Source organism: Streptomyces sp. NPDC031474 (assembly GCF_055581185.1).
Map to the genome: position 1 here is coordinate 265,568 of NZ_JBVIJX010000001.1, position 113,861 is coordinate 379,428.

Annotated in this window: 103 protein-coding genes, 1 tRNA gene and 1 pseudogene (1 of these 105 cut by a window edge); 42 read left to right on the forward strand and 63 right to left on the reverse strand. The window is 71.0% G+C overall.

Features of this window, described 5'->3' with window-relative positions; genetic code table 11:
• Both ACZ5SK_RS01260 and polA read right to left on the reverse strand, forming a co-directional pair.
• Positions 1-424: pseudogene (locus ACZ5SK_RS01260) on the reverse strand (hypothetical protein); the annotation flags it as partial.
• Positions 425-609: 185 nt separating this feature from the next.
• Positions 610-3,336: a DNA polymerase I gene (gene polA / locus ACZ5SK_RS01265; RefSeq protein ID WP_334580998.1), complete on the reverse strand. Its 2,727-nt coding sequence runs from the start codon at positions 3,334-3,336 to the stop codon at positions 610-612.
• Between the two features lie 151 nt (positions 3,337-3,487).
• Between polA and ACZ5SK_RS01270 the strand changes: the two genes are divergently transcribed.
• The 9 genes from ACZ5SK_RS01270 (at position 3,488) to ACZ5SK_RS01310 (ending at position 13,282) form a co-directional block, all read left to right on the forward strand.
• A complete protein-coding gene (locus ACZ5SK_RS01270; RefSeq protein WP_468155779.1) occupies positions 3,488-5,782 on the forward strand; it encodes an FdhF/YdeP family oxidoreductase in 2,295 nt (764 codons plus the stop codon).
• Between the two features lie 49 nt (positions 5,783-5,831).
• A complete protein-coding gene (locus tag ACZ5SK_RS01275; protein ID WP_334580996.1) occupies positions 5,832-6,320 on the forward strand; it encodes a hotdog fold thioesterase in 489 nt (162 codons plus the stop codon).
• A 131-nt stretch (positions 6,321-6,451) separates the two neighbouring features.
• A complete protein-coding gene (locus ACZ5SK_RS01280) occupies positions 6,452-6,670 on the forward strand; it encodes a hypothetical protein (RefSeq protein ID WP_334580995.1) in 219 nt (72 codons plus the stop codon).
• Entirely contained in the window at positions 6,667-7,272 is a 606-nt protein-coding gene (locus ACZ5SK_RS01285) for a Tat pathway signal sequence domain protein (protein WP_334580994.1), read from the forward strand. Before ACZ5SK_RS01280 ends, ACZ5SK_RS01285 begins: the two co-directional genes overlap by 4 nt.
• A 287-nt stretch (positions 7,273-7,559) precedes the next feature.
• Positions 7,560-8,786 (forward strand): branched-chain amino acid ABC transporter substrate-binding protein, encoded by a 1,227-nt coding sequence (locus ACZ5SK_RS01290; protein WP_334580993.1) that lies wholly within the window; start codon positions 7,560-7,562, stop codon positions 8,784-8,786.
• A 121-nt stretch (positions 8,787-8,907) separates the two neighbouring features.
• A complete protein-coding gene (locus ACZ5SK_RS01295) occupies positions 8,908-9,840 on the forward strand; it encodes a branched-chain amino acid ABC transporter permease (RefSeq protein ID WP_334580992.1) in 933 nt (310 codons plus the stop codon).
• Positions 9,841-9,845: 5 nt separating this feature from the next.
• Complete coding sequence (locus tag ACZ5SK_RS01300; RefSeq protein WP_334580991.1) at positions 9,846-11,678, forward strand: branched-chain amino acid ABC transporter permease; 1,833 nt, start codon at positions 9,846-9,848, stop codon at positions 11,676-11,678.
• Positions 11,679-11,684: 6 nt separating this feature from the next.
• Positions 11,685-12,569 carry an ABC transporter ATP-binding protein gene (locus tag ACZ5SK_RS01305; protein WP_468575061.1) on the forward strand — a complete coding sequence of 295 codons (885 nt, stop codon included), beginning with the start codon at positions 11,685-11,687 and terminating at the stop codon, positions 12,567-12,569.
• Positions 12,566-13,282 (forward strand): ABC transporter ATP-binding protein, encoded by a 717-nt coding sequence (locus tag ACZ5SK_RS01310; protein ID WP_334580989.1) that lies wholly within the window; start codon positions 12,566-12,568, stop codon positions 13,280-13,282. Before ACZ5SK_RS01305 ends, ACZ5SK_RS01310 begins: the two co-directional genes overlap by 4 nt.
• Before the next feature lie 79 nt (positions 13,283-13,361).
• Here ACZ5SK_RS01310 and ACZ5SK_RS01315 read toward each other — a convergent pair whose 3' ends face one another.
• The gene (locus ACZ5SK_RS01315) at positions 13,362-14,018 is read right to left on the reverse strand and encodes an ANTAR domain-containing response regulator (RefSeq protein WP_399460833.1); all 657 of its coding nucleotides are present in this window, start codon (positions 14,016-14,018) and stop codon (positions 13,362-13,364) included.
• 101 nt (positions 14,019-14,119) lie between these two features.
• Here ACZ5SK_RS01315 and ACZ5SK_RS01320 point away from each other — a divergent pair.
• Both ACZ5SK_RS01320 and ACZ5SK_RS01325 read left to right on the forward strand, forming a co-directional pair.
• Positions 14,120-14,201, forward strand: a tRNA-Leu gene (locus tag ACZ5SK_RS01320).
• A gap of 79 nt (positions 14,202-14,280) precedes the next feature.
• Entirely contained in the window at positions 14,281-15,066 is a 786-nt protein-coding gene (locus ACZ5SK_RS01325) for a helix-turn-helix domain-containing protein (protein WP_361700187.1), read from the forward strand.
• Between the two features lie 12 nt (positions 15,067-15,078).
• Here ACZ5SK_RS01325 and pyk read toward each other — a convergent pair whose 3' ends face one another.
• Together pyk and ACZ5SK_RS01335 are read right to left on the reverse strand one after the other, a co-directional pair.
• On the reverse strand, positions 15,079-16,515 hold the full coding sequence (gene pyk, locus ACZ5SK_RS01330; RefSeq protein ID WP_334580986.1) for a pyruvate kinase: 1,437 nt from the start codon (positions 16,513-16,515) through the stop codon (positions 15,079-15,081).
• A 162-nt stretch (positions 16,516-16,677) separates the two neighbouring features.
• Positions 16,678-17,379 carry an SIMPL domain-containing protein gene (locus tag ACZ5SK_RS01335; RefSeq protein ID WP_468575064.1) on the reverse strand — a complete coding sequence of 234 codons (702 nt, stop codon included), beginning with the start codon at positions 17,377-17,379 and terminating at the stop codon, positions 16,678-16,680.
• 149 nt (positions 17,380-17,528) lie between these two features.
• Here ACZ5SK_RS01335 and ACZ5SK_RS01340 point away from each other — a divergent pair, with 149 nt between their 5' ends.
• On the forward strand, positions 17,529-19,343 hold the full coding sequence (locus ACZ5SK_RS01340; protein ID WP_361700181.1) for a bifunctional metallophosphatase/5'-nucleotidase: 1,815 nt from the start codon (positions 17,529-17,531) through the stop codon (positions 19,341-19,343).
• Here the strand turns inward: ACZ5SK_RS01340 and ACZ5SK_RS01345 are convergent.
• From ACZ5SK_RS01345 to ACZ5SK_RS01365, 5 genes are all read right to left on the reverse strand, one after another.
• Entirely contained in the window at positions 19,340-20,119 is a 780-nt protein-coding gene (locus tag ACZ5SK_RS01345) for an inositol monophosphatase family protein (RefSeq protein WP_334580983.1), read from the reverse strand. The genes ACZ5SK_RS01340 and ACZ5SK_RS01345 overlap by 4 nt on opposite strands.
• 58 nt (positions 20,120-20,177) lie before the next feature.
• Positions 20,178-21,647: a lysine N(6)-hydroxylase/L-ornithine N(5)-oxygenase family protein gene (locus ACZ5SK_RS01350; protein ID WP_468575066.1), complete on the reverse strand. Its 1,470-nt coding sequence runs from the start codon at positions 21,645-21,647 to the stop codon at positions 20,178-20,180.
• Positions 21,644-23,023 (reverse strand): pyridoxal phosphate-dependent decarboxylase family protein, encoded by a 1,380-nt coding sequence (locus tag ACZ5SK_RS01355; protein WP_468575068.1) that lies wholly within the window; start codon positions 23,021-23,023, stop codon positions 21,644-21,646. Before ACZ5SK_RS01355 ends, ACZ5SK_RS01350 begins: the two co-directional genes overlap by 4 nt.
• A gap of 194 nt (positions 23,024-23,217) precedes the next feature.
• Positions 23,218-25,707: an aminopeptidase N gene (gene pepN, locus ACZ5SK_RS01360; RefSeq protein ID WP_334580980.1), complete on the reverse strand. Its 2,490-nt coding sequence runs from the start codon at positions 25,705-25,707 to the stop codon at positions 23,218-23,220.
• A 188-nt stretch (positions 25,708-25,895) separates the two neighbouring features.
• Complete coding sequence (locus ACZ5SK_RS01365; RefSeq protein WP_334580979.1) at positions 25,896-26,255, reverse strand: chorismate mutase; 360 nt, start codon at positions 26,253-26,255, stop codon at positions 25,896-25,898.
• A gap of 80 nt (positions 26,256-26,335) precedes the next feature.
• Here ACZ5SK_RS01365 and ACZ5SK_RS01370 point away from each other — a divergent pair, with 80 nt between their 5' ends.
• Positions 26,336-27,229: a hypothetical protein gene (locus ACZ5SK_RS01370; RefSeq protein WP_319673395.1), complete on the forward strand. Its 894-nt coding sequence runs from the start codon at positions 26,336-26,338 to the stop codon at positions 27,227-27,229.
• A 145-nt stretch (positions 27,230-27,374) separates the two neighbouring features.
• Here the strand turns inward: ACZ5SK_RS01370 and ACZ5SK_RS01375 are convergent, their stop codons facing one another.
• Complete coding sequence (locus ACZ5SK_RS01375; protein WP_361700165.1) at positions 27,375-28,280, reverse strand: SDR family oxidoreductase; 906 nt, start codon at positions 28,278-28,280, stop codon at positions 27,375-27,377.
• 1 nt (position 28,281) lies between these two features.
• The gene (locus ACZ5SK_RS01380; RefSeq protein ID WP_334580977.1) at positions 28,282-29,022 is read right to left on the reverse strand and encodes an SDR family oxidoreductase; all 741 of its coding nucleotides are present in this window, start codon (positions 29,020-29,022) and stop codon (positions 28,282-28,284) included.
• Between the two features lie 55 nt (positions 29,023-29,077).
• Between ACZ5SK_RS01380 and ACZ5SK_RS01385 the strand changes: the two genes are divergently transcribed.
• The 4 genes from ACZ5SK_RS01385 to ACZ5SK_RS01400 are packed head-to-tail and all read left to right on the forward strand — an operon-like array spanning position 29,078 to position 32,496.
• Complete coding sequence (locus ACZ5SK_RS01385; RefSeq protein ID WP_334580976.1) at positions 29,078-29,908, forward strand: enoyl-CoA hydratase family protein; 831 nt, start codon at positions 29,078-29,080, stop codon at positions 29,906-29,908.
• Positions 29,901-30,737, forward strand: a complete 837-nt coding sequence (locus ACZ5SK_RS01390; RefSeq protein ID WP_334580975.1) for a CoA transferase subunit A — start codon at positions 29,901-29,903, stop codon at positions 30,735-30,737. Before ACZ5SK_RS01385 ends, ACZ5SK_RS01390 begins: the two co-directional genes overlap by 8 nt.
• The gene (locus ACZ5SK_RS01395; protein WP_334580974.1) at positions 30,734-31,447 is read left to right on the forward strand and encodes a CoA-transferase subunit beta; all 714 of its coding nucleotides are present in this window, start codon (positions 30,734-30,736) and stop codon (positions 31,445-31,447) included. Before ACZ5SK_RS01390 ends, ACZ5SK_RS01395 begins: the two co-directional genes overlap by 4 nt.
• Entirely contained in the window at positions 31,447-32,496 is a 1,050-nt protein-coding gene (locus ACZ5SK_RS01400) for an NAD(P)H-dependent flavin oxidoreductase (protein ID WP_334580973.1), read from the forward strand. Before ACZ5SK_RS01395 ends, ACZ5SK_RS01400 begins: the two co-directional genes overlap by 1 nt.
• 3 nt (positions 32,497-32,499) lie before the next feature.
• Here ACZ5SK_RS01400 and ACZ5SK_RS01405 read toward each other — a convergent pair whose 3' ends face one another.
• Genes ACZ5SK_RS01405 through ACZ5SK_RS01415 form a run of 3 tightly spaced genes read right to left on the reverse strand, consistent with a single transcriptional unit; the run spans position 32,500 to position 35,114 of the window.
• Positions 32,500-33,657, reverse strand: coding sequence for an acetyl-CoA C-acetyltransferase (locus ACZ5SK_RS01405; protein ID WP_334580972.1), 1,158 nt, complete (start codon positions 33,655-33,657; stop codon positions 32,500-32,502).
• 41 nt (positions 33,658-33,698) lie between these two features.
• A complete protein-coding gene (locus ACZ5SK_RS01410; RefSeq protein WP_334580970.1) occupies positions 33,699-34,313 on the reverse strand; it encodes a TetR/AcrR family transcriptional regulator in 615 nt (204 codons plus the stop codon).
• A 15-nt stretch (positions 34,314-34,328) separates the two neighbouring features.
• On the reverse strand, positions 34,329-35,114 hold the full coding sequence (locus ACZ5SK_RS01415; RefSeq protein ID WP_334580969.1) for an SDR family oxidoreductase: 786 nt from the start codon (positions 35,112-35,114) through the stop codon (positions 34,329-34,331).
• Positions 35,115-35,162: 48 nt separating this feature from the next.
• On the opposite strand from ACZ5SK_RS01415, the gene ACZ5SK_RS01420 reads away from it, so the two are divergent.
• Positions 35,163-36,302, forward strand: coding sequence for an acyl-CoA dehydrogenase family protein (locus tag ACZ5SK_RS01420; RefSeq protein WP_334580968.1), 1,140 nt, complete (start codon positions 35,163-35,165; stop codon positions 36,300-36,302).
• Positions 36,302-37,255, forward strand: a complete 954-nt coding sequence (locus tag ACZ5SK_RS01425) for an acyl-CoA dehydrogenase family protein (RefSeq protein ID WP_334580967.1) — start codon at positions 36,302-36,304, stop codon at positions 37,253-37,255. Before ACZ5SK_RS01420 ends, ACZ5SK_RS01425 begins: the two co-directional genes overlap by 1 nt.
• A gap of 86 nt (positions 37,256-37,341) precedes the next feature.
• On the opposite strand, the gene ACZ5SK_RS01430 is transcribed toward ACZ5SK_RS01425, so the two are convergent.
• Positions 37,342-37,833, reverse strand: a complete 492-nt coding sequence (locus ACZ5SK_RS01430; RefSeq protein WP_334580966.1) for an FBP domain-containing protein — start codon at positions 37,831-37,833, stop codon at positions 37,342-37,344.
• Positions 37,834-37,953: 120 nt separating this feature from the next.
• On the opposite strand from ACZ5SK_RS01430, the gene ACZ5SK_RS01435 reads away from it, so the two are divergent.
• Positions 37,954-38,526, forward strand: coding sequence for a TetR/AcrR family transcriptional regulator (locus tag ACZ5SK_RS01435; protein WP_334580964.1), 573 nt, complete (start codon positions 37,954-37,956; stop codon positions 38,524-38,526).
• Between the two features lie 78 nt (positions 38,527-38,604).
• Here ACZ5SK_RS01435 and qcrB read toward each other — a convergent pair whose 3' ends face one another.
• Complete coding sequence (gene qcrB / locus ACZ5SK_RS01440; protein ID WP_457493610.1) at positions 38,605-40,278, reverse strand: cytochrome bc1 complex cytochrome b subunit; 1,674 nt, start codon at positions 40,276-40,278, stop codon at positions 38,605-38,607.
• 85 nt (positions 40,279-40,363) lie between these two features.
• Positions 40,364-41,086, reverse strand: a complete 723-nt coding sequence (locus tag ACZ5SK_RS01445) for a vWA domain-containing protein (protein ID WP_334580962.1) — start codon at positions 41,084-41,086, stop codon at positions 40,364-40,366.
• A 105-nt stretch (positions 41,087-41,191) separates the two neighbouring features.
• Between ACZ5SK_RS01445 and ACZ5SK_RS01450 the strand changes: the two genes are divergently transcribed.
• Complete coding sequence (locus ACZ5SK_RS01450) at positions 41,192-42,004, forward strand: chitosanase (RefSeq protein WP_334580961.1); 813 nt, start codon at positions 41,192-41,194, stop codon at positions 42,002-42,004.
• A 109-nt stretch (positions 42,005-42,113) separates the two neighbouring features.
• Here the strand turns inward: ACZ5SK_RS01450 and ACZ5SK_RS01455 are convergent, their stop codons facing one another.
• From ACZ5SK_RS01455 to ACZ5SK_RS01465, 3 genes are all read right to left on the reverse strand, one after another.
• A complete protein-coding gene (locus tag ACZ5SK_RS01455) occupies positions 42,114-43,574 on the reverse strand; it encodes a glutamate synthase subunit beta (RefSeq protein ID WP_334580960.1) in 1,461 nt (486 codons plus the stop codon).
• Positions 43,567-48,189: a glutamate synthase large subunit gene (gltB, locus tag ACZ5SK_RS01460; RefSeq protein ID WP_361700144.1), complete on the reverse strand. Its 4,623-nt coding sequence runs from the start codon at positions 48,187-48,189 to the stop codon at positions 43,567-43,569. The genes ACZ5SK_RS01455 and gltB overlap by 8 nt, the downstream gene beginning before the upstream one ends.
• A 385-nt stretch (positions 48,190-48,574) precedes the next feature.
• Positions 48,575-49,306, reverse strand: coding sequence for a VIT1/CCC1 transporter family protein (locus tag ACZ5SK_RS01465; protein ID WP_334580958.1), 732 nt, complete (start codon positions 49,304-49,306; stop codon positions 48,575-48,577).
• A gap of 270 nt (positions 49,307-49,576) precedes the next feature.
• Between ACZ5SK_RS01465 and ACZ5SK_RS01470 the strand changes: the two genes are divergently transcribed.
• Genes ACZ5SK_RS01470 through ACZ5SK_RS01500 form a run of 7 tightly spaced genes read left to right on the forward strand, consistent with a single transcriptional unit; the run spans position 49,577 to position 57,433 of the window.
• Positions 49,577-50,620 (forward strand): ADP-ribosylglycohydrolase family protein, encoded by a 1,044-nt coding sequence (locus tag ACZ5SK_RS01470; protein ID WP_334580956.1) that lies wholly within the window; start codon positions 49,577-49,579, stop codon positions 50,618-50,620.
• On the forward strand, positions 50,536-51,921 hold the full coding sequence (locus tag ACZ5SK_RS01475; protein ID WP_443041303.1) for an ADP-ribosylglycohydrolase family protein: 1,386 nt from the start codon (positions 50,536-50,538) through the stop codon (positions 51,919-51,921). Before ACZ5SK_RS01470 ends, ACZ5SK_RS01475 begins: the two co-directional genes overlap by 85 nt.
• A gap of 8 nt (positions 51,922-51,929) precedes the next feature.
• Positions 51,930-53,141 (forward strand): ADP-ribosylglycohydrolase family protein, encoded by a 1,212-nt coding sequence (locus ACZ5SK_RS01480; RefSeq protein ID WP_457493613.1) that lies wholly within the window; start codon positions 51,930-51,932, stop codon positions 53,139-53,141.
• On the forward strand, positions 53,129-54,508 hold the full coding sequence (locus ACZ5SK_RS01485; protein WP_361700132.1) for an ADP-ribosylglycohydrolase family protein: 1,380 nt from the start codon (positions 53,129-53,131) through the stop codon (positions 54,506-54,508). Before ACZ5SK_RS01480 ends, ACZ5SK_RS01485 begins: the two co-directional genes overlap by 13 nt.
• Positions 54,505-55,398: a ribokinase gene (rbsK, locus tag ACZ5SK_RS01490; RefSeq protein ID WP_334580953.1), complete on the forward strand. Its 894-nt coding sequence runs from the start codon at positions 54,505-54,507 to the stop codon at positions 55,396-55,398. The genes ACZ5SK_RS01485 and rbsK overlap by 4 nt, the downstream gene beginning before the upstream one ends.
• Positions 55,395-56,591, forward strand: coding sequence for a CaiB/BaiF CoA transferase family protein (locus ACZ5SK_RS01495; RefSeq protein WP_334580952.1), 1,197 nt, complete (start codon positions 55,395-55,397; stop codon positions 56,589-56,591). The genes rbsK and ACZ5SK_RS01495 overlap by 4 nt, the downstream gene beginning before the upstream one ends.
• Complete coding sequence (locus ACZ5SK_RS01500) at positions 56,588-57,433, forward strand: HpcH/HpaI aldolase/citrate lyase family protein (RefSeq protein ID WP_468415199.1); 846 nt, start codon at positions 56,588-56,590, stop codon at positions 57,431-57,433. Before ACZ5SK_RS01495 ends, ACZ5SK_RS01500 begins: the two co-directional genes overlap by 4 nt.
• Positions 57,434-57,511: 78 nt before the next feature.
• Here the strand turns inward: ACZ5SK_RS01500 and lgt are convergent, their stop codons facing one another.
• The 11 genes from lgt to hisI all read right to left on the reverse strand — a co-directional run bounded on the left by lgt (position 57,512) and on the right by hisI (position 66,614).
• The gene (gene lgt, locus ACZ5SK_RS01505) at positions 57,512-58,645 is read right to left on the reverse strand and encodes a prolipoprotein diacylglyceryl transferase (protein WP_457493615.1); all 1,134 of its coding nucleotides are present in this window, start codon (positions 58,643-58,645) and stop codon (positions 57,512-57,514) included.
• Positions 58,646-58,739: 94 nt separating this feature from the next.
• A complete protein-coding gene (locus tag ACZ5SK_RS01510) occupies positions 58,740-59,516 on the reverse strand; it encodes a DsbA family protein (RefSeq protein ID WP_468575078.1) in 777 nt (258 codons plus the stop codon).
• A gap of 77 nt (positions 59,517-59,593) precedes the next feature.
• The gene (gene trpA / locus ACZ5SK_RS01515) at positions 59,594-60,415 is read right to left on the reverse strand and encodes a tryptophan synthase subunit alpha (RefSeq protein WP_334580948.1); all 822 of its coding nucleotides are present in this window, start codon (positions 60,413-60,415) and stop codon (positions 59,594-59,596) included.
• 11 nt (positions 60,416-60,426) lie between these two features.
• Entirely contained in the window at positions 60,427-61,716 is a 1,290-nt protein-coding gene (gene trpB, locus ACZ5SK_RS01520) for a tryptophan synthase subunit beta (protein WP_334580946.1), read from the reverse strand.
• A gap of 68 nt (positions 61,717-61,784) precedes the next feature.
• Positions 61,785-62,024 carry a tryptophan biosynthesis modulator TrpM gene (gene trpM / locus ACZ5SK_RS01525; protein WP_443041302.1) on the reverse strand — a complete coding sequence of 80 codons (240 nt, stop codon included), beginning with the start codon at positions 62,022-62,024 and terminating at the stop codon, positions 61,785-61,787.
• A 22-nt stretch (positions 62,025-62,046) separates the two neighbouring features.
• Positions 62,047-62,856 (reverse strand): indole-3-glycerol phosphate synthase TrpC, encoded by an 810-nt coding sequence (gene trpC, locus ACZ5SK_RS01530; protein ID WP_334580945.1) that lies wholly within the window; start codon positions 62,854-62,856, stop codon positions 62,047-62,049.
• A gap of 154 nt (positions 62,857-63,010) precedes the next feature.
• Entirely contained in the window at positions 63,011-63,445 is a 435-nt protein-coding gene (locus tag ACZ5SK_RS01535; protein WP_079662957.1) for a DUF2752 domain-containing protein, read from the reverse strand.
• 80 nt (positions 63,446-63,525) lie between these two features.
• Entirely contained in the window at positions 63,526-63,777 is a 252-nt protein-coding gene (locus tag ACZ5SK_RS01540; protein WP_334580943.1) for an HGxxPAAW family protein, read from the reverse strand.
• 154 nt (positions 63,778-63,931) lie between these two features.
• On the reverse strand, positions 63,932-64,582 hold the full coding sequence (locus ACZ5SK_RS01545) for a TIGR02234 family membrane protein (protein WP_334580941.1): 651 nt from the start codon (positions 64,580-64,582) through the stop codon (positions 63,932-63,934).
• 137 nt (positions 64,583-64,719) lie between these two features.
• Positions 64,720-66,210: an anthranilate synthase component I gene (locus ACZ5SK_RS01550; RefSeq protein ID WP_334580940.1), complete on the reverse strand. Its 1,491-nt coding sequence runs from the start codon at positions 66,208-66,210 to the stop codon at positions 64,720-64,722.
• An 11-nt stretch (positions 66,211-66,221) separates the two neighbouring features.
• Positions 66,222-66,614, reverse strand: a complete 393-nt coding sequence (hisI, locus tag ACZ5SK_RS01555) for a phosphoribosyl-AMP cyclohydrolase (RefSeq protein WP_334580939.1) — start codon at positions 66,612-66,614, stop codon at positions 66,222-66,224.
• 139 nt (positions 66,615-66,753) lie between these two features.
• On the opposite strand from hisI, the gene ACZ5SK_RS01560 reads away from it, so the two are divergent.
• On the forward strand, positions 66,754-67,389 hold the full coding sequence (locus ACZ5SK_RS01560; RefSeq protein ID WP_334580938.1) for a TIGR03085 family metal-binding protein: 636 nt from the start codon (positions 66,754-66,756) through the stop codon (positions 67,387-67,389).
• 15 nt (positions 67,390-67,404) lie between these two features.
• A complete protein-coding gene (locus ACZ5SK_RS01565; protein WP_334580936.1) occupies positions 67,405-67,803 on the forward strand; it encodes a VOC family protein in 399 nt (132 codons plus the stop codon).
• Positions 67,804-67,851: 48 nt separating this feature from the next.
• Here the strand turns inward: ACZ5SK_RS01565 and ACZ5SK_RS01570 are convergent, their stop codons facing one another.
• The 10 genes from ACZ5SK_RS01570 to hisD all read right to left on the reverse strand — a co-directional run bounded on the left by ACZ5SK_RS01570 (position 67,852) and on the right by hisD (position 75,612).
• Entirely contained in the window at positions 67,852-69,123 is a 1,272-nt protein-coding gene (locus ACZ5SK_RS01570) for an MFS transporter (protein WP_457493685.1), read from the reverse strand.
• Positions 69,124-69,165: 42 nt separating this feature from the next.
• Complete coding sequence (locus ACZ5SK_RS01575) at positions 69,166-69,756, reverse strand: ArsR/SmtB family transcription factor (protein ID WP_334580933.1); 591 nt, start codon at positions 69,754-69,756, stop codon at positions 69,166-69,168.
• Between the two features lie 134 nt (positions 69,757-69,890).
• Positions 69,891-70,646, reverse strand: a complete 756-nt coding sequence (gene hisF, locus ACZ5SK_RS01580) for an imidazole glycerol phosphate synthase subunit HisF (RefSeq protein WP_334580932.1) — start codon at positions 70,644-70,646, stop codon at positions 69,891-69,893.
• Positions 70,643-71,038, reverse strand: a complete 396-nt coding sequence (locus tag ACZ5SK_RS01585; protein ID WP_079662948.1) for a RidA family protein — start codon at positions 71,036-71,038, stop codon at positions 70,643-70,645. The genes hisF and ACZ5SK_RS01585 overlap by 4 nt, the downstream gene beginning before the upstream one ends.
• Positions 71,035-71,760: a bifunctional 1-(5-phosphoribosyl)-5-((5-phosphoribosylamino)methylideneamino)imidazole-4-carboxamide isomerase/phosphoribosylanthranilate isomerase PriA gene (gene priA / locus ACZ5SK_RS01590; RefSeq protein WP_334580931.1), complete on the reverse strand. Its 726-nt coding sequence runs from the start codon at positions 71,758-71,760 to the stop codon at positions 71,035-71,037. The genes ACZ5SK_RS01585 and priA overlap by 4 nt, the downstream gene beginning before the upstream one ends.
• Positions 71,757-72,425 (reverse strand): imidazole glycerol phosphate synthase subunit HisH, encoded by a 669-nt coding sequence (gene hisH, locus ACZ5SK_RS01595; protein ID WP_334580930.1) that lies wholly within the window; start codon positions 72,423-72,425, stop codon positions 71,757-71,759. The genes priA and hisH overlap by 4 nt, the downstream gene beginning before the upstream one ends.
• Positions 72,422-72,586, reverse strand: a complete 165-nt coding sequence (locus ACZ5SK_RS01600) for a hypothetical protein (protein WP_361700114.1) — start codon at positions 72,584-72,586, stop codon at positions 72,422-72,424. The genes hisH and ACZ5SK_RS01600 overlap by 4 nt, the downstream gene beginning before the upstream one ends.
• 4 nt (positions 72,587-72,590) lie before the next feature.
• Entirely contained in the window at positions 72,591-73,184 is a 594-nt protein-coding gene (hisB, locus tag ACZ5SK_RS01605; RefSeq protein ID WP_079662945.1) for an imidazoleglycerol-phosphate dehydratase HisB, read from the reverse strand.
• Positions 73,181-74,290 carry a histidinol-phosphate transaminase gene (locus ACZ5SK_RS01610; protein ID WP_334580929.1) on the reverse strand — a complete coding sequence of 370 codons (1,110 nt, stop codon included), beginning with the start codon at positions 74,288-74,290 and terminating at the stop codon, positions 73,181-73,183. Before ACZ5SK_RS01610 ends, hisB begins: the two co-directional genes overlap by 4 nt.
• A complete protein-coding gene (gene hisD, locus ACZ5SK_RS01615) occupies positions 74,287-75,612 on the reverse strand; it encodes a histidinol dehydrogenase (protein ID WP_334580928.1) in 1,326 nt (441 codons plus the stop codon). Before hisD ends, ACZ5SK_RS01610 begins: the two co-directional genes overlap by 4 nt.
• Positions 75,613-75,790: 178 nt before the next feature.
• Here hisD and ACZ5SK_RS01620 point away from each other — a divergent pair, with 178 nt between their 5' ends.
• The 4 genes from ACZ5SK_RS01620 to ybaK all read left to right on the forward strand — a co-directional run bounded on the left by ACZ5SK_RS01620 (position 75,791) and on the right by ybaK (position 79,809).
• Entirely contained in the window at positions 75,791-77,380 is a 1,590-nt protein-coding gene (locus ACZ5SK_RS01620) for an oxidoreductase (protein WP_334581402.1), read from the forward strand.
• A gap of 99 nt (positions 77,381-77,479) precedes the next feature.
• Positions 77,480-78,523: a hypothetical protein gene (locus tag ACZ5SK_RS01625; RefSeq protein ID WP_468575082.1), complete on the forward strand. Its 1,044-nt coding sequence runs from the start codon at positions 77,480-77,482 to the stop codon at positions 78,521-78,523.
• 11 nt (positions 78,524-78,534) lie between these two features.
• Positions 78,535-79,275, forward strand: a complete 741-nt coding sequence (locus ACZ5SK_RS01630; protein WP_468155763.1) for an LON peptidase substrate-binding domain-containing protein — start codon at positions 78,535-78,537, stop codon at positions 79,273-79,275.
• Positions 79,276-79,305: 30 nt separating this feature from the next.
• Positions 79,306-79,809: a Cys-tRNA(Pro) deacylase gene (gene ybaK / locus ACZ5SK_RS01635; RefSeq protein WP_468575084.1), complete on the forward strand. Its 504-nt coding sequence runs from the start codon at positions 79,306-79,308 to the stop codon at positions 79,807-79,809.
• A 112-nt stretch (positions 79,810-79,921) separates the two neighbouring features.
• Here ybaK and ACZ5SK_RS01640 read toward each other — a convergent pair whose 3' ends face one another.
• From ACZ5SK_RS01640 to ACZ5SK_RS01655, 4 genes are all read right to left on the reverse strand, one after another.
• Entirely contained in the window at positions 79,922-80,656 is a 735-nt protein-coding gene (locus ACZ5SK_RS01640; RefSeq protein ID WP_443041301.1) for a DUF2567 domain-containing protein, read from the reverse strand.
• Positions 80,657-80,690: 34 nt separating this feature from the next.
• Positions 80,691-81,515: an ABC transporter permease gene (locus tag ACZ5SK_RS01645; RefSeq protein ID WP_334580923.1), complete on the reverse strand. Its 825-nt coding sequence runs from the start codon at positions 81,513-81,515 to the stop codon at positions 80,691-80,693.
• A gap of 94 nt (positions 81,516-81,609) precedes the next feature.
• Positions 81,610-82,584 carry an ABC transporter ATP-binding protein gene (locus ACZ5SK_RS01650; protein WP_319671268.1) on the reverse strand — a complete coding sequence of 325 codons (975 nt, stop codon included), beginning with the start codon at positions 82,582-82,584 and terminating at the stop codon, positions 81,610-81,612.
• Positions 82,585-82,692: 108 nt separating this feature from the next.
• Entirely contained in the window at positions 82,693-83,913 is a 1,221-nt protein-coding gene (locus ACZ5SK_RS01655) for an NYN domain-containing protein (RefSeq protein ID WP_334580922.1), read from the reverse strand.
• Positions 83,914-84,136: 223 nt separating this feature from the next.
• On the opposite strand from ACZ5SK_RS01655, the gene ACZ5SK_RS01660 reads away from it, so the two are divergent.
• Positions 84,137-84,301 carry a hypothetical protein gene (locus tag ACZ5SK_RS01660; protein ID WP_099937555.1) on the forward strand — a complete coding sequence of 55 codons (165 nt, stop codon included), beginning with the start codon at positions 84,137-84,139 and terminating at the stop codon, positions 84,299-84,301.
• 82 nt (positions 84,302-84,383) lie between these two features.
• Here ACZ5SK_RS01660 and dnaE read toward each other — a convergent pair whose 3' ends face one another.
• A complete protein-coding gene (dnaE, locus tag ACZ5SK_RS01665; protein WP_361700097.1) occupies positions 84,384-87,923 on the reverse strand; it encodes a DNA polymerase III subunit alpha in 3,540 nt (1,179 codons plus the stop codon).
• Positions 87,924-88,180: 257 nt separating this feature from the next.
• On the opposite strand from dnaE, the gene ACZ5SK_RS01670 reads away from it, so the two are divergent.
• From ACZ5SK_RS01670 to ACZ5SK_RS01690, 5 genes are all read left to right on the forward strand, one after another.
• On the forward strand, positions 88,181-89,506 hold the full coding sequence (locus ACZ5SK_RS01670; protein WP_334580919.1) for a DUF2252 domain-containing protein: 1,326 nt from the start codon (positions 88,181-88,183) through the stop codon (positions 89,504-89,506).
• 81 nt (positions 89,507-89,587) lie between these two features.
• Positions 89,588-90,280, forward strand: a complete 693-nt coding sequence (locus tag ACZ5SK_RS01675) for a hypothetical protein (RefSeq protein WP_334580918.1) — start codon at positions 89,588-89,590, stop codon at positions 90,278-90,280.
• A 110-nt stretch (positions 90,281-90,390) separates the two neighbouring features.
• The gene (locus ACZ5SK_RS01680) at positions 90,391-91,200 is read left to right on the forward strand and encodes a thioredoxin domain-containing protein (RefSeq protein ID WP_334580916.1); all 810 of its coding nucleotides are present in this window, start codon (positions 90,391-90,393) and stop codon (positions 91,198-91,200) included.
• 93 nt (positions 91,201-91,293) lie between these two features.
• Positions 91,294-92,964, forward strand: a complete 1,671-nt coding sequence (locus ACZ5SK_RS01685) for an alkaline phosphatase D family protein (RefSeq protein WP_334580914.1) — start codon at positions 91,294-91,296, stop codon at positions 92,962-92,964.
• A gap of 100 nt (positions 92,965-93,064) precedes the next feature.
• Positions 93,065-93,415, forward strand: coding sequence for an SH3 domain-containing protein (locus ACZ5SK_RS01690; protein WP_334580913.1), 351 nt, complete (start codon positions 93,065-93,067; stop codon positions 93,413-93,415).
• 16 nt (positions 93,416-93,431) lie between these two features.
• On the opposite strand, the gene ACZ5SK_RS01695 is transcribed toward ACZ5SK_RS01690, so the two are convergent.
• Positions 93,432-94,001 (reverse strand): dienelactone hydrolase family protein, encoded by a 570-nt coding sequence (locus ACZ5SK_RS01695; protein WP_079662930.1) that lies wholly within the window; start codon positions 93,999-94,001, stop codon positions 93,432-93,434.
• Positions 94,002-94,099: 98 nt separating this feature from the next.
• Between ACZ5SK_RS01695 and ACZ5SK_RS01700 the strand changes: the two genes are divergently transcribed.
• Positions 94,100-95,209: a mechanosensitive ion channel family protein gene (locus tag ACZ5SK_RS01700; RefSeq protein WP_334580911.1), complete on the forward strand. Its 1,110-nt coding sequence runs from the start codon at positions 94,100-94,102 to the stop codon at positions 95,207-95,209.
• A 132-nt stretch (positions 95,210-95,341) separates the two neighbouring features.
• On the opposite strand, the gene ACZ5SK_RS01705 is transcribed toward ACZ5SK_RS01700, so the two are convergent.
• The 5 genes from ACZ5SK_RS01705 to ACZ5SK_RS01725 form a co-directional block, all read right to left on the reverse strand.
• Positions 95,342-96,928 carry a Na+/H+ antiporter gene (locus ACZ5SK_RS01705; RefSeq protein WP_334580910.1) on the reverse strand — a complete coding sequence of 529 codons (1,587 nt, stop codon included), beginning with the start codon at positions 96,926-96,928 and terminating at the stop codon, positions 95,342-95,344.
• 66 nt (positions 96,929-96,994) lie between these two features.
• Positions 96,995-97,468 carry a GNAT family N-acetyltransferase gene (locus tag ACZ5SK_RS01710; protein ID WP_334580909.1) on the reverse strand — a complete coding sequence of 158 codons (474 nt, stop codon included), beginning with the start codon at positions 97,466-97,468 and terminating at the stop codon, positions 96,995-96,997.
• Complete coding sequence (locus ACZ5SK_RS01715; RefSeq protein WP_334580907.1) at positions 97,465-98,409, reverse strand: RluA family pseudouridine synthase; 945 nt, start codon at positions 98,407-98,409, stop codon at positions 97,465-97,467. Before ACZ5SK_RS01715 ends, ACZ5SK_RS01710 begins: the two co-directional genes overlap by 4 nt.
• Positions 98,410-98,452: 43 nt before the next feature.
• Positions 98,453-99,049 carry a signal peptidase II gene (gene lspA / locus ACZ5SK_RS01720; RefSeq protein WP_334580905.1) on the reverse strand — a complete coding sequence of 199 codons (597 nt, stop codon included), beginning with the start codon at positions 99,047-99,049 and terminating at the stop codon, positions 98,453-98,455.
• A 68-nt stretch (positions 99,050-99,117) separates the two neighbouring features.
• Positions 99,118-100,104 carry a TraR/DksA family transcriptional regulator gene (locus ACZ5SK_RS01725; RefSeq protein ID WP_468415211.1) on the reverse strand — a complete coding sequence of 329 codons (987 nt, stop codon included), beginning with the start codon at positions 100,102-100,104 and terminating at the stop codon, positions 99,118-99,120.
• Positions 100,105-100,707: 603 nt separating this feature from the next.
• Between ACZ5SK_RS01725 and ileS the strand changes: the two genes are divergently transcribed.
• Complete coding sequence (ileS, locus tag ACZ5SK_RS01730; protein WP_334580902.1) at positions 100,708-103,851, forward strand: isoleucine--tRNA ligase; 3,144 nt, start codon at positions 100,708-100,710, stop codon at positions 103,849-103,851.
• 215 nt (positions 103,852-104,066) lie between these two features.
• Here ileS and ACZ5SK_RS01735 read toward each other — a convergent pair whose 3' ends face one another.
• From ACZ5SK_RS01735 to murD, 10 genes are all read right to left on the reverse strand, one after another.
• Positions 104,067-105,344 (reverse strand): DivIVA domain-containing protein, encoded by a 1,278-nt coding sequence (locus ACZ5SK_RS01735; RefSeq protein ID WP_334580900.1) that lies wholly within the window; start codon positions 105,342-105,344, stop codon positions 104,067-104,069.
• 52 nt (positions 105,345-105,396) lie between these two features.
• Positions 105,397-105,681 carry a YggT family protein gene (locus tag ACZ5SK_RS01740; RefSeq protein ID WP_020129925.1) on the reverse strand — a complete coding sequence of 95 codons (285 nt, stop codon included), beginning with the start codon at positions 105,679-105,681 and terminating at the stop codon, positions 105,397-105,399.
• Between the two features lie 74 nt (positions 105,682-105,755).
• Positions 105,756-106,397, reverse strand: coding sequence for a cell division protein SepF (locus ACZ5SK_RS01745; protein ID WP_334580898.1), 642 nt, complete (start codon positions 106,395-106,397; stop codon positions 105,756-105,758).
• A 128-nt stretch (positions 106,398-106,525) separates the two neighbouring features.
• Positions 106,526-107,245 (reverse strand): YggS family pyridoxal phosphate-dependent enzyme, encoded by a 720-nt coding sequence (locus tag ACZ5SK_RS01750; RefSeq protein ID WP_334580897.1) that lies wholly within the window; start codon positions 107,243-107,245, stop codon positions 106,526-106,528.
• A gap of 6 nt (positions 107,246-107,251) precedes the next feature.
• Entirely contained in the window at positions 107,252-107,980 is a 729-nt protein-coding gene (gene pgeF / locus ACZ5SK_RS01755) for a peptidoglycan editing factor PgeF (RefSeq protein ID WP_334580896.1), read from the reverse strand.
• Positions 107,977-109,173, reverse strand: a complete 1,197-nt coding sequence (gene ftsZ, locus ACZ5SK_RS01760; RefSeq protein WP_468575090.1) for a cell division protein FtsZ — start codon at positions 109,171-109,173, stop codon at positions 107,977-107,979. Before ftsZ ends, pgeF begins: the two co-directional genes overlap by 4 nt.
• A gap of 277 nt (positions 109,174-109,450) precedes the next feature.
• A complete protein-coding gene (locus ACZ5SK_RS01765) occupies positions 109,451-110,245 on the reverse strand; it encodes a cell division protein FtsQ/DivIB (RefSeq protein ID WP_457493627.1) in 795 nt (264 codons plus the stop codon).
• 26 nt (positions 110,246-110,271) lie between these two features.
• Entirely contained in the window at positions 110,272-111,369 is a 1,098-nt protein-coding gene (gene murG, locus ACZ5SK_RS01770; protein ID WP_334580894.1) for an undecaprenyldiphospho-muramoylpentapeptide beta-N-acetylglucosaminyltransferase, read from the reverse strand.
• 6 nt (positions 111,370-111,375) lie between these two features.
• Positions 111,376-112,749 (reverse strand): putative lipid II flippase FtsW, encoded by a 1,374-nt coding sequence (ftsW, locus tag ACZ5SK_RS01775; protein ID WP_334580893.1) that lies wholly within the window; start codon positions 112,747-112,749, stop codon positions 111,376-111,378.
• Positions 112,750-112,857: 108 nt separating this feature from the next.
• On the reverse strand, positions 112,858-113,861 hold the 3' portion of the coding sequence (gene murD / locus ACZ5SK_RS01780; protein WP_334580891.1) for a UDP-N-acetylmuramoyl-L-alanine--D-glutamate ligase. 415 nt of this gene lie beyond the right edge of the window; 1,004 of the gene's 1,419 nt are visible here — the last part of the coding sequence; its start codon lies beyond the right edge, outside the window — the gene reads right to left on this strand; the stop codon is at positions 112,858-112,860.

The following is a 113,861-nucleotide window of genomic DNA, read 5'->3' on the forward strand; positions in this document are numbered from 1 at the left end:
GGCCGGAGTAGGCCGGGCGGGCCGGAGTAGGCCGGGCGGGCCGCAGTGGGCCGGAGTAGGCCGGGCGGGCCGCAGTGGGCCGGGCGGGCCGCAGTCGGCCGGAGTAGGCCGGGCGGGCCGCAGTGGGCCGGGCGGGCCGCAGTCGGCCGGAGTAGGCCGGGCGGGCCGGAGTAGGCCGGGCGGGCCGCAGTGGGCCGGAGTAGGCCGGGCGGGCCGCAGTGGGCCGGGCGGGCCGCAGTGGGCCGGGCGGGCCGCAGTGGGCCGGAGTGCCGCAGTGGGCCGGGCGGGCCGCAGTGGGCCGGAGTGCCGCAGTGGGCCGGGCGGGCCGCAGTGGGCCGGAGTGCCGCGGCGGGCCGGAGTAAGCCGGGCGGGCCGCGCATCCCAGCACTGGCGGGACGCCGCCCGCACCCACCCGTCCGCGCATCCCAGCGCTGACAGGGCACCGCCCGCGCTCACCCGTGCCGCCCCAGCGGCAAGACTGCGCGCGGACTTGACCGCGGTCCGCGCACGCGGACTGCCCGGCTCGGCGACCCGCAGGCCGGCGGCATGAACGGAGGGCTCGTCATCGCCCTGCCGGCGCTGACGAACCCCCCGTCCGACCGCCGGAGGCTAGTGCGCCGCCGACTCCCAGTCCGTGCCCGCGCCGACCGAGACGCCCAGGGGGACGTTGAGGTGGACGGCGTCGGCCATCTCGCGGCGGACCAGTTCCTCCGCCGCCGCGCGCTCGCCGGGGGCGATCTCCAGGACGATTTCGTCGTGGACCTGGAGCAGCATGCGGGACTTGAGGTCCGCCGCTTGCAGGGCGGCGTCCACCTTCAGCATGGCGATCTTGACGATGTCGGCCGCCGTGCCCTGGATCGGCGCGTTGAGGGCCATCCGCTCGGCGGCCTCGCGGCGCTGACGGTTGTCGCTGTTGAGGTCGGGCAGGTAGCGGCGGCGGCCGAACAGCGTCGCCGTGTAGCCGGTGGCCCGTGCCTCGTCGACCGCGCGGCGCAGGTAGTCCCGGACGCCGCCGAAGCGCTCGAAGTAGGCGTCCATCAGGGCCCGTGCCTCGCCTGCGTCGATGTTCAGCTGCTGGGACAGGCCGAACGCGGACAGGCCGTAGGCCAGGCCGTAGGACATGGCCTTGATCTTGCGGCGCATCTCCGCGTCGACCGCGCCCGGCTCGACGGCGAACACCTGGGAGGCGGCCGTGGTGTGCAGGTCCTCGCCGGAGGTGAACGCCTCGATGAGGCCCTCGTCCTCGGAGAGGTGGGCCATCACGCGCAGTTCGATCTGGCTGTAGTCGGCCGTCATCAGCGACTCGAAGCCCTCGCCGACGACGAAGCCGCGGCGGATCGCCCGGCCCTCGTCCGTGCGGACGGGGATGTTCTGCAGGTTCGGGTCCGTGGACGACAGGCGGCCGGTCGCGGCGACCGTCTGGTTGAACGTGGTGTGAATACGGCCGTCGGCGGCGATCGTCTTGATCAGGCCCTCGACGGTGACGCGGAGTTTCGCCTGCTCGCGGTGGCGGAGCATGATGACCGGCAGCTCGTTGTCGGTCTGACCGGCGAGCCAGGCCAGGGCGTCGGCGTCGGTGGTGTAGCCGGTCTTGGTCTTCTTCGTCTTCGGCAGGCCCAGCTCGCCGAAGAGGACCTCCTGGAGCTGCTTGGGCGAGCCCAGGTTGAACTCGTGGCCGGCCGCCGCGTGCGCTTCCTTCACCGCCTGCTGGACGGCGCCCGCGAACATCTGCTCCATGGCCTCGAGGTGGGCGCGGTCGGCGGCGATGCCGTGCCGCTCCATGCGGGCCAGGAGGGCGGAGGTGGGCAGCTCCATGCCGCCCAGCAGGTCGGCCGCGCCGACCTCTTCCAGACGGCCGCGGAAGGCCTCGCCGAGGTCGACGACCGTGCGGGCCTGCACCATGAGGGCCTCGGCCTCGGCGCCGTCGTCCGCGCCGAAGGCGAGCTGGCCGTCGGCCGCGGCGGCCGGGGCCAGTTCACGTCCCAGGTACTCCAGGGACAGCGCGTCCAGGTCGAAGGAGCGGCGGCCCGGCTTGACCAGGTAGGCGGCGAGCGCCGTGTCCATGGAGATGCCGGTGACGGACCAGCCGTGCTCGGCGAAGACGCGCATGGCGCCCTTGGCGTTGTGCAGGACCTTGGGGCGGTCCGCGGCGGCGAGCCAGGCCGCCCACGCGTTCTCGTCGCTCTCGTCGAGCTCCGCCGGGTCGAACCAGGCGGCCGCTCCGCCGGCCGCGGCGAGCGCGACCTCGGCGACCGAGCCGGCACCCAGCGCCCAGGTGTCGACGGTGGCGACGCCGAGGGTCTGGGCGCCGTGCGCGGCGAGCCAGCCCGCCAGCTCGCCGGTGACCAGGACCGTGCCGTCCAGCTCCACGCCGCCGGTGACCACCGGGGCCGCCTCGGCCTCCGCGCTGCCCGGGTCGACGGCGAGGAGCCGCTCGCGCAGCGAGGGGTTCCTGATCTCCAGGGTGTCCAGGATCATCGCGACGGCCGTGCGGTCGTACGGGGTGCGCTCCAGTTCGCCGACCGCCTTGGGCAGCTCGACGGTGCGGACCATCTCGGTGAGGCGGCGGTTGAGCTTGACGGCCTCCAGGTGGTCGCGCAGGTTCTGCCCGGCCTTGCCCTTGACCTCCTCGACGCGCTCGACGAGCTCCGCGAACGAACCGAACTGGTTGATCCACTTCGCGGCGGTCTTCTCGCCGACGCCGGGGATGCCGGGGAGGTTGTCGGACGGGTCGCCGCGCAGGGCCGCGAAGTCGGGGTACTGGGCGGGCGTCAACCCGTACTTCTCGACGACCTTCTCCGGGGTGAAGCGGGTCAGCTCGGAGACGCCCTTCGTCGGATACAGCACCGTGGTGTGCTCGGACACCAGCTGGAAGGAATCCCGGTCGCCGGTGACGATGAGCACCTCGAAGCCGGCGGCCTCGGCCTGGGTGGCGAGCGTGGCGATCACGTCGTCGGCCTCGAAGCCGTCGATCGCGAAGCGTGAGACGTGCATCGCGTCGAGGAGCTCGCCGATCAGCTCGACCTGCCCCTTGAACTCGTCGGGCGTCTTGGAGCGGTTCGCCTTGTACTCGGTGAACTCCTCGGAGCGCCAGGTCTTGCGGGAGACGTCGAAGGCGACCGCGAAGTGCGTGGGCTCCTCGTCGCGCAGGGTGTTGGCCAGCATCGACGCGAAGCCGTAGATCGCGTTCGTCGGCTGGCCCGTCGCGGTGGTGAAGTTCTCCGCGGGCAGCGCGAAGAACGCGCGGTAGGCCAGCGAGTGCCCGTCCATGAGCATCAGGCGCGGGCGGCTCTCGCCGGAGGGGGTGTCGGTCTTCTTCGCTGCTGTCTCTGCCACGCCCCCGATCCTGCCACGCCCCACTGACACTCGGCCCCGGGCCGTCGCAGAGGGGGGCCTCCCGCACGTTAACGCCGTCACGGCCTCGTGCGAGGATCGGGGCGGTGTGCGACACGCGTGTGCGACACAGGTGAGCGAAGGAGAGCGTGCGATGGCAACCAAGCCGCCCAAAGCCGATCCGGTCCAGGACGCCCCACAGGTCACCGATCCGAAGCACGCGGCGGCGGGCCTGCCGGCCGTCGGACACTCCCTGCGCATCGCGCAGCAGCAGATGGGTGTGAAGCGCACCGCGCTGACCTTGCTGCGCGTGAACCAGAAGGACGGCTTCGACTGCCCGGGCTGCGCCTGGCCGGAGCCCGAGCACCGGCACGCCGCGGAGTTCTGCGAGAACGGTGCGAAGGCGGTCGCCGAGGAGGCGACGCTGCGCCGAATCACCCCCGAGTTCTTCGCCGCGCACCCCGTCGCCGACCTCGCCGGCCGCAGCGGCTACTGGCTGGGCCAGCAGGGGCGGCTCACGCACCCCATGTACCTGCCCGAGGGCGGTGAGCGCTACGAGCCGGTCTCCTGGGAGCGTGCCTTCGACATCATCGCCGAGGAGACGGCGGCCCTCGCCTCTCCCGACGAGGCCGTCTTCTACACGTCGGGCCGCACCAGCAACGAGGCGGCGTTCCTGTACCAGCTGTTCGCGCGCGAGCTGGGCACGAACAACCTGCCGGACTGCTCCAACATGTGCCACGAGTCGTCCGGCTCGGCCCTGTCGGAGACCATCGGCATCGGCAAGGGCAGCGTCCTGCTGGAGGACCTCTACAAGGCCGACCTGATCATCGTCGCCGGGCAGAACCCGGGCACGAACCATCCGCGGATGCTGTCCGCGCTGGAGAAGGCCAAGGCGGGCGGGGCGAAGATCATCAGCGTCAACCCGCTGCCGGAGGCGGGTCTGGAGCGGTTCAAGAACCCGCAGACCCCGCAGGGCATGGTCAAGGGCGCCGCGCTCACCGACCTGTTCCTGCAGATCCGCATCGGCGGCGACCAGGCCCTCTTCCGTCTCCTCAACAAGCTGATCCTGGAGACGGACGGCGCGCTCGACGAGGCGTTCATCGGCGCACACACGCACGGCTTCGAGGAGTTCGCCGAGGCCGCCCGTGCCGCCGACTGGGACGAGACGCTCACCGCGACGGGTCTCACGCGCGCGCAGATCGAGGAGACGCTGCGCATGGTGCTCGCCTCGAAGCGCACCATCGTCTGCTGGGCGATGGGCCTCACCCAGCACAAGCACTCCGTGCCGACGATCCGCGAGGTCGTCAACTTCCTGCTGTTGCGCGGCAACATAGGCCGGCCGGGCGCGGGGGTGTGCCCGGTGCGCGGTCACTCCAACGTGCAGGGCGACCGCACCATGGGCATCTTCGAGCGGCCCGCGCCGGCCTTCCTGGACGCCCTGGAGAAGGAGTTCGGCTTCGCGCCCCCGCGCGAGCACGGCTTCGACGTCGTCCGCGCGATCCGCGCGCTGCGCGACGGCGAGGCGAAGCTGTTCTTCGCCATGGGCGGCAACTTCGTGTCGGCCTCCCCCGACACCGACGTCACGGAGGCGGCCATGCGGCGCGCCCGCCTGACGGTGCACGTGTCGACGAAGCTGAACCGCTCGCACGTCGTCACGGGCGCGCGTGCCCTGATTCTGCCGACCCTGGGCCGTACCGAGCGCGATGTGCAGGCCGGCCCGAACGGGAAGGGCACGGAGCAGTTCGTGACCGTCGAGGACTCCATGGGCATGGTGCACGCCTCGCGGGGGCGCCTGGCGCCGGCGAGCGCCCAGCTGCTGTCGGAGCCGGCCATCGTGTGCCGCCTGGCCCGGCGGGTGCTGGGCGAGGACAGCAAGGTGCCGTGGGAGGAGTTCGAGAAGGACTACGCCTCGATCCGTGACCGCATCGCACGCGTGATCCCCGGCTTCGAGGACTTCAACGCGCGCGTGGCCCGCCCGGGCGGCTTCACTCTCCCGCACGCCCCGCGCGACGAGCGCCGCTTCCCCACCGCCACCGGCAAGGCCAACTTCACCGCCGCGCCGGTGGAGTACCCGAAGCTGCCCAAGGGCCGCCTGCTGCTGCAGACGCTGCGCTCGCACGACCAGTACAACACCACGATCTACGGCCTCGACGACCGCTACCGGGGCATCAAGAACGGTCGCCGGGTCGTCCTGGTCAACGCGGACGACGCGCGCGCGTTCGGGCTCGCCGAGGGGTCGTACGTGGACCTGGTGAGCGAGTGGAAGGACGGCGTGGAGCGGCGGGCGCCCGGGTTCCGGGTCGTGTTCTACCCGACGACCCGGGGCTGTGCGGCCGCCTACTATCCGGAGACCAACGTGCTGGTCCCGCTGGACGCCACCGCCGACACCAGCAACACCCCGGCCAGCAAGTCCGTCGTCGTCCGTCTGGAACAATCGTCCACCGACTGAGCGTTTGCTCAGTGACGCTGGACTGTGATCGACGAACGGAGCCGGCCCCATGGGCGAGCAGCAGCACGTGAACTTCCCGCAAGAGGTCATCGACGAGTACGCGGCGCTCGGCGTCGACCTGCCCGCCCTGTTCTCCGCCGGTCACCTCGGCACCCGCATGGGCGTGCAGATCGTCGAAGCGTCCGCGGACCGGGTCGTCGGCACCATGCCCGTCGAGGGAAACACCCAGCCCTACGGACTGCTGCACGGCGGCGCCTCCGCGGTCCTCGCCGAGACCCTCGGCTCGGTCGGCTCCATGCTGCACGCCGGCAGCTCCAAGATCGCCGTCGGCGTCGACCTCAACTGCACCCACCACCGGGGCGTGCGCTCCGGCCTGGTCACCGGCGTGGCCACGCCCGTGCACCGCGGGCGCTCCACGGCGACGTACGAGATCGTGATCAGTGACGAGGAGGGGCGGCGGGTGTGCACCGCGCGGCTGACCTGTCTGCTGCGGGACGTGACGGCCGGCGACGCGGCGCACATCCGCGCGGCGAGCTGACGGCCACGGTGCCCCGACAGGCCCCGCCCGCATGCCCGTTACTCCCCGCCGCCCCGGCCGCCCGGCGTCGGGGCGGCACCGCGGAAGAGCCTCCACGGGCGACCGGCCGCGGGCTGGGCGGCCCGTACCGGATGAAGACCCACGAGGCCCCGGGCGGCGACCACGAGGGCCTCGCCGAGGCCGCCGGCGCCGTACAGACCGGCGGCGTGGGCGGCGACCGTGCCGGTCCGGTGCGCGAAGCGGGGCTCGTCGAACGCGGCGAGGCCTTCGAGGCCCTGGCCGCCCGCACCGACCGCCACCGCACCGACCGCCACCGCGCGGGCGGTGCGGGCAAGGGACCCCGGCCATGAGCGGCGTCGGCCCCGTGGAGCCAGGCGAGGGCACCGGCGCCGGCGCCTGGGACACCCCCGCACCCGCCCGCCGTCCCCTCGCCCGCCGCTACGCCGCCCACCGGCCGGCCGCCCGCGCCGTCCTCGCCGCCCTGCTGCTCCTCGCGGGCGGCGGCTACCTGTACGCGACCCGGCCCCACCACGCCCAACCGCCCACGCCCGCACCGCCGTTCCCGTCCCAGGTGGTCGACGTCAGCTATCTCGGCCAGATCGCCGTACCGCCCGGCACCCGACCGCGCACCTTCGCCTTCGAGGTGCTGCTCGCCGTGGACGCCGGCCCGCCGGTCACCGTGACCCGGCTGACCCAGCCGTACGCCGGACTCACCCTCACCTCGGCCCCGACAGCGCCTTTCCGGACAAAAGCAGGTTCCACCCGCAAGATCGTCATCACCATGCATGTGACGGAATGCAGAAAAGTGCCGGAGAATGCCGGACTCCCTTTCCTGGACGTAACTCTACGTAATGCGCGCGCAATACAAGTCCACAGTTTCATCCTGGGGGCCCGCTATGCGCAGGACCTCTCCAAGGCCCTGAAGGTCGCCTGCAGCAACGGTTCCCCGTAATCACCAAAACGCCTGAGACGCCTGAACCCATCAGGGTTCGTCCTGCACGTTCTCAACATGCGGACAGGGCGAATCGGCCTGAATTCCGCTGTTCCACCCGCCAAGTACCGCTCTGCATTACCTCGTGTCATAACAAGAGCGTCACAGCCTTGGTCAGACCCTCCTCCCCGTTACCTCCACCCGCTTAGAGTCACGCCCAGTCACCGCGCGGCCGGAATACCCCTTCGGACCGACGCTCGACTCGGCCTCTTCCAGGGGGGAGGGCCGCCCAGGGAAAGGACTGGAACGTGCGTCAACGTTCGCTCATCGCCATCACCGCCGCGCTGTCCGCGGGAGCACTCACCCTCACCGCCTGCGGCTCGCGCGACAGCGGCGACAAGGGCTCCGACAGCGGTGGCACCACCGTCACCATCGGAGTCGACGCGCCGCTGACCGGCGACCTGTCCGCTCTGGGCCTCGGCATCAAGAACTCCGCGGACCTCGCCGTCAAGAACGCCAACAAGGACAAGGTCGTCGACGGGGTCACCTTCAAGATCGTGGCCAAGGACGACCAGGCCCAGGCCTCCTCCGGCCAGCAGAACGCCACCGCCCTGGTCGCCGACAAGAGCGTCCTCGGCGTCGTCGGCCCGCTGAACTCCTCCGTGGCGCAGTCCATGCAGAAGGTCTTCGACGCGGCCAAGCTGGTCGAGGTCTCCCCGGCCAACACCAACCCGGCGCTGACCCAGGGCGACAACTGGTCGACCACGAAGGTCCGCCCGTTCAAGTCGTACTTCCGCACCGCGACCACGGACGCCATCCAGGGCCCGTTCGCCGCCGAGTACGTCTACACCACGGCCAAGAAGAAGAAGGTCTTCGTCATCGACGACAAGAAGACCTACGGCGCGGGCCTCGCCGCCACCTTCACCGAGGAGTTCAAGAAGCTCGGCGGCACGGTGGTCGGCACCCAGCACATCAACCCCGACACCAAGGACTTCTCCTCGGTCGCCACCCAGGTGAAGAACTCCGGCGCCGAGGCCGTCTACTACGGCGGTGAGTACCCGCAGGCCGGTCCGCTCAGCAAGCAGATCAAGGCCGCCGGCGCCAACATCCCGGTCGCGGGCGGCGACGGCATCTTCGACCCGACCTTCATCAAGCTGGCCGGCGCCAACAGCACCGGCGACCTCGCCACCTCGGTCGGCGCCCCGGTCGAGACGCTCGACTCGGCCAAGAAGTTCGTCGCCGACTACAAGGCCGGCGGCTACTCGGAGGAGTACGGCGCCTACGGCGGTTACTCCTACGACTCGGCCTGGGCGATCATCCAGGCCGTGAAGAAGGTCGTCGACGACAACGGCGGCAAGCTGCCCTCGGACGCCCGCGCCAAGGTCACCGCCGCCATGCAGAACGTCTCCTTCGACGGAGTGACCGGCAAGGTCTCCTTCGACGAGTTCGGTGACGCCACCAACAAGCAGCTCACCGTCTACGCCGTCAAGAACGGCGCCTGGGCGGCCGTCAAGTCCGGCACCTTCTCCGGCTGACCCCTCCCGCACCACTCACGAGCCGCGCGGGGCGCCGTTCCACAGGCGCCCCGCGCGTTCTCGCATCCGGCGCAATGACGAAATCCGTCGAAAATATCCGAATAGTCTCGGAGGACATGCGGTGAACGAACTGCCGCAGCAGCTGGTCAACGGCCTGCTACTGGGATCCATGTACGGGCTGGTCGCCATCGGCTACACGATGGTCTATGGCATCGTCCAGCTCATCAACTTCGCCCACGGTGAGATCTTCATGACCGGAGGCTTCGGCGCCCTGACGGTCTACCTCTACGTGCTGCCCGACGGCACGTCCATGTGGGTCGCCCTGCCGCTGATGCTCGTCGGCGCGATCATCGTCGCCGTCACCGTGGCCGTGGGAGCGGAACGGTTCGCTTACCGCCCACTGCGCACCGCCCCCCGCCTCGCCCCGCTCATCACCGCGATCGGCCTCTCGCTCGCCCTGCAGCAGGCGGTCTGGGCCTGGTACCCCAACGCCAAATCCTCGATCACCTTCCCCCAGATCGACGGCGGCCCCTTCCACATCGGCAACGTCACCATCCAGACCGGTGACATCTTCCTGGTGATCGCCGCCCCCATCAGCATGGCCGTCCTCGCGTACTTCGTGATGAAGACCCGCACCGGCCGCGGCATGCAGGCCACCGCCCAGGACCCCGACACCGCCAAGCTCATGGGCATCAACACCGACCGCATCATCGTGGTCGCCTTCGCCCTCGGCGCCACCTTCGCCGCCATCGGAGGCGTCGCCTACGGCCTCAAGTACGGCGAGGTCAACTTCAAGATGGGCTTCCTCCTCGGCCTCAAGGCGTTCACCGCGGCCGTCCTCGGCGGCATCGGCAACATCTACGGCGCCATGATCGGCGGCGTCGTCCTCGGCGTCGCGGAGACCCTGGCCTCCGCCTACATCTCCGACATCCCCGGCATGGAAAAGTTCGGCAGCCAGTCCTGGGCCGACGTCTGGGCCTTCGTACTCCTCATCCTCGTGCTGTTGTTCAGGCCCCAGGGCCTCCTCGGCGAGCGCGTCGCGGACAGGGCGTGACACCGATGACCACACAGACCACCGCGCCCCAGACCCCGGACACCCCTGCCGCACCCGGCCCCTCCGGACTCATCGCAATCCCGACGAACATCGCCCGCGCCCTCGCACTCGGCGGCGCCGTCCTCGCCATCATCTCGACGTTCATGTCGTGGACTTGGACCAGCCAATTCGCGGGCGACCTCACGGTCTACGGCTATCCGGCCGGCCTGCAGGTCCTCGTGCTCATCGGCGGCGCGCTCACCGCCCTCTTCGCCCTCGCCGGTTACGGCGTCAAGGGACTGCGTCACCTGGTCCCTGCCGGCGGTGACGCCGCCCTGAGATTCGCCGCGCTCGCCACCTTCGCCACCGCCTGGTACACGGTCATCGCGATCAGTTACGAACTCGGCGGTGTCGTCAACCTCGACCCGGGCGGCTTCATCGTCGCGATCGCCACGCTCACCGCCCTCGTCGGCGCCCTGGCCCTGCCGTTCGAGAAGCCCGAGCCCGACCCGATCGACCCGGACGACGACGCCTGGGAGCAGTTCAAGAACAAGGCCGCCCACAAGCGGGCGACCGTCAAGGCCGCCTTCGCCGCGGACTCCCCCGGCCCCGTCGGCAAACTCCCGTCCTGGGTCGAGATCCTCGTCATCATCGCCGTCATGGCCCTCGCCCTGACCGTCTTCACCTACGGCATCGGCACCCCGACCGACCAGGACGAACTCTTCATCGGGTTCCTCATCACCGCCGGCTTCGGCTTCGCCGCCCTCAACAAGTCCGGTCTCGTCGCCCAGGCCGCCCAGATCACCAGCCGGCACCAGACCATCACCGTCTTCGGCGCCTTCATCGCGGCGGCCCTCTTCCCCTTCACCCAGACCGACGACCAGTACGCGACCATCGGCGTCTACATCCTGATCTTCGCCACCGTCGCCCTCGGCCTCAACATCGTCGTCGGCCTCGCCGGCCTCCTCGACCTCGGCTACGTCGCCTTCCTCGGCGTCGGCGCCTACGCCGCGGCCCTCGTCTCCGGCTCCCCGAACTCCCCCTGGGACGTCCACTTCCCCTTCTGGGCCGCCGTTCTCGTCGGCGCCGCCGCCTCCCTCGCCTTCGGTGTCCTCATCGGCGCCCCGACCCTGCGACTGCGCGGCGACTACCTCGCCATCGTCACGCTCGGCTTCGGTGAGATCTTCCGGATCACCGCCAACAACCTCGACGGCACCTCCGGACCCGACATCACCAACGGCTCCAACGGCATCTCCTCCATCCCCGACCTGAACATCCTCGGCTGGGACCTCGGCACCCCGCACGACATCGCCGGCTTCACCATCGGCCGGTTCGCCAACTACTTCCTGCTGATGCTGCTCATCACGGCCGTCGTCGTCCTCGTCTTCCGGCGCAGCGGCGACTCCCGCATCGGCCGCGCCTGGGTCGCCATCCGCGAGGACGAGACCGCCGCCCTCGCCATGGGCATCAACGGCTTCAAGGTCAAGCTCATCGCCTTCGCCGTCGGCGCCTCCCTCGCCGGCCTCGCCGGCACCGTCCAGGCCCACGTCACCTACACCGTGACACCCGAGCAGTACCAGTTCGCCGGACCCATCCCGCCCAACTCCGCCTTCCTTCTCGCCGCGGTCGTCCTCGGCGGCATGGGCACCATCGGCGGGCCCCTCATCGGCGCCTCCCTGCTCTACCTCATCCCCAACAAGCTCCAGTTCCTCGGCGACTACCAGCTCTTCGCCTTCGGCGTCGCGCTCATCCTCCTGATGCGGTTCCGCCCCGAAGGCCTCGTCGCCAACCGGCGCCGCCAGCTGGAGTTCCACGAAGAGGCCGAAGCGCCCACCGTCCTGAGCAAGACAGGGGCCTGACCACACATGACCACCGACACCACCACCCCGGGCGCCAGCGCCCCCGGCGAAGTCGTACTCGACGCCCGCGGCGTCACCATGCGCTTCGGCGGCCTCACCGCCGTACGCAACGTCGACCTCACCGTCAACAGCGGCGAGATCGTCGGCCTCATCGGCCCCAACGGCGCCGGCAAAACCACCTTCTTCAACTGCCTCACCGGCCTCTACATCCCCACCGAGGGCGAAGTCCGCTTCAAGGGCAACGTCCTGCCGCCGAAGTCCTTCAAGGTCACCGCCGCCGGCATCGCCCGCACCTTCCAGAACATCCGCCTGTTCGGCAACATGACGGTCCTGGAGAACGTGCTCGTCGGCCGCCACACCCGCACCAAGGAAGGCTTCTGGTCCGCCGTCCTGCGCGGCCCCGGCTTCCACCGCGCCGAGAAGGCCTCCCGCGAACGGGCCATGGAACTCCTCGAGTTCATCGGCCTCCAGCACAAGGCCGAGCACCTCGCCCGCAACCTCCCCTACGGCGAGCAGCGCAAGCTCGAAATCGCCCGCGCCCTCGCCAGCGAGCCGGGCCTGCTCCTGCTCGACGAGCCGACCGCCGGCATGAACCCGCAGGAGACCCGCGCCACCGAGGAACTGGTCTTCGCCATCCGCGACAAGGGCATCGCCGTCCTCGTCATCGAGCACGACATGCGGTTCATCTTCAACCTCTGCGACCGCGTCGCCGTACTCGTCCAGGGCGAGAAGCTCGTGGAGGGCGACAGCGCCACCGTCCAGGGCGACGAGCGCGTCATCGCCGCCTACCTCGGAGAACCGTTCGACAACGCCCCCGGCGACGAGGAGATCGCCGAGGTCGAAGCCGCTGAGGCACACGCCGACGCGCCCGGCAAGGAGACCGACCGATGACCGCACTCCTCGAGGTCGAGGACCTCCGCGTCGCCTACGGCAAGATCGAAGCCGTCAAAGGCATCTCCTTCAAGGTCGACGCAGGCGAGGTCGTCACCCTCATCGGCACCAACGGCGCCGGCAAGACGACGACCCTGCGCACCCTGTCGGGCCTGCTCAAGCCGGTCGGCGGCCAGATCAAATTCAACGGCAAATCACTGAAGAAGATCCCCGCCCACGACATCGTCTCCCTCGGACTCGCCCACTCCCCCGAGGGGCGGCACATCTTCCCCCGCATGACCATCGAGGACAACCTCCGCCTCGGTGCCTTCCTCCGCAACGACAAGGCGGGCATCGAGAAGGACATCCAGCGCGCCTACGACCTCTTCCCCATCCTGGGAGAGCGCCGCAAGCAGGCCGCAGGCACCCTCTCCGGCGGCGAACAGCAGATGCTCGCCATGGGACGCGCGCTCATGTCTCAGCCGAAGCTGCTCATGCTGGACGAGCCCTCCATGGGCCTGTCCCCCATCATGATGCAGAAGATCATGGCGACGATCGTGGAGCTCAAGGCCCAGGGCATGACGATCCTGCTCATCGAGCAGAACGCCCAGGCCGCCCTCTCGCTCGCCGACCACGGCCACGTCATGGAGGTCGGCAACATCGTCCTCTCCGGCACCGGCCAGGACCTCCTGCACGACGAGTCCGTCCGCAAGGCGTACCTCGGCGAGGACTGAGTCCCTCCGGTCCTCCTACGGCAACGAGGCCCGCGCCCCTTCTCCGGGCGCGGGCCTCGTCGTGCGTACGGCGGGTGGATCAGCCCTTGTTCGACTTCTTCTCGTCGGCGTCCTGAATGACCGCCTCCGCGACCTGCTGCATCGACATCCGCCGGTCCATCGACGTCTTCTGGATCCACCGGAACGCGGCGGGCTCCGTCAGGCCGTACTCCGTCTGCAGGATCGACTTCGCGCGGTCGACCAGCTTGCGGGTCTCCAGACGCAGCGTGAGGTCCGCGACCTCGTTCTCCAGCTCACGCAGCTCCGTGAAACGGGACACGGCCATCTCGATCGCCGGTACGACGTCGCTCTTGCTGAACGGCTTCACCAGGTACGCCATCGCACCGGCGTCCCGGGCGCGCTCGACGAGGTCGCGCTGCGAGAACGCCGTGAGCATCAGCACCGGGGCGATGCGCTCCTCGGCGATCTTCTCCGCCGCCGAGATGCCGTCCAGCTTGGGCATCTTCACATCGAGGATGACCAGGTCCGGCTTGTGCTCGCGGGCGAGCTCGATGGCCTGCTCACCGTCACCGGCCTCACCGACGACGCTGTAGCCCTCTTCTTCGAGCATCTCTTTCAGGTCGAGCCGGATCAGGGCCTCGTCCTCGGCGATGACGACACGGGTCGTCAGCGGAGGCACGTGCGACTTGTCGTCGTCGGGCGCGTCTACGGGCTGGGGCGACTCGGGGGCGGTCACGGGGGCTCCTTGTTGCGGGCCGGGCAGGTACTGCTGCTTATGCAGCCTACCTAGAGGCGGGCAAGTACGGTGACCCGGTATGCTTCCGAGCAGCCAGTCCCGCCGGGTTGGTGGAATCGGCATACACACGGCCCTCAAAAGGCCGCGCCTCACGGCTTGCGGGTTCGAATCCCGCACCCGGCACCCTAAGCGGAGGTTCACATTCTCGTGAACCTCCGCTTTTTCATGCACACAGTTGCGATCAGTCACGCAGGGTGTTCGCATGAACTTCCACGGAACTGAGATTCGACAAAGGGCCGTCACGCTGCTGCGCGACGGGGCGCGCAACGCTGATGTGGCTCGCCAGTTGAGCATTCCGCTCGGCACAGTCGGCTACTGGAAACACATGGACCGCGCGAAACGCGGCGAGTGTCCCGGACGCACCCAACCGCCCTGTCCTCGATGCGAAGGCGAGCTGGACCACCCCGCATACTCCTACCTCCTGGGCCTGTACCTCGGCGACGGCCACATCATCCAGAACCGCGCGATGCGAGTGCCCAGCCTGTCCGTCTCATGTGCTGACGCTCACCCCGGGCTCATGGACGAGTGCGAGACTGCCATGCGGTCGGTCTTCCCCGGAAACTCGGTCTGCAGAGTCCGCCGTAAGGGCTGCCGTGAGGTGAAGCTCTACTCCAAGCACCTCTGGTGCCTCTTCCCCCAACACGGCCCCGGCAAGAAGCACGACCGCCCCATCGTCCTCGAACCCTGGCAACAAGGCATCGTCGATGCACACCCCTGGGAGTTCATCCGCGGCCTCATCCACTCCGACGGATGCCGCATCACCAACTGGACCGAGAAGACCGTCGGCGGCGAACGCAAGCGCTATGAATACCCGCGGTACTTCTTCACCAACGTCTCCGACGACATCCGGCGGCTCTTCACCGACACCCTCGACAAGCTGGACATCGGGTGGACGCGATGCACCCGCCACGGGAACCCCTACAACATCTCCGTCGCCAAGAAAGCGCATGTAGCCCTACTCGACGCCCACGTAGGCCCCAAGCACTGACCGGACCAACCCCTACTTCGGGCTGTCGTCCTCCCCGATGTGGTGGACGCGGACCAGGTTCGTCGCGCCCGAGACTCCCGGAGGCGAACCTGCCGTGATCACCACCACGTCGCCCTTCTCGCAGCGGCCGTACTTCAACAACAACTCGTCCACCTGGTCGACCATCGCGTCCGTCGAGTCCGCGAGCGGGCCGAGGAACGTCTCGACGCCCCACGTCAGGTTCAGCTGGGAGCGTGTCGCCGGTTCCGGGGTGAAGGCGAGGAGCGGGATCGGGGAGCGGTAGCGGGACAGGCGGCGTACCGTGTCACCGCTCTGGGTGAAGGCGACCAGGAACTTCGCGCCGAGGAAGTCGCCGATCTCGGCCGCCGCGCGGGCGACCGCGCCGCCCTGGGTGCGGGGCTTGTTCGACTCCGTCAGCGGGGGCAGGCCCTTGGCAAGGATGTCCTCTTCCGCCGCTTCGACGATCTTGGCCATGGTGCGGACCGTCTGGATGGCGTACTTGCCCACGCTGGTCTCGCCGGAGAGCATCACGGCGTCCGTGCCGTCGATGACCGCGTTGGCCACATCGCTCGCCTCGGCGCGGGTCGGCCGCGAGTTCTCGATCATGGAGTCGAGCATCTGGGTGGCGACGATCACCGGTTTGGCGTTGCGCTTCGCCAGTTTGATGGCGCGCTTTTGGACGATCGGGACCTGTTCGAGCGGCATCTCGACGCCGAGGTCGCCACGGGCCACCATGATCCCGTCGAACGCCGCCACGATCTCGTCGATGTTCTCGACGGCCTGGGGCTTCTCGATCTTGGCGATGACGGGGAGCCGGCGGCCCTCTTCGTCCATGATGCGGTGGACGTCCACGATGTCGTTGCCGCTGCGTACGAAGGAGAGTGCGATGACGTCGAAGCCGGTGCGCAGTGCCCAGCGCAGGTCGTCCTCGTCCTTCTTCGACAGGGCGGGGACCGAGACGGCCACTCCGGGCAGGTTGAGGCCCTTGTGGTCGGAGATGACGCCCCCCTCCACCACGCGTGTGTGGACGCGGGGCCCGTCGACGGAGGTCACCTCCAGGCAGACCTTGCCGTCGTCGACGAGGATGTGCTCGCCGGGTGTGACGTCCTGTGCGAGGCCGGCGTATGTGGTCCCGCAGCGCTTGCCGTCGCCTGCGACGCCCTCCTCGACGGTGATGGTGAAGGTGTCGTCGCGTTCAAGGAGTACGGGGCCTTCTGCGAAGTGGCCGAGGCGGATCTTCGGGCCTTGAAGGTCGGCGAGGATGCCGACGCTGTGGCCGGTTTCGTCGGAGGCCTTGCGGACGCGGTGGTAGCGCTCCTCGTGTTCGGCGTGGCTGCCGTGGCTGAGGTTGAAGCGGGCGACGTCCATTCCGGCGTCGACCAGGGCTTTGAGCTGGTCGTACGAGTCGGTGGCGGGGCCCAGTGTGCAGACGATTTTTGCTCGGCGCATGTTTCGAGCTTATGTCTTACCGGTGGGTAGGGAATTGGTCGCACATGTCTGCTCAACAACCTTTGCGTGAAGGGTTGTTGACAACTAATAAATTGTGCATGGCTCCGCTCCTATGAGCATTCTGTCGAATGGGTGAATGCGTCGAATTCGCGGGCGGTGGATTCACAGGCGGGGTGGGTTCATCGTGAACTGTGCGCTCACTTCGGCGTGGACCTGGATGCGCTGGGGTTCCAGGTCGAGCGGGTCGGGTGCCGGTTCTCCTTTCGCCATGACGGCCGATCGGGTCATGCGGGCGCCGTAGGCGGCCTGGGGTCGTAGGCCGGAGGATCCGGTTCCGGTGTCGGCGAGTTCGATCAGTGCAGCGACCGTGGCGCCCAGGGCTTCCGCGTATTCCTTGGCTCGCTGCACGGCTTCGTGTACGGCCTGCTGGCGGGCCCGGCGGTGGACCGGTGAGTCGGTGCGCAGTGCCCACCAGGGGCCGTCGACCCGGGTCAGGTCCAGGTCGGCCAGTCGTGTGGTGAGTTCGCCGAGGGCGGTGAAGTCGGTGAGTTCGGCGGTGAGGTGGACGGTGCCGTGGTAGGTGCGGATGCGTTCGCCTCGGCCGCGTTGGCCGAGTTCGGGGGTGATGGAGACCGCGCCGGTGGAGACGTTGTCGACGGCGTCGCCGTAGGACTTGACGAGGTCCAGGACCGTTGCGTTGCGGTGGGTGAGGTCGGCGAGGGTGGTGCGGCGGTCTTTGCCGCGGGCGGTGACGGTGACGCCGATGCGGGCGATCTCGGGGTCGACTTCGAGTTCGGCCTCGCCGCGGACCGCGAGGAGGGGGGCGTCGGGGGTGCCGTACGGGGGAATCTGCGGGGAGGTCATACGTCCCAGGTTGTCATGGCTTTGCCTGTTGAGGGGCCGGAGTTGACCTCTGTGGTCATCAGATCGCAACCTCCTGGACCTGTTGCGGTCGGTCATGAACGGGTCAGAATCTACGCGCGTCGTTGACCATTCCCCGAGGAGTACGAGACATGCCGTTGAACCGTCGGAAGTTCCTGAAGAAGTCCGCCGTGACCGGGGCGGGGGTGGCGGTCGCGGGTGCGGCTGCGGCTCCGTCGGCGCAGGCCGCGGCGGCGGACAGGCCGGCTGGGCCGGTCAGGCAGCCGAAGCGGTATGCGCTGACGGTGCTGGGGACGACGGACCTGCACGGTCATGTCTTCAACTGGGACTACTTCAAGGACGCGGAGTACAAGGACGCTGCGGGCAATGCGCAGGGGCTGGCGCGTATCTCGACGCTGGTGAACCGGATCCGTGCGGAGAAGGGGCGGCAGAACGTCCTGCTGCTGGATGCGGGCGACACGATTCAGGGCACGCCGCTGACGTACTACTACGCGAAGGTGGATCCGATCACCGCCAAGGGTGGTCCGGTGCATCCGATGGCGCAGGCGATGAACGCGATCGGGTACGACGCGGCGGCGCTGGGCAACCACGAGTTCAACTACGGGATCGAGACGCTGCGGAAGTTCGAGTCGCAGCTGCGTTTTCCGCTGCTGGGCGCGAACGCGGTGGACGCCAAGACGCTGAGGCCGGCGTTCCCTCCGTACGTCATCAAGACGTTCTGTGTGAAGGGTGCGCCGCCGGTGAAGGTCGCGGTGCTGGGGCTGACGAACCCGGGTATCGCGATCTGGGACAAGGCTTATGTGCAGGGCAAGCTGGCGTTTCCGGGGTTGGAGGAGCAGGCGGCGAAGTGGGTGCCGAAGCTGAAGTCGCTGGGTGCGGATGTGGTCATCGTGTCGGCGCATTCGGGCTCGTCGGGCACGTCGTCGTACGGTGACCAGTTGCCGTATGTGGAGAATTCGGCGGCGTTGGTGGCGCAGCAGGTGCCGGACATCGACGCGGTTCTGGTGGGGCATGCGCATGTGGAGATTCCGGAGCTGAAGGTCACGAACGCGAAGACCGGGAAGACGGTCGTGTTGTCGGAGCCGTTGGCGTATGCGGAGCGGCTGTCGATGTTCGATGTCGAGCTGGTGTTCGAGAGGGGGAGGTGGGTCGTCGAGTCGGTTTCGTCGAAGGTGTTGAACTCCAACTCTGTGGCGGACGACCCGAAGATCACGAAGTTGCTGGGTGACGAGCACGCGAAGGTCGTGGCGTATGTCAACCAGGTGGTGGGTACGGCGACGGAGACGTTGACGACGGTCGAGGCGCGGTACAAGGACGCTCCGATCATCGACCTGATCACGAAGGTGCAGGAGGACGTCGTCAAGGCGGCGCTGGCCGGTACGTCGTATGCGTCACTGCCGGTGATCGCGCAGGCTTCGCCGTTCTCGCGGACGTCGGAGATTCCGGCCGGGAAGGTGACGATCCGGGATCTGTCGAGCCTGTATGTGTACGACAACACGCTGGTGGCGAAGTTGCTGACGGGTGCGCAGGTGCGTGCGTACCTGGAGTACTCGGCGCAGTATTTCGTGCAGACGGCGGCGGATGCGGTGGTGGACACGGAGAAGCTGACGAACGCGGCGGGGCGTCCGGACTACAACTACGACTATGTGTCGGGTCTTGGGTACGAGATCGACATCGCGCAGGCGGTGGGTTCGCGGATCAGGAACCTGACGTACAACGGTGTGGCGTTGGACGATGCGCAGCAGTTCGTGCTGGCGGTGAACAACTATCGGGCCAATGGCGGTGGGGCGTTCCCGCATGTGGCGTCGGCGCAGGAGTTGTGGTCGGAGTCGACGGAGATCCGTACGCGGATTTCGGAGTGGGTGACTGCGAAGGGTGTGCTGGATCCGAAGGACTTCGCGTCGGTCGACTGGAGGCTGACGCGGGAGGGTACGCCGGTGTTCTAGCGCAGGACGGTGTGTTTCCAGAGGGCCGTCGCTTCGTCGGCGGCCCCTGGTGCGGTGAGCAGCAGTGGGGTGTTGTAGGGCGGGAGTCGGGGGATTGCGACGGCTCCCGCCTCTGTTGCGATGAGCAGGGGTGGGAGGCCGTCGACGGGGTGGAATTCGCCGATGGCGGCTGCGGTGGCGCGGCCGGCTGCGACCTGGGCGAGGGAGAGGGCGGTGGAGCCCATGACGCGTACGGTGCAGTGGCGGTCGGCGAGTTGTCGTAGGAGGTCGTCCATGCCGGGCCAGTGGGCGTGGGCGGCCCATTCGGTGAGGAAGACGTGGCCGGTGAGGGTGGTGTGGTGGGCGGCGTGGATGGGGTGGCCGTTGAGGTGGGCGCCGCCGCCGCGGGTGGCGGTGAAGATCTCGTGTCGCCAGGGGTCGGCGACGACGCCGAGGAGGGGTTCGCCGTGTGGGGTGGCGAGGCCGAGGGAGAAGGAGCACCAGCCGAGGCCGTGGGCGTAGTTGGTGGTGCCGTCGACGGGGTCGATGAGCCAGTGGGGGGCGCCGGGGGTGCCTTGGTGGACGCCGTGTTCCTCGCCTTCGATGCCGTAGGCGGGGAATTCGCGGCGCAGGATGGTGCGGACGTGGGTTTCGATGGCTTCGTCGGTGGCGGTGACGATGTCGGCGGGGCCGGCTTTTTCGCGTATGTCGCTTGTGTCGTCGGTGGTGCGTGGGCGGCGGATGCGTTCCGAGGCCCAGGCGGCGAGTTCGGTTGCGATGGTCAGTTCGCGGTCCATGTGCTGTCCACCGTCGCCGTTGTTGTGTCGTGCCGACCGTTCGGGGTCATGGTACGGGTCAGTCTTTGAGGGGTACGAAGGTGCCGCGTCGGGTGCCGGTGGCGGTGCCGGTGGTGGTGATGGTGGTGGTGGTGTTGCGTGTTTGGCGGGGTACGGAGGGTTCGAGGCCGAAGGTGGTGAAGGCGGTGCGGGTGGGGAGGGGGTAGGTCTCTTTGGCGGTGAGGGTGTTGAGGATGGTGGCGCTGCGCCAGGCGGCGAGGCCGAGGTCGGGGGCTCCTACGCCGTGGGTGTGGCGTTCGGCGTTCTGGACGTAGACGTTGCAGCCGGTGGCGGTGATGGAGGGGTCGAGGATGAGGCGGAAGTGTTCGTCGATGCGGGGGCGTTCGCTGTTGTCGCGGCGGATGTAGGGGTCGAGTCCGGCGAGGAGGTGGTCGAGGGGGCGTTCGCGGTGGCCGGTGGCGAGGACGACGGCGTCGGTGGTGAGGCGGGTGCGGGTGTTCTGCTGGATGTGTTCGAGGTGGAGTTCGATTTTGGTGGTGGCGATGCGGCCTGCGGTGCGGACGCGGACGCCGGGGGTGAGGACGGCGTCGGGCCAGGCGTTGTGGAGGGTGCGGCGGTAGAGCTCGTCGTGGATGGCGGCGAGGGTGTCGGCGTCGATGCCTTTGTGGAGTTGCCATTGGGTGCCGACGACGCGGTCGCGGGTGTTTTCGGGGAGGGCGTGGAAGTAGCGGGTGTAGTCGGGGGTGAAGTGTTCGAGGCCGAGTTTGGAGTACTCCATGGGGGCGAACGCGTCGGTGCGGCCGATCCAGTGGAGTTGTTCGCGGCCGGTGGGGCGATGGCGCAGGAGGTCGAGGAAGATCTCGGCGCCGGACTGTCCGGAGCCGACGACGGTGATGTGGCCGGCGGTGAGGAGGGTGTCGCGGTGGGTGAGGTAGTCGGTGGCGTGGAGGACGGGGACGCCTGGGGTGTCGGCGAGGGGGCGTAGGGCGTCGGGGATGTGGGGTTCGGTGCCGATGCCGATGACGATGTTCTTGGTGTGGGTGCGGCCGAGGGCTTCGGCTTCGCCGTCGGTGTCGAGTTGGGTGAAGTCGACTTCGAAGACGTCGCGTTCGGGGTTCCAGCGGACGGCGTCGGCGTGGTGGCGGAAGCGGAGGCCGGGGAGGTTGTCGGCGACCCAGCGGCAGTAGGTGTCGTATTCGGCGCGGTGGGTGTGGAAGCGCTCGGCGAAGTAGAAGGGGTAGAGGCGGTGGTGGGCTTTGAGGTAGTTGAGGAAGCTCCAGGGGTTGGTGGGGTCGGCGAGGGTGACGAGGTCGGCGAGGAAGGGGACCTGGATGCGGGCGCCGTCGATGAGGAGGCCGGGGTGCCAGTCGAAGCGGGGGCGTTGTTCGTAGAAGACGGTGTCGAGGTGGGTGAGGGGTTGGGCGAGGGCGGCGAGGGAGAGGTTGCAGGGGCCGATGCCGATGCCGACGAGGTCGCGGGGGGTGTCGGTGCCGGGGTGTGGGGGCGTGGTGGGGGGTGGCGTGCTCATGTGGGGGTGTTTCCTTCTACCAGTTTCAGGAGGGCGGCGAGGTCGTCGGGTCGGGTGTGGGGGTTGAGGAGGGTGGTCTTGAGCCAGAGCCGTCCGTGGAGGTGGGCGCGGCCGAGGACGGCGTGGCCGTCGGTGAGGAGGCGGCGGCGTATCTCGGCGACGGTGGTGTCGGTGGCGCCGGTGGGGCGGAAGAGGACGGTGCTGATGGTGGGTGCGGCGTGGAGTTCGAGGCGGGGGTGTGCGGTGATGAGGTCGGCGAGGTGGTGGGCGTGGGCGCAGACCTGGTCGACGAGGGCGCCGAGGCCGGTGCGGCCGAGGGTTTTGAGGGTGACGGCGATCTTGAGGGTGTCGGGGCGGCGGGTGGTGCGCAGGGAGCGGCCGAGGAGGTCGGGGAGGCCGGCTTCGGTGTCGTCGTCGGCGTTGAGGTAGTCGGCGTGGTGGTGCAGGGCGGTGAGGTCGTGGTGGTCGCGGACGGCGAGGAGTCCGGCGGCGATGGGTTGCCAGCCGAGTTTGTGCAGGTCGAGGGTGACGGTGTCGGCGGCGCTCAGGCCGGTGAGCCGGTGCCGGTGGCGGTCGCTGAAGAGGAGGCCTGCGCCGTAGGCGGCGTCGATGTGCAGGCGGGCGCGGTGGGTGCGGCAGACGGCGGCGATGTCGGGGAGCGGGTCGATGAGTCCGGCGTCGGTGGTGCCGGCGGTGGCGGTGACGAGGTGGGGGCCGGGGTGGGTGGTGAGGGCGTTGTGGAGTGCGGTGGGATCGAGGGTGCCGGTGGGTGCGGGGACGGTCACCGGGTCGGGCAGGCCGAGGAGCCAGGCGGCGCGGGGGAGGGAGTGGTGGGCGTTGGCTCCGCGGACGAGGCGGACGGTGGGGCCGAGGGTTTCGCGGGCGAGGAGGAGGGCGAGTTGGTTGGATTCGGTGCCGCCGGTTGTCATCACGGCGTCGGGTGTGGGGGTGGGTGGGGTGTCCGGGTAGACCTCTTTGGCGAGTTGCCGGGTCACCAGGGTCTCCAGCTCCGAGGCTGCCGGTGCCTGGTCCCAGGAGTCCAGGGAGGGGTTGAGGGCCAAGACCGCGAGGTCTGCTGCCGTTGCGACGGCGAGGGGTGGGCAGTGCAGGTGGGCGGCGCAGAGGGGGTCGGCGGGGTCGGCGGCGCCTTCGGCGAGGGCGTGGACGAGGGCGGGCAGGGCGCCGGGGTCGCCGTGTTCGGGGAGGAGGTCTCCCACCGCGTCCCGCATCCGTGCGGCGACGGCGTGGGGTCCGCCTGCGGGGAGTGGTCCGCCGCGTGTGCGGGCGCCGGCGTCGAGGGCGTCGAGGACGGCTGCGAGCAACGGGCGCAGGGCGTCGGGGCCTTGGGGGCCTGAGGCGAGGGGCGGCATGCTCACGGGACTCCTCCGGGGCGCGGGGTGGATGTCCGCAGGGGGGAGTTCCAGTTTGTCGGGGGTGGCGGCGGCGCGCCCGAAAAGCCCGGGAATCGGAACCCGAAAGAGGGTACGGGGGCTGGTGGGCCGCCGTACCCTCTTTCGGCCTGAAGGCCTCGTCGGGGCGTCAGGGCGTCAGGGCGTCAGGGCGTCGGGTGCTACGCCTGTCGTACGCGCAGTGCGCGGGCGAGGTCGTCGAGTTGGTCGGTGAGTTTGCGGCGCAGGGCGGGGATGGGGTCGGCGTCGGTGAGGCAGGCCTCGCCGAGGCTCAGGGTGTCGGCGTCGACGGCGTGGGCGGGGAAGGCCCAGCGGCCCGCGGCGTCGGCGATGGCGGGGCCGCGGCGGGCGGCGACGGCGACGGCGTCCTGGTAGAAGCGTGGCACGTACTCGCTGAGGAGGTCGCTCTGTTCGGGCTGCCAGAAGCCTTGGGCGGTGGCGGTGAAGAGGTAGTTGGACAGGTCGTCGCTCTCGAACATGGCGGCCCAGGCGGTGGCCTTGGCGTCGGCGTCGGGGAGGGCGGCGCGGCAGCGGGCGGCGCCTTCCTGGCCGGTGGCGGAGGGGTCGCGGTCGAGTTCGGCGGCGATGGCGCTCTCGTCGGTGGCGCCGAGGACGGCGAGTCGGGCGAGGACGCGCCAGCGCAGGTCGGGGTCGAGTTCGGGTCCGCCGGGGACGGTGCCGTCGGCGAGCCAGGCGGCGATGGTGTCGGGGTGGGCGGCGACGTCGATGAAGTGGCGTACGGCGATGAGGCGCAGGCCGGGGTGGTCGCCGTCCTCGGTGCGGCGGATGAGGTCGCGGCAGAGGGCGGAGAGGGTGGCGAGGGCGGTGGGGCGTTCTTCGGGGGTGAGGTAGCGGTCGGCGACCTGTGCGGAGGCGAAGGCGAGGACGCCTTGGACGAGGGCGAGGTCGGTTTCCTGCGGGAGGTGGGCGCGGGCGGCGTCGAGGTAGGCGCTGGGGGCGAGTTCGCCGTCGCGGACGGCGTCGCGCAGGGCGTTCCAGACGACGGCGCGGGTGAGCGGATCGGGCAGGCCGGCGAGGCGGGTGCGGAGGGTTTCGAAGGACGCGGGGTCGAAGCGGATCTTGGTGTAGGTGAGGTCGCCGTCGTTGAGGAGGAGCAGGGCGGGGCGCTTGCCGATGGGCTGGGGTGTGCTCTGCGGGATGTCGACGTCGAGGCGTTCGCGCAGGGTGAGCGGGCCGTCGTCGCCGAGGTCGAGGTCGTAGAGGCCGACGGCGATGCGGTGGGGGCGGCTGCCCTTGTGGATGACGGTGAGGGTGTGGTCGCCGTTGGAGCCGCTGAGGGTGGGGGTGAGGGTGTCGACGCCGGTGGTGCGCAGCCAGGCGTCGGCCCAGGCGTGGACGTCGCGGTCGGTGTGGGCGGCGAGGGAGTCGATGAAGTCGGCGAGGGTGGCGTTGGCGAACTTGTGGCGGGCGAAGTGGGTGTTGATGCCGGCCAGGAAGTTCTTTTCGCCGAGCCAGGTCACGAGTTGGCGCAGGGCGGAGGCGCCCTTGGCGTAGGAGATGCCGTCGAAGTTGAGGAGGGCGGAGGCGGTGTCGTCGACGTTCTCGGGGGCGACGGGGTGGGTGGAGGGGCGCTGGTCGGCGTCGTAGCCCCAGGCCTTGCGGACGACGCCGAAGTCGGTCCAGGTGTCGGTGAAGCGGGTGGCTTCAGTGAGGGTCTGGTAGCCCATGTACTCGGCGAAGGACTCGTTGAGCCAGATGTCGTCCCACCACTGGAGGGTGACGAGGTCGCCGAACCACATGTGGGCCATCTCGTGGGCGATGACCATGGCGCGGGTCTGGCGTTCGGTGTCGGTGACGGCGGAGCGGTAGACGAACTCGTCGCGGAAGGTGACGAGGCCGGGGTTCTCCATGGCGCCGGCGTTGAACTCGGGGACGAACGCCTGGTCGTAGGAGTCGAAGGGGTAGGGCTCCTCGAACTTCTCGTGGTAGCGGTCGAAGCACGCGCGCGTGATGTCGAGGAGTTCGTCGGCGTCGGCTTCGAGGTGGGGGGCGAGGGAGCGGCGGCAGTGGATGCCGAAGGGCAGGCCGCGGTGTTCGGTGCGCACGGAGTGCCAGGGTCCGGCGGCGACGGCGACGAGGTAGGTGGAGATCAGTGGGGTGGGGGCGGCGTGCCAGCGGCCTTCGCCGAGGTGTTCGGTGATGCCGTTGGCGAGGACGGTCCAGTTCTCTGGGGCCTTCACCGACAGGTCGAAGACGGCCTTGAGGTCGGGCTGGTCGAAGGCGGCGAAGACGCGTTGGACGTCGTTCATGAAGAGCTGGGTGTAGAGGTAGGTCTCGCCGTCGGTGGGGTCGGTGAAGCGGTGCATGCCCTCGCCGGTGCGGGAGTAGCGCATGTCGGCCCGGATGCGCAGTTCGTGGTCGCCGGCGGTGAGGTTGTTCAGGGGGAGCCGGTTGTCGTCCAGGGTTTCCGGGTCGAGGGGCTCTCCGTCGAGGGTGACGGAGTGCAGTGTGTCAGGCCTGACCTCGACGAAGGTGTCCCCGTGGGCGCGTGCGGCGAACCCGATGACGGTGACGGACTCGAAGGTGTCGTCGCCGGTCGTCAGGTCGAGCTCGATGGTGTAGCGGTGGACGTCGAGGAGCTTGGCACGGCTTAGCGCTTCGTCGCGCGTCAGTACGGACATGCACGACATGCTGCCTGATACCGCAGGCCGGGCACAGGGGCGGATCGGTACGCGCCCTATGTCCCTTCTCGCGCCGGGGCGCTGTCGCGTCGCATGAGGGCCCCGGCGGGCCGGCGGGGCGTGCTCACGGGGCGTGCTGGTGCGTGCTCACGGGGCGCGCGGTCGCCTTCACGCACGGCGTCCGCACGCCCCGCCGGTCAGCTCGAGGAGGCGGTGGAGCCGTTGACGGTGTCCTCGGCGATGCGCTCGTGGTGGCGGATCACCTCGGCGATGATGAAGTTGAGGAACTTCTCGGCGAACGCGGGGTCGAGCTTGGCGTTCTCGGCGAGGGTGCGCAGCCGGGTGATCTGGCGGGCTTCGCGGGCCTGGTCGGCGGGCGGCAGCTGGTGGCGGGCCTTGAGGTGGCCGACCTGCTGGGTGGCCTTGAAGCGTTCGGCGAGCATGTGGACGACGGCGGCGTCGATGTTGTCGATGCTGTCGCGGAGCCGGGCGAGCTCCTCGCGGACTGCGGGGTCGACGTCGCCGGCTGCGGGGCCGGGGGTGTTGCTGGTGGTCATGGGCGATCACCCTAGTGCGCCGTGTCCTCGTACAGTGGAACCGGGTGTACTGGGGTGCACGGCCTCTTGGGGGTGCGGGCGTGGCGGACGGCGGACCGGTCGAGCACGGTTATCCGCATCTGGAGACGGTACGGACGGCGGTCACGGCGCTGTACCGACGGTTGTCGTACGACACCATCCACCAGTTCGCGACCAGTGTGCCTCCGGTGGACGTGGCGTTCTGCGACACCGACGATCTGCATCTGGGGGCGCAGCGGGTGGCCCGTGAGCTGGTGCGGCATTTTCGGTTGCCGGACGCCCGGATGATCGTCGCGTTCCGGGAGATGGAGCATGCGGCGAACGTCGAGCTCACGGCGGGTCCCGAGTACTTCGTGGAGCTGAACGACCGGTTCCGCAGGCATCGGCGGGACATCGGCGCGGCGCTGGCGCACGAGATCATGCACGTCTATCTGCATCGGGTGGGTCTGTCGTTCCCGGGGACGCGGGACAACGAGATCCTCACCGACACGGCGACGACGTATCTGGGGGCGGGCTGGCTGCTGCTGGACGCGTACCGGGAGGACGGGGCGTCCTCGCAGAAGCTGGGGTATCTGACGCCGGAGGAGTTCGGGTACGTGCTGGCGAAGCGGTCGCTGGTGTTCGGTGAGGATCCGTCGGTGTGGTTCACCAGCGCGCAGGCGTACACGGCGTACGGGCGGGGCATGGAGCGGGCGCTTCATGACGCGCGGCAGCCTCCGCTGACGGCGGCGGGCTGGGCGGGCCGGCGCCGCTACGCCCGTGATCGCCGGCACGCCCAGGACCACCGGTCCGCGGCGGCCCCGGACACCGCGTACGCCTTCGCTCCGGATCCGCCGGGGCCGCTGCGGGTGACGTTCCCGTGTCCGACCTGCCATCAGCGGATCCGGGTGCCGGTGCGGGGGCGGGTCCGGGCGCGGTGCGGACTGTGCCGCACGGTGCTGGAGTGCGACACCTAGGGCGTGGCCGGTGCCGGGGTGGGACCCGTGACCAGCTGGGGTGCGGGCTGTGACCGTGCCGGGGTGCGGCCTGTGACCGTGCCGGGGTGCGGCCTGTGACCGTGCCGGGGTGCGGCCTGTGGGCGGCGGGTGAGGGGCCTGATGGCTACGCTCCGTATACCGCCCCGGGTGGTTCCGTCTCCGTCAGCAGTGTGCGTACGGCTGTCCCCGCCTCCGCCGGGTCCCAGCGTGCGCCCTTGTCGGCGGTGGGGCCGGCGCGCCAGCCGTCCATGACGGTGATCCGGCCTGCCTCCGCCTCGAAGACGCGGCCGGTGACGCCCTCGCTGGCGGCGGAGCCGAGCCAGACGACGAGCGGGGAGACGTTGTCGGGGGCCATGGCGTCGAAACCGGTTTCCGGGGCGGTCATGTTCTCGGCGAAGGTCCGTTCCGTCATCCGGGTGCGGGCGGCGGGTGCGATGGCGTTGGCCTGGACGCCGTAGCGGGCGAGTTCGGCGGCCGCGACCAGCGTGAGCGCGACGATCCCGGCCTTCGCGGCGCTGTAGTTGCCCTGCCCGACCGAGCCCAGCAGCCCGGCGCCGCTGCTGGTGTTGACGATCCGGGCGGCTGGTGTGCGGCCCGCTTTGGCCTCGGCGCGCCAGTGCGCTGCGGCGTGTTTCAGGGTGAGGAAGTGGCCCTTGAGGTGGACGCGGACGACCGCGTCCCAGTCGTCCTCGTCCAGGTTGACCAGCATCCGGTCGCGCAGGAAGCCGGCGTTGTTGACGAGGGTGTCGAGGCGGCCGTACGTCTGCAGGGCGGTCGCGACGAGGGACGCGGCGCCCTGGGGGGTGGCGATGTCCCCTTCGTGCGCGACGGCCTCGCCGCCGGCCGTACGGATCTCCTCGGCCACGCGGGCGGCCGGGCTGTCGGCGCCCGGGGTGCCGTCCAGCCCGACTCCCAGGTCGTTGACGACCAGGCGCGCGCCCTGCGCCGCGAAGGCGAGCGCGTGCGCGCGCCCGAGGCCGCGTCCCGCGCCGGTGACGACGACGACCCGCTCGTCGCAGATTCCGCTCATCTCACGTCTCCTTGTTGGCAGTTGCGGCGTCGAGGAAAGCGGGCCGCTCCCCTCCCCCGTGCACGAGCAGGCTCGCTCCGCTGATGTAGGCGGCCGCGTCGGAGGCGAGGAAGACGGCTGCGGCTCCGACGTCGGAGGGTGTGGCCAGCCGGCCGAGGGGCACCGTGCGGGCGACGGCGTCGACGCCGTCCGCTCCGCCGTAGTGGAGGTGGGTCAGCTCGGTGTGGACCATGCCGACGACGAGGGTGTTCACGCGCACCTGCGGGGCCCACTCCACGGCCATGGACCGTGCGAGGTTCTCCAGTCCCGCCTTGGCCGCGCCGTAGGCGGCCGAGCCGGGCGAGGGGCGGCTGCCGCTGACGCTGCCGATCATCACGACCGAGCCCTGGGCGCGCTTGAGGTGGTCGTACGCGGCGAGGGACACGGTCAGGGGGGCGAGGAGGTTGAGTTCGATCACGCGCGCGTGCCGTACGGCGTCGGCCTGCGCGAGGGGGCGGTAGGGGGCTCCACCCGCGTTGTTGACGAGGACGTCGAGTCGGGGCAGTCCGGCGAAGAAGTGCCGTACGGCGTCGGCGTCGCGCACGTCCAACGGCACGAACTCGGTTTTTTCGACCGGGACTTCGGGCGGCCGGCGGGCGCAGACCACGACCTCGGCGCCCGCGCGCGTGAGGGAGCGCGCGATGCCGGCGCCCACTCCGCGGGTGCCACCGGTGACGACGGCGACCTTCCCGTCCAGCTCCATTCGCTGCTACCTTTCCACCTAACAAACGTTTGGTGGAAAGGTAGCTGATGCTTCCATGGGTGTCTCCACCTCGTCCCCCGAAAAGGGGATTTCTCTTGTCACCGTTGACGTTCCGCCCGTCAACGCGCTGCCGGTGAGCGGCTGGTTCGCGCTGGCCGACGCGGTGCGCGCGGCGGGCCGTGATCCCGGGACGCGGTGTGTGGTGCTGGCGGCCGAGGGCCGCGGCTTCAACGCGGGCGTCGACATCAAGGAGATCCAGGCACACGGCCCGAGCGCGCTGATCGGCGCCAACCGCGGCTGCTTCGAGGCGTTCGCCGCGGTGTACGAGTGCGAGGTGCCCGTGGTCGCGGCCGTGCACGGCCACTGCCTGGGCGGCGGCGTCGGACTCGTGGGCAACGCGGACGTGGTCGTGGCGAGCGAGGACGCCGTGTTCGGGCTGCCCGAGCTGGACCGGGGCGCGCTGGGCGCGGCCACCCACCTGGCCCGGCTGGTCCCCCAGCACCTCCTGCGCGCCCTGTACTACACCGCGCGCACGGTCACGGCGGCCGAGCTGCACGCGCACGGCTCGGTGTGGCGGGTGGTGCCGCGCGAGGAACTGCGCGCGGCCGCCCTGGCGCTGGCCGGCGAGATCGCCGCGAAGGACGGTGAGCTGTTGCGCCTGGCCAAGGCCGCGCTCAACGGCATCGACCCGGTCGATGTGCGCCGCAGCTACCGCTTCGAGCAGGGGTTCACCTACGAGGCGAGCGTCGGCGGGGTGGCCGACCGGGTCCGCGACACGTTCGGCAAGGAAGCCGACGCAGCCAAGGCAGGCAAGGCAGCCAAGGAAGGCAACGCAAGGCAAGGCAAGGACGCCAAGGACGGGCAGGAGGGGGGCTCGGGTGAGTGACAAGACGATGACCGCCGAGGAGGTCGTGTCCCGGCTGCACAGCGGCATGACCCTCGGCATCGGCGGCTGGGGCTCGCGCCGCAAGCCGATGGCCCTGGTCAGGGCGCTGCTGCGGTCGCAGGTCAGCGATCTCACCGTCGTCTCGTACGGCGGTCCGGACGTCGGGATGCTCGCCGCGGCCGGGCGGATCCGCAAGCTGGTGGCCGCGTTCGTCACCCTCGACTCGATCCCCCTCGAACCTCACTACCGGGCGGCGCGCGAGCGCGGGGCCTTCGAACTGACGGAGGTCGACGAGGCGATGTTCATGTGGGGTCTGCGCGCGGCCGCGAACCGGCTGCCGTTCCTGCCGGTGCGGGCGGGCCTCGGTTCGGATGTGATGCGGGTCAACCCGGGCCTGCGGACGGTGACGTCGCCGTACGAGGACCGGGAGACGTTCGTGGCCATGCCCGCCCTGCGGCTGGACGCGGCCCTGGTGCACGTCAACCGGGCCGACCGGCTGGGCAACGGGCAGTACCTGGGCCCGGACCCGTACTTCGACGACCTGTTCTGCGAGGCGGCGGACGCGGCCTATGTGTCGTGCGAGCGGCTCGTCGACACGGCCGAGCTGACGAAGCAGGGGCCGCCGCAGTCGCTGCTGATCAAGCGGCACACGGTGACAGGGGTCGTGGAGGCGCCGAACGGGGCGCACTTCACGTCCTGTGCGCCCGACTACGGCCGCGACGAGGCGTTCCAGAAGCGCTACGCGAGCACGCCCTGGCCGGAGTTCGCGGCCCGCCATCTGGCCGGGGACGAACAGGCGTACCAGTCGGCGGCCGGGGAGGACGCATGACCACGCGTGCCGAGTACTGCGTGATCGCCTGTGCCGAGGCCTGGCGCGGCGCGGGCGAGATCCTGGCCGCCCCGATGGGCCTGATCCCGTCCGTGGGCGCCCGGCTGGCCCGGCTCACGTTCGCGCCGGACCTGCTCCTCACCGACGGCGAGGCGATGATCGTCCGGCCGGACGGCACCGTCGAGGGCTGGCTGCCGTACCGGCAGCACCTGGCCCTCGTCACCGGGGGGCGGCGGCACGTGATGATGGGCGCGAGCCAGCTCGACCGCTACGGCAACCAGAACATCTCCTGCATCGGCGACTGGGCGAGGCCGAAACGGCAGCTGCTGGGGGTGCGGGGCGCGCCGGTCAACACCCTCAACAACCCGACGAGTTACTGGATCCCGAGGCACTCCCGGCGGGTCTTCGTCGAGCGGGTCGACATGGTGTGCGGGGTCGGCTACGACCGTGCGGCCGGCGCGCGCCATCACCGCATCCCGCGGGTCGTCTCCGACCTCGGGGTCTTCGACTTCGCCACCCCCGACCACCGCATGCGGCTGGCCTCGCTGCATCCCGGGGTGAGCGTCGGGCAGGTCCGGGAGGCGACTGGCTTCGAGCCGGTGGTCGAAGACGAAGTGCCGTACACGCGTGAACCGACGGCGCAGGAGCTGCGGTTGATCCGTGAGGTGCTCGATCCGGGGGACGCCCGCGCGCGGGAGGTCGCCGCCTGATGGAGACGGCGCTCACCCGGCTGGTCGGGGTCCGCCACCCGATCGTGCAGACCGGGATGGGATGGGTGGCGGGTCCGCGCCTGGTGTCGGCTACGGCGAACGCGGGGGCGCTGGGCGTCCTGGGCTCGGCGACGATGACGGTCGACGGGCTGCGGGAGGCCGTACGGGAGGTCAGATCCCGCACCGACGCCCCGTTCGGGGTCAACCTGCGCGCGGACGCGGCGGACGCCGGCGACCGGGTGCGGATCATCGTCGAGGAGGGGGTGCGGGTCGCGTCCTTCGCGCTGGCCCCCTCCCGCGAGCTGATCGCCGAGCTCAAGGAGGCGGGGGTCGTCGTGATCCCCTCGGTCGGCGCCCGCCGGCACGCCGAGAAGGTCGCCGCGTGGGGGGCGGACGCGGTGGTCGTGCAGGGCGGCGAGGGCGGCGGACACACCGGCGACGTGGCGACGACGGTGCTGCTGCCGCAGGTGGTGGACGCGGTGGACATCCCGGTCGTGGCGGCGGGCGGCTTCTTCGACGGGCGGGGGCTGGTGGCGGCGCTGGCGTACGGGGCGGCGGGCGTCGCGATGGGGACGCGGTTCCTGCTGACGTCGGAGTCGACGGTGCCGGACGCGGTGAAGGCCCGGTATCTGGCGGCGACCGTCCGGGACGTGACGGTGACGCGGGCGGTCGACGGCCTGCCGCATCGCATGCTGCGCACGGACCTGGTCGCCGCGCTGGAGCACTCCGTGCGTGCGAAAGCCCTGCTGCACGCGGTCCGGCGGGCGGCCGGCTTCCGGAAGCTGTCGGGGCTGACCTGGCGTCAGCTGGTCCACGACGGGCTGGCGATGCGGCACGGCAAGGACCTGACGTGGAGCCAGGTGCTGCTCGCCGCGAACACCCCGATGCTGCTCAGATCGGCGATGGTGGAGGGCCGTACGGATCTGGGGGTGATGGCGTCCGGGCAGGTCGCCGGGGTGATCGACGACCTGCCGTCGTGCGCGGAGCTGGTGGAACGGATCATGAAGGAGGCGGAACAGGTCCGGGAGCGGCTCACGCCCCCACGATGACCGTCACAGCCTCTCGATGACCGTCACGTTCGCCTGGCCCCCGCCCTCGCACATGGTCTGGAGGCCGAAGCGGCCGCCCGTGCGCTCCAGTTCGTGCAGCAGGGTCGTCATCAGCTTCGCGCCGGTCGCTCCGAGGGGGTGGCCGAGGGCGATCGCGCCGCCGTTGACGTTGACCTTCTCCGGGTCCGCGCCGGTCTCCTTCAGCCAGGCCAGGACGACGGGCGCGAACGCCTCGTTGATCTCGACGAGGTCGATGTCGTGGATCGACAGGCCGGTCTTCTTCAGGGCGTGCGCGGTGGCCGGGATCGGAGCGGTCAGCATGCGGATGGGGTCCTCGCCGCGCACGGAGAGGTGGTGCACGCGCGCGCGGGGCGTCAGCCCGTGCTCCCGTACCGCCTGCTCCGAGGCCAGCAGCAGGGCCGCCGCGCCGTCGGAGACCTGGGAGGAGCAGGCGGCGGTGACGGTGCCGCCGTCGATGACGGGCTTCAGGGCGGCCATCTTCTCCAGGGAGGTGTCCCGGCGCGGTCCCTCGTCGGCGTGGACGTCCCCGTAGGCCACGGTCTCCCGCGCGAACCGGCCCTCGTCGAGTGCGCGCACCGCCCGCCGGTGCGAGCGCAGCGCGAACTCCTCCTGGTCCTGCCGGCTGATGCCCCACTTGGCGGCGATCATCTCGGCGCCGCCGAACTGGTTGACGGGCCGGTTCCCGTACCGTGCGCGCCAGCCCTCGCTGCCCGCGAACGGCCCCTGGGTGAAGCCGAGGGGCTCGGCGGCCTGCCGGGTGGCGTAGGCGATCGGGATCTGCGACATGTTCTGCACGCCGCCCGCGACGACCAGGTCCTGTGTCCCGGACAGCACGCCCTGCGCGGCGAAGTGCACGGCCTGCTGTGAGGAGCCGCACTGCCGGTCCACGGTCACGCCCGGCACCTCCTCGGGCAGCCCGGCGGCCAGCCAGCAGGTCCGCGCGATGTCCCCGGCCTGGGGCCCGACCGCGTCCAGGCAGCCGAAGACGACGTCCTCCACGGCCGCCGGGTCGACGCCCGCGCGGGCGACCAGTTCCTTGAGCACATGGGCGCCGAGGTCCGCCGGATGCACCCCGGCGAGTCCTCCCCCGCGCCGCCCGACGGGCGTGCGGACCGCTTCGACGATGTAGGCCTCGGCCATGGCGACTCCCTCACTGGAACCGGAAAGGGCGGTTGAATCGGCTATTCACGTACGGCGATCCCGTCCAGCACCATCGACAGGTACTGCCGGGCGATCTCCTCGGGGCTGTGCTGTCCGCCGGGCCGGTACCAGGACGCGGCGACCCACACCGTGTCGCGGACGAACCGGTAGGCGAGCCGGACGTCGAGGTCGGCGCGGAAGGCCTGCTCGGCGACCCCGCGCTCCAGCGTGGACAGCCACGCCTTCTCGAACCGGCTCTGTGAGTCGGCGAGGAACGCGAACCGTTCCTGCGCCACGAGCTGTCTGCTCTCCTTCTGGTAGATCGCGACGGCGGCGCGGTGCCGGTCGATCTCCCGGAACGACTCGGTGACCAGGGCTTCCAGGGTCTCGCGGGGGCCGAGGCGGGCGGCGAGCACGGCGTCGTAGCCGCCCCACAGCTCGTCGAGGAAGGTGCGCAGGATCTCCTCCAGCATCGACTCCTTGGAGTCGAAGTGGTAGTAGAGGCTGCCCGCGAGCATGCCCGCGTGGTCCGCGATCTTGCGCACGGTGGTGGCGTTGTAGCCCTGCTCGGCGAAGACCTCGGCGGCGGTGTCGAGGAGTTCGGCGCGGCGCGCGGGCGCGGCGGTCACCTGGGGCTTCTTCTTCGTAGGAGGCACGGGTCCATTGTCGTCCTAGGCGTGCTGGCTGCTGACGGGGACGACCTCGCCCGTCATGTACGAGGAGTAGCCCGAGGCGAGGAACACGATCACGTTGGCCACCTCCCAGGGCTCGGCGTACCGCCCGAAGGCCTCGCGTCGCGTCAGTTCCTCCAGCAGGTCGGGCGAGGTCACCTTCACCAGGTGCGCGTGCATGGCGAGGCTGGGCGCGACGGCGTTGACGCGGATGCCGTACGGGGCCGCCTCGATCGCCGAGCACCGGGTCAGCGCCATCACGCCGGCCTTCGCGGCGGCGTAGTGCGCCTGTCCGGCCTGGGCGCGCCAGCCGATGACGGAGGCGTTGTTGACGATGACGCCCCCGCCGGTCCCGCGCATCAGCCTGAGGGCCGCCCGCGTGCACCGGAAGGTGCCGTTCAGCGTCACGTCGAGCACCCGGGACCACTGCTCGTCGCTCATGTCGACGAGGTCCGAAGTGCCGCCCAGACCGGCGTTGTTCACGACGATGTCGAGGCGGCCGTGCAGCCGTACGGCGGTGTCGAAGAGGGCCTGCACCTGGCTCTCGTCGGTGACGTCACAGGGGAGAGCCGCCACCGCCCCCTCGAATTCCCCGGCCAGCTTGGCCTCGTGCTCCTTGAGCCGGCGCGTGTGCGCGTCGCTGATCAGCACGCGCGCGCCCTCCTCCAGGAAGCGGCGGGCGGTGGCCCCGCCGATCCCGGCGCCCGCGGCGGCCGTGATGACGGCGGTGCGCCCGCTGAGCAGCCCGTGCCCGGGTTCGTACGCCGGGCTCTCGACGCCTGTCATAGGGCCACGCTAACCTACCAAACACTTGTTAGGGAAGGACTGCCGCTGATGGACCTCGACCTCACGCCCGCCGAGGAAGCGTTCCGCGCCGAGGCCCGCGCCTGGCTGCACGCGCATGTGCCGTCCGCTCCGCTCCCGTCGCTGGAGACCGGGGAGGGCTTCGCGGCGCACCGCGCGTGGGAGGCCGAACTGGCCGCGGACCGCTGGTCGGCGGTGAACTGGCCCGTGCGCTACGGCGGGCGGGACGCCGGGCTGATCCGCTGGCTGGTCTTCGAGGAGGAGTACTACGCGGCGGGCGCGCCGGGCCGGGTCGGCCAGAACGGCGTCAGTCTGCTCGCGCCGACCCTCTTCGACCACGGCACGGAGGAACAACGCGCGCGTGTGCTGCCGCCGATGGCGACCGGCGAGGTGGTCTGGGCGCAGGCGTGGTCGGAGCCGGAGGCGGGCTCGGACCTGGCCTCGCTGCGTTCCCGGGCGGTCCGCGCGGACGGCGGCTGGCGGTTGAGCGGCCTGAAGACGTGGTCGTCGCGGGCGGCCTTCGCCGACCGCGCGTTCGGCCTGTTCCGCAGCGACCCGGCGGCCTCCCGCCCCCACCAGGGCCTGACCTACCTGATGTTCGACCTGCGCGCGCCCGGCGTCACGGTCCGTCCGATCGGCCGCCTCGACGGAAAGCCGGCGTTCGCCGAGCTGTTCCTGGACGAGGTTTTCGTGCCGGACGAGGACGTGATCGGCGCGCCCGGCGAGGGCTGGCGGGTAGCCATGTCCACGGCGGGCAACGAACGGGGGCTGACGCTCCGCTCCCCCGGCCGCTTCCTCGCCTCAGCGGACCGCCTCCACCGTCTCTGGCTGGACCGGGGCCGTCCCGCCTGGGCCCAGGACCGGGTCGCCGACGCGCTGGCCGGCGCCCGCGCCTACCAGCTCTTCGCCTACGCGGCCGCGTCCCGCTTCCTGGACGGCGAGTCGATCGGCCCGGAGTCCAGCCTGAACAAGGTCTTCTGGTCCGAGTACGACATCGCGCTGCACGAGACGGCCCTCGACCTGCTGGGCGAGGAGGGCGAGTCGGCGGACTCCGCCTGGGCCGAGGCCTACGTGTTCGCCCTCGCCGGACCCGTCTACGCCGGCACGAACGAGATCCAGCGCGACATCATCGCCGAGCGTCTGCTCGGCCTGCCGAAGGGCCGCCGCTGATGCGTTTCCTCCTCGACACCGAACAGCGGGCGTTCGCCGACTCGCTGCACGCCATGCTGACGGCCGCCGCAACGCCCTCGGTCGTACGGGACTGGAGCCGGGGCGAGCAGGCGAGCGGGCGTGCCCTGTGGGCGCGGATCGCCGAGGCCGGCGTCTTCGCCCTGGCGATCCCGGAGGCGCACCAGGGCCTGGGGCTCCGGCCCGTCGAACTGGCCATCGCCTTCGTGGAGTTGGGGCGGCATGCGGTGCCCGGTCCGCTGGTGGAGACGGTGGCCGCGGCGGCCCTGTTGCCCGATCCGGACCTCGCCGAGCGGTTCCTCCCGGCGCTGGCCGCGGGCCAGTCGATGGCGACGGTGGCGCACGAGGGGGCGTATGCGCTGGACGGTGACGCGGCGGCCGTGCACCTGGCCCTGGGCGCCGACGGCCTCCGGCTCGCGCCCGGGCACGACGGCACGGTCCGTCCGTCGCTCGACCCCGCCCGCCGTCTGACCCGTCTGCTGCCGGGCGGTGAGCTCCTGGCCGAGGCCCCACCCGTGCGGCGCGCCCTGTGCTGGGCCCGCCTCGCCACCGCGGCGCAGGCGCTGGGCGTGGGCCTCGCACTGCTGGAGCGGACCGTGGCCTACGTGGGGCAGCGCGTGCAGTTCGGGGCGCCCATAGGCTCGTTCCAGGCGGTCAAGCACCGGTTGGCGGACGCGAAGATCGCGCTGGAGTTCGCCCGGCCCCTGGTCCTGGGCGCCGCCGTCACGATGGCGCCGGCGGATGTCGCCGCCGCGAAGGCGAGCGCCTGTGAGGCGGCGTACACGACCGCGCGCGCGGCGCTCCAGTTGCACGGCGCGATCGGCTACACGGCGGAGTACGACCTGTCGCTCTGGCTCACCAAGGCCCGTGCCCTGCGCACGGCATGGGGCGCCCCGCAGGACTGCCGGGCGGAGCTGCTGAACGGCCGCGCCTAGCCTCAACCGGCGCTTCCACTGGTGCTTCGACCGGCGCTTCGACCGGCGCTTCGACCGGCGCTTCGACCGGCGCTTCGACCAGTGCTTCAGGCGGTCACCTTGCCGATGAACCCGGCGAGGTTCGCGACGGTCCGCTCGATCTTCTCCTCCAGCGTGATCGTCTCGTGCAGCCGCGCCCCGACCCCCGCGTCCCGCTTGCCGCGCACATACAGCGAGCAGGCGAGGTCGCTGCAGATGTAGGCCCCCACGGAGTTGCCCTGCTGGCCGGCCCGGCCCGCCTTCGGCGCGACCATCAGCGAGACGCCCCCGGAGTGGGTGGTCAGGCACAGCGTGCACATGCTGCGCCGGGTCTGCCAGGAGCCGGCGGCGGAGGAACGCAGCGCGAGGGCCTTCAGCCGGCCGTCCAGCTCGACGGCGAGATAGGCCCGGTCGGGGGCCTGGGGATCCCGCCAGCCGAGGTAGTCCAGGTCGGCCCACGGCTGTTCGCCCAGGTCGCGCGGCACGGAAAGGCGCTTGGCCTCCCCCTTGGTGCAGTTCACGAACGCGGCACGGATCTCTTGCTCGGTCAACGGCTTCATAGTCGCAGGCTAATTTGCCTAGGTCTCCTAGGCAAACGATTAAATGGTTTCGGCAGATCGGCGCGGTACATCAGGACATGGCAGGGTGGCTTCGGTGATGATCGAAACGGGAGGACGGCCATGGGGCGCGTAGGGCTGAGCACGGAACGCCTGGTCCGGGCGGGAGCGGAGCTGGCCGACGAGGTCGGCTTCGACCAGGTGACCGTCTCGGCGCTCGCCCGGCGCTTCGACGTCAAGGTCGCGAGCCTGTACTCGCACGTGAAGAACTCCGACGACCTCAGGACCCGGATCGCCCTGCTCGCCCTGGAGGAACTCGCCGACCGGGGCGAACTCGCGCTGGCCGGCCGGGCCGGCAAGGACGCCCTGACGGCCCTGGCCGACGTCTACCGGGACTACGCCCGCGAGCACCCCGGCCGCTACGCCGCGGCCCAGCTGAGACTCGACCCGCAGGCGGCGGCCGCGAGCGCGGGCGGGCGTCACGCCCGCATGACCCGGGCGATCCTGCGCGGCTACGACCTCACCGAGCCGGACCAGACGCACGCCGTGCGCCTGCTGGGCAGCGTCTTCCACGGCTACGTCAGCCTGGAACTCGGCGGCGGCTTCAGCCACAGCGCCCCCGACACCCAGGAGACCTGGACCCGGATCCTCGACGCCCTCGACGCCCTGCTGCGCACCTGGCCGCCCAAGGAATGACCGGAGCAGGGGCCGGTCGACGGGTACGGCCCACCCAGTGCCCGTACCGCGGCCATGCCGCTACCCGTACCGCGGCCGCTACCCGTGTCCCGGCCCGTGCCCGTCCCCGTCGGTCAGTTCGCGGTACTCCTGCGGCGTCGGCTTCGGGATGTGGCTGTCGGCGCCGAACATGGCGCGCGCCAGCCGCGCCCGCACCCGCTGGGGCACCGTGACCGGCCGGCGCACGCCGTTGTGGTCGACGAGCGGCCCGATCTCGTACGGCGGGGCCTGCTCGTGCTGGGTGAGGGTGAACAACTGGGCCCGGTCCAAAGGTGCGTGGACCTCGAGGTACTCGCCGTGCGGGAGACGCTTGATGGTGCCGGTCTCACGGCCGTGCAGCACCTTGTCCCGGTCCTGGCGCTGCAGCCCGAGGCAGATCCGCTTGGTCACCATGAAGGCGACGACGGGCCCGACGAACACGGACACCCGCACGAACCAGGTGATCGAGTTGATGGACAGATGCAGATGCGTGGCCACGATGTCGTTGCCGCCGCCGATCAGCAGCACCACGTACAGGGTCAGCCAGGCCACGCCGAGGCCGGTGCGCACGGGCGCGTTGCGCGGCCGGTCGAGGATGTGGTGCTCCCGCTTGTCGCCGGTGATCCACGCCTCGACGAACGGGTAGAGACCGATGGCGAGCAGGATCAACGGGAACAGCGAGAACGGGATGAGAACGCCCAGCTCCAGGGTGTGGCCCCAGGCGTTGATCTCCCATCCCGGCATCACCCGGATCAGCCCCTCGGAGAAGCCGAGGTACCAGTCGGGCTGGGCGCCGGTCGTCACCAGGTCCGGCCGGTACGGTCCGAACGCCCACACGGGGTTGACGCTGGCGATCCCGCCCATCACCGCCAGCACGCCGAAGACCAGGAAGAAGAACCCGCCCGCCTTCGCCATGTAGACCGGCATGAAGGGCATGCCGACCACGCTCTTCTGGTCGCGGCCCGGCCCCGGATACTGGGTGTGCTTGTGGAAGAACACCAGGATGAGGTGGGCGACGACGAGCCCCAGCATGATCCCGGGCAGCAGCAGGACGTGGATCGGGAAGAGCCGGGAGATGATGTCGTGGCCCGGGAACTCCCCGCCGAAGAGGAAGAACGAGATGTACGTCCCGACGATCGGGATGGACAGGATCGCGCCGTCGGCGAATCGCACGCCGGTGCCGGAGAGCAGGTCGTCGGGGAGCGAGTAGCCGGTCAGGCCGGTGAGGATGCCGAGGAACAGCAGCAGCCAGCCGAACAGCCAGTTGACCTCGCGCGGCTTGCGGAACGCGCCGGTGAAGAACACCCGCATCATGTGCACGAGCATGCCGGTGACGAAGACCAGCGCCGCCCAGTGGTGGATCTGCCGGATCAGCAGCCCGCCGCGCACGTCGAAGCTGATGTGGAGCGTCGACTCGTACGCCTTCGTCATCGTGACGCCGTTGAGCGGGACGTACGAGCCGTGGTAGACGACCTCGGCGCTGCTCGGCTCGAAGAACAGGGTGAGGTAGACGCCGGTGAGGAGGAGGATCAGAAAGCTGTAGAGGCAGATCTCGCCCAGCATGAAGGACCAATGGTCGGGGAACACCTTGCGCAGGTTGGCCTTCGCCAGCGCGTACAGTCCCAGCCGTCCGTCGGCCCAGTCGGCGAGCCTCTCGCCCCTGCCGGGCTCGCCCCTCGGTTTCGAACTCCCGCTGTCCGCAGCCTCGTTCACCGTTCGCAGGCCGTCACTCATACGTCGCCGCCTCCCCGTCGGACCAACATCAGAGTGGCACGAAGGAGCCGCCGAGCCAACGGTGCGGACAGGAACCGGAAAGCGGTTACGGCCGTACGATCCCCGCTGCCCGGGCGGCCACCAGCCACTTCGGGAACTCGCCCACGAGCCGGTCGTACAGCTCCGCGTCCGTCGTCTTCGCCGGATCCGAACCGGCGTGGAAGAACCCGGCGTTGTCGACCGCCCGCTTCCCCGGCACGGGCAGTTCGTCGAGCCGCCGCAGGAAGTCGAACTGCTTGCTGCTTCGGTCGCCGAAGCCGACGAACTGCCAGAACAGCGGCAGCTTCGACGCCTTGCACAGATAGCGTTCCGCGGCGAGCTTGTTGACGGGGCCGCCGTCGGTCTGGAAGACGACGAGCGCCGGGTACGTCGAGCCGCTGTCGAGGTAGTGGTCGATGACGGCGTCCATGGCGAGGTGGTAGCTGGTCCTGCCCATGTGTCCGAGCCCGGCCACGATGCGGTCCACCCGCCCCCGGTGGTCGGCGAGGGCGATGTCGGTGACGGCGTCGACGTCGGTGGAGAAGAAGACCACCGGCACCCGGCCGTCGTCGTCGAGGTGCGCGGACAGCCCCAACACCCGGTCGGCGAGCGCCTGCACGCTGCCGTCCTGGTAGTACGGCTTCATCGACCCCGAGTAGTCGACGACGAGATAGACGGCGGCACGCTGCCCGTCGAGGCCGTGCTTGACGAGGGAAACCCCGGCGCTCTTGTACAGATCGACCAGCGCTGGGGCCGTCTCCTGCACCTTGGTGAGACTGATCGCGACCATGGCGCACAGCCTCCCACAGCCACCTGGTTCGCCCTTTTGTTCATTCGGCTACGTATGAGTATGGAATGACAAGGAACGCGACATTCCGGCCTTAAAGTGTGCGGCATGAAACGTGCCGCCGCCCTGGTCTGCGCCGCCGTAGCGTCGACGGTGTACCTCCTCGCCCCCGCACAGCCCGCCCAGCCGGCGCCCGCCGTCCTGGTCACCCCGCCGGGCCTCGCCGCCCCGGCGCAGAAGGAACTCGCCCAGCAGATCGTGGCCACCGCCGAGAACGGCACCCTCAACTGGCGCGCCGCATACGGCTATGTCGAGGACATCGGCGACGGCCAGGGCTACACGGCGGGCCTGATCGGCTTCTGCACCGGCACCCACGACCTGCTCACCCTCGTCGAGGACTACACCCGGGCGCATCCGGGCAACGCCCTCGCCCGCTACCTCCCGGCGCTGCGCCGGGTCGACGGCACCGCCTCGCACGCCGGTCTGGACCCGGGGTTCCCGGCGGCCTGGCGGGCGGAGTCGACGGTGCCCGCCTTCCGCGCGGCCCAGGACGCCGAGCGCGACCGCGTCTACTTCGACCCGGCGGTGCACCGCGGCCGGGCGGACGGCCTGGGCGCGCTGGGCCAGTTCATCTACTACGACGCGCTGGTCTTCCACGGCCCCGGCACGGGCCCGACCAGCTTCGACGGCATCCGCGCCCGTGCGATGCAGCAGGCCCGCACCCCCGCGCAGGGCGGCGACGAGGCCGCCTACCTCAACGCCTTCCTCGACGCCCGCCGCCGCGCCATGCTGACCCGGCACCCCGGCATCGACACCTCCCGCGTCGACACGACCCAACGCCGCTTCCTCCACGAGGGCAACCTGGACCTGCGTCCGCCCCTGCAGTGGCAGGTGTACGGGGAGACCTACCGGGTGCCCTGACTCGGGACATGCGACGGCGCCTGCCCGGTCGTCCGGTCGGGGACTGTTGGGCAGGCGCCGTCTGTGTTCCGTACGCCTTTGTACGGGACGTATGGGAGGCCTCGGGCCGTCAGACCATCAGCGAGCGGTCCGTCGGGCGGATCGGGGCCGGCAGTTCGCTCACGCCGGTCAGGAACCGGTCGACGCCGCGGGCGGCCGAGCGGCCCTCCGCGATCGCCCACACGATGAGGGACTGGCCGCGGCCCGCGTCACCCGCGACATACACGCCGGGGACGTTGGTCTGGAAGTCGGCGTCGCGGGCGACGTTGCCGCGCTCGTCGAGCTCCAGGCCGAACTGCTCGACCAGGCCGTTCTCGCGGTCGGTGCCGGTGAAGCCCATGGCGAGGGTGACCAGCTGGGCGGGGATCTTGCGCTCCGTGCCCGGCTTCGGGGTCAGCCTGCCGTCGATGAACTCGACCTCGGTGAGGTGCAGCCACTGGACGTTGCCGTCCTCGTCGCCCTCGAAGTGGGTGGTGGAGACGGAGTAGACCCGCTCACCGCCCTCCTCGTGCGCCGAGGTGACCTTGTACAGCATCGGGAAGGTCGGCCACGGCTGGCCGGCGCTGCGCTCCTCGCCCGGGCGGGGCATGATCTCCAGCTGCGTGACGGAGGCCGCGCCCTGACGGTGGGCGGTGCCCACGCAGTCCGCGCCGGTGTCGCCGCCGCCGATGACCACGACGTGCTTGCCCTCGGCCGAGACGGGCGAGACCACGTAGTCGCCCTCCTGGACCTTGTTGGACAGCGGCAGGTACTCCATGGCCTGGTAGACGCCCTTGAGCTCGCGCCCCGGCACCGGCAGGTCACGGGCGGTCGTCGCGCCGGCGGCGATGACGATCGCGTCGTACCGCTTCTTCAGGTCGGTCGCCTTGAGGTCGCGGCCGATCTCGATGCCGGTGCGGAAGCGGGTGCCCTCCGCGCGCATCTGCTCGATGCGGCGGTTGATGTGGCGCTTCTCCATCTTGAACTCGGGGATGCCGTACCGCAGGAGACCACCGATGCGGTCCGCGCGCTCGTAGACGGCGACGGTGTGGCCGGCCCGGGTCAGCTGCTGGGCGGCGGCCAGGCCCGCCGGGCCCGAGCCGATGACCGCGACGGTCTTGCCGGACAGCCGCTCGGGAGCCTGCGGGGCGACGTCACCGGTCTCCCACGCCTTGTCGATGATCGAGACCTCGACGTTCTTGATGGTGACGGCCGGCTGGTTGATGCCCAGCACACACGCCGACTCGCACGGGGCGGGGCACAGACGGCCCGTGAACTCCGGGAAGTTGTTCGTGGCGTGCAGGCGCTCGGAGGCCGCCGTCCAGTCCTCGCGGTAGGCGAAGTCGTTCCACTCGGGGATCAGGTTCCCGAGCGGACAGCCGTTGTGGCAGAACGGGATGCCGCAGTCCATGCACCGGCTGGCCTGCTTGCCGATGATCGGCAGCAGCGAACCGGGGACGTAGACCTCGTTCCAGTCCTTCAGACGCACGTCGACGGGACGGGACTTGGCGACCTCACGGCCGTGGTTCAAAAAGCCCTTCGGGTCAGCCATTGGTCGCCGCCTCCATCATCTTCTCGGTGATCTCGGACTCGGAGAGTCCCGCTCGCTCGGCGGCGTCCTTGGCGGCGAGCACTGCCTTGTACGTGCTGGGGATGATCTTGGTGAAGCGTTCCGCGGACGCGTCCCAGTCGGCGAGCAGCTTCTCGGCGACCGTCGAGCCGGTCTCCTCGGCGTGGCGGCGCACCACGTCGTGCAGCCACTGCTTGTCGCTGTCGTCCAGCGTCTCGACGGCGTCCAGGTTGCCGATGTTGACGTTGTCGCGGTTCAGGTCGATCACGTAGGCGATGCCGCCGGACATGCCGGCCGCGAAGTTGCGGCCCGTCTCGCCGAGGACCACCGCGTGACCGCCGGTCATGTACTCGCAGCCGTGGTCGCCCACGCCCTCGGAGACGACCGTCGCGCCGGAGTTGCGGACGCAGAACCGCTCACCGGTGCGGCCGCGCAGGAACAGCTCGCCGCCGGTCGCGCCGTAGGCGATGGTGTTGCCCGCGATCGTCGAGTACTCGGCGAGGTGGTCGGCGCCCCGGTCCGGGCGGACGATGACGCGGCCGCCGGAGAGGCCCTTGCCGACGTAGTCGTTGGCGTCGCCCTCCAGGCGCAGCGTGACACCGCGCGGGAGGAAGGCGCCGAAGGACTGGCCCGCGGAGCCGGTGAAGGTGATGTCGATGGTGTCCTCGGGCAGGCCCGCACCGCCGAACTTCTTCGTGACCTCGTGGCCGAGCATGGTGCCGACCGTGCGGTTGATGTTGCGGATGGAGACCTGGGCGCGCACCGGCTGGGCGTCGGTCGCCGAGTCCGCGGCCAGGGCGTCGGCGGCGAGCTTGATCAGCTCGTTGTCGAGCGCCTTCTCCAGGCCGTGGTCCTGCTCGATGACCTGGTGCAGCGCCGCGCCCTCGGGCAGGGCGGGCACGTGGAACAGCGGGGCCAGGTTCAGGCCCTGCGCCTTCCAGTGGTCGACGGCGCGCTCGACGTCGAGGACCTCGGCGTGGCCGACGGCCTCCTCGATCGAGCGGAAGCCCAGCTCGGCGAGGAGCTCGCGGACCTCTTCGGCGATGAACCTGAAGAAGTTCACGACGTATTCGGCCTTGCCCGCGAAGCGGTCGCGCAGCACCGGGTTCTGCGTGGCGATGCCGACCGGGCAGGTGTCGAGGTGGCAGACGCGCATCATGACGCAGCCGGAGACCACGAGCGGCGCGGTCGCGAAACCGAACTCCTCGGCGCCGAGCAGCGCGGCGATGATCACGTCGCGGCCGGTCTTCAGCTGACCGTCAGTCTGGACGACAATGCGGTCACGCAGGCCGTTGAGCAGCAGGGTCTGCTGGGTCTCGGCGAGGCCGAGCTCCCAGGGGCCGCCCGCGTGCTTCAGCGAGGTCAGCGGCGAGGCGCCCGTGCCGCCGTCGTGGCCGGAGATCAGCACGACGTCCGCGTGGGCCTTCGACACACCCGCGGCGACCGTGCCGACGCCGACCTCGGAGACCAGCTTCACGTGAATCCGCGCCTGCGGGTTCGCGTTCTTCAGGTCGTGGATCAGCTGGGCCAGGTCCTCGATGGAGTAGATGTCGTGGTGCGGCGGCGGGGAGATCAGACCGACACCCGGGGTGGAGTGACGGGTCTTGGCGACCCACGGGTAGACCTTGTGGCCGGGCAGCTGGCCGCCCTCGCCGGGCTTGGCGCCCTGGGCCATCTTGATCTGGATGTCGTCCGCGTTGACCAGGTACTCGCTCGTCACACCGAAGCGGCCGGAGGCGACCTGCTTGATGGCGGAGCGGCGCGCCGGGTCGTACAGCCGGTCCGCGTCCTCGCCACCCTCGCCGGTGTTGGACTTGCCGCCCAGCTGGTTCATGGCGATGGCGAGGGTCTCGTGCGCCTCCAGGGAGATGGAGCCGTACGACATGGCGCCGGTGGAGAACCGCTTGACGATCTCGGAGACCGGCTCGACCTCGTCGATCGAGATCGGCGCGCGGCCGGACTTGAAGCCGAAGAGTCCGCGCAGCGTCATCAGGCGCTCGGACTGCTCGTTCACGCGGTCCGTGTACTTCTTGAAGATGTCGTAGCGGGCCGTGCGCGTCGAGTGCTGGAGGCGGAAGACCGTCTCCGGGTCGAACAGGTGCGGCTCGCCCTCGCGGCGCCACTGGTACTCGCCGCCTATCTCCAGGGCGCGGTGGGCCGGCGCGATGCCGGACGCCGGGTAGGCCTTGGCGTGGCGGGCGGCGACCTCCTTGGCGACGACGTCGATGCCGACGCCGCCGATCTTGGTGGCCGTGCCGTTGAAGTACTTCTCGACGAAGGCGTCGTCGAGACCGACGGCCTCGAAGACCTGGGCGCCGCGGTAGGAGGCGACGGTCGAGATGCCCATCTTGGACATGACCTTCAGGACGCCCTTGCCGAGCGCGTAGATCAGGTTGCGGATCGCCTGCTCGGGCTCCATGCCGTCGAGGAAGGTGCCGGCGCGCAGCAGGTCCTCGACCGACTCCATCGCCAGGTACGGGTTGACGGCGGCGGCGCCGAACCCGATCAGCAGGGCGACGTGGTGGACCTCGCGAACGTCTCCGGCCTCGACCAGCAGGCCCACCTGGGTGCGCTGCTTGGTGCGGATGAGGTGGTGGTGGACGGCCGAGGTGAGCAGCAGCGACGGGATCGGCGCGTGCTCGGCGTCCGAGTGGCGGTCGGAGAGGACGATGAGGCGGGCGCCGTTGTCTATGGCGGCGTCGGCCTCGGCGCAGATCTCCTCGATGCGCGCGGCGAGGGCGTCGCCGCCGCCGTGCACCCGGTACAGGCCGGAGAGGGTCGCGGCCTTGAAGCCGGGCATGTCGCCGTCGGCGTTGATGTGGATGAGCTTGGCCAGCTCGTCGTTGTCGATCACCGGGAACGGCAGGGTGACAGTGCGGCAGGACGCGGCGCTCGGTTCGAGCAGGTTGCCCTGCGGGCCGAGGGAGGAGCGCAGCGAGGTGACCAGTTCCTCGCGGATGGCGTCCAGTGGAGGGTTGGTGACCTGCGCGAACAGCTGGGTGAAGTAGTCGAAGAGGAGCCGCGGGCGCGCGGAGAGCGCGGCGATCGGCGAGTCGGTGCCCATCGAACCGATCGGCTCGGCGGCGGCCTTGGCCATCGGCGCGAGCAGGACGCGCAGCTCTTCCTCGGTGTAGCCGAAGGTCTGCTGGCGGCGGGTGACCGAGGCGTGCGTGTGCACGATGTGCTCACGCTCGGGCAGGTCGACGAGCTCGATCTCGCCGGCCTCGAGCCACTCGGCGTAGGGCTTCTCGGCGGCGAGGTTCGCCTTGATCTCGTCGTCCTCGATGATGCGGTGCTCGGCGGTGTCGACGAGGAACATCTTGCCGGGCTGGAGGCGGCCCTTGCGGACGACCTTGGCGGGGTCGATGTCGAGGACGCCGACCTCGGAGCCGAGGACGACGAGGCCGTCGTCGGTGACCCAGTAGCGGCCGGGACGCAGGCCGTTGCGGTCGAGGACGGCGCCGACCTGGGTGCCGTCGGTGAAGGTGACGCAGGCCGGGCCGTCCCAGGGCTCCATCATCGTGGCGTGGAACTCGTAGAAGGCGCGCCGGGCCGGGTCCATGGAGTCGTGGTTCTCCCACGCCTCCGGGATCATCATCAGCACGGAGTGCGGCAGTGAACGGCCGCCGAGGTGGAGCAGTTCGAGCACCTCGTCGAAGGACGCCGAGTCGGAGGCGTCCGGTGTACACACCGGGAAGATCCGCTCGATGGACTTCTCGTCCTGTCCGCTGTGCCCATGGTCGGCGGAGCCGAACAGGTCCGAGACCAGCTGCGACTCGCGGGCGCGCATCCAGTTGCGGTTGCCCTTGACGGTGTTGATCTCACCGTTGTGCGCGACGAAGCGGTACGGGTGCGCGAGCGGCCACGACGGGAAGGTGTTCGTGGAGAAGCGCGAGTGGACGAGCGACACGGCCGAGGCGAAGCGGCGGTCGGACAGGTCCGGGAAGAAGGGTTCGAGCTGGCCGGTGGTCAGCATGCCCTTGTAGACGATCGTCCGCGCGGACAGCGAGGGGAAGTAGACGCCGGCCTCGCGCTCGGCGCGCTTGCGCAGCACGAACGCCTTGCGGTCGAGGTCGATGCCCTGGGAGGCGCCGTCGGTCACGAAGACCTGGCGGAAGGCGGGCATCGTGGAGCGGGCGGTGGCGCCGAGGAGCTCGGGGGCGACCGGGACCTCGCGCCAGCCGAGGACGGTGAGGCCCTCGTCGTCGGCGATCGTCTCGATCTGCGAGACGGCGTCCTGCAAGCCGTCCTCGGGGAGGAAGGCGATACCGACGGCGTAGCCGCCGGCCTCGGGCAGCTCGAAACCGGCCACCTCGCGGAAGAAGGCGTCGGGGACCTGGGTGAGGATGCCCGCGCCGTCGCCGGAGTCCGGCTCGGAGCCGGTGGCGCCGCGGTGTTCGAGGTTGCGCAGAACGGTGAGCGCCTGCTCGACCAGCGTGTGGCTCGCCTCGCCGGTGAGGTTGGCCACGAAGCCGACGCCACAGGCGTCGTGCTCGTTGCGGGGGTCGTACATACCCTGCGCAGCAGGGCGAGCATCCATGAAGGACCAGTTCTGGCCATTCGCGGAATGCTGGGACGGCTGGCGCGGCGTACGCATCGGCTCTCCCGTCGTCGTCTCAAGTGGCATATATGGCGTGCGAAGGGACGACGTTGGCCCTCTGCGTGAGCGCAAAATTTCGTGCAGGTTACATGATGGAGCGGTTCTCGGGAACCGGATACTCCGTTCCAACATGCGGACGCCACGAGCTCGCGAAAGGGGGTCTCGCGCACGTGGCTGAAAGTTATATGGGGACCGGACGGGACGAGATCGATCAGATCGGTGTCCGTCGGTCCGAAGGGCGGGGAGAGCGGCGTCGTCCACCCCGCAAGTGCGCCGCAGGCGTCATTGCCCACAGCGCTTACGGCTCATGCCCGCTGGTTAAGCATCCGAAACCAGTCAGTAACGGCTACTTATACGGCCCATCGCATATGTAGCAGCCGATCTATCCTACGGCCGTTCCGAACAAAGTGCCCAGGGCGTACGTCACACCGGCCGCCGCGCCTCCGAGCGCGAGCTGTCGCAGTCCGCTGAACCACCAGGTCCGCGCGGTCACCCGGGCCACCACGGCGCCGCAGCCGAACAGCCCGAACAGCGCCAGCAGCACGGCCGGCCACATCGAGGCGGCCCCCAGCAGATACGGCAGGACGGGCAGCAGCGCGCCGAGCGCGAACGCCCCGAAGCTCGACACGGCGGCGACCAGCGGCGAGGGCAGATCCGAGGGATCGATGCCCAGCTCCTCACGGGCGTGTATCTCCAGGGCCTGCTCGGGATCGCGCGAGAGCTGCTGCGCGACCTGCCGGGCCAGCTCGGGCTCGACGCCCCGGGACTCGTACAGCGCGGCGAGCTCGGCCTCCTCGTCCTGCGGGTGCTTCCTCAGCTCCCTGCGCTCCACATCGAGCTCGGCCTCGACGAGCTCACGCTGCGAGGCGACGGAGGTGTACTCGCCGGCGGCCATCGAGAAGGCGCCTGCGGCGAGACCGGCAAGCCCGGTGATGACGATGGTCTGCTGCCCGACGGACCCGCCGGCGACACCGGTCATCAGCGCGAGGTTGGAGACCAGGCCGTCCATCGCCCCGAACACGGCGGGCCGCAGCCAGCCACCGTTGACGTCCCGGTGCGTGTGGTTGTCGCGGTGCGCCTCGTGCAGCGTGGCTTCGGTCTCGATGATGGCCATGAAGATCCCCCAGATAGCTAAGGCAAAGCTAACTTTAGACAAGTTCCAATCTCTGACAACGCCAAAGATACGCGCCCACATTCCCGCCCGCCAGCAAGGCGAGGATGCCCTAACCTGCACCTTTACCCTCGGTCGCTCATTCGATCGGAAGGCCGCCCATATGTCGACCGGGTGACATGAGGAGGTTTCAGGCTCAGGTCAACCGCCGATGGTGGGACACATCCGCAAAGGGTTCCGCGCCCGTGCGGGCCCCCGAAGGAGAGGCCGTGCATGGCATCGATCCGTGAACGGGCCCGCGGCGCCCTGCTCGGCCTCGCCGTGGGAGACGCCCTCGGCGCACCCGCCGAGAACATGAAGCCCTCCGAGATCCGCGCCCGCTGGGGCCGCATCACGGGCTACGTCAGCGAGAGGCCGGCCGGCACGGACGACACGGAGTACGCGATCTTCTCCGGCCTGCTCCTCGCCCGCCACGGCTCCGCGCTCACCCCGGCCCATGTGGAGGCGGCCTGGCATCAGTGGATCGCCGACCGCGACGAGGGCCCCTTCCGCGGCGCCGGCTTCAGCGAACGCGGCACCCTGGAGAACCTCCGCCGAGGCCTCGCGGCGCCCATCTCGGCACAGCACCGGCACGCCTGGAGCGACGGTCTGGCGATGCGCGCGGCCCCCTTCGGCGTCTTCGCCGCGGGCCGCCCGGCCGAAGCGGCCCGTCTGGTCGCGATCGACGGCGCGGTCAGCCACGACGGCGAGGGCATCTACGGCGGCCAGGCGGTCGCGGCGGGCGTGGCGGCGGCGATGGCCGGAGCGCCGGCGATCGCGGTCGTGGCCTCGGCGCTGGCGGTGATCCCCGAGGACTCCTGGACGGCCCGTTCCCTGCGCCGGGCGGTGACGGTGGCCCACCGGGGCGAACGGGCGGTCCGCTCCGCCGTCGTCATCGGCGGCTACCCCTGGACCGACCTGGCCCCCGAAGCCGTCGCCCTCGCCTTCGGCGCCTACGCGGCAGCCGACGGCGACTTCCGCGAGGCCGTCCTCACCGCCGTGAACATGGGCCGCGACGCCGACACGACGGCGGCGGTCGCCGGGGCGCTGGCCGGCGCGACCCAGGGCGCCTCGGCGATCCCCCCGCAGTGGGCGGCCGCCATCGGCCCGGCCCGGGGCAGCTGCCTGCCCTCGATGGCCGGCCACCACGTCCTGGACGTGGCGGAGCTGCTGGTACCCGAAGAGGGCGGCAAATGGGGCGAGGGCATGATCGCCGAGGACCTCGTCCCGACCCTCATCACCCTGCCGACCACCGACACGACGGAGGCACGACGGTGAAACCACCGGCCCCATGGGACGAGGGAACGGCCTCGGCGACGACGACGCTCCCGAACACCCCCGCAGCCGCCGACGGCGCGAAGGCCCCCGAGGGGCCACCCGCACCCGACGACGAACGTCCCACGGCCGGTGCAGGTGCGAGCAACAGGGCCGAAGGCGCAGCCGAGGCCGTTTCGGCCCGAACCCGCCCGCACCGAGTAGAAGGCCTCCTGCTCGGCCTGGCCGCGGGCGACGCCGCCGGCTGGCCCGCCGCCCGCCACCGAGCCGCCCGCATGCCCGAGTGGACACGCCGCCTCACCCGAGAACTCGACACCTTCGCCGAACACAACGCCACCACCACCCTCCCCGTCCCCATCGCCCTCAACCAACCCCCCGAACCCCTGCGTCTGGGCCCCTCCGACGACGCCGAGTGGGCGGCGTTCGCCGCCGAGGCGGTCCTGCGGGCGGGCGACGACACCGTTCTCGGCGACCTCAGCCGGGAACGCCGGATGCGCGCCGCCATCGACCTCGCCTGGAACGCGATCGCCAGTGAGGTCGCGGCGGCGGCCGACCGCGCGCCCGAGGTCGAATCCGCCGTCCTCCCGCTGCGCGCCCGCATCTCCGTCCGCGCCGGCCTCGGCAACCTCGCCGCCGGACTGCGCCCGCCCGCCACCGGCCACGACAACCCCCACTACTTCGACGACGCGGCCTGCGTACGCGCCTGCGTCCTCGCGGTGGCCCACCCCGGCGACCCCGAACTCGCCGCCGACCTCGCCGAGTTCGACGCCCGCTACACCCAGGACGGCGACGGCGTGCACGGCGCCCGCGCGATGGCGGCGGCCCTGGCACTGGCCCTCGTCGGCGCGGACCCCGCCGCCTGCGTCACCGCGGCCCTCGCCGAACTCCCCGACCACACCGAGATCGGCCGCAACGCCCGCCACGCGCTCAAGCTGGCCCACGACGCCGTCAGCGCCTTCGCGCTCATCCCCCTCCTGGAACACCAGATCGTGGACCACGTCTACAGCTACGGCATCGCGGCGGCGGAGACGGTCCCGGTGGCTTTGGCGCTGGTGACGGCGGCCGGCGGCCGTATCGCCGAAGCGGTGCCGGCGGCGGCCTGCCTCTCCCGGGTCGCGGACTCGGCCCCGGCCCTCGCGGGCGCGCTGACGGGCGCGTTGGGCGGCGGCCCCGCGATCCCGGCCGCGTGGCGCGACAGCTGCCGCACCCTCTCCGGCTGCGTACTCCCCCGTCTCACCGGCACCGACCTGGTGGAACTCGCCGAACTCCTGGAAGCCGCACAACCGGCCCCACCAGGAGGATGATTCGGGGCATGAAGCCCAAAGCGCGAGAAAGCACCACAGCGCAAGAAGGCGCCGACGCACAGGACGGCAACGGCGCGACCCTGGAAGAACGCATCACCGGCGCCCTCGTGGGAGCCGCCGTCGGCGACGCCCTCGGCGGGCCCGTCGAGGGCTACTCCCCCGACCAGATCCTTCAGCGCCACGGCGGCCGCGTCCACGGCGTCGTCGGCCCCTGGAACGGCGACGACTGGCGCACCGCCCGCCCGATCGCCCCGTACCACAAGGGCGACGGCCACGTCACCGACGACACCTTGATGACGCACGCGCTGATCAGGGTCTACGCCACGGTCCGCGACCACCTGGACGCCTACGCGATCGCCGACCACCTGGTGCCGGACCTGATGACGAACCCCCGCTGGATCCCGGAACTGGAAACCGAGGCCCTCCCCCTGCACCGTCTCTTCCTGGCGGAGAAGTGGCTCGTCACGCGGCTGCACTACGCCCATGCCGACCCCCGTGAGGCCGGCGTCGGCAACATCGTCAACTGCGGTGCGGCGATGTACATGGCCCCGGTGGGCCTGGTCAACGCGGCCGACCCGGCGGGCGCGTACGCCGAGGCGCTGGACATCGCGGGCGCCCACCAGTCGTCGTACGGACGGGAGGCGGCGGGGGTCTTCGCGGCGGCGGTGGCGGCGGCCTGCGCACCGGACGCCGCCCCGGACTCGGTGGTCGCGGCCTGCCTGTCGCTGGCGAGGGACGGCACGCGTGCGGCGATCGAGAAGGTCTGCGAAGAGGCGGCCCGGCACACCGACTTCGAGTCCGCGCTGGCCCCGCTGCGGCAGGCGGTGACGCCGTACGACACGGTGGGCCCCGACTACCGGCGGCCCTCGCTGGGCGCCCGCCGTCCGTCCCGTCTGCACGCGATCGAGGAACTCCCCGTCGCCCTGGGCATGTTGCTGGTGGCGGGCGGCGACTACCGGCAGGCGGTGCTGGGCTCGGTGAACTACGGCCGCGACTGCGACTCCATCGCGACGATGGCGGGAGCGGTGGCGGGCGCCCTGGGCTCGCCGGTCCCGGACGAGTGGTCGAAGCAGGTCGCCGAGGCCAGCCGCCTCGACCTCCGGCAGCCGGCGGCGACGCTCACCGAGGTCGCCCGGGAGATCTTCGACCGCGACACGCGCCGTCACCGCGCCCACGAGCAGGCGTTCGCCGCCCTCGGAGGACCGCGATGCTCCGACTGACCTGGATCCAGCCGGAGGACCTCGTCGGCCACGAACTGCGCCAGGCCGCCCAGGACGGCCGGGAGCCGTGGGCGATCGCCGCCCGCTGGAAGGCGGCGGGAGGCTGCGAGGCCCCGCCCCGGGCGGGCGCCTCGCCGGGGCGCGCCTCGCGCTATCTGCGGCTGCTCGCGGAAGACCTCCTGGACGAACTCGCGGACCTGCCCAGCCGGTTGAGGGACGACGAGCCGACGGATCTGGAGAAGATCAGGGTCCTGTGCCCCCGGTGGCCGGTCCGGCCGGCCGGTGCGCGCCCCGCGGCCCCCACCCGGGCTCGGCTGGAAGCGGCCTGGCTGGGCCGGGCCGTCGGCTGCCTCCTCGGCAAACCCGTCGAGAAGCTCCCCCTGGACGCCATCCGCGCCCTCGCCCGCTCCACCGGCAACTGGCCCCTCACCGGCTACTTCACGGCCCGCGGAGTCCCCCGGGACCTGCTCGAAGCCCACCCCTGGAACCGCCGCTCGGCCCTCACCTCCCTCGCCGAGAACATCGACGGGATGCCCGAGGACGACGACCTCAACTACCCCCTCCTCAACCTCCTCCTGCTCCAGCGCCACGGCAGCGACTTCACCACCACGGACGTGGCCCGGCTCTGGCTGGACGAACTCCCCGCCGGCCGCGCCTTCACCGCCGAACGCGTCGCCCTGCGCAACCTCCTGACCGGCATCGAACCCCCGCACACCGCCCGTCACCGCAACCCCTTCCGCGAGTGGATCGGCGCCCTCATCCGCGCCGACGTCCACGGCTGGACCAACCCCGGCGACCCGGCCGGCGCAGCCGAGCAGGCCCACCGCGACGCCACCCTCACCCACACCGCCAACGGCGTCTACGCGGCGATGTTCACGGCGGCCGTCATCGCCACGGCAGCGACCGGCGACCACGACGTCCACGCCTGCCTGCGCACCGGGCTGACCGTCGTCCCGCCCCGCTCGCGCCTCGCCCGGGCCGTCACCCACGCAATCCAACTGGCGCAGGAACACGCCGACTTCGACACCGTCGTGGACGAACTCCACACCACCCACAAGGCGCACCACTGGGTCCACGCGATCCCCAACACCGCCCTGATCGCCGCCGCCCTCACCCACGCCGACGGCGACTTCAGCGCCTCCGTCTGCCGCGCCGTGTCCGGCGGCCTGGACACCGATTCCAACGGCGCGACGGCCGGCAGCGTCGCCGCCCTCCTCGCCGGCGACCCGGCCGCCCTCCCCGACCGCTGGACGGCCCCCCTCAAAAACCGCCTGGCCACCTCCGTCGCCGGCCTCGACGGCGTCGGCTTCGACCACCTGGCCCACCTGACCTGGTCCCTCACCCACCGGGAGGCTTCCCGCCCATGACCGACATCGTCGTGCTCGGCAGCACGAACATGGACCTCGTCGCCTATGTCGAGAAACCCCCGCAGCGCGGGGAGACCGTGACGGGACGGGAGTTCCGTACGATCCCCGGCGGCAAGGGCGCCAACCAGGCGATCGCCGCGGCCCACGCGGGCGCCACCGTCTCGATGATCGGCGCGGTCGGCAACGACTCCTTCGGCGCCCGTCTGCGCTCCACCCTGGAACACTCCGGCGTGAACACCGACCACCTGCGTACCGTCGAGTCCCCCTCCGGCACCGCGCACATCGTCGTGGACGACGAGGGCGGCAACGCGATCGTCGTCGTCCCCGGCGCGAACGGCACCGTCGACCACCTCGTCCCCGGCGACGAAGTCCTCATCTCCTCCGCCGACGCCCTCCTGCTCCAGCTCGAAGTCCCGCTGGCGGCGGTCGTCGCGGGCGCCCGGGCAGCCCGCGCCCACGGCGTCCGGACGATCCTCACCCCGGCCCCCGCGCAACCTCTCCCGCCCGAACTCCTCGCCGCCACCGACCTGTTGGTCCCCAACGAGCACGAGGCCACCGCCCTCACCGGCCGCACCGACCCGCGGGAGGCGGCCACCGCCCTGCTGGACAGCGTCCCGCAGGTGGTCGTCACCCTGGGCTCGGCCGGCAGCCTCTACGCGGCCCGCGGCGCCGAACCCCTCACCGTGCCCGCCCCGCACGTCGCCGCCGTCGACTCCACCGGCGCGGGCGACACGTTCGTCGGCGCCCTGGCCGTGGCCCTCGGCGAGGAACGCCCCGTACGGGAGGCCCTGGCCTGGGCCGCCGCCGCGGCCGCCCTCTCGGTCCAGCGGCCAGGCGCTTCCGCATCGATGCCGTACCGCTCCGAGATCGACAAGCAGTACGCCTCATGACCGCGACGACCCCTCCCCTGCACGGGCTTCGCGTCCTCGATCTCGCCACCCTCTTCGCCGGCCCGCTCGCCGCGACCATGCTCGGCGACTTCGGCGCGGAGGTCATCAAGGTCGAGCACCCCGCCCAGCCGGACCCCTCCCGGGGCCACGGCCCGTCCAAGAACGGGGTGGGCCTGTGGTGGAAGCTCCTCGGCCGCAACAAACGCACGATCACCCTGAACCTCTCCCGGCCCGGCGGGCGCGCCACCCTCCTGCGCCTCGCCGCCACCGCCGACGTGATCATCGAGAACTTCCGTCCCGGCACCCTGGAGAAGTGGGACCTCGGCTGGGAGGACCTGTCGGCGGCCAACCCCCGCCTGGTCCTCACCCGGGTCACCGCCTTCGGCCAGTTCGGCCCCTACGCACACCGCCCCGGCTTCGGCACCCTCGCCGAGGCGATGAGCGGCTTCGCCGCGATCACGGGCGAACCGGACGCCTCCCCGACCCTGCCGCCCTTCGGCCTGGCCGACTCCATCGCGGGCCTGGCCACCGCCTACGCCGTCATGACGGCCCTCGCCGCCCGCGAGCGCACCGGCGAGGGCCAGGTCGTCGACATGGCGATCATCGAACCCATCCTCACCGTCCTCGGCCCCCAGCCCCTCTGGTACGACCAGCTGGGCTACGTCCAGGCCCGCACCGGCAACCGGTCCGCCAACAACGCCCCGCGCAACACCTACCGAACCGCCGACGGAGACTGGGTCGCCGTCTCGACGTCCGCCCAGTCGGTCGCGGAACGGGTGCTGCGCCTGGTCGGCCGGCCCGACCTGATCGACGAGCCCTGGTTCGCGACGGGCGCCGGCCGGGCCGCCCACGCCGACGTCCTCGACGAAGCGGTCGGCGCCTGGATCGCCGCCCGCACCCGCACCGACGTCCTCGCCGCGTTCGAGAAGGCGGAGGCGGCCATCGCCCCGATCCAGGACGTACGGGACGTGATGACGGACCCCCAGTACCAGGCCCTCGGCACGATCACCGCGGTCGACGACCCGGAGCTGGGCCGGATCCGCATGCAGAACGTCCTGTTCCGGCTCTCCTCCACCCCCGGCGCGATCCGCTGGACCGGCCGCCCGCACGGCGCCGACACGGAGACGGTGCTGACCGAGCTCGGCCTGACCCCGACCGAGCTGAAGGCCCTCCGCGAAGAGGGCGCACTATGACGAGCTCCCCGACGACACCCCCGCTGACCTGGTTGTACGCCCCCGGCGACCGTCCGCAGACCGTCACCAAGGCGCTCGCCTGCGGCGCCGACGTCGTCATCATCGACCTGGAGGACGCGGTCGCCCCGGACCGCAAGGAGTACGCCCGCACGGCCACCGCCGAACGCCTGTCCGAGCCCCAGCCGGTTCCGGTCCATGTCCGGGTGAACGCCCTGGACAGCCCCTTCGCCGCGGCGGACCTCCGCAGCGTGGCCGCCCTCCCCGGGGTCGCCGGCCTGCGCCTGCCGAAGGTGACGTCCCCGCACCAGATCACCCGGGTCGCCGAGACCGTGCCCCGGGCCGACCGTGGAGCCACCCCCCTCCACGCCCTCCTGGAAACAGCCCTCGGCATCGAACACGCCTACGCCATCGCCCGCGCCCACCCCTCCCTGCGCGGCATCGCCCTCGGCGAGGCGGACCTGCGCGCCGACCTGGGCCTGCGCGACGACGCGGGCCTCGACTGGTGCCGCTCCCGTGTCGTCGTCGCCGCCCGGGCCGCGGGCCTGGCGTCCCCGCCCCAGTCGGTGCACCCCGACATCCGCGACCTGGAGGGCCTGGCCACCACCTGCGCCCACGGCCGCACCCTCGGCTTCCTGGGCCGCGCCGCCATCCACCCCCGCCAGCTCCCGATCATCGAACGGGCCTATCTGCCCACCGAACGGGAACTGGAAGAGGCCGAGACGATCGTCAAGGCCGCGGCCCGGGAGCAGGGCGCCCAGGCCCTCCCGGACGGCCGCTTCATCGACGCGGCGGTGGTGGCGACGGCACAGCGCACCCTGTCACTGGCCCCCCGCAAGGGCTGAACCCTCGCCCACCGCCCACACACACGACGAGGGCGCCCGGCAAACCCGGGCGCCCTCGTCGTGTCGTACGGTCAGCCGTCAGCTCTTCTTGCCGGCCGACTCGGCCTCGTCCTTGACCTCGGTCTTCACGTCGGCCTTCACTTCGGTCTTCACCTCGGCAGGCTCCGCCTCGGCCTTGGCCGCGCCCTTCGCTCCGGCGTCGGCCTTGTCCTTCGCCGGGGCCTTCTCCTCGACCTTGGCGTCGGCGCTTTCGTCGACCTCGGTCTCGGACTCTTCCTTGCCCTCCGCCTTGGCCTTGGCCTTGGCCTCGCCCTTGTCCGTGCCCTCGTCCGCGTCCCCGGTCTTGTCCTCGTCCTCGGAGACCTCACCGGCCTCACCTCCGGAGGCGCCCTCGGAGACACCCGGCTCGACGACCGCCTCGCGGCCCGGCCGCTTCTTCGCCGAGATCACGATGTACGTCACCGCGAGCACGAACACGACCATCGCGGTCCAGTCGTTCAGCCGCAGGCCCAGGATGTGGTGGGCGTCGTCGACGCGCATGTACTCGATCCACGCCCGGCCCACGCAGTACGCGGCGACGTACAGCGCGAAGGCCCGGCCGTGCCCCAGCTTGAAGCGGCGGTCGACCCACAGGACGAGAAGGGCGACGCCGATGCACCACAGCGACTCGTACAGGAACGTCGGGTGGTAGTACCCGGGCACCCGGCCGTCGGCGGAGGACGTGATGTGCAGCGCCCAGGGGAGGTCGGTCGCCTTGCCGTACAGCTCCTGGTTGAACCAGTTGCCCCAGCGGCCGATCGCCTGCGCGAGGGCGATACCGGGCGCGATGGCGTCGGCGTACGCGGGCAGGGCGATGCCCCGGCGGCGACAGCCGATCCACGCGCCGACCGCTCCGAGCGAGATCGCGCCCCAGATGCCGAGGCCGCCCTCCCAGACCTTGAAGGCGTCCACCCAGTCACGGCCCTCGCTGAAGTACAGCTCGTAGTCCGTGATCACGTGGTAGAGCCGGCCTCCGACCAGCCCGAAGGGCACCGCCCAGACGGCGATGTCGGCCACCGTGCCGGCCCGCCCGCCCCGGGCGACCCAGCGCCTGTTGCCGAGCCAGACCGCGACGAAGACGCCGATGATGATGCAGAACGCGTAGCCGCGCAGCGGAATGGGGCCGAGGTACAGCACCCCGTGCGACGGGCTGGGAATGTAGGCAATTTCCATGGCAAGGTCGACGCTACCGTGCCGGACCGGGCCGACGGCAGGCAGCCCGGCAACGGCTCCATAACGGGCAGGTGTGAAAGGGCCTTACCCCTTGTCACCCTTTGTCGGCCTCCTCCACCATCTGCTTCAGCTTCGCCGGTGTCATCGACTGGTCCGCGTAGATGTTCTTCCCGTTGAACAGGACGGTCGGGGTGCCGCCGAAGTGACCGCTCTGGAAGGCCTGGTTGGACTTCACGACCCAGCTGTTGTGCGTGCCGTCCTCGACGCAGGTGCGAAACGCCGGCGTGTCCAGGCCGTCGACCTTGCCGGCGAGCTCGATGAGCTTGGCGTTCTTGGCATAGGCGTCGTTCGTCTCCTCCGGCTGGTTCTCGTACAGCACGTCGTGGTAGACGGGGAACTTTCCGGCGTCCTGGGCGCAGGCCGCCGCGTTCACCGCGTTGCGGGAGCCACTGCCGCCCAGGTTGCCGTCGATGAGGGTGGCCAGGTGGTACTCGACCTTGAGTTTCCCGGCCTGCGTCAGCTCGTGGATCGTCGGGCGGTACGCCGCCTCGAAGGCCTTGCAGGCCGGGCAGCGGAAGTCCTCCCACACGGTGAGCGTGGACCGGGCGCCGTCCTTGCCGACCGGGATCGCCAGCGCGTCCTGGCCCTGGGCACCCGACGGCGCCACGACCGGGCCCGCCTTGTCACTGCTGTTGTCCTTGCCGGAGTTCGCGGCGACGACGCCGATCACCGCCGCCAGACCCAGCACACAGACCACGCTCGCGCCGACGATCAGTGTGCGCCGCCGCCGCTCGGCGGCCTTCTGCTTCTCGCGCTCCGCCGCCAGCCGTTCCCGGGCGTTGCGCTTTCCGTCACGGTTCTTCTCGCTCACACCCCCAGAACGAACCGGGGAGGCGCATTGCGCCTCCCCGACCCCAGGTCCACCCGTTCGGGTGAGCGAACCTTTTGTCACACCTGTCGGCGCACGCCCTTCGCCAGCTCGCCCGCGAGCGCGCGGACGGCCTCGACGCCGGCCGCGTCGTCCGGCGCGTCCAGCATCCGCTTGACGAAGGCCGAGCCGACGATCACGCCGTCGGCGAAGCCGGCCACCTCGGCGGCCTGCGCGGCGTCGGACACGCCGAGGCCGACGCAGACGGGCAGGTCGGTGCCGGTGGCCCGGGTCCGCTCGACCAGGTCCTGGGCCTGCGCGCCCACCGACTCCCGGGTGCCGGTGACGCCCATCAGCGAGGCCGCGTAGACGAAGCCGCTGCCCGCCTCGGTGATCTGGGCGAGCCGCGCGTCCTTGCTGCTCGGCGCCACGACGAAGACCGTCGCGAGACCGTGCTTGTCGGCGTGCTCCCTCCACAGCGCCGACTCCTGCACGGGCAGGTCGGGCAGGATGCAGCCCGCGCCGCCCGCCTCGGCCAGCTCGGCGGTGAACCGCTCGACGCCGTAGCGGTCGATCGGGTTCCAGTACGTCATGACGAGGACCGGCTTCCCGGTCGCCGCGAAGACCTCGCGGACCGTGCGCATGACGTCCGCGATCCGCACCCCGCCCCGCAGGGCGATGTCGTCGGCGGTCTGGATGACCGGTCCGTCGAGGACGGGGTCACTGTGCGGCAGACCCACCTCGATGACGTCCGCGCCGCCGTCGAGGACGGCCTTGATCGCCTCGATGCCGCCGTCCACGGTCGGGAACCCGGCCGGGAGGTAGGCGATGAGCGCGGCGCGGCCCTCGGCCTTGGCGCCGGCGAGGGTGTCGGACAGCAGCTGGCCCTTCGTGCTGTTCAATGCGGCCCCGCTCACTTGGCGTCCCCCTCGATCTCCGCGGTGTCGGCCGCGTCGGCGGCGACCTCGGCGTCCACGCCGTTGTCGTACAGCCCGAAGTAGCGGGCTGCGGTGTCCATGTCCTTGTCGCCGCGGCCGGACAGGTTGACGATGATCAGCCCGTCCTTGCCGAGTTCCCTGCCGACCTCCAGGGCGCCGGCCAGCGCGTGCGCGCTCTCGATGGCCGGGATGATGCCCTCGGTGCGCGACAGCAGACGCAGCGCCTGCATGGCCGCGTCGTCGGTGACCGCGCGGTACTCGCCGCGCCCGCTGTCCTTGAGGTAGGAGTGCTCGGGGCCGATGCCCGGATAGTCCAGGCCCGCCGAGATGGAGTACGGCTCGGTGATCTGGCCCTCGTCGTCCTGGAGGACGTAGGAGCGGGAGCCGTGCAGGATGCCGGGCTCGCCCGCGGTCAGGGTCGCCGCGTGCTCGCCGGTCTCGAGGCCGTGGCCGGCCGGCTCGCAGCCGATGAGGCGGACGGAGGCGTCCGGGATGAAGGCGTGGAAGAGGCCGATGGCGTTGGAGCCGCCGCCGACACAGGCGACGGCCGCGTCGGGCAGCCGTCCGGCGCGCTCCAGGAGCTGGCGGCGGGCCTCGACGCCGATGACGCGGTGGAAGTCGCGGACCATCGCCGGGAAGGGGTGCGGTCCTGCGACCGTGCCGAACAGATAGTGGGTGCGGTCGACGTTGGCGACCCAGTCCCTGAACGCCTCGTTGATGGCGTCCTTCAGCGTGCGGCTGCCGGACTTCACGGCCACGACCTCGGCGCCCAGCATGCGCATCCGGGCCACGTTGAGGGCCTGGCGCCGGGTGTCGATCTCGCCCATGTAGATCGTGCACTCGAGACCGAAGAGGGCGCAGGCGGTGGCCGTGGCCACGCCGTGCTGGCCGGCGCCGGTCTCGGCGATCACGCGTGTCTTGCCCATGCGCTTGGTGAGCAGCGCCTGGCCGAGCACGTTGTTGATCTTGTGGGAGCCGGTGTGGTTGAGGTCCTCGCGCTTGAGGAACATCCGGGCGCCGCCCCCTTCCGCGGCGAAACGGGGGACCTCGGTGAGCGCGGAGGGGCGACCCGTGTAGTTGACGAGCAGGTCGTCGAGTTCGCGGGCGAACTCGGGGTCGTGCTTGGCCTTGTCGTACTCGACGGCCACCTCGTCCACGGCGGCGACGAGGGCCTCCGGGATGAACTTGCCGCCGAACGCACCGAAGTAGCCTTCGGCGCTGGGGACTTGACCCTCGGGGTCGGGAATGAAGAACTCGCTGGGCATGCGGAAACCTCACGGTGAGTTTGTGGAAAAACACTGATCGCCGTGGGGGCGGAGCTTGTTGGACGACCTCAGGCCGAGTGTGGCCGGTCGTGCCCGTGCGGCGGCAGCCGCAGATCAAACAGAGCCCCGCGCCCCTGAGGGGCGCGCTGCCATCGCATGCCGTTCACTTGCCCCGGTTCGTCTCCGATGACGTACCGCACCCTGCGGCCGTGCACCCGCCTTGCGGGCGCGCGGCAACCACGGGGGCGGCAGCCGCGCGCGAGGCGGGCGTACCGGTCCGTGATCGGCAGGGTGGTCGTCGGAGTCATCGTGGGTCAGCCTACCGGCCGGTCAGCCGCGGCCGTGGCGCAGTGCGGGGTGTTCGCCCGCTGCCACCAGGTCGGCGACCGCCGTCTTGGGGTCGCGGCCCGTCACCAGGGACTCGCCGACCAGGACCGCGTCGGCGCCGGCGTTGGCGTACGCGATGAGGTCGTGCGGGCCCCGGACGCCGGACTCGGCGACCTTGACGATGTGGGCCGGGATCTCGGGGGCGACACGGTCGAAGGTGCCGCGGTCCACCTCGAGGGTCTTCAGGTTGCGCGCGTTGACGCCGATCACCTTGGCGCCCGCGTCGACGGCGCGCTCCACCTCGTCCTCGTCGTGGACCTCGACGAGCGGGGTGAGGCCGATGGAGACGGCGCGCTCGATGAGCGACTCCAGGGCGGACTGCTCCAGGGCGGCCACGATCAGCAGCGCGAGGTCGGCGCCGTGCGCGCGGGCCTCCCACAGCTGGTACGAGGTGACGATGAAGTCCTTGCGCAGCACGGGGATGTCCACGCGCGCGCGTACCGCTTCGAGGTCGGCCAACGAGCCGCCGAAACGGCGCTGTTCGGTGAGGACGGAGATGACGGCCGCGCCGCCCGCCTCGTAGTCGGCGGCCAGGCCGGCCGGGTCGGCGATGGCGGCCAGCGCGCCCTTGGAGGGGCTGGAGCGCTTGACCTCGCAGATGACCTTGACGCCGTCGCCGCGGAGGGCGGCGACGCCGTCCTTGGCGGCCGGGGCCTTCGCCGCGCGCTCCTTGAGCTCGTCGAGGCTGACGCGCGCCTGCCGCTCCGCGAGGTCGGCACGGACTCCGTCGATGATCTCGTCGAGGACACTCACGCGAGCGGCCTCCTTCCGGCAAGCGGTGGAAAACGATGGTCACTGTGATGGTATCCGGAGGAAGGCGAAGGCCTCACATCCGGCAGACGGCGGTCCCAGTACCTGGACGTTCGCCGGTCGATCCCCGGTCGATCCCGGATCGATCCCCGGTTGATCAAGGATGCAGCCAGCCGCCGAACGGCAGGTTCCGGACAACCGTGAAGATCAGCAGCGTCGCGCCCAGCGCCCAGAGCCGCACCGGGGTGAGGTCGACGCGCAGGGGGCGTCCGCGGGCCGCGCGGGTCACCCAGACGGTCCACAGCACCGCGAAGCCCAGATAGGCGGCGACGGCCGGCGCGTTGTCCTGGAGGGCGGCCTGGAAGTCCCCGTGCGCGAAGGCGTGCGCGCTGCGCAGGCCGCCGCAGCCGGGGCAGTACAGGCCGGTGTAGCGCAGCAGCGGGCAGGCCGGGTAGTGGCCGGGTTCGTTGGGGTCGACGGTCGCGACGTAGGCGAAGGCGGCGACGACGGCCGCGAGGATCCCGGCGGGCACGGCGAGTCGTGCGGCGGTCGTCGAGGTCACCCTCTGGCTGTCGGCGTTCACGCCTCGCATTGTGCCCCGGCAGGGCGCCGCGCGCGCGTGAGGGGCGGCCGGTTCCGCACCGGCCGCCCCTCACGAAGTCGTACGGGACCTCAGCCCTCGACGCTCGCCGGCTCGCGGGTCGCCGCGACCTGGTGCACCGGGTGCACGTCCTTCGACTGGCCCAGGCCCGCGGCGCGCATCGCCAGGCCGACCACCCCGGAGAGGGCCACGATCGCCATGCCGGCCCAGAACCCGAGCGGCTCGGCCATCACCATGAACGCGCCCGCGACGGTGAAACCGATGATGGCGATGATGACACCGGTCCAGGCGGCCGGGGTGTGTCCGTGGCTGCTGCCCGCCATGACTTGCTCCTCATTGCTGTCTCTGTGTCCGTTCGAGCCGGACGCTCGTGGTCCATTGTCCCGTACGCAGGCGCGCGCCGGACGCGGGGGTGGTATCCGGTCGCGTCTGATTCACCACATCGGGAACCGGGGACGGCGACCTGGTCGGGCCGGTTCAGGCCGGGCCCATGCCGGTGGGGTCCTCGCCGCGGTCCAGGGCCTTCCACATGTCCTCGGGCCGGTCGGGGTCGAGGGCCGCCTGCGCGCGCCGGGGGCGCGGGGCGCCGTCGCGTTCGTAGCGGCCGGACATGGCGGGCCACCGGCGGCCGTAGCGCAGGGCGAGCAGGCCGGCCAGGAGGATCAGGGCGCCGCCCGCGGCCGCCGCGTAGGGCCAGCCGGTGTGGGTGAACGAGGCGACGGTGGCGGAGGTGTCGCCGGACGCCTTCGCCGCCTGCTCGTCGAGTGCGGAGCTGTCGGAGGCGCCGAGCAGGGCGGCGGTCATGATGCCGGCGCCGGAGAGCGCGAGCAGGGCGGAGACCGCGAAGCGGCCGGCCCTGCGGACGGCGAAGACGGCGACGAGCGCGGCGAGGCCCACTATGGCGAGCGCCGCGGGCACGCCCGTGACGTCGCTGCCCTTGGCGGTCAGGGGGAAGGCGCCGCCGGCCACCGTCGCCGTGCCGTGCGACCAGCGCTGCCGGGTCGACAGCAGGGCCACGGCCGCGCCCAGCGCACCGCACAGCAGGGCGAGGGCGAGGCTGCGGCGGCCGGCCCGGGCGGCGGCGTCGGATGCGGAACGGGGGTGAGGAACAGCAGTCACGTACCCCACTATCGCCTGAACCCCGGGCGAACCGTCACCCGGGGCGCACGTGAGACGCGTCCTACTGTGCGGCAAGCCGTCCGAAGTCGTCCGGGAATCGTCCTGGAGTCGTCGCGAAGGCGTCCCGGAGTCGCCCGGAATGAGCCCTACTCGCGCGCGGGCTGCCCGAGGCGGTTGGCGGTGTGGACGGCGCGCAGCACCGCCGCGGCCTTGTTGCGGCACTCCTGGTCCTCGGCGACCGGGTCGGAGTCGGCGACGATGCCGGCGCCGGCCTGGACGTAGGCCGTGCCGTCGCGCAGCAGGGCGGTGCGGATGGCGATGGCGGTGTCGGAGTCGCCCGCGAAGTCCAGGTAGCCGACGCAGCCGCCGTACAGGCCGCGCCGGGAGGGTTCCAGCTCGTCGATGATCTGCATGGCGCGCGGCTTGGGGGCGCCGGAGAGGGTGCCGGCGGGGAAGCAGGCGGTGAGGACGTCGAAGGCGGTGCGGCCGGTGGCGACCTTGCCGGTGACGGTGGAGACGATGTGCATCACGTGCGAGTACCGCTCGACGGACATGAAGTCGACGACCTCGACCGAGCCCGGCTCGCAGACCCGGCCCAGGTCGTTGCGGCCGAGGTCGACGAGCATGAGGTGCTCGGCGCGTTCCTTGGGGTCCGCGAGCAGTTCGTCGGCGAGGGCCTGGTCCTCCTGGGGGGTGGCCCCGCGGTGCCGGGTGCCGGCGATGGGGTGGACCATCGCCTGTCCGTCCGCCACCTTGACGAGCGCCTCGGGGCTGGAGCCCACGACGTCGAAGCCGTCGAAGCGGAAGAGGTACATGTACGGGGAGGGGTTGGTGGCCCGCAGCACGCGGTACACGTCCAACGCGCTTGCCGTGCACGGCGTTTCGAAGCGCTGGGAGGGGACCACCTGGAAGGCCTCGCCCGCGCGGATGCGCTCCTTGACGTCCTCGACGGCCTCCTGGAAGTCGGGGCCGCCCCACAGCGCGGTGTACTCGGGCAGCTCGGAGGGCGGGAGGACGGCCGGGGGCTGGGCGACCGGGCGGGAGAGGTCGGCCTCCATGGCGTCCAGGCGGGCGACCGCGTCCGCGTGGGCCTCGTCGACGCCCGTGTCCAGGTCGTTGTGGTTGATCGCGTTGGCGATCAGCAGGACGGAGCCCTCCCAGTGGTCCATGACGGCGAGGTCGCTGGTCAGGAGCATGGTCAGCTCGGGCAGCTTCAGGTCGTCACGCTCGCCGGGGCCGATCTTCTCCAGGCGGCGGACGATGTCGTAGCCGAGGTAGCCGACCATGCCGCCGGTGAAGGGCGGCATGCCCTCCTGGTGCGGGGTGTGCAGCGCCTCGATGGTGGCGCGCAGGGCGGCCAGCGGGTCGCCGTCCGTGGGGACCCCGACGGGCGGGGTGCCGAGCCAGTGGGCCTGGCCGTCGAGCGCGGTGAGGGTGGCGGAGCTGCGGACGCCCACGAAGGAGTACCGGGACCAGGAGCGGCCGTTCTCCGCGGACTCCAGCAGGAAGGTGCCGGTGCGTTCGGCGGCGAGCTTGCGATAGAGCGCGACCGGGGTGTCGCCGTCGGCGAGGAGCTTGCGGGTGACCGGGATGACACGGCGGTCGCCGGCCAGCTTGCGGAACGTCTCGAGGTCCATGGCGGCTGACCTTACTGATCCGAGGCGGTTACGCCGGAATCGGCGTCCTTGAGGAGCACGTCGGCGTCGAAGCAGGTGCGCGCGCCGGTGTGGCAGGCGGCGCCGACCTGGTCGACCTTGACCAGCACGGTGTCGGCGTCGCAGTCGAGGGCGACGGACTTGACCATCTGGACGTGGCCGGAGGTGTCGCCCTTGACCCAGTACTCCTGGCGGCTGCGCGACCAGTAGGTGCAGCGGCCGGTGGTGAGGGTGCGGTGCAGCGCCTCGTCGTCCATCCAGCCGAGCATGAGCACCTCACCGGTGTCGTACTGCTGGGCGATGGCGGGGACGAGCCCGTCGGCGCTGCGCTTGAGGCGCGCGGCGATCTCGGGGTCCAGGTTGCTGGGCGTGGGCGTGCTGGTCATGCTGCCATTCTGCCGCGCGCCACTGACAGTGACGGGACGGTGTCCACTGGCTGGGAAGGGCGGCGCGACGGCCCCTCGGTGAGGAGTGGTGGCCGGGAGACGGGTGGGCGGACCTCCCGTACGGTCGTAGGCTGACTGCATGTCGACTTTCGCCAAGCGTGAACGGCTTCTCCTCGCCGACCTCTTGGAGACCGCGGGTCCCGAGGCGCCGACCCTCTGCGAGGGCTGGCAGACCCGGGACCTGGCCGCGCACGTGGTGGTGCGCGAGCGCCGCCCGGACGCCGCCGGCGGCATCCTGATCCCACAGCTCGCGTCCCGGCTGGACAAGGTGATGGAGGAGTTCGCGGCCAAGCCGTACGGGGAGCTCATCCAGCTGATCCGGACCGGTCCGCCGCGCTTCTCGCCCTTCCAGCTCAAGCAGATCGACGAGGCGTCGAACACGATCGAGTTCTACGTCCACACCGAGGACGTCCGCCGCGCCCAGCCGGACTGGACGCCGCGCGAGCTCGACCCGGTCTTCCAGGACGCCCTGTGGTCCCGGCTGGAGCGCACCGCCCGGCTGATGGGCCGCTCCACCCCCACGGGCCTGGTCCTGCGCCGCGCGGACGGCCGTACGGCGGTCGCCAACCGGGGCACGCCGGTGGTGACGGCGACCGGGGAGCCGTCCGAGCTGCTGCTGTTCCTGTACGGCCGGCAGAGCGCCGCCAAGGTGGAGCTGGTGGGCGAGAAGGACGCGCTCGAGAAGCTGCACGGCGGCAAGCAGCTCGGGATCTGAACGGCGGCACCGGTCATGATCAAGGTCGCGATGACCAGCGTGTACGTCGACGACGTCGCGAAGGCCCACGCGTTCTACACGAACGTCCTGGGCTTCGAGACGCGCCTGCACATGGAGCTCGGCGGCGGCACGCTGCTCGTCACCGTGGGCGCGGCCGAGGGGGCCCAGCCGGATCTCCAGTTGCTGTTGGAGCCCGGCCAGGGGCCGATCGCGGAGCCGTACCGGACGGCGCTGCGGGAGGCGGGCCTGCCCTGCATCGTCTTCTCCGTCGACGACGTCGAGGCGGAGTACGAGCGGCTGCGGGGGCTCGGTGTGCACTTCTCGCAGGGGCCGCAGGTGCAGGGGCCTTTCGTGACGGCCGTCCTGGACGACACCGTGGGCAACCTGGTGCAGCTGTCTCAGCCGAAAGGGTGAGGGACGAAGGGTTGAGGCCGCGGGCGGAGGCGGGCGCGGGTGGTGACGTCAGCGGGGGAGTTCGGCGTGGCGCAGGCCGGGGACGCACAGGGCCACGATCCCGCCGAGGCCGCAGACCGCGGCGCTGACGACGAACACGGGGCCGGTGCCCCAGGCGCCGATGGCGGCGGCCGACAGCGGCATGCTGAGCGGGCTGAGGCCGAGGCTGACGAGGCTGGAGACGGCGGTGACGCGGCCCAGGTAGGCGGGGTCGGCGTGGGTCTGCAGCAGGGCGCCGCACATGGCGCCGCTGAGGCCGGCGAGCAGCCCGATCAGCAGGGCCGTGCCGACGGCTGCGGCGACCGTCGGCGCGTACGCGAGGGAGCCGATGGCCAGCGAACCGGCGAGGATCGACCCGCCGGCGACCTTTCCGGCGCGCGGGAGCCGCCCGCGCAGGGTCAGCAGCAGCGAGGCGGCGCCCGCGCCGACGCCGAACCCGGAGAGCACCCAGCCCATGCCGGAGGCGCCCCACCCGCGTTCGTCGGCCAGCAGGGTCAGGCCCACGTTGAGCGGTCCGACGAAGCCGAGGTCGCCGAGGGCGATGGCCGCCATCAGCGGGGCGAGAACGCGGTGGCGGCGGATGTATCCCAGACCGGCCACGAGGTCGGCCCAGGCGGTCGCGTTCGGCGCGCCGGCGTTGGCAGTGGCGTCGACTGTCGCGTCGGGAGTGGCGTCGTCCGGCGGTAGGTCGCGCATCCGCACGCAGAGCAGCAGCGGCACCGACACCGCGATGAGCAGCCCGGCGATCGCGAAGGCGGCCGTGGCGCCGCCCGCCGCCACGCCGAAGCCGCCGAGCGGGGCGCCGACGACGCTCGCGAACCGTATCGCCAGTCCGCGCATGCCCTGCACGCGCGCGAGTTGGTCACGACGTGTCACGCGCGCGGGCAGGGCGCCCACGGCCGGCACGAACACGGCGTCGACGGCGCCGAAGACCAGCGCCAGCAGGGCCAGCGGCCACAGGCCGGGAGAGGTCGCGTACAGCAGCGCGGCCACCGCGAGGACGGCCGCGCAGCGCACGACGTCGCTGCCGATGACGACCCGGCGGGGACCCAGCCGGTCGGCGATCACTCCCCCGCCCAGCATCAGCAGCGCCCTCGGCAGTGCGCTCGCCGTCATCACCAGGCCGGCCTGTGAGGGCGTACCGGCCTGTACGGCGGCCCAGGACAGGGCGATGTAGTAGACGCTGTCGCCGACCATCGAGGCGGTGTAGGCGGCGAGCCAGCGAAGCACGTTGGGGTCGCGGTGGGCCGGCGGTTCGGATGCGATCGGCTGAGCGTTCACGTGCGTGGTCTCGTGCGCGGCGGCGGTCAAGGCGGGCCTCTCTCAGATCCGGAACGGGAACGCGTACGTGTGCACCGCGACGTTCTCGCGGCCTTCGGTGTCGCCGGCCCTCTCGGCGGCCCGGCTCCGCTCGTCGTACGTGTGGAGGAGGGCGAGCATCTCCTGGTTGAGCTCGGCCAGTTCGTCCGCCGTGAGGCGCAGCGTCGCCTCGGAGGACTGGGCCGTCCGGTTCCACTCGGGGCTCCAGTGGGCGCGCTCGTCGAGCCAGCGCCGGTACATGTCCATGCGCTGTTCGGCGAAGAACCTGCTGGCCGCCGTGTGGGCGGCGGCCTTCTCGGGGGCGTCGCGGAAGTCCTCGTCGCGGATGCTCACCCCGTCGGAGGCGGGCTGCCACCAGCGCTCCCGGCCGTCCCCGCTCTGTGGCGCGGCCTCCTCGATCAGGCCGTGCTCGGCGAGTTTGCGCAGGTGGTAGCTGACGAGCGAGACGGCCTCGTCGACCTGTTCGGCGAGCTGGGAGGCGGTGGCGACCCGGGCGACCGTCAGGCCCCGGTACAGCTGCATCCGCAGGGGGTGGGCGAGGGCCTTGAGCGTGCCCAGGTCCGTGATCCGGCGGTCTCTCTCCTTGCCTGTCATGCCCCCACCCTAGATAGGAAAGAGAAGTTGCGCAATTTATTTTGCGCAACTTCTCTTTCCTATCTCTCCATGCGTAAGCCCCGACCACCAGGTGGCCGGGGCTTACCTCACCTCACCACGCGCCCAAGGGCGCGTCACCGCACGGGGTGTCCCGCCCCCCGCAGCGTGTCCTTCACCTGCCCGATCCGCAGGTCGCCGAAGTGGAACACCGACGCGGCCAGCACCGCGTCCGCGCCCGCCTCGACGGCGGGCGGGAAGTCGGCGAGCCGGCCGGCGCCGCCGGAGGCGATCACCGGGACCGTCACATGCCTGCGCACGGCCGCGATCATCTCCAGGTCGTAGCCGTCCTTGGTGCCGTCGGCGTCCATCGAGTTGAGCAGGATCTCCCCCGCGCCCAGCTCGGCCGCCCGGTGCGCCCACTCGACCGCGTCGATGCCGGTGCCCTTGCGGCCGCCGTGGGTGGTCACCTCGAAGCTCCCCGAAGGGGTCCGCCGGGCGTCCACCGACAGCACCAGCACCTGGCTGCCGAACCGCTCCGCGATCTCCTTGATCAGCTCGGGGCGGGCGATCGCGGCCGTGTTCACGCCCACCTTGTCGGCGCCCGCGCGCAGCAGCTTGTCGACGTCCTCGGGGGTGCGCACCCCGCCGCCGACGGTGAGCGGGATGAACACCTGCTCGGCGGTGCGGCGCACCACGTCGTAGGTGGTCTCGCGGTTGCCGGAGGAGGCGGTGATGTCCAGGAACGTCAGCTCGTCGGCGCCCTCGGCGTCGTACACCTTGGCCATCTCGACGGGGTCGCCCGCGTCGCGCAGGTTCTGGAAGTTGACGCCCTTGACGACCCGGCCGTTGTCCACGTCCAGGCAGGGGATGACTCGGATCGCCAGGGTCATGAGGGCACTCCCCGGAACGCCTCCACCTCGACCTCGACGACCAGGGACGGGTCCACGAAACCGGAGACGATGATCATGGAGGCGGCGGGCCGGACGGAGTCGAACAGCTCCTTGTGGGCGCGTCCGACGTCGTCCACGTCCCGCGCATGGGTGATGTACATGCGTGTCCGCACGACGTCGTCGCGTCCGAGACCCAGCTGCTCCAGCGCCGCGAACGCGACGTTGAAGGCGTTGACCGTCTGCTCGTAGGGGCCGCCCCCGGCGATCTCCCCGTCCACTATCGACGTGCAGCCGGAGACCAGCACCAGGCCGTTCGGCAGCTCCACCGCGCGGGAGTAGCCGAAGACCTCCTCCCAGGGCGCGCCCGTCGTGACGCGTCGTACGTCGCTCACCGGGCCACCGCCTCCAGGGCCTCCTCCAGGGTGAACGCCTTGGCGTAGAGGGCCTTGCCGACGATGGCGCCCTCGACGCCGAGGGGCACCAGCTCGGCGAGGGCCCGCAGGTCGTCGAGGGAGGACACGCCGCCCGACGCCACGACGGGCCGGTCCGTCGCCGCGCAGACGTTCCTCAGCAGCTCCAGGTTCGGGCCCTCGAGCGTGCCGTCCTTGGCGATGTCGGTGACGACGTACCGCGCGCAGCCCTCCTTGTCGAGGCGCTCCAGCGTCTCGTAGAGGTCGCCGCCGTCACGGGTCCAGCCACGCCCGCGCAAGGTCGTGCCGCGGACGTCGAGGCCGACGGCGATCTTGTCGCCGTGCTCGGCGATGACCTCGGCGACCCACTCGGGCGTCTCCAGGGCGGCCGTGCCCAGGTTCACGCGCGTGCAGCCGGTGGCGAGGGCGGCGGCGAGGGTGTCGTTGTCGCGGATGCCGCCGGACAGCTCCACCTTGATGTCCATGGCCCCGGCGACCTCGGCGATCAGCGCGCGGTTGTCGCCGGTGCCGAACGCGGCGTCCAGGTCGACCAGGTGCAGCCACTCGGCGCCCGAGCGCTGCCAGGCCAGAGCGGCTTCCAGGGGCGAACCGTAAGAAGTTTCCGTCCCCGACTCGCCGTGCACGAGGCGGACGGCCTGGCCGTCGCGGACGTCGACGGCGGGGAGGAGTTCGAGCTTGCTCACAGGGTTCCGATCCAGTTGGTGAGGAGCTGGGCTCCGGCGTCGCCGGACTTCTCGGGGTGGAACTGCGTGGCCCACAGGGCGCCGTTCTCCACGGCGGCCACGAACGGCTTCCCGTGCGTCGACCAGGTCACCTTCGGAGCCTGCATCAGCGGGTTGTGCACGTCCAGGGACCAGTCGTGGACGGCGTAGGAGTGCACGAAGTAGAAGCGCGCGTCCGCGTCGAGGCCGGCGAACAGCTCGGAGCCGGCCGGGGCGTCGACGGTGTTCCAGCCCATGTGGGGCACGATCTCGGCCTGGAGCGGCTCGACCGCGCCGGGCCATTCGTCCAGGCCGTCGGTCTGGACGCCGTGCTCGATGCCGCGCGCGAAGAGGATCTGCATGCCGACGCAGATGCCCATGACCGGGCGGCCGCCGGACAGCCGCCGGTCGATGATCCAGTCGCCGCGGGCCTCCTTCAGTCCCTTCATGCAGGCGGCGAAGGCGCCGACGCCCGGCACCAGCAGCCCGTCGGCGTTCATGGCCGTGTCGTAGTCGCGCGTGATCTCCACGTCGGCGCCGGCGCGCGCGAGGGCACGCTCGGCGGAACGCACGTTGCCGAAGCCGTAGTCGAAGACCACGACCTTCTTGGCGGCTCCGGCCTTTCCGGCCTTTTCAGCGGCGCTCAATTCCACACCTCCAGCCGCACCACGCCCGCCACGAGACACATCGCGGCGCCGATCGAGAGCAGCACGATCAGGCTCTTCGGCATCTGCTGCTTGACGAAGGAGTAGATGCCGCCGGCCAGGAAGAGGCCGACGACGATCAGGAGGGTCGACAGTCCGGTCATGGCTTTACAGCGCGCCCTTCGTGGAGGGGAGGATGCCGGCCGCGCGCGGGTCGCGCTCGGAGGCGTAGCGCAGGGCCCGGGCCAGCGCCTTGAACTGGCACTCCACGATGTGGTGCGCGTTGCGCCCGTAGGGCACGTGCACGTGCAGCGCGATCTGCGCCTGGGCGACGAAGGACTCCAGGATGTGCCGGGTCATCGTGGTGTCGTACTCGCCGATCATCGGCGCCATGTTCTCGGGCTCGGTGTGCACGAGGTAGGGGCGGCCGGACAGGTCGACGGTCACCTGGGCGAGCGACTCGTCCAGCGGGACCGTGCAGTTGCCGAAGCGGTAGATGCCCACCTTGTCGCCGAGGGCCTGCTTGAAGGCGGCGCCGAGCGCGAGGGCGGTGTCCTCGATGGTGTGGTGGGAGTCGATGTGCAGGTCGCCGTCGGTCTTCACGGTCAGGTCGAACAGGCCGTGCCGGCCGAGCTGGTCGAGCATGTGGTCATAAAAGCCGACACCGGTCGACACATCGACCTTGCCGGTGCCGTCGAGGTTGATCTCGACGAGGACCGAGGTCTCCTTGGTGGTGCGCTCCACGCGTCCTACGCGGCTCATGAGCTCTGCTCCTTCTTGACTTCACGGACCGCGTCGAGGAACGCGTCGTTCTCTTCGGGGGTTCCGGCGGTGACCCGCAGCCAGCCGGGCACGCCGTTGTCGCGGACCAGGACGCCCCGGTCGAGGATCCGCTGCCAGACGGCGTGGGAGTCGGCGAACCGCCCGAACTGCACGAAGTTGGCGTCGGACGGCGTGACCTCGTACCCGATCGCGAGCAGCTCGCTCACCAGCCGGTCCCGCTCCGCCTTCAGCTGCTCGACGTACTTCAGCAGCGTGTCGGTGTGCTCCAGGGCGGCCAGCGCGGTCGCCTGCGTGACGGCCGACAGGTGGTACGGCAGCCGGACGAGCTGGACGGCGTCCACGACCGCGGGGTGCGCGGCGAGGTAGCCGAGGCGCAGGCCGGCGGCGCCGAAGGCCTTCGACATCGTCCGTGAGACGACGAGATTCGGCCGGCCTTCGAGCAGCGGCAGCAGCGAGTCGCCGTGGCTGAACTCGATGTACGCCTCGTCGGCGACGACCATCGACGGCTTCGCGGCCTGCGCCGCCTCGTACAGCGCGAGGACCGTGGCGGCCGGGACCGCGGTGCCGGTGGGGTTGTTGGGGGTGGTGATGAAGACGACGTCGGGCCGGTGCTCGGCGATGGCCTTCTCGGCCGCCGCGAGGTCGATCGTGAAGTCCTCGTTGCGCGGGCCCGAGATCCATCCGGTCCCGGTGCCGCGTGCGATGAGCCCGTGCATCGAGTACGACGGCTCGAAGCCGATCGCCGTACGACCCGGTCCGCCGAAGGTCTGCAGCAGCTGCTGGATGACCTCGTTGGAGCCGTTCGCCGCCCACACGTTCGCCAGGCCCACCTCGTACCCGGCGGTGTCCGTCAGGTACTCCGCGAGCCGGGTGCGCAGCTCCACGGCGTCGCGGTCCGGGTAGCGGTTGAGGTCGCGGGCGGCCTCGCGCACCCGCTCGGCGATCCGCTCGACCAGCGGCCCGGGCAGCGGGTACGGGTTCTCGTTGGTGTTCAGCCGTACGGGGACGTCCAACTGGGGCGCGCCGTAGGGGGACTTGCCGCGCAGCTCGTCCCGTACGGGAAGATCGTCGATTCCGAAGCTCACTTGCTCTCAGGCACCTTCCAGCCGAACCTCGCCTTGACCGCCGCGCCGTGCGCGGGCAGGTCCTCGGCCTCCGCCAGCGTCACCACGTGCTGCGCGACCCCGGCCAGCGCGTCGCGCGTGTAGTCGACGATGTGGATGCCCCTCAGGAAGGACTGCACGGACAGCCCGGAGGAGTGGCAGGCGCAGCCGCCCGTGGGGAGGACGTGGTTGGACCCCGCGGCGTAGTCGCCCAGGGACACCGGCGCCCAGGGGCCGATGAAGATCGCGCCAGCGTTCCTGACCCGGTCGGCCAGGGCGGCGGCGTCGGCGGTCTGGATCTCCAGGTGCTCGGCGCCGTACGCGTTGACGACGCGCAGGCCCTCGTCGATCCCGTCGACCAGCACGATCGCCGACTGCCTGCCTTTGAGCGCCGGGACGATCCGGTCCTCGATGTGCTTGGTGGCCGCGACCTGCGGCTGCAGCTCCTTCTCGACCGCGTCCGCCAGCGCGACGGAGTCGGTGACCAGCACCGCTGCCGCCAGCGGGTCGTGCTCGGCCTGGCTGATCAGGTCGGCGGCGACATGCGCGGGGTCGGCGCTGTCGTCGGCCAGGACGGCGATCTCGGTCGGGCCGGCCTCGGCGTCGATGCCGATCCTGCCGGTGAAGTAGCGCTTGGCGGCGGCGACCCAGATGTTGCCGGGGCCGGTGACCATGTCGGCGGGCGGGCAGGACTCGGTGCCGTACGCGAACATCGCGACGGCGGTGGCGCCGCCGGCCGCGTACACCTCGTCGATGCCGAGCAGCGCGCACGCGGCGAGGATCGTCGGGTGCGGCAGGCCGTCGAACTCGGCCTGGGCGGGGGAGGCGAGCGCGATGGACTCGACGCCGGCCTCCTGCGCGGGCACGACGTTCATCACGACCGACGACGGGTAGACCGACCGGCCGCCGGGCGCGTACAGCCCGACCCGGTCGACCGGCACCCACTTCTCGGTCACCGAGCCGCCGGGCACGACCTGGGTCGTGTGCGTCGTACGGCGCTGTGCGCGGTGGACGAGACGGGTACGGCGGATGGACTCCTCCAGGGCCGCGCGCACGGCCGGGTCGAGCCGCTCCAGCGCGTCGGCGAGGGCCTGCGCCGGGACCCGTACGGATTCCAGCCGCACCCCGTCGAACTTCTCGGCGAAGTCGATCAGCGCCGCGTCGCCCCGATGATGCACGGCCTCGCAGATCGGACGCACCTTCTCCAGGGCGGCCGAGACGTCGAAGTCGGCTCGGGGCAGCAGGTCGCGCAGGGCGGGTCCCTCGGGGAGGGCGTCGCCGCGCAGATCGATTCGGGAGATCACGCGGTCAATTCTCTCAGACCGGGATCGGGCGTCGTTCGCGCGTATCAATGGCTGATACAGAACCTGGCCGGAAATCGGAAGATCACCTTCACTGGGGGCGTTCGGGGGGTCACTCAACGGGCATGAACAGCTGTGCGAAACCTGTGAGTAACGACAGAAACGAAGTGGGGTGAACCGTGTGACCGAGGGGGCGGGCATCCGCACCGGGGACGCCGCCGGAGATCTGCCGGACGACCTGACCGCCGCCGAGGCCGGCATGTGGCAGGCCTTCCGCAACGGCAGCGCGTACGACCTGAGCAGCGGGGACACGGTCGTCGACGACCCGCACGGCGGGCATCCCTGGGGCGAGGCGCGCACCGTGCGGGCCCGCATCATCGCCTGGCTGCTGCTGGCCGGTCCGCCCGCGCTGGCCGGCCGGGTCTCCTCGCTGAAGCTGGTCGGCGTGCAGATCAGCGGCGCCCTGAACCTCGCGGGCGGCACGGTGGTGCCGTATGTGGAGATGCGGCGCTGCCGGTTCGAGCGGGAGGTGCTGCTGCCGGAAGCGCGGTTCACGACCCTGCGGATGGTGGACTGCCAGGTGCCGCGCCTGGAGGCGGCCCGGGTGCACACCGAGGGCGATCTGCACCTGCCCCGGTGCCGCTTCCACAACGGCGTCCGGCTCACCGACGCGCACATCGGCACGGACCTGCTGCTCAACCAGGCGATCGTCTACCGCGACCGCTCCGGCCGCTCGATCGCCGCCGACGGCATGACGGTCGGCCAGGACCTCCAGGCGGAGCTGCTGGAGTCGCACGGCGAGCTGAGTCTGCGCAGCGCCCAGATCGGCGTGTCGCTGAGCCTGCGCGGGGCGCGGCTGACCAACCCCTACACGCGGCTCGCGCTGAACGCGCCCCAGCTGACCGTGGGACGCTCGCTGTACCTGACCCCGGCCGGCGTCGGCGGCCAGGCGCTGAGCGGCACGACGCCCGCGCGCGGGACGCGCATCCAGCGCTTCGAGTGCCGGGGCGGGGTGCGGCTGGACGACGGACGGTTCGGGGACGCCGTGGACCTGGAGCGGGCCCGGTTCACCTTCACGGAGGACCAGGAGCTGTCGCTGCGCCGGGTGCAGACGCCCGAGCTGCGCTTCCTCGGGGAGCGGCCGAGGCGCGGCAAGGTGGTGCTGTCGGGCGCCCGGGTGATCAACCTGGTGGACCGGGCGAGCGCCTGGCCGGGTCCGGGCAACCTGCACATGGGCGGCTTCGTGTACGAGAACCTGGTGCCGCAGGGCCCGTTCCCGCTGGCCGAGCGGCTGCGCTGGGTGGCCGCGGCGACCGCCGAGTACGCGCCGGAGCCGTATGAGCGGCTGGCGGCCGTGCTGCGGGCCGGCGGGGAGGACGAGGACGCCCGCGAGGTGCTGCTGGCCAAGCAGCGCCGCCGCCGCGAGACGCTTCCGCCGGCCGCGAAGGTGCTGGGATACGTCCAGGACTGGACGGTCGCCTACGGGTACCGGCCGGGCCGGGCGGCGGTGTGGATGGCGGTGCTGTGGGCGGCGAGCTCCCTGGCCTTCGCACACGCCCCGCATCCGCCCGTCGACCGCACCGGACACCCGCCCTGGAACCCTGCGCTCCTCGCCCTCGACCTGCTGCTGCCCGTCATCGACCTGGGGCAGGCAGGGCAGTGGCAGCTGCGCGGCGGCTGGCAGTGGCTGTCGGCGGCGCTGATCCTGCTCGGCTGGATCCTGGCGACGACGGTGGCGGCGGGGGCGACGCGACTCCTGCGCCGGGGCTGAGCGCCCCGCCCCCGCCTTTACCGTCCCTTGACCCGGGGGCGTACAACTTTCCACAGGTTGCCCGAACCCTCTGGCGCAATCTGAACCATCGGCTTTTCAATGGTCGGCACCATGGCTCTGCTGCCCCCGTTCATCCGCGCCTCCCGGTTCTCCCGGACGGCGCGGAACGCCGCCCCCCACAGCGCCGCCGGGCTCCCCGCCGACGACGAGGTGCTCCTCGACGTGCCCGACGACCGGCTCGGGCCCGCGCTGGTCGCCGCCGGCCTGGGCGCCTACGCGCCCGCCGCCGAGCTGCTGGCCCACACCCGGGAACGGGCCGAGTGGGAGTACCGCGACCGGTACGTGACCCGGCTGGCGTCCTTCGCGCGCTCGCGTCCGGAGTGGTTCGAGGAGTGGGGCACCGCCGCCCCGCGCGACCCCGACGTCCTCCTCGTCGCCGCCCAGCTCGCGGTGGCGCGCGCCTGGCAGTCACCGGCCCGCGCCGAACTGCTGCGCGAGGTGAGCCCGCTGATCACAGCGGCCGCGCAGAGCGACGTCCGCGACCCGGTGCCGTGGCGGATCGCCCTGGACCACGCACGCGGGGCGCGGGCGGGGCACAAGTACTTGGGCGAGCTGTGGGCGGCCGCGGTCCGCCGCGCCCCGCACCACTACGGCTGCCATGTGGCCGCCAAGCGCTATCTGGCCGAGTCGTGGCACGGCTCCCACCGGGAGTGCTTCGACTTCGCCGACCGGGCCGCGCAGGACGCCCCGGCCGGCTCCCTCGTGCAGGCGCTGCCCGCGCGGGCCGCCTTCGCCTACCTCACCGACGGCTGCGGCCCCGAGGTGCCGCGCGAGCGACTGGACGCGGCGGCCGACCGCGCCCTCACGCTCTCCGCGCGGTTCCCCGCCGCCGACCCGTGGCCGGCCGAGATCCGCAACGTCCTGACGTACGTCCTGGTCCGGCTGGGCCGCCGCGACGACGCCCTCGCACAGCTGCGCCTGATCGGCCCGTACGCCACCTCCTTCCCCTGGGGCCGGCTGTCGGACGACCCCCTCGGGCACTTCCTGGCCGTACGCGAGGAAGTGCGCTCGGGGCCGTCGGGGCAGACCCCGTGGCGTCCGGGGACCGGGCACGGCGGACGAGCCCGCCCGCCGGACCACTAGGCTTCTGCGTCGTGACCACCGTCCGCCTGCCGCTCTTCCCCCTGAACTCGGTGTTGTTCCCGGGACTCGTGCTCCCGCTCAACGTCTTCGAGGAGCGCTATCGCGCCATGATGCGCGACCTGTTGAAGACCCCCGAGGACGAATCGCGCCGGTTCGCCGTCGTCGCCATCCGCGACGGCCACGAGGTGGCGCCCAGCGGCCCGGGGCTGCCCGACCAGACCGCGCTGCCCGAGCGCGGCCCCGCGGCCGGCTTCGGGGACGACCCGGTCAAGGCGCTGCACGGCGTCGGCTGCGTGGCCGACGCGGCGACGATCCGCGAGCGGGCCGACGGCACGTTCGAGGTGCTGGCGACGGGCACGACCCGCGTGAAGCTGCTGTCGGTGGACGCCTCGGGCCCGTTCCTGACGGCCGAGCTCCAGGAGCTGCCGGAGGACCCGGGGGACGAGGCGGGCGCCCTCGCGGAAGGCGTGCTGCGGGCCTTCCGCCAGTACCAGAAGCGTCTGGCGGGCGCCCGCGAACGCTCCCTGGCCACGAGCGCGGACCTCCCCGACGACCCGTCGGTCGTGTCGTACCTGGTGGCGGCCGCGATGATGCTGGACACCCCGGCCAAGCAGCGCCTCCTCCAGGCCCCCGACACGGCCTCCCGGCTGCGGGACGAGCTGAAGCTGCTGCGCGCGGAGACGGCGATCATCCGCAGCCTGCCCTCGCTGCCCGCGTCGGACCTGACGCGAGGCCCGACGAGCCTCAACTGAAGACACCTCAAGGCAACCGAAGGCCCGAGCATGGCGAAGAAGCCGAAGAAGCAACAGCAGCCCGGAGGCACACCCGCGACGGTGGCCCTGACGGCGGCGGGCGTGGAGTTCACGGTCCACGCCTACGACCACGACCCGAGCCACCCGTCCTACGGCGAGGAAGCGGCCGAGGCGACGGGCGTCTCCCCCGACCGGGTCTTCAAGACCCTGGTCGCGGACATCGACGGCGCCCTCACGGTGGCGGTGGTCCCGGTGGCCGGCTCCCTGGACCTGAAGGCCCTGGCGGCGGCGGTCGGCGGCAAACGGGCGGCCATGGCCGACCCGACCCTGGCGGAACGCACCACGGGCTACGTCCGAGGCGGCATCTCCCCCCTGGGCCAGCGCAAGAGACTCCCCACGGTCCTGGACGACTCGGCCACGACCCACCCCACGATCTGCGTCTCGGCGGGCCGCAGGGGCTTGGAGGTGGAGCTGTCGGGAACGGACCTGGCCACACTGACGCAAGCGGTACTGGCCCCGATCGCCCGAGGATGAGTCCAGCCCGTCCGGCGTTTGAGGACGAGGCCGTTCAGGCCGAAAGGGGGGGTCTGCGGGCGCAGCCCCCAGGGATGGGAACGGGTAGGGGCGGCGGGGGCGAAATCCCGCCCTACGCCACAGGCGCCCGGTACCCGTCCTCAGGCGGAGCCCCCTGCGCCTGATACGGATCGGGATCCCGAGGCCCGAACAGCGCCGTGAGCCCCAGATGCACCAGCAACCCGGCCAACGACCACGCCAGCAACGCCCCCTTCGCCCCGAGCTTCACCGGCGCCGAGAACGTCACCCCCTTGCCCGCGGCCCGCGCATGCGCCAGCACATCGGAGTCGGGCCCGAGCCACACCCCCACCCGCCACGCCAGCAGCGACCCGAGCAACCCCCCGAGCGCCAGGGCGACGACGAGCGGCACTCCCCCGCGCCGCCGCCAGGCGAACACCGCCACCGCACTCACCGCACCGAACGCCAGAGCCAGCAGCGTGAACGTGCCGTCCACCCCGATCGCCTGCTCCCCCTCGGTGTCCTTGAAGTAGACGACCCAGTTGCCCTGCACCACGTCCCCCACGAGCGGCACCTTCGGCGCCAGCCACACCCACAGCAGCCCGAGCAGCGCCCCGGTGAGCGCGACCCCGACCGTGATCACGGCGGCTTCCCGCAGTTCGGTCTTCATCCCGGGCCCGTCCTGTCCGTACGACACCTCGTGGGGCGCGGCGGCCATCCGCGCGTACCCTCCGGGCGACGGCGGCCACGCCTCGTGCGGAGACGGCCGGCGCGGGGACGGCTCATGCGAGGACGGTTCGTCCGGGGACGGCTCGTGCGGCGGCGGAGGCGGAGTCAGCGGTGCGGTCACCCTGCCATCGTGCCAGGCCCGCCTGTGCGGCGCGTCACCGGACGGCTGCCCGACGGTACGCCCAGGTGGCGACGGCGAGCGACACGACGCCCACGCCCGCGCACACGGCGAGGTCGCCGAGGACGAACGCCCAGTCGGGATCCGCCCCGAACGTCCGTGCGAAGGCCTCGACGCCGTACGTCGACGGCAGCAGGTCGCGGGCGAGGCGCACCGCCTCCGGCATCCGGTCCGGCGGCAGCACGCCCAGCAGCAGCGCGGCCGACATGCCGAGCTGCCCCAGCACGGTGGCCAGCTCCGGCCGCGGCGCGAGCAGCCCGAAGGCCGCCCCGAGCCCGGACAGTGCGGCGCCCGCCAGCGGGATCACGGCCGCGAGCACCCACAGATGCGTCAGCGGCAGCCCGAACAGCACGCACCCGAACACGGCCGTCACCAGCGTTCCCGGCACGGTGAACGAGGCGTACGCCCCGGCCGCGCCCAGCACCACGGCCGCCGGCGGCACCGGGAGAGTCGCGTAGTGATCCAGCCCGCCGCTCGCCCGCAGCTGTCCGAAGTACTGCGCGAGCAGGTTCAGCGCGACGAAGGCGACGACCAGCACGGCCGACCCCGCGACGACGGCCTCCGCCTCGCGCCCGCCGTCCACCACGCCCCGCATCATGATCAGGATGCCGACCGACTGGAAGGTCGCCACGAACAGCAGCGGAATGCGCGCCACCCGCGCCCGGGACAGCTGCGCCCGGTACACGGCCACGAGCGACGGCCACAGCCGCGCGCGCGGCGCCAGCTCGGCGACGGCACGGCGGGCCGGCTCCGTGACGGCCCCGGCACTCCCCGGCAGAACCTCGGCGGGTACGACACTCACGTGACGTTGCTCCTCTTCCCTACGGTTCTCATACCGTCCCATACGGAGACGACCGCCCTCACGCTCACGGCTCTCGCGCTCACCGTCCTCGCGCTCATGCCCGCACCAGTCCCTGCCGTGCCGCCCCGCCCAGCGCCAGGTAGACGTCCTCCAGGCTCGGGGTGGCCAGGGTGAAGTCGTCGAGCGCGGCGAAGGCGGCCCCGCCGGTGACGGTGGCGACGATCGCACGGGCCTCGTCGGGAGCGAGCCGCAGCGTCCAGCGGCGTCCGGACTCCACGGCCCGCTCGCGCAGCGCGGCGACCTCGGGCACGTCCAGCGGCGCCCGCTCACGCCACACCAGCTCGACCCGCACCTCGCCGGCGACCTGCTCCTTGAGCCCGGAGGGGGTGTCACAGGCGATGACCCGGCCCTGGTCGAGGACGGCGACCCGGTCGAGGACGGTCTCCGCCTCGATGACGTTGTGGGTGACGAGCAGCACGGTCGCCCCGCGTTCGGCCCGCCGCCGGTCCACGGCGGCCCACACGGCCCGGCGCGCGACCGGGTCCATCCCGGTGGTCGGCTCGTCCAGCACCAGCAGGGGTCGCTCCCCCACCAGCACGGCCGCGAAGCAGGCCAGCCGCCGCTGCCCGCCGGACAGCTTGCGCAGCGGCCGGCCGGCGATCGGCGTGAGGCCCAGCTCGTCGAGGACGGCGTCCCGCTCCCGGCGGGCGGCGCGCACGTCGAGGCCGCGCAGCCGTCCGGTGGTCTCGGCGGCGAGGGAGACGGTGAGTTCGTCGAGGGCGGTGGACTCCTGCCCGAGGTAGGCGAGGATCCGCGCGGCCCGCTCGGGGTGGCGCACGATGTCGTGACCGAGGATCTCCACGCTGCCCGTGTCCGGCCGCATGAGCCCGGTCAACTGCCGGACGAGGGTGGACTTGCCGGCCCCGTTCGGCCCGAGCAGCCCGAAGATCTCACCGCGCCGGATGTCCAGCCGTACGTCGTCGGTGGCCCGGACCTCGGGGGTCGCGGGGGTGCCGCGCCTGCCCCGGACCGCCGGATACGTCTTGGTCAGCCCGCGCACGGCACACACGACCTCGTCCCTGGGCCGAGTCACCGGTGCCGCGCGCGTACTCACAAGGCACGAGACTACGGGGTCGGAGACCTCCGGCCGCCGTCGGGGGCGTCCCGAGTGCCCGGTTCAGTCCCCCGCCGGGGCGTGCTCGGCCGCCGTCCGTACGTCGATCTCGCGCCAGAAGCCCGCCCGGATGGCGTACCGGTCGTGTTCGTCGATCTGGTCGTCCTTGTGGGCGAGCAGTCCGAAGCGGGCCGCGTACCGCAGCAGCTCGCCGTCGACACGGTGCGGGATCCGCGGGTACATGCCCGACAGCTTCTGCAGATGGCCCTGGTCGCCGAGGCGTTCCATCCACCGGCGCGCGAAGACCTGCCCCACCTCGTAGGGGTCCCCGCCGACGGTGGTGATGTCCTCCTCGCGGTCGGCCCACCGCTGCTCCGCGGTGGTGAGCTGCGCGAGCGTCGGCATCGAGGCGACCTCGGAGGGCTCGGCGACGACGCCGGGGCGGTCGACCCAGCCCTTGTCGGAGGACCAGCGCAGGGTCGCGGTGGTGGGGTGCTGGGCGGCCCGCTCGCCGGGTGCGCGCAGCGCCGCCAGGTCCTTGGGGGTCGGCACGCCCTTGGGGGCGGGGACGCGCTCCTGCGTGCCGTTCTGGGAGGCGCCGGACCCGGAAGGGTGCTCGGCCTCCTCGGCGGTCCGCTCGGCGGCGGGGGCGAGGCCGGAGTCGGGCAGCGGCGCGGAGAGGATCGCGGCGATCTCGGGCCGGGTCGCGGGCGGTGGGGCGCAGATCCCGCCGGTCTCCTTGGCGCGGACGGCCTTGGTGATCCACGTACGGTCCAGGACGCGCCGTTCGTCGGCCTCGGCGACGAGGTCCTCGGACTGGTTGTAGTCGCCGTCGGCGGCCTGGACGGCCCACAGGTGGACGGCGACGCCGTGCTCCTTGGCGGCCATCATGCCGGGCAGCAGGTCGCCGTCGCCGGTGACGAGGACGACGTCGGAGCAGGCGCGGTTGCGGGCCAGTTCGGTCAGCTCGGCGTGCATGGCCGCGTCGACGCCCTTCTGGGCCCAGCGGCCGTCGCTGCGGGTCAGCGCGCCCAGCCGGACCGTCACCCTGGGCATCACGCGCAGCCTGCGGTGCTCGGGCTGGGGGACGCGGTCCGGGGCGCCGTCGAACCAGTAGATGCGCAGCAGTGGCCGCTCGGTCTCGGACTCGGCCTGTTCGCGCAGGCCCTGGACGAGGGCGGCGTGATCCACGGTGATCCGGGACCGCGAGGGCTCTCCGGCAAGGAGACTGGCGGCGGCCCCCAGCAGATACCCGGCGTCCACCAGGACGATGCAGCGGTCCACACGACTCACCCTCTTTACGGGAGGTTTGCTTTGGGCTTCCTTCGAGTCTGCCCGACCTGACGGGGGTTAACGGCCCGAACTCGATCTTCGGCGTGGCGTTTCAGGCACTTGCGCTCCGACAACCCCTGTTACAGACGGTAATTATCCGAAATGCGTCGTAAGTCAGCCTATGTGAATCTGGTCCCGTCTCTGGCCCTCAGATCCCCCCAGGAGGCAGATCACCATGGCCAAGAACAAGAAGCAGGATCGTAAACAGCCGCAGTCCGAGCGTGGTCAGCAGCAGGCCCAGCAGTCCTCGATGCAGGACCAGGCCGAGCAGCGCATCTCGCAGGTGACGCCTGCCGATGTCGCCCGCAAGGGCCGGCAGAAGCGCTTCGGCCACAACTGACGTCCGCAGGGCGGGCTGTTGCAGCCCGGGCACACCGAGGGGCGCATCCGAATCCGGATGCGCCCCTCGCGCTTGAGTCGCGTCAGCCGGCCAGGCAGGACGGGCCGAGCAGCACCTTGAGATCGCCGAACAGCGCGGGGTCGGGCTTGACCCGGTGCCGGTCCAGGCGCAGGACGGTCGTCTTCGTCGGGCCCTGGAGCTTGATCCGGACCTCGCTGTCGCCCTTGTGGTGGGTGAGGATCTCACCGAGGCGGTTGATCATCGGCGGGGTGACCCGGGTCGCCGGGATGGTGAGGATGACGGGCGCGTTGGTGCCCGCGTTCGACAGGTCCGGCACCTGGAGCTCCATGGCGACGAGCCGCGGCACGTCCTCCCGCTTGTCGAGGCGGCCCTTGACGAAGACGACGGCGTCCTCGACGAGTTGGGTCGACACGAGCTGGTAGGTCGCCGGGAAGAACATGCACTCGATGGAGCCGGCGAGGTCCTCGACGGTGGCGATCGCCCAGGCGTTGCCCTGCTTGGTCATCTTGCGCTGGAGACCGGAGATGATGCCGCCGATGGTCACCACCGCGCCGTCCGCGTGCTCACCTCCGGTGAGCTGGGCGATGCCCGCGTCGGCCTTGTCGGACAGCACATGCTCCAGGCCGAACAGCGGGTGGTCGGAGACGTACAGACCGAGCATCTCCCGCTCCTGGGCGAGCAGATACGTCTTCTCCCACTCGTCCGTGGTGAACTCGACGTCGAGTCCGAAGCCGGGCTCGGTCGTCTCCTCCTCGCCCATGCCGCCGAAGAGGTCGAACTGCCCCTCGGCCTCCTTGCGCTTGACCGCCACCACGTTGTCGATCATCGGCTCGAACTGCGCGGTGAGGCCCTTGCGGGTGTGCCCGAGGGTGTCGAACGCGCCCGCCTTGATCAGCGACTCCGTGGTGCGCTTGTTGCAGGCGACCGCCTCGACCTTGTCGAGGTAGTCGGGGAAGGAGGCGTACTTCCCCTTGGCCTTGCGGCTCCTGATGATCGACTCCACCACGTTGGTGCCGACGTTGCGGACGGCTTCGAGGCCGAAGAGGATCACGTCGTCGCCCTGGGCGGCGAAGTTGTGCACCGACTCGTTGACGTTCGGCGGGAGCACCTTGATGCCCATGCGCCGGCACTCGTTGAGATAGACGGCCGACTTGTCCTTGTCGTCCTTCACCGACGTGAGCAGTCCGGCCATGTACTCGGCGGGGTGGTTCGCCTTCAGATAGGCGGTCCAGTACGAGACCAGGCCGTACGCGGCGGAGTGCGCCTTGTTGAAGGCGTAGCCGGCGAACGGGACCAGCACGTCCCACAGGGCCTGGATGGCCTCGTCGCTGTAGCCGTTCTTCTTGGCGCCCGCCTGGAAGATGGTGAAGTTCTTCGCCAGCTCGTCGGGCTTCTTCTTGCCCATCACGCGGCGCAGGATGTCGGCCTCGCCGAGCGAGTACCCGGCGATGATCTGGGCGGCCTTCTGCACCTGCTCCTGGTAGACGATCAGGCCGTAGGTGACGGCCAGGACCTCTTCCAGGGGCTCCTCCAGCTCCTTGTGGATCGGGGTGATCTCCTGGAGCTTGTTCTTGCGGAGCGCGTAGTTGGTGTGCGAGTCCATGCCCATCGGGCCCGGACGGTAGAGCGCGGAGACGGCGGAGATGTCCTCGAAGTTGTCGGGCTTCATCAGGCGCAGCAGCGAGCGCATGGGTCCGCCGTCGAACTGGAAGACGCCGAGGGTCTCGCCGCGCTGGAGCAGTTCGAAGGTCTTCGGATCGTCGAGCGGCAGGGCCAGCAGGTCCAGGTCGATGCCCTTGTTGGACTTCACCATCTTGACGGCGTCGTCCATGATCGTCAGGTTGCGCAGGCCGAGGAAGTCCATCTTCAGCAGGCCGAGCGACTCGCACTGCGGGTAGTCCCACTGTGTGATGGTCACGCCGTCCGTGTGCCGCACCCAGATCGGGGCGTGGTCGACGATGGGCTCACTGGACATGATCACGCCGGCGGCGTGCACGCCCATCTGCCGGACCAGGCCCTCGACGCCCTTGGCGGTGTCGATGACCTTCTTGACGTCCGGCTCGTTCTCGTACATCGCGCGGATCTCGCCCGCCTCGCTGTAGCGGGGGTGCGAGGGGTCCGTGATGCCGTTGAGGTCGATGCCCTTGCCGAGGACGTCGGCGGGCATGGCCTTGGTGAGCCGGTCGCCCATGGCGTACGGGTAGCCCAGCACGCGCGCGGAGTCCTTGATCGCGTTCTTGGCCTTGATCTTGCCGTAGGTGCCGATCATGGCGACCTTGTCGGCGCCGTACTTCTCGGTGACGTACCGGATCACCTCGACGCGCCGGCGCTCGTCGAAGTCGATGTCGACATCGGGCATGGAGACGCGCTCGGGGTTGAGGAACCGCTCGAAGATCAGACCGTGCGGGATGGGGTCGAGGTCGGTGATGCCCATGGCGTAGGCGACGATCGAACCGGCCGCGGAGCCTCGGCCGGGGCCGACCGCGATGCCGTTCTTCTTGGCCCACATGATGAAGTCGGCGACGACGAGGAAGTAGCCCGGGAACCCCATCTGGATGATGACGTCCATCTCGTACTCGACCTGCTTCTGCCGGTCCTCGGGGACACCGCCGGGGAAGCGGCGGTCCATGCCCCGGCGGACTTCCTCCTTGAACCAGCTGACTTCGGTGAAGCCCTCGGGGATGTCGAACTTCGGCATGAGGTTCTTCGCCTCGAACATGCCGGTGGTGTCGATCTGCTCGGCGACCAGGAGGGTGTTGGCGCAGCCCTCCTGCCAGGCGTCCGAGGAGTCGATGGCGTACATCTCGTCCGTGGACTTCAGGTAGTAGCCGGTGCCGTCGAACTTGAAACGGTCGGGGTCGGAGAGGTTCTTGCCGGTCTGGATGCACAGCAGCGCGTCGTGCGCGGTCGCCTCGTGCGCGTACGTGTAGTGCGAGTCGTTCGTCACCAGCGGCGGGATGCCGAGCTTCTTGCCGATGTCGAGGAGGCCGTCGCGGACCCGGCGCTCGATCTCGATGCCGTGGTCCATCAGCTCCAGGAAGTAGCGGTCCTTGCCGAAGATGTCCTGGTAGTCGGAGGCCGCCTTCAGCGCCTCGTCGTACTGGCCGAGGCGCAGCCGGGTCTGGAGCTCGCCGGAGGGGCAGCCGGTGGAGGCGATGAGCCCCTCGGACCACTGGGCGATGGTCTCCTTGTCCATCCGGGGCCACTTCTGCAGCCAGCCCTCGGCGTACGCGTCCGAGGAGAGCTTGAAGAGGTTGTGCAGGCCCGTCGCGTTCGCCGCCCAGATCGTCTTGTGGGTGTAGCCGCCGGAACCGGAGACGTCGTCGCGCTTCTGGTGCGGCTGACCCCACTGGATCTTGCGCTTGTTGCGCCGCGACTCGGGGGCGACATACGCCTCGATCCCGATGATCGGGGTGACTCCGGCCTTCTTCGCGGAATGGAAGAAGTCGTACGCCCCGTGCAGGTTGCCGTGGTCGGACATGGCGATATGGGTCATGCCCATGTCGTTGCACGCGTTGAACATGTCCTTCAGCCGCGCGGCACCGTCCAGCAGCGAGTACTGGGTGTGGACGTGCAGGTGCGTGAACGGCGGCTTTGACACGGCGTGGCCTCCATGGAAAACACTCGGGACAGGCTGGCGGACAGTCTGGGGGACAGCGTCGAAGTCTATGCCTCGGCACTGACATGTGTGATGGACTCTGTGGCGCGAAGCGCCTCGACGAGGGCGGCGGCCGGGTGACGGGCGGGCCGCTTCCCCGCGTACCTTCACAGCGGGTCGCGGGCACTTTCGTCCGGCCCCGCCCGTTCGAGACGACAGAAACGCTGTCGTACATGTCATGCACCAGGAGGCACCCAGCGATGTCGGTTCCGCAGCCAGGCGACGAGCACCGCGGCGAGGAGATCCTCGCCGTCTTCGACACCGCGTTCGGCGAGCTCCTGGCCGCCGACCCGGCCGCGTTCCGCGTGAAGTTCCGGAAGATGGCGGCCTCGGCGTTCGCGTTCTACCGGGGCACGGCGGGCCTCTTCTACCACGACCTCGACGCAGAGAAGCGGGGCGGCCCGTTCCTGGACGAGCGCACCTCGCGCGTGTGGATCCACGGCGACCTGCACGCGGAGAACTTCGGCACGTACATGGACGCCAACGGCCGGCTGATCTTCAACGTCAACGACTTCGACGAGGCGTACGTCGGCCCCTTCACCTGGGACCTCAAGCGCCTGTCCGCCTCCCTCGCCCTCATCGGCTACGCCAAGGCGCTCGGCGACGAGCAGATCAGCGAGCTGGTGGAGGTGTACGCGGGCGCGTACCGCGAGCGCATCCACGCCCTGGCCACCGGCGCCAAGAGCGACGAGGTGCCGCCGTTCACCCTGGACACCGCCCAGGGCCCGCTGCTGGACGCGCTGCGCGACGCCCGCTCCCTGACCCGCTTCGGGCTGCTGGACTCCATGACGGAGATCCGTGACTTCGAGCGCCGTTTCGCGCCGGGCGGCGGCTCCATCGAGCTGGACGCGGCGACCCGCTACAAGGTTCTCGCGGCCTTCGACGGCTATCTGGAGACGCTGCCGGAGACGTCGCTGGCCCGCCCGGACTCCTACCGGGTGAAGGACGTCGTCGGCCGCCGCGGCATCGGCATCGGCTCGGCCGGTCTGCCGTCGTACAACATCCTTCTGGAGGGCCACAGCGACGCCCTGGAGAACGACGTCGTGATCTACATCAAGCAGGCCCAGACCCCGGCCGTCTCCCGGCACATCACCGACCCTGCGATCCGCGGCTACTTCCAGCACGAGGGACACCGCACGGTGATCTCCCAGCGCGCCCTGCAGGCGCACGCGGACCCCTGGCTGGGCTGGACCGAGCTGGACGGCGCGGGGCAGCTGGTCGCCGAGGTGTCGCCGTACGCCGTCGACCTGGACTGGGGCGACATCGACGACCCGGAGGAGATCGCGGGCGTCGTCGCCGACCTGGGCCGCGCCACGGCCACGATGCACGCGGCCGCGGACGACACCTCCGGCGAGTCCCTGGTGCCGTTCTCCACGGAGCGGGCCATCGACGCGGCGATCGCGGCCGACGAGGAGGGCTTCGCGCCCCTGCTGGTCGACTTCGCGCACGCCTACGGCTCACGCGCGCGCGCCGACCACCAGATCTTCGTCGACCTGTTCCGCAACGGCCGGATTCCCGGCCTCTGACAACAGCTCTCTCACAGTCCGCCTTCTCACAGGCACCCTTTAGGGGTCTCTTACCGGAGCGCGTGACACACTTCCTCCGCTATGGACATATCCGGGACCCGCCTCAGAGCCGTACGCGCGGCGCTGTTCACGGCACTCGTCGTGACGCTCAGCACCGCGTCGCACGTGCTGCTGTCGCGGGCTCCCCTGCCGCTCAACACGGTGGCCGCCGTCACGGCCGCCGTGTTCGTGCTCGCGTACGCCCTCGCGGGCCGCGAGTGCGGCTTCGGGCGGATCGCCGCCCTGCTGATCCCGCTGGAGCTGGCGGCCGACACCGTCTTCACCACCGGCCAGCACGTCTGCTACGGCCGGGCCGGCGGCCCGGTCGCCGGCCCGCTGGCCTCGGTCGGCTGGAACGTGCTGTGCGGCAACGGCACGTCCGTCGGCAGCCCGCTGGCCCAGGTCACCGGCACCGACACCGACAAGCTCGGCGGTCTTCTCGCGCACGCCGATCCGGCCACCGCCTGGCTGCTGCTCGCCGCGCACGTCACCGTCGGCCTGATCGCGGCCGCCTGGCTGCGCCGGGGCGAGCGCGCGCTGGCGCAGCTGCTGCGGGCGGCGACCGCGACCACCTTCCGCCCGCTGCTGCTGGCCGTGGCCGCGGTGACCGTACGACGCGCCCCGGCGGCCCGCCGCCTGCCGCGGCCCACGCGCCGTGCGACCACCGTCCGCGAGCGGATCCTCGTGCACTCCCTGGGACGGCGTGGACCGCCGTGCTCGGCCGCCGCGCTCTGACCGGACCGTCCGTCCGACCAGGGCCGCACACCTGAGCACCTGAGCTCCCCCACCCACAGTCCCCACACACTTCCGCGCACCCCCTGTGCGCGTCCCCTTTGGAGAACACCATGAGCAAGCGGAACAGCGCGGCGGCGAAGACGGCGGCCCGCGAGCGGCTGCGCATCGAGCGCGAGCGCGAGGCCAAGCGCGCCAAGGTCAGGCGGCAGATCATCGTCGCCTGCTCGGCCGTCGGCGTCCTGGCCGTGGCCGGCGGCATAGGCTACGCCGTCGTCCAGGCCAACAAGCCCAGCTACTGGGACGAGGCGAAGGACGCCAAGGTGGTCGCCCCCGCCAACACGACGGGCGCGGACGGCACCACCGTGGTCATCGGCAAGAGCACCGCGAAGAAGACCCTCAAGATCTACGAGGACCCGCGCTGCCCCGTGTGCGCGCAGTTCGAGCAGACCGTCGGCTCGACGGTGAAGAAGGACATCGACGACGGCAAGTTCAAGTTCCAGTACGTCGGCGCCACGTTCATCGACAACAAGGACAACGGCGAGGGCTCCAAGAACGCGCTGAGCGCCCTGGGCGCCGCGCTGAACGTCAGCCCCGAGGCGTTCCTCGAGTACAAGACGGCGCTGTACTCGGCGAAGTGGCACCCGGACGAGTCGAGCGACGAGTTCAAGGACGACGCCTACCTCATCAAGGTCGCGAACACCGTCACCGCGCTGAAGAACAACACCAAGTTCCAGGACGCGGTCAAGAAGGGCACCTACGACGCCTGGGCGATGGCCATGTCGAAGACCTTCGACACCAACAAGGAGGGCGTGAGCGGCACGCCGGGCTTCGTCATGGACGGCAAGCAGCTCAACAAGGGCACCCCGCTGCTGACGGTGGCCGACTTCGACAAGGTGGTGGGCGAGGCCCTCAAGGGCTGACGCCGACGGGGAACCCGGCCGCCGCGTGAAGAGCGGGCGAACTTTCCGAGTTCGCCCGCTCCCGGCACATACCGATCAGTAACCTGATCGGTCGTGACCAGTCGATACAGATCACCCGAGGCGCCCCAGGGCCCCAACTCCCTTTCGCCCCGCCGCCGTACGGTCGTCAAGGCCGCGGCGGCGACCGCTGTTCTGGCCGGCCCGCTCGCCGCCGCACTCCCGGCCCGCGCCGCCGCGGACACTCCGGCCTTCCTGCACGGCCTCGCCTCCGGCGACCCGCTGCCCGACGGCGTGCTGCTGTGGACCCGCGTGACGCCCACCGCCGAGGCGATACCCGGCTCCGGGCTCGGCCCCGACACCGAGGTGAGCTGGGTCGTCGCCAAGGACAAGGCGCTGACGAACATCGTGGCCAAGGGCTCCACCACCGCCTCGGCCGCGACCGACCACACCGTCAAGGCCGACATCCGGGGCCTCGCGCCCGCGACCGACTACTACTTCCGCTTCTCGGCCGGCGGCGCCGACTCCCCGGTGGCGCGCACCCGCACCGCGCCGGCGGCGGACGCGGCCGTCGCCTCCCTGCGCTTCGGCGTGGTCTCCTGCGCCAACTGGGAGGCCGGCTACTTCTCCTCGTACCGTCACCTCGCGGCCCGCGGCGACCTGGACGCCTGGCTGCACCTCGGCGACTACATCTACGAGTACGGCACCGGCCAGTACGGCGCCCGCGGCGCCGTCGTCCGGCAGACGGCGCCCACGCACGAGATCCTCACGCTCGCCGACTACCGCACCCGGCACGGCAAGTACAAGACGGACCCGGACCTCCAGACCCTGCACGCCAAGGCGCCGGTCGTCGCGATCTGGGACGACCACGAGTTCGCCAACGACTCCTGGTCGGGCGGCGCGGAGAACCACACCGAGGGCGCCGAGGGCGCCTGGCCGGCCCGTCAGGCGGCCGCCAAGCAGGCCTACTTCGAGTGGATGCCGGTCCGCCCGGCCCTCGCCGGCACCACCTACCGGCGGCTGCGTTTCGGCAAGCTCGCCGACCTGTCCCTGCTGGACCTGCGTTCGTTCCGCTCGCAGCAGGTCAAGGTCGGCGACGGCACCGTCGACGACCCGGACCGCACGATCACCGGCCGCGCCCAGCTCGACTGGCTGAAGGCCGGGTTGAAGGCGTCCGACACCACCTGGCGACTGGTCGGCAACTCGGTGATGATCTCGCCGTTCGCCATCGGCTCGCTCTCCGCCGACCTGCTCAAGCCGCTCGCCAAGCTGCTCGGACTGCCGCAGGAGGGCCTCGCCCTCAACACCGACCAGTGGGACGGCTACACCGACGACCGCCGCGAACTCCTCGCCCATCTGCGCTCGAACGCCATCGGCAACACCGTCTTCCTGACCGGCGACATCCACATGGCGTGGGCCAACGACGTGCCGGTGGACGCGGGCACCTACCCCCTGTCGGCGTCGGCCGCCACGGAGTTCGTGGTCACCTCGGTGACCTCCGACAACCTCGACGACATCGTCAAGGTCCCCGAGGGCACCCTCACCGCGCTGGCCTCGCCGATCATCCGGGCCGCCAACCGGCACGTCCACTTCGTGGACACCGACCGGCACGGCTACGGCGTCCTGGACATCACCGCCGAGCGCGCGCAGATGGACTACTACGTCCTGTCCGACCGCACGAAAGCCGACGCGACCTCGGCCTGGGCCCGTTCGTACCGCACACGCACCGGCACACAGAAGGTCGAGCGCACCTACGACCCGGTGTAGAAAACAATTCGGGGCGGGATCGGGAAGATCTTGGTAGCGTCGCGCACGTTGTCGGATCGTCACACTGGCGACCCGTCAGTTCCACCAGGATTGGAGTCACATGGCCACCCCCCAAAGTGTCCTGACGAAGACCGCGGTGCTCGGCGCCGCCCTGGCCCTCGCCGGCCTCACCGCCACCTCCGCCCAGGCGCAGGAAGCCTCGGCGGCGGCCCCGGCGTTCGTCAACCTGACCACGGCCGAGAGCTCGCCCATATATTCGGAGCCCTCCTCGTCGTCGACGAGGTACCGCACGGAGCCGCGGGGCACGACCCTGCGGATCCAGTGCTCGACCACCAAGACCCCGTCGGGGAACCTGTGGTACCGGATCTACGACTCCCAGCCGACGGCCTGGGTGTGGTCCGGCCACTTCCCGTCGCAGGTGCACCGGCCCAAGGAGTGCTTCCCGGGCTAGGGTTTTCGACGTTCCGCTACAGCGAGTCGAGGAAGCCGAGCGCCACCCGCCAGGTGGCCTCGGCGGCCTCCTCGTCGTAGTCGGGCAGGTCGGGGTCGGTGTACAGATGCCCGGCGCCCGCGTACCGGTAGATCTCCACATCGGCGCCGGCTCGGCCCATCTGCAGATACCAGGCGCTCAGCCAGTCGTCCGTCTCGAACTGATCGGGCTCCGCGACATGCAGCTGCACCGGCAGGTCGTCCACCGAGACGTTCGGCGCGAGGTCCGAGGTGCCGTGCAGGAGCAGCAGGCCCCGTGCCTTGTCGTCGCCGAGGGCGAGGGTCTGCGCGATCGACGCGCCCAGCGAGAACCCCGCGTACACGAGCCCGCGCTCCGAATAGGGCGCGGCGGCCAGGACGGCTCTCTTCAACAGCTCGTCCTTGCCGATCTCCTCGTTGTGGGCCATGCCCTCCTCGACCGTGTCGAACGTGCGCCCCTCGAAGAGGTCCGGCGTCCACACCTCGTGCCCGGCGGCACGCAGCCGGTCCGCCGCCGCACGCACCGCGGGCCGAAGGCCATAGGTCGAGTGAAAGAGCATGATGTTCATGCGCCCATGGTGCCAGCCTGCACTGACAACGCCGTGCGTGCGCCTCTTCACAGAAGTCGCATGTTCAAGGTCCCGCCCGTCCGGTTACGTTCGAAGGCATGGAGAACCTGCTCCGCCCCGTGATCGTGGTCGGCGGTTCGGTCGTGCTGACAGTCCTCATCGGCTGGGCCACCGACCGTCTGCTGTCCAAGGCCGACCTGCGCCACCCCGAGACCCCGATGTGGGGTCTGCTGCGCCGTGGCCGCATCCCGTACCAGCTCGTGCTGTGCGCGGCGATGCTGAGAGGCTCCTACGACGCCGCGCAGATGCTGGAGGGCCATCGGACCGGCATCGGCCAGGCCCTCACGCTGGTGCTGATCGGCTCGGCGGCGTGGCTGGTGATCCGGATCGCGGCGGCGATCGTGGAGACGTCGTACTCGCGCTATGCGCGCATGCACCGCGATCCCGCACGGGTGCGGCGGGTGCGGACCCAGGTGTCGCTGATCATGCGGGTGGTGGCGGCCGTCGTCGGCGTGGTGGCCGTGGCCGCGATGCTGCTGACGTTCCCCGCCATGCGCGCCGCGGGCGCCTCGCTGCTGGCCTCGGCCGGCATCCTCGGCATCGTCGCCGGTGTGGCCGCCCAGTCGACGCTGAGCAACATGTTCGCCGGGCTGCAGATCGCCTTCGGCGACATGGTGCGCATCGGCGACACCGTGGTGGTGGACGGCGAGTGGGGCACGGTGGAGGAGATCACCCTGACCTTTCTGACCGTCCGCACCTGGGACGAGCGCCGGATCACCATGCCGGTGTCGTACTTCACCTCGAAGCCGTTCGAGAACTGGTCGCGCGGCACCCCGCAGATGACCGGCATCGTCTACTTCCACGTCGACCACACGGCGCCGATCGACGCGATGCGCGAGAAGCTGCGCGACATCCTGCGCGAGTGTCCCGCCTGGGACGGCCGCGCCTGCGGCCTGGACGTCACCGACACCACTCCGAACACCATGCAGGTGCGGGCCCTGGTCACGGCGAAGGACGCGGACGACATCTGGACGGTGCGGGTCACGGTCCGCGAGCAGATGGTCCGCTGGCTGGCCCGGGAGCACCCGTACGCGCTCCCCAGGGTCAACACGGCCGACGCGACGCCGCCGCCGGGCGGACGCCTCCCGGCCCAGTCCTCCTCGCGGGACGGTGCCGCCTCTCCGGACGGGGCCGTCCGCCGCGGGTGAGGCGGGCCGTTCCGTCGCCGCACCGGGCGCCGCCGTCGACCGGTTGCGCGGATCCGGGCTCGGGGCTCGCGAACCACGGACCGGGGACGGTCACCGGTCACCGGTCACCGGTCACCGGTCACCGGTCACCGGTCACCGCAGGCTGCGGACGTCCAAATGCCGCAGCACCCGGTCCACGATCTCCGGATCCGCGCCCGGCTCGCTGCGCGCCGCCACCACCTCGTGCCGCGCCGCGCTCAGCATCTCCCCCTGGATCCGCCGCACCCGCTTCAGCCGCCGCACCCGGTGCTCGTGCGCTTCCCGCCGCTCGTCCTCCCCGACGTCCGGGCTGATCCGCAGCCCGATGTCGAAGGCCCGCCGCAGCATCTGCTCGGACAGCTCCTCCGGCAGCTCCTCCTCGGCCTCGATCTCCCGCAGCCGCTGCTTCGCCGCCTTCGCGGCCCGCACCGCGAGCTCCTTCTCGAACTCCTTCTCGTGGTCGGCGTCCGACTGCACGTCCAGCCGCTTGACCAGCCACGGCAGGGTCAGCCCTTGCAGGATCAGCGTCGCCATGATCACGCCGAACGCGATGAAGACGATCTCGTCCCGGTCGGGGAAGGCGCCGCCGTCGTCGGTCTTCAGCGGCACGGCCAGCGCCAGCGCCACCGACGCCACCCCGCGCATCCCGGACCACCACATGACGACGGTCTCCCGCCAGCTCATCGGAATGTCCTCGTCGTGGTCCCGCCGGGCGTGCAGCCGCTTCGTCAGCCAGGTGGCCGGCATCAGCCACAGCAGCCGTACGACGACGACCACGGCCACGATCACCCCCGCCCAGCCCAGCATCTCCCCCCAGCGCCCGGACGCCGTGCGGATCGCGTTGTGCAGCTCCAGGCCGATCAGGCCGAACGCGACTCCCGTGACGAGGGTGTCGATGATGTCCCAGAACGTGTGACCGGCCAGCCGGGTCAGCACGTCGTCGGGGTCGGTGGCGTACTCCGCGAGGAACATCGCGGTGGTCAGCACGGCCAGCACCCCGGACCCGTGGAACTCCTCCGCCAGCACGTACGAGGCGTACGGCACCAGCAGCGTCAGCCCGATCTGCAGGGTCGTGTCGCCGAGCACGTCCAGCAGCCTGTTCGCGCCCCAGCCGAGCGCGACGCCCACCGCCACCGCCACCACGGCGGACAGCACCAGGTCGAGCCCGGCCCGCCACGGTGAGAACGTCCCGCTCACGGCCGCGGCGATCGCGACGTGGTACAGCACGATGGCCGTCACGTCGTTGAACAGCCCCTCGCCCTCCAGGATGGACACCAGCCGGCGGGGCAGCCCGAGCTGTCCGGCCACGGCGGTGGCGGCGACGGGGTCGGGCGGCGCGACCAGCGCCCCGAGCGCGACGGCCGCGGCGACCGGCAGCCCCGGCACGATCGCGTGGGCCACGGCCGCCACGCACACCGTCGTGACGAACACCAGCGCCACGGCGAGCAGGATGATCGGCCGCACGTTCGCCGCGAACTGCCGCCAGGAGGTCCGCCGTACCGCCGCGTACAGCAGGGGCGGCAGCAGAAGGGGCAGGATGAGGTCCGGCGGGATGTTCACGTTGGGCACGAAGTCGAGCACCGCGAGAACGATCCCGAGCAACGTCATCAGCACCGGCGCGGGCAGCCCCAGCCGGTCGCCGACCGGGACGCTCACCACGGCCCCGAGCAACAGGATGAACAACAGGGCCAACTGATCCACGGTCAGGCTCCGGGGTCTAGACGATCAAGAGCATCCAGACCTCAAGCGTCGCACGGCCACCGGGGGCTACAGCGAACGCCGCATTGACCTGTGCGCGATCCCCGCCTCCAGGTCCTCCGGCCCGTACGCCACGTACCCCAGCCGCTCGTAGAAGCCCAGTGCGTGCGTCTGCGCGTGCAGGTCCACGGCCATGAGCCCACGCGCGCGTGCCGCTTCCTCGACGGCCCGCACCAGCGCCACCCCCACGCCCAGCCCGCGCGCCTCGCGCGTCACGGCGAGCCGCCCCAGCGAGCCCACCGACGGATCGCCGCCGGTCCTGGCCGCGGCCGCCTCGCCGTACAGCAGCCGCCCGGTCCCGAGCGGCAGGCCGTCCTCCCGCACCGCCAGCACGTGCACGGCGCCGGCGTCATGCGCGTCGTACTCCAGGTCCTCCGGCACGCCCTGCTCGCCGACGAAGACCTCCTTGCGCACCGCGAAACACGCCTCGCGGTCGGCGAGGTCCTCGGCGACGCGCACCGTGTACGCGCGCGGGGTGCTCATCCGTAGGTCTCCTCGCGAACCTGGTCCAGCGCCTTCTGCAGATCCTCGGGGTAGTCGCTGGCGAACTCCGCCCACTCCCCGTCCCCGGGGTGCTCGAAGCCCAGTCGGACGGCGTGCAGCCACTGCCGGGTCAGACCCAGCCGCTTGCCGAGCGTCGGGTCGGCGCCGTATGTGAGGTCACCGACGCAGGGGTGGCGGTGGGCGGCCATGTGGACGCGGATCTGGTGGGTACGGCCCGTCTCCAGCTTCACGTCCAGCAGGGAGGCCGCGCGGAACGCCTCGATCAGGTCGTAGTGCGTGACGGAGGGCTTGCCCTCGGCCGTGACCGCCCACTTGTAGTCGTGCTGGGGGTGCCGGCCGATGGGCGCGTCGATCGTGCCGCTCGTCGGGTCCGGGTGGCCCTGGACGAGCGTGTGGTAGCGCTTGTCGACCGTGCGCTCCTTGAACTGGCGCTTCAGTGACGTGTACGCCCGCTCCGACTTGGCGACCACCATCAGACCGGACGTGCCGACGTCGAGGCGGTGCACGATGCCCTGGCGCTCGGCGGCGCCGGAGGTGGAGATACGGTAGCCGGCCGCGGCGAGCCCGCCGATGACGGTCGGCCCGCTCCAGCCCGGCGACGGGTGCGCGGCCACGCCGACCGGCTTGACGATCACGACCACGTCCTCGTCGTCGTGCACGATCTCCATGCCCTCGACCGGCTCGGCCACGATCTGCACGGGCGCGGGGGCCTGCGGCATCTCGACCTCCAGCCAGGCCCCGCCGCTCACCCGCTCGGACTTCCCGACCACCGAGCCGTCGACCGAGACCTTCCCCGCCGCGGCGAGCTCAGCGGCCTTGGTGCGGGAGAAGCCGAACATGCGGGAGATGGCGGCGTCGACGCGCTCGCCCTCCAGGCCGTCCGGCACGGGCAGGGTACGGATCTCGGGAATCGTGCTCACCCGTCGAGTATGCCGGACGGGTCGGACACCCCCGAACGCACGCTCAGTCCTTGTGGACGGTGCCGTCCGGGTCCAGCCCCTTGAAGGACAGCAGAACGATCAGGATGCCGCCGCACACGATCGCCGAGTCGGCGAGGTTGAAGACCGCGAAGTGCTTCGGTGCGATGAAGTCCACGACCGCGCCCTCGAAGACGCCCGGCGCACGGAAGATCCGGTCGGTGAGGTTGCCCAGCGCGCCGCCCAGCAGCAGGCCCAGCGCGATCGCCCAGGGCAGACTGTAGAGCTTGCGGGCGAGCCGGGCGATCACCACGATCACGGCCGCGGCGATCACCGTGAAGATGATGGTGAAGGCCTCGCCCATGCCGAAGGCCGCGCCCGCGTTGCGGATGGCCTCGAACTTCAGCCAGTCCCCGACGATCTCGATCGGCGCGTGGTGCTCCAGCTTGGCGACCACGATCATCTTGCTGACCAGGTCGAGTACGTACGCGAACGTGGCCACGGCGAAGAGCACGGCGATCCGGCGCTTGCCCCTGGGCCGTGCCCCGGTGCTCTCCTGCTCGCCCGGGCCGGACGACTGCTCCGGCTCGGACCCCGCCTCTGGGGTGTCCGGCGTACCGATGACGCGCTCCGCCTCTGCCACGTGAGTCCCTCAACCTTAGGTACCTGACTGAGGACGAGGGTACGGCACGCCCCCCGACAGCCAGGAGATCAGTACCGGCGCTCTTGCTTCTGCTTGCACTCGACGCACAGCGTGGCCCGCGGGAAGGCCTGCATCCGGGCCTTGCCGATGGGTTTGCCGCAGTTCTCGCACAGGCCGTAGGTACCGGCGTCCAGCCGTTCCAGGGCGTGCTCGGTCTGGATCAGCATCTCGCGCGCGTTGGCGGCCAGCGCCAGTTCGTGCTCGCGGGTGATGTTCTTCGTCCCGGTGTCCGCCTGGTCGTCGCCGGCGCCGTCCCCCGAGTCCCTCATCAGCCCCGCCAGGGCCGTCTCGGACGAGGCGAGCTCCGCCCGCAGCCGCGCCTGCTCGGACTCGAGGTCCGCGCGGGCCTCCTCGACCTCCTGAGGCGTCCACGGCTCCTCGCCGGGGCGCACCGCGAGCTCGCCCGGCTCCACCGCGGCGAGGCGTGCCTTGGGGACGGCGGTCTTCGCCGCCGTGGCCGTACCCGGAGTCTTCTTCGCAACCACTGTCGTGGCTCCCGTCTGCTCCGCGGCCGAGGCCGCGCCCACCTTCTTGGCCGTGCTCTTCCTGCCCGCGCTCGTCGCGGCCACGCCCTTGGCGCCACCGATCTTCTTGGCGGCCGTCTTCTCGGCGGCCGTTTTGTCGGCGGTGGCCTTCTTCGCGGCCGGCTTCTTCGCAGTCGCCTTCTTCGCGGACGTCCTCTGCGCGGACGTCTTGTCGGCGGCCGCCTTCTTCGCGTCCGCCTTCCCGACCGGCCTCGCCTTCCCGACGGGTTCCGCCGCCTTCTCCACAGGTCTTCGGTCCGCCGCCTTCTTGGCCACCGCCTTCTTGGCCACCGCCTTCTTCGCGGTCGTCCTCTCGGGTGCCGCCTTCTTCGTCCCCGTCACGGCGGACGACCGCACCGTCTTCACGGCCTTGGCGTCCTTGGCGCCCTTGGCATCCTTGGCCGCGCCGCCGGAGGCACCCCTGGACCTGCCGGACGCCGACTGCTGTACGGCGGTCTTCTTCGCCACCATGGCCGCGGCCCCTTCACATATTGTGATCTTGCACGCGAATCGTGCTGGGACGATAAATCGACTTGGAGCCCGCGGCAACGGGGCACACCGCCTGATTCGCCCGCCTCGCGCACGCCACGCGGCAAGCCTGCATGCGTTGTGCCCAGCTCCCCGCCGGGTAATCCGCCGAGCCGGGCATCCCGGAATGCGAACACGCGTACCTTCACATTCCGCCACCATTCGGGGCATCCCGGACCTGCCCGTGCGCCGCACCCGACGGCCCCGTAAACCGGTCGGCCGCTGTCGTCGGGGAGCCGTACACTGGGCGGAGCGAAAAGCGTGGATGGGGACGAGTAGCGGCGTACGCAGCCCAGAGCGACCCGGGGACGGTGGAAGCCCGGGGGCGAGCGCGACGTGAAGATCACCCCGGAGCCGCCGGAAGAAGACCCTCCCCGGGTTGGTAGAACCGGCATCGCGACCCCAATGAGGGGGCTCACCGGCGCGTAGAGCGCACCGGAGGGCCAAGGAGGGTGGTACCGCGGGAGCGCGCCGCACACGGCGTAGACAGACAAGAAGGCTCTCGTCCCTCCGACGGAAGGCAGTACGTCCGCCGGAGGAAGATCGATGACGCAGTACCGCCAGGTGCCCGCCCAGGTCGACCTGCCCGCCCTCGAGCACGCGGTGCTCGACTTCTGGCGCGAGCAGAAGATCTTTGCCAAGAGCCTGGAGCAGTCCGAGGGCCGCCCCGAGTGGGTGTTCTACGAGGGCCCGCCCACCGCCAACGGCATGCCCGGCGCCCACCACATCGAGGCACGCGTCTTCAAGGACGTCTTCCCCCGCTTCCGCACCATGCGCGGCTACCACGTGGCCCGCAAGGCCGGCTGGGACTGCCACGGCCTCCCGGTGGAGCTGGCGGTCGAGAAGGAGCTCGGCTTCAGCGGCAAGAAGGACATCGAGGCCTACGGCATCGCCGACTTCAACGCCAAGTGCCGCGAGTCCGTCCTCCGCCACACCGACGCCTTCTCCGAGCTGACGACCCGCATGGGCTACTGGGTCGACCTCGACGACGCCTACGTCACGATGGACCCCGCGTACATCGAGTCGGTCTGGTGGTCGCTCAAGGAGATCTTCGGCAAGGGCCTGCTGGTCCAGGACTACCGCGTCGCCCCCTGGTGCCCGCGCTGCGGCACCGGCCTGTCCGACCACGAGCTGGCCCAGGGCTACGAGACGGTCGTCGACCCCTCCGTGTACGTCCGTTTCCCCCTCACCTCCGGTCCGCTCGCCGGTGAAGCCGCCCTCCTGGTGTGGACGACGACCCCCTGGACACTGGTCTCCAACACGGCCGTGGCCGCGCACCCCGACGTGAGCTACGTCGTAGCGACCGACGGCGAGGAGAAGCTCGTCGTCGCCGAGCCGCTTCTCGCCAAGGCACTCGGCGAGGGCTGGGAGACCACCGGCCAGACCTTCACCGGCGCCGAAATGGAGCGCTGGTCCTACCAACGTCCGTTCGAGCTCGTGGAGTTCCCGGCCGACGTCGAAACGCACTACGTGGTCAACGCCGAGTACGTCACCACCGAGGACGGCACGGGCCTGGTCCACCAGTCCCCCGCCTTCGGTGAGGACGACCTCAAGGTCTGCCGCTCCTACGGCCTGCCCGTGGTGAACCCGATCCGCCCGGACGGCACCTTCGAGGAGTCCGTACCGCTGGTCGGCGGCGTCTTCTTCAAGAAGGCGGACGAACAGCTCACCGAGGACCTCCAGCAGCGCGGCCTCCTCTTCCGGCACATCCCGTACGAGCACAGCTACCCGCACTGCTGGCGCTGCCACACCGCGCTCCTCTACTACGCGCAGCCGTCCTGGTACATCCGCACCACGGCCGTCAAGGACCGCCTCCTCCAGGAGAACGAGAAGACCAACTGGTTCCCGGACACGGTCAAGCACGGCCGGTACGGCGACTGGCTGAACAACAACATCGACTGGGCGCTCTCCCGCAACCGCTACTGGGGCACCCCGCTGCCGATCTGGCGCTGCGAGGACGACCACCTCACCGTCGTCGGCTCGCGCGCCGAGCTCACCGAACTGACCGGCGCCGACCAGTCTCAGCTGGACCCGCACCGCCCGTTCATCGACGCGGTCACCTTCGCGTGCCCCCACGACGACTGCGGGCGCACGGCCACGCGCGTGCCGGAGGTCATCGACGCCTGGTACGACTCGGGTTCCATGCCGTTCGCGCAGTGGGGCTACCCGTACAAGAACAAGGAACTCTTCGAGTCCCGCTACCCGGCGCAGTTCATCTCCGAGGCCATCGACCAGACCCGCGGCTGGTTCTACACGCTGATGGCGGTCGGCACCCTGGTCTTCGACAAGTCGTCGTACGAGAACGTCGTCTGCCTCGGCCACATCCTCGCCGAGGACGGCCGCAAGATGTCCAAGCACCTGGGCAACACCCTCGAGCCGATCCCGCTGATGGATCAGCACGGCGCCGACGCGGTCCGCTGGTTCATGGCGGCCGGCGGCTCGCCCTGGGCGGCCCGCCGGGTGGGCCACGGCACCATCCAGGAGGTCGTCCGCAAGACGCTCCTCACCTACTGGAACACGGTCGCCTTCCAGGCCCTGTACGCCCGCACCTCCGGCTGGGCGCCCAGCGAGGCCGACCCGGCCCCGGCCGAGCGGCCCGTCCTGGACCGCTGGCTGCTGTCCGAACTCCACGCCCTCACCGACCAGGTGACGCAGGCTCTGGAGAGCTACGACACCCAGCGCGCCGGCAAGCTGCTCTCGGCGTTCGTCGACGACCTGTCCAACTGGTACGTGCGCCGCTCCCGTCGCCGCTTCTGGCAGGGCGACAAGGCCGCGCTGCGCACCCTGCACGAGGTCGTCGAGACGGTCACCAAGCTGATGGCCCCGCTGACGCCGTTCATCACCGAGCGGGTCTGGCAGGACCTGATCGTGCCGGTCACCCCGGGCGCCCCGGAGTCGGTCCACCTCTCCTCCTGGCCGGCGGCCGACCTCGCCGCCATCGACCCGGAGCTGTCGAAGCAGATGGTCCTGGTCCGCCGCCTGGTGGAGCTGGGACGCGCCACGCGCGCGGAGTCGGGCGTCAAGACGCGCCAGCCGCTGTCCCGGGCGCTCATCGCGGCCACCGGCTTCGACGCCCTCTCCCCCGAACTGCACACGCAGATCACGGAGGAGCTGAACGTCGAGTCCCTGGCGTCCCTGTCGGAGGTGGGCGGCAGCCTGGTGGACACCACCGCCAAGGCCAACTTCCGGGCCCTGGGCAAGCGGTTCGGCAAGCGCGTGCAGGACGTGGCCAAGGCCGTCGCGAACGCCGACGCGGCCGCGCTGTCCCTCGCCCTGCGCGAAGGCACGGCGTCCGTGGACGTCGACGGCGAGACCGTCGCCCTCGCCCCCGACGAGGTGATCATCACGGAGACCCCGCGCGAGGGCTGGTCGGTCGCCTCCGACTCCGGTGCCACGGTCGCCCTGGACCTGGAGATCACCGAGGAGCTGCGCCGGGCCGGCCTGGCCCGTGACGCGATCCGGCTGATCCAGGAGGCCCGCAAGAACAGCGGCCTCGATGTCGCCGACCGCATCGCGCTGCGCTGGACCGCGACGGACCCGGCGACCGTCGACGCGCTGGCCGGCCACTCGGCCCTGATCGCCGACGAGGTCCTCGCCACGGACTTCGCCCAGGGCGAGGCCGACGACGCCTACGGTGCCCCGTTCACCGACGAGAGCCTGACGCTGACGTTCCGCCTGCGCAAGGCATAACGGCGACGAGAAGGGCCCGGTTCCCCAGGGAACCGGGCCCTTCTCCATCTCCGGCCCACGTCCGGCGGCCCACACCTCCGGTCGACGTCTCCGGTCGACATCTCCCGTGACTTCGTCAACATCGTCAACACGCGTAAAAAGGGCGGGACCCCGGATCGAAAATCCGGGGTCCCGCCCTTTGAACGCTGCCGACGCCTAAGGCGTACTACTGGCCGTCAGTTGTCGTCCTCGTCGATGAGGAAGCCGCGCATCGGCGAGGGAGCCTGGCCCATCGGGGAGGGGCCCTGCGGCCGCACCGGCGCCATCGGCTGCGTCATGGCCGGGGACATCTGCTGCTGGCCGCCGTAGGACGGACCGGCCGGGCTCGGCGCGCCCATGCCCGGGTTGCCGCCGTAGGACGGGGCGCTCGCGCCGGCCGGAGCCATCGAGGGCGCCGGGGACGGCGGCAGGGAGGCCGTGGCCGGAGTGCGCGGCGGGGCGAGCGAGTCGTCCGCCTGGGTCTCCAGCTGACGCAGCTGCGACTCGAGGTAGGACTTCAGCCGCGTGCGGTACTCGCGCTCGAAGCCACGCAGGTCCTCGACCTTGCGCTCCAGGGTCGCGCGGGCGGACTCCAGGGAGCCCATGGCGACGCGGTGCTTCTCCTGCGCGTCCCGCTCCAGGGCGTCGGCCTTGGCACGAGCGTCACGCTCGAGACCCTCGGCACGCGAACGCGCCTCGCCGACGATCTTGTTGGCTTCGGAGCGGGCCTCGGCGATCGCCTGGTCGGCGGTCTGCTGAGCCAGCGAGAGGACACGGGCGGCGCTGTCGCCACCGGGGCCCTGACCGGGGCCGCCCATAGGACCGCCCATGGGGCCGCCCATCGGACCACCCATCTGCTGCTGCATGGGGGGCTGGCCGCCCATCGGACCCTGACCCATCGGGCCCTGGCCCATCGGACCCTGGCCCATCGGACCGGGTCCCTGGGGACCACCCTGACCACCGCCGGGACCGGCGGGCAGCTGCGGGGCACCGCTCGGCAGCTGGGGCGGGCCACCCATGGGGCCACCCATCTGCTGCTGCGGCGGGCCCGATATGCCGGCGGGCACCGGGCCGCCGGGACCTCGCATCCCCTGCTGCGGCATCCCCTGCGGGGGCATTCCCTGCTGGGGCATCCCTTGCTGGGGCATCCCCTGCTGCTGCATGCCGCCCTGCTGCATGCCACCTTGCTGCATGCCCTGCTGCTGCATGCCGCCCTGCTGCATGCCACCCTGCTGCTGCATGCCGCCCTGCTGCTGGTCCTGCTCCGGAGGCTTGCGCATGTTCTGCTGGTTCTGGGCAGCAGCACGCGTCGCCGCGGCCAGTTTGGCGCGCAGGTCCTCGTTCTCCCGGAGCAGGCGGGTCAGTTCGGCTTCGACCTCGTCGAGGAAGGCATCGACCTCGTCCTCGTCATAGCCTTCTCGGAGGCGGACGGTCGTGAACTGCTTGTTCCGCACGTCCTCGGGGGTCAACGGCATCTCTTCACCTCAACGTAGTCGTCGGCATCGGCAAGACGGTAGTTCACATCGCTCACAGCCGGCTCACGATCGAGATCAGGATGTAGACGATGATCATCAGTACGAAGAAGGACAGGTCGAGCGCCACGCCCCCGAGACGCAACGGCGGGATTACCCGCCGCAGAAGCTTGAGCGGTGGATCGGTGACAGTGTAGGTGGCCTCCAGAACGACCACCATCGCCTTGCCGGGCTGCCATGAGCGGGCGAACTGGAAGACGTAGTCCATGACCAACCGGAAGATGAGCACGATGAGGAAGACCATCAGCGCGATGTAGACGACATCCAGGACCACGCTCATGTTCGGTGCTTCCCTCTCCCCTGTTCCGTGCTGCTGATCTGTACTGCTCTGCACTGCTTTTCCGGTCTTGCGTCTCAGCTCTGGTTGAAGAACCCGCCCTCTGCGATGCGGGCCTTGTCCTCCGCCGTGACATCGACGTTAGCAGGCGACAACAGGAACACCTTCTGCGTCACCCGCTCGATGCTGCCGTGAAGACCAAACACCAAACCGGCCGCAAAGTCGACAAGTCGCTTCGCGTCTGTGTCATCCATCTCAGTCAGATTCATGATCACCGGGGTGCCCTCACGGAAGTGTTCCCCGATGGTACGGGCCTCGTTGTAGGTCCGGGGGTGAAGCGTGGTGATCCGGTACGGCTCTCGTTCCGACACGACCTTGGGCATGATCACCGGTGCGTTCTTCTCCAGGGACTGACGTTCTTGTGTGATGGATGCCACGGGCGCGATCCGCGCCGGACGCCCGGATTCCGCGGCAAGCGAAGCCGCCCGGGCCACCGGCTCACGGGGTGCGGGCGGCTGTACGATTCGCACCTCTTCGTCCCTTTGGGACTGATGTGCGCCGTGGGACTGATGGGCCGGCTCGTGCCGCCGGTGGTCCCGCTCGGGCTCGGGATCGAGCTCGGGTTCGAAGTCGTCGTCGGGATCGAATCCCCGGCCGTCGTACCCATCGTCCTCCACGAGGCCGAGGTAGACCGCCATCTTGCGCATCGCGCCGGCCATGCTCTGAGTCCTCCGCTCTGTGGTGGATCGACTTCCGACTGCCAAGTCCCGCGATCCACGTGGCCGTTATACCCGCCTTTCGGCGGTAATGACCATATTTTCTGCTGTGGTCCGACTTCCTGGCGACGTTACCCGAGCCTGGGGCGGACTCCGAGTACCGCGGTGCCGACGCGTACATGTGTCGCTCCGGCCGCCACGGCCTCCTCGAGGTCCGCACTCATCCCTGCAGACACCATGTTCGCAGCCGGATGGGCTCGGCGCAGGTCAGTCGACAAATCCATCAACCGCCCGAACGCCGCTCGTTGGCGCCCCGCGTACTCCCCGGTCAGGGGTGCGACGGTCATCAGCCCGTCGAGCCGCAGCCCCGGGGAGCCGGCGACCAGAGCGGCCAACTCCTCGACGCCGCCGGGGGCCACGCCGCCTCGCTCACCCCGCTCGCTGTCCCCGGCGTCGAGGGCCACCTGGATCAGGCAGCCCACCTCGCGCCCGGCGCGCACGGCCTCCTTCGACAGGGCCGTCACCAGCCTGGCGCGGTCGACGGACTGCACGACATCCGCGTAACCGACCACGGATCGCACCTTGTTGGTCTGCAACTGGCCGACGAAGTGCCACTGAAGGGGCAGGTCCGAGCAGTCGGCCGCCTTGGGCGCCGCGTCCTGGTCCTTGTTCTCGGCGACATGGCGCACGCCGAGTTCCGACAGGATCCGCACATCGCTCGCCGGGTAGGTCTTGGTGACCACGATCAGGGTCACCTCCTCCCGCCCCCGCCCGGCGGCCGCGCACGCGGCGGCGATGCGTTCCTCCACCTTCGCCAGATTTCCGGCGAGTTCGTCCTTACGGTCCGTCATGTCCGATCAGTCCAGCCAGACATATCCCGCGAGTCGCCCCGTGGTGCGATCGCGGCGGTACGAGAAGTGGTCCTCCGACTCCCGGGTGCACACCGGCGACCGCTCCCGGTCGTGCACTGCGAGCCGGTCGAGCTGCGCGTGCACCCCGGCGGCGACGTCGACGGCGGGGGTGCCCCAGCTCGTCTCGGCGTGCGCCGCCGGCTCCACGGCGGCCACCTCGGCGCGCATCGCCTCCGGCACCTCGTAGCACCGGCCGCAGACGGCGGGTCCGGTGCGGGCGACGATCCGGGCGGGGTCCGCGCCGAGCCGCACCATGGCCCGTACGGTTTCGGGGACGATCCCGGCGACCATGCCGGGCCGGCCCGCGTGGGCCGCGCCGACCACTTCGGCGACCGGATCGGCCAGCAGGACCGGCACGCAGTCGGCGGTGAGCACGGCGAGAGCGACTCCCCGCCCGACCGTCACCAGGCCGTCGACCTGCGGCACGTTCCGCACATTCCACGGGCCGTCGACCTCGGCCACCTCGCTGCCGTGCACCTGGTTCATCCAGACGACCAGGCCCGGGTCGAGCCCCAGCGTCTTGGCGGCGAGCTCGCGGTTGGCGCGTACGGCCTCGGCGTCGTCGCCCACCGCTCCGCCGAGATTGAGCTCCGCATACGGAGCGGCGCTCACCCCGCCCCACCGGTCGGTGAAGGCGAAGTGCGCGCCGCTCACGCTCTCGCGCTGTCCTATCACTTCAGGAAGTCCGGGACGTCCAGTTCCTCGGCGGCGCTGTCCGAGTAGGTCCGCGACGGCGGCACCGGCGGGGAGACCGGGAGGTCGGCCACCGGCTCGGGCGCCGGCTCCGGCTCCTCCTTGGGCGTCACGCTGCCGAGCGAGCCGAAGGACGGCCGGCTCTCGGGCTGCCGTACCGGAGTGGGCTCGTCGCGGCGGACCGAGGCCGAGGAGGAGCCCATGACGGTCTCCCGGCGGGCCGGGGGCTGGCCCCCGTCGAAGCCGGCCGCGATGACGGTGACCCGGACCTCGTCGCCCAGCGCGTCGTCGATGACCGCGCCGAAGATGATGTTGGCCTCGGGGTGGGCGGCCTCGCTGACCAGCTGGGCGGCCTCGTTGATCTCGAACAGGCCGAGGTCGGAGCCGCCGGAGATGGAGAGCAGGACGCCCCGGGCGCCGTCGATGGAGGCCTCCAGGAGCGGCGAGGAGATCGCCATCTCGGCGGCGGCCACCGCGCGATCGTCCCCGCGGGCCGAGCCGATGCCCATGAGGGCCGAACCGGCCTCGGACATGACCGACTTGACGTCGGCGAAGTCGAGGTTGATCAGACCGGGGGTGGTGATCAGGTCGGTGATGCCCTGGACGCCGGAGAGCAGGACCTGGTCGGCCGACTTGAAGGCGTCCAGGACCGAGACCTGGCGGTCCGAGATGGACAGCAGCCGGTCGTTGGGGATGACGATGAGGGTGTCGACCTCTTCGCGGAGTTCGGCGATGCCGTCCTCGGCCTGGTTGGCGCGGCGCCGGCCCTCGAAGGTGAACGGGCGGGTGACCACGCCGATGGTGAGGGCGCCCAGGGAGCGGGCGATGTTGGCCACGACGGGCGCGCCGCCGGTGCCGGTGCCGCCGCCTTCACCGGCCGTCACGAAGACCATGTCGGCCCCCTTGAGGACCTCCTCGATCTCCTCGCGGTGGTCCTCGGCGGCCTTGCGGCCGACGGCCGGGTTGGCGCCGGCGCCGAGTCCGCGGGTCAGTTCGCGGCCGACGTCGAGTTTGACGTCGGCGTCGCTCATCAACAGCGCCTGCGCGTCGGTGTTGATGGCGATGAACTCGACGCCCTTGAGACCGACCTCGATCATCCGGTTGATGGCATTGACACCACCGCCGCCGACACCGATGACTTTGATGACTGCGAGGTAGTTCTGCGGTGCTGCCACGTCGAAGGCCTCTCGCCTCGAGTTACGTGTCGTCGCCTCACAGGTGATGCGATCCGACGACTGATGCCGAATGGGACGGTCCGTTTCGCCGACCCGAACCCTAACGCTGAAGTTTAGGGTTACCAGTGTGTCTGTTCCTTGAAGTCTTCTGAACAGGACACTAAGTCGACAAGTGGCGCCCGTTCAACGAACACGCCGAACCTCCCGTTTTTCTTTTCACCCTATGTGATCAGCCGTGTCGCTGCCCAACCAGGGTGCTGGCCTGCGCGGATGTGCGTCAACTCCCCGATGACGCAGGGGCGGTGGGAGCGCTGACATCGAAGTGCCGTGCGGCCGGGGCGGCTTTCAGGAGAGCGGTGAGTGCGCGGCCCTTCGCGGCGCCCTTCTCGGCACTCCCCCAAGCGACCGTGCGGCCGCCGCCCAACTCCAGCGAGATGTCGTCGTAGGAACGAACCTTGACCAGCCGGGTCTCCCGCGCGACGGCCGCCGGAAGGGAGCCTGCGGCCTTCACCGCCTCCCGTACCAGTCGGTCCTCGCCGAAGCGGCGCAGGCTCGCGGCGGCCGAACGTGAGGAGGAAACGGCCATTTCGAGAAGCGGAACGCCTTTCGGGGCGTCGGAAACCGTGGCGAAACGGACGCCTTCGTCGTCCACTTCCACGAACTTCGCCCCTTTTCGAACCAGCAGAACCGGCGTACGCTCGGTCACTTTCAGGCCGATTCCATGGGGCCAGGAACGAACCACGTCGACCGAGTCGATTCGGGGCAGTTCCGTACGGAGCCGGGCTTCGATCGCATCGGTGTCGACGGAGATCAACGGCGATCCGACCGGCACGTCGGCGGCTTCGCGCACCTGCTGCGGCGTCAGCGCGCTCGTACCGGAGACCGTGACGCGCTCCACCCGCAGCCACGGCGAGCCGTACAACACCCAGACCGCGCCCGCGCCGAGGAGCACGACGACCAGCGCGAGAACGATGATCATACGAACTCGGCGTGGCCCCAACCGCCGGACGAGGGGCGGGCCGGACGACTCCTGCTGGCGTGCCCCGCGCTCGGCGGTGGCGGATCCGGCCACGCTCCCTGTCCTTTCGTCATTCGCGCCTATCGGTGTGCACGAGAGGCCGCGATCGCCTCGTACACCATGCCGACGAGCAGGTCGTCGGCGTCCCGGCGACCGAACTCGCTGGCCGCGCGGGACATCTCGTACAGCCGGTGCGGGTCGGCGAGGACGGGCAGGACGGTCTCCCGGACCCACTCGGGGGTCAGTTCCGCGTCGTCGACCAGCAGTCCGCCGCCCGCCTTGACCACCGGCTGGGCGTTCAGCCGCTGTTCGCCGTTGCCGATGGGCAGCGGGACGTAGGCGGCCGGGAGCCCGACGGCGGAGAGTTCGGCGACGGTCATCGCGCCCGCGCGGCAGAGCATCATGTCGGCGGCGGCGTACGCGAGGTCCATCCGGTCCACGTACGGTACCGGGATGTAGGGGGGCATTCCCGGCATCTGCTGTACGTGCGGCAGTTCGTTCTTCGGGCCGACCGCGTGCAGGATCTGGATGCCGGCCTGCTGCAGCCAGGGCGCGACCTGCTGGACCACCTCGTTGAGGCGGCGGGCGCCCTGCGAGCCGCCGGAGACCAGCAGCGTGGGCAGGTTGGGGTCGAGGCCGAACATGTGCCGGGCCTCGGGACGCATGGCGGCGCGGTCCAGGGTGGCGATGGAGCGGCGCAGCGGGATGCCGATGTAGCGGGCGTCCCGGAGCTTGCTGTCGGGCGTGGAGACGGCGACCCGGGCCGCGTAGCGCGAGCCGATCTTGTTGGCCAGGCCGGGGCGGGCGTTGGCCTCGTGCACCACGATCGGCACCCCGAGGCGCTTGGCCGCGAGGTAGCCGGGCAGGGCCACGTAACCGCCGAAGCCGACGACGGCGTCCGCCCGGGTGCGCTCCAGGATCTGCTCGGCGGCCTTGATCGTGCCGCGCAGCCGGCCCGGGACGGTGATCAGCTCGGGGGTGGGCCTGCGCGGCAGCGGCACGGCGGGGATCAGCGCGAGCTCGTAGCCGCGCTGCGGAACGAGCGTGGTCTCCAGGCCGCGCTCCGTGCCCAGGGCCGTGATCCCCACCGAGGGGTCCTGCCTGCGCAGGGCGTCCGCGAGGGCGAGCGCGGGCTCGATGTGGCCGGCGGTCCCCCCACCAGCGAGTACGACATGCACCGAAATTCACCGCTCTCCGGACGGGCGCGCCGCCGAGGCACGCCGTCGCATCGTGTTCCATCTCCGGGAGACTCCGGCCGGCCTTCCGGACCGGGCAGAGCCCCCCGCCCCCCGTTTTCTACCAAAACGGGGTTGTCGCATCGCAAGCGACGCCCGCGCAGCGGGCTCGTCGCGTGCGAAGGCGATCAGCAACCCGATGGCGAACATGGTCGGCAGCAGGGCGGAACCCCCGTAGGAGAACAGCGGGAGCGGGACGCCGGCGATCGGCAGCAGGCCGAGCACCGCACCGATGTTGATCACCGCCTGAGCGGTGATCCAGGTGGTCACGCCTCCCGCGGCATACCTCACGAAGGGGTCCTCCGTGCGTCCGGCCACGCGGATACCCGCATAGCCTAGAGCCGCGAACAGGGCGAGCACCGACAGCGTCCCCGCCAGGCCCAGTTCCTCACCGGTGACGGCGAAGATGAAGTCGGTGTGCGCTTCGGGGAGTTGCCCCCATTTCTCCACACTCGCGCCGAGCCCGGAGCCGAAGATCCCGCCCGAGGCCAGGGCGTAGATCCCGTGCACGGCCTGCCAGCAGGCGTCGCCAGGACCGGGGTCGGTCGCGCCGATGCACTGCAGCCGGGCCATGCGGTTCGGGCTGGTCCTGATGAGGATCACGCCGAGGGTGGCGGCGATCGACAGCACCCCGACGAAGAGCCGGGTGGGCGCTCCCGCCAGCCACAACAGGCCGAACAGGATCGCCGTGAGGATGATCGCCGTGCCCATGTCGCCGCCGAGCATGATCAGCCCGAGCAGCATGAACGCGACCGGCACGAGGGGCACCAGCATGTGCTTCCACTGCGTGAGCAGCTTCTTGTCCTGTTTGCGGGCGAGCAGGTCGGCGCCCCACAGCACCAGCGCGAGTTTGCCGAACTCGCTGGGCTGGATCTGGAAGGAGCCGCCGAGCGAGATCCAGTTCTGGTTGCCGTTGACCGACATCCCTATCCCCGGCACCTGCACCAGGGCCATCAGGAAGACGGCCCCGGCGAGGATCGGGTAGGCCAGCGCCCGGTGCAGCTTCACCGGCATCCGGGAGGCGACCAGCAGCAGCACGGCCCCGATGGCGGCGGCCAGGAACTGTTTGCGGAAGAAGAACGATCCCGGCAACGACATCTGCAGCGCGGTGATCTGGGAGGCCGAGTAGACCATCACCAGGCCCAGCACGGTGATCAGCAGGCTGCCGCCGAAGATCAGGTAGTACGCGGTCAGCGGCCGGTCCCAGGCCCTTTGCGCACGCGTGTACAGCCGGCGCAGGGGGTTGTCGCGGCGCGGCCGGGAGACGGCGGGTCTGCGGACGGTCCGCTGGACGGGCGGACGCCCGGTACGGCTACCGGGCATCCGCTGCTCCGCTGTGCGCGGCGCGGGCGCTGTACCCGGTCGCTGCGCCGTACGTCGGCCGTGACGGTCCCACGCGTCCCTCCCAAGGTCGCCCGGCAGGCGGCCGGGTCAGGTTCCGAGTTCGCCAACCGCCGATGCGAACGCGTCACCGCGCTGGTTGTAGTTGACGAACATATCCATGGAGGCGCAGGCCGGGGCGAGCAGCACCGTGTCGCCTTCGACTGCGAGGCGCCGGGCCTCCTGGACAGCCGCGAGCATCGCCCCAGTGTCGGTCCGGTCGAGGTCGACGACGGGTACTTCCGGGGCGTGTCGCGCCAGGGCTTCACGGATCAGGGCGCGATCGGCGCCGATGAGCACGACTGCGCGAAGTCGCTTTGCCGACTTCGCGACCAGTTCGTCGAAGGTCGCGCCCTTGGCGAGCCCGCCCGCGATCCACACGATCGACTCGTACGCGGCCAACGAGGCCTGCGCCGCATGCGTGTTGGTGGCCTTGGAGTCGTCGACGTAGGCGACGCCGTCCAGGTCCGCGACGAGGGCGATGCGGTGGGCGTCGGGGGTGAAGGCCCGCAGGCCGTCCCGGACGGCCTTGGGGGGCACCCCGAAGGCGCGGGCGAGGGCCGCCGCGGCAAGGGCGTTCGCGATGTTGTGCGGGGCGGGCGGGTTGACGTCGGAGACCTCGGCGAGCTCCTGGGCGTTCTTCTGCCGGTTCTCGACGAAGGCGCGGTCGACCAGGATGCCGTCCACCACGCCGAGTTGGGACGGGGCGGGCGCGTCGAGGGTGAAGCCGACGGCCCGGCAGCCCTCCTCGACGTCCGCCTCGCGCACCAGGTCCTCGGTGGCCTTGTCGGCGACGTTGTAGACGCAGGCGATCCGATTGCCCTCGTAGATACGGCCCTTGTCCTTGGCGTACGCCTCCATGGAGCCGTGCCAGTCGAGGTGGTCGGGGGCGAGGTTGAGGACGGCGGCGGAGTGGGCGCGCAGCGAGGGCGCCCAGTGCAGCTGGTAGCTGGAGAGTTCCACGGCGAGGACGTCGTAGCGCTCCTCGCCGAGGACTGCGTCCAGCAGGGAGACGCCGATGTTGCCGACGGCCGCCGTGCGCAGGCCGGCCGCTT

Coding starts and splice junctions, on each gene's coding strand:
- ACZ5SK_RS01270 (WP_468155779.1), top strand. CDS start 3,488: ATGGCAACCAAGCCGCCCAAAGCCGATCCGGTCCAGGACGCCCCACAG.
- ACZ5SK_RS01275 (WP_334580996.1), top strand. CDS start 5,832: ATGGGCGAGCAGCAGCACGTGAACTTCCCGCAAGAGGTCATCGACGAG.
- ACZ5SK_RS01280 (WP_334580995.1), top strand. CDS start 6,452: ATGAAGACCCACGAGGCCCCGGGCGGCGACCACGAGGGCCTCGCCGAG.
- ACZ5SK_RS01285 (WP_334580994.1), top strand. CDS start 6,667: ATGAGCGGCGTCGGCCCCGTGGAGCCAGGCGAGGGCACCGGCGCCGGC.
- ACZ5SK_RS01300 (WP_334580991.1), top strand. CDS start 9,846: ATGACCACACAGACCACCGCGCCCCAGACCCCGGACACCCCTGCCGCA.
- ACZ5SK_RS01305 (WP_468575061.1), top strand. CDS start 11,685: ATGACCACCGACACCACCACCCCGGGCGCCAGCGCCCCCGGCGAAGTC.
- ACZ5SK_RS01310 (WP_334580989.1), top strand. CDS start 12,566: ATGACCGCACTCCTCGAGGTCGAGGACCTCCGCGTCGCCTACGGCAAG.
- ACZ5SK_RS01325 (WP_361700187.1), top strand. CDS start 14,281: ATGAACTTCCACGGAACTGAGATTCGACAAAGGGCCGTCACGCTGCTG.
- pyk (WP_334580986.1), bottom strand. CDS start 16,515: ATGCGCCGAGCAAAAATCGTCTGCACACTGGGCCCCGCCACCGACTCG.
- ACZ5SK_RS01335 (WP_468575064.1), bottom strand. CDS start 17,379: ATGACCTCCCCGCAGATTCCCCCGTACGGCACCCCCGACGCCCCCCTC.
- ACZ5SK_RS01340 (WP_361700181.1), top strand. CDS start 17,529: ATGCCGTTGAACCGTCGGAAGTTCCTGAAGAAGTCCGCCGTGACCGGG.
- ACZ5SK_RS01345 (WP_334580983.1), bottom strand. CDS start 20,119: ATGGACCGCGAACTGACCATCGCAACCGAACTCGCCGCCTGGGCCTCG.
- ACZ5SK_RS01350 (WP_468575066.1), bottom strand. CDS start 21,647: ATGAGCACGCCACCCCCCACCACGCCCCCACACCCCGGCACCGACACC.
- pepN (WP_334580980.1), bottom strand. CDS start 25,707: ATGTCGTGCATGTCCGTACTGACGCGCGACGAAGCGCTAAGCCGTGCC.
- ACZ5SK_RS01365 (WP_334580979.1), bottom strand. CDS start 26,255: ATGACCACCAGCAACACCCCCGGCCCCGCAGCCGGCGACGTCGACCCC.
- ACZ5SK_RS01375 (WP_361700165.1), bottom strand. CDS start 28,280: ATGAGCGGAATCTGCGACGAGCGGGTCGTCGTCGTCACCGGCGCGGGA.
- ACZ5SK_RS01380 (WP_334580977.1), bottom strand. CDS start 29,022: ATGGAGCTGGACGGGAAGGTCGCCGTCGTCACCGGTGGCACCCGCGGA.
- ACZ5SK_RS01385 (WP_334580976.1), top strand. CDS start 29,078: ATGGGTGTCTCCACCTCGTCCCCCGAAAAGGGGATTTCTCTTGTCACC.
- ACZ5SK_RS01395 (WP_334580974.1), top strand. CDS start 30,734: ATGACCACGCGTGCCGAGTACTGCGTGATCGCCTGTGCCGAGGCCTGG.
- ACZ5SK_RS01400 (WP_334580973.1), top strand. CDS start 31,447: ATGGAGACGGCGCTCACCCGGCTGGTCGGGGTCCGCCACCCGATCGTG.
- ACZ5SK_RS01405 (WP_334580972.1), bottom strand. CDS start 33,657: ATGGCCGAGGCCTACATCGTCGAAGCGGTCCGCACGCCCGTCGGGCGG.
- ACZ5SK_RS01415 (WP_334580969.1), bottom strand. CDS start 35,114: ATGACAGGCGTCGAGAGCCCGGCGTACGAACCCGGGCACGGGCTGCTC.
- ACZ5SK_RS01420 (WP_334580968.1), top strand. CDS start 35,163: ATGGACCTCGACCTCACGCCCGCCGAGGAAGCGTTCCGCGCCGAGGCC.
- ACZ5SK_RS01425 (WP_334580967.1), top strand. CDS start 36,302: ATGCGTTTCCTCCTCGACACCGAACAGCGGGCGTTCGCCGACTCGCTG.
- ACZ5SK_RS01430 (WP_334580966.1), bottom strand. CDS start 37,833: ATGAAGCCGTTGACCGAGCAAGAGATCCGTGCCGCGTTCGTGAACTGC.
- ACZ5SK_RS01435 (WP_334580964.1), top strand. CDS start 37,954: ATGGGGCGCGTAGGGCTGAGCACGGAACGCCTGGTCCGGGCGGGAGCG.
- qcrB (WP_457493610.1), bottom strand. CDS start 40,278: ATGAGTGACGGCCTGCGAACGGTGAACGAGGCTGCGGACAGCGGGAGT.
- ACZ5SK_RS01445 (WP_334580962.1), bottom strand. CDS start 41,086: ATGGTCGCGATCAGTCTCACCAAGGTGCAGGAGACGGCCCCAGCGCTG.
- ACZ5SK_RS01450 (WP_334580961.1), top strand. CDS start 41,192: ATGAAACGTGCCGCCGCCCTGGTCTGCGCCGCCGTAGCGTCGACGGTG.
- ACZ5SK_RS01455 (WP_334580960.1), bottom strand. CDS start 43,574: ATGGCTGACCCGAAGGGCTTTTTGAACCACGGCCGTGAGGTCGCCAAG.
- gltB (WP_361700144.1), bottom strand. CDS start 48,189: ATGCGTACGCCGCGCCAGCCGTCCCAGCATTCCGCGAATGGCCAGAAC.
- ACZ5SK_RS01465 (WP_334580958.1), bottom strand. CDS start 49,306: ATGGCCATCATCGAGACCGAAGCCACGCTGCACGAGGCGCACCGCGAC.
- ACZ5SK_RS01470 (WP_334580956.1), top strand. CDS start 49,577: ATGGCATCGATCCGTGAACGGGCCCGCGGCGCCCTGCTCGGCCTCGCC.
- ACZ5SK_RS01475 (WP_443041303.1), top strand. CDS start 50,536: ATGGGGCGAGGGCATGATCGCCGAGGACCTCGTCCCGACCCTCATCAC.
- ACZ5SK_RS01480 (WP_457493613.1), top strand. CDS start 51,930: ATGAAGCCCAAAGCGCGAGAAAGCACCACAGCGCAAGAAGGCGCCGAC.
- ACZ5SK_RS01485 (WP_361700132.1), top strand. CDS start 53,129: ATGCTCCGACTGACCTGGATCCAGCCGGAGGACCTCGTCGGCCACGAA.
- rbsK (WP_334580953.1), top strand. CDS start 54,505: ATGACCGACATCGTCGTGCTCGGCAGCACGAACATGGACCTCGTCGCC.
- ACZ5SK_RS01495 (WP_334580952.1), top strand. CDS start 55,395: ATGACCGCGACGACCCCTCCCCTGCACGGGCTTCGCGTCCTCGATCTC.
- ACZ5SK_RS01500 (WP_468415199.1), top strand. CDS start 56,588: ATGACGAGCTCCCCGACGACACCCCCGCTGACCTGGTTGTACGCCCCC.
- lgt (WP_457493615.1), bottom strand. CDS start 58,645: ATGGAAATTGCCTACATTCCCAGCCCGTCGCACGGGGTGCTGTACCTC.
- trpB (WP_334580946.1), bottom strand. CDS start 61,716: ATGCCCAGCGAGTTCTTCATTCCCGACCCCGAGGGTCAAGTCCCCAGC.
- trpM (WP_443041302.1), bottom strand. CDS start 62,024: ATGACTCCGACGACCACCCTGCCGATCACGGACCGGTACGCCCGCCTC.
- ACZ5SK_RS01535 (WP_079662957.1), bottom strand. CDS start 63,445: ATGCGAGGCGTGAACGCCGACAGCCAGAGGGTGACCTCGACGACCGCC.
- ACZ5SK_RS01540 (WP_334580943.1), bottom strand. CDS start 63,777: ATGGCGGGCAGCAGCCACGGACACACCCCGGCCGCCTGGACCGGTGTC.
- ACZ5SK_RS01550 (WP_334580940.1), bottom strand. CDS start 66,210: ATGGACCTCGAGACGTTCCGCAAGCTGGCCGGCGACCGCCGTGTCATC.
- hisI (WP_334580939.1), bottom strand. CDS start 66,614: ATGACCAGCACGCCCACGCCCAGCAACCTGGACCCCGAGATCGCCGCG.
- ACZ5SK_RS01560 (WP_334580938.1), top strand. CDS start 66,754: ATGTCGACTTTCGCCAAGCGTGAACGGCTTCTCCTCGCCGACCTCTTG.
- ACZ5SK_RS01565 (WP_334580936.1), top strand. CDS start 67,405: ATGATCAAGGTCGCGATGACCAGCGTGTACGTCGACGACGTCGCGAAG.
- ACZ5SK_RS01575 (WP_334580933.1), bottom strand. CDS start 69,756: ATGACAGGCAAGGAGAGAGACCGCCGGATCACGGACCTGGGCACGCTC.
- hisF (WP_334580932.1), bottom strand. CDS start 70,646: ATGACCCTGGCGATCCGAGTCATCCCCTGCCTGGACGTGGACAACGGC.
- ACZ5SK_RS01600 (WP_361700114.1), bottom strand. CDS start 72,586: ATGACCGGACTGTCGACCCTCCTGATCGTCGTCGGCCTCTTCCTGGCC.
- hisB (WP_079662945.1), bottom strand. CDS start 73,184: ATGAGCCGCGTAGGACGCGTGGAGCGCACCACCAAGGAGACCTCGGTC.
- ACZ5SK_RS01625 (WP_468575082.1), top strand. CDS start 77,480: ATGGTCGGCACCATGGCTCTGCTGCCCCCGTTCATCCGCGCCTCCCGG.
- ybaK (WP_468575084.1), top strand. CDS start 79,306: ATGGCGAAGAAGCCGAAGAAGCAACAGCAGCCCGGAGGCACACCCGCG.
- ACZ5SK_RS01660 (WP_099937555.1), top strand. CDS start 84,137: ATGGCCAAGAACAAGAAGCAGGATCGTAAACAGCCGCAGTCCGAGCGT.
- ACZ5SK_RS01670 (WP_334580919.1), top strand. CDS start 88,181: ATGTCGGTTCCGCAGCCAGGCGACGAGCACCGCGGCGAGGAGATCCTC.
- ACZ5SK_RS01675 (WP_334580918.1), top strand. CDS start 89,588: ATGGACATATCCGGGACCCGCCTCAGAGCCGTACGCGCGGCGCTGTTC.
- ACZ5SK_RS01680 (WP_334580916.1), top strand. CDS start 90,391: ATGAGCAAGCGGAACAGCGCGGCGGCGAAGACGGCGGCCCGCGAGCGG.
- ACZ5SK_RS01690 (WP_334580913.1), top strand. CDS start 93,065: ATGGCCACCCCCCAAAGTGTCCTGACGAAGACCGCGGTGCTCGGCGCC.
- ACZ5SK_RS01695 (WP_079662930.1), bottom strand. CDS start 94,001: ATGAACATCATGCTCTTTCACTCGACCTATGGCCTTCGGCCCGCGGTG.
- ACZ5SK_RS01700 (WP_334580911.1), top strand. CDS start 94,100: ATGGAGAACCTGCTCCGCCCCGTGATCGTGGTCGGCGGTTCGGTCGTG.
- ACZ5SK_RS01710 (WP_334580909.1), bottom strand. CDS start 97,468: ATGAGCACCCCGCGCGCGTACACGGTGCGCGTCGCCGAGGACCTCGCC.
- ACZ5SK_RS01725 (WP_468415211.1), bottom strand. CDS start 100,104: ATGGTGGCGAAGAAGACCGCCGTACAGCAGTCGGCGTCCGGCAGGTCC.
- ileS (WP_334580902.1), top strand. CDS start 100,708: ATGACGCAGTACCGCCAGGTGCCCGCCCAGGTCGACCTGCCCGCCCTC.
- ACZ5SK_RS01735 (WP_334580900.1), bottom strand. CDS start 105,344: ATGCCGTTGACCCCCGAGGACGTGCGGAACAAGCAGTTCACGACCGTC.
- ACZ5SK_RS01740 (WP_020129925.1), bottom strand. CDS start 105,681: ATGAGCGTGGTCCTGGATGTCGTCTACATCGCGCTGATGGTCTTCCTC.
- ACZ5SK_RS01745 (WP_334580898.1), bottom strand. CDS start 106,397: ATGGCCGGCGCGATGCGCAAGATGGCGGTCTACCTCGGCCTCGTGGAG.
- ACZ5SK_RS01750 (WP_334580897.1), bottom strand. CDS start 107,245: ATGACGGACCGTAAGGACGAACTCGCCGGAAATCTGGCGAAGGTGGAG.
- ftsW (WP_334580893.1), bottom strand. CDS start 112,749: ATGCCCGGTAGCCGTACCGGGCGTCCGCCCGTCCAGCGGACCGTCCGC.